Here is a 115,343-nt window from a genome sequence, read left to right on the forward strand (position 1 = left end):
TTTGTATTCATCAAGCCATTCCTGATAGGGTTGTCGCGAACAAATATCTGCTTTAACTTCTTCATCCGGTATGATTCTTCCCTGCTCCATGTCAACAATAAACATTTTGCCCGGTTGAAGACGGCCTTTCGAAATTACTTTCTCCTGGTCAATATCTAATACCCCTGCTTCTGAGGCCATTATAACGGTGTCGTCATCTAAAACCCAGTAGCGCGATGGGCGCAATCCGTTTCTGTCAAGCGTTGCACCAACCATTTTGCCGTCTGTAAACGAAATGGAAGCCGGGCCATCCCAGGGTTCCATAATGGCTGCGTGGTATTCATAGAAAGCCTTTCTAACGGGGTCCATCTGCTCGTTGCCGTCCCATGCTTCGGGTATCAGCATCATCATTACATGCGGAAGCGAGCGGCCCGATAGGTACAGCAATTCAATTACGTTATCTAGTTGTGCTGAATCTGAGTTGCCTGCATCACAAATAGGAAGAATCATATCCATTTCTTCCTTAGTGAAATACTCAGACAAGAACGATTTCTCTCCGGCTCTAATCCAGTTTACGTTACCTTTTACGGTGTTAATCTCACCGTTGTGGGCAATAAAACGGAAAGGCTGTGCCAGTTTCCAAGACGGGAATGTGTTGGTTGAGAACCGCGAGTGAATAACCGCAAAGGCAGAAGTAACTGATTTATTAGATAAATCAGGGAAGTAGTATTTCAACTGCTCGGTAGTTAACTGCCCCTTGTAAGAGATAGTACGGCACGAGAGTGATGAAAAATAAAAATGCTCTTTAGCGCCGGCAACCGACTCACGGATGATACGAGAGGCGTATTGACGCAAAATATATAGTTTTCTTTCAAAATCTATTTCTTCTGTAATATCTGACGGACGTTTGATAAACACCTGCTCCACATGCGGCTCAACTGAACCCGAGCCGTCGCCAAGGCAATCGCCCTTGGTAGGTACAACTCTGTAACCCAATAATTCAAGCCCGATTCTCTCAATCTTTCGGTTAAGTATTTCTCTGCATTCCTCTCTCTCTGTTTCATTCATAGGAAAGAAAATCATTCCTACACCATACTCACCACTTGAAGGCAACTGGAAATTAAGTTTGTTACACTCATCCAGTAAAAATTCATGCGGTATTTGTAATAAAATACCGGCACCGTCACCCGTGTTTGGGTCACAACCGCACGCACCACGGTGGTCCATGCGCTCAAGCATTTTTATGGCATCGGCAACAATTCCGTGAGACCTGCGGCCTTTCAGATGTGCTCTGAAGCCAATACCACAGGCATCATGCTCGAATTCCGAACGATATAGACCTTGTTCCATTGTTTGCTCTGATTCAGTCATCGTGCGATAAAATTTATAGGGTTTTAAATTGTACTCTGGTTATATATTTTGTAATTTAATCGTGAAGCATTAAGCCCAATAATCTTCTGAATTGTTATATATATATAGTATATACAGCAATTGAATTGCAATATAATACTAAAATTATTTGGCATAACAACTTTGAAACCAAATTTTATTTATCCAATATAAAATACTTGTTTTTGCAATAGTTGTTATGAGAATAATGCAAAAACAATTATTTTTAAAGCTCTGATTTTTGAATAAAATTGGCAATTTTTAGCGAATATTCGCTACTAAACTCGGCTTTTTGCGAAGATTTCAAACTATTGTTAGCTAATTTACAAAAAGTTAATTTTTCTGCCAAATTTTCTTCATTTTTCTTAATTCCACTATCCGGCTGGTTGTTTTCAGTACTTTTTGTATATACGTAAAAATTGGTCTGTGTTTTTCCTTATCTGCCATGGGTTAGGGCAGGCCAGGTGTATTTTTTTTAACAATTTGTGGCGTGTCTGGCTGGCACAAACAGTTAAAATTACTGTAATTGAATTATTCTATGTAAAACGTCTGTTTATGGGCCTATTCATTGACTTATTCTAATATTTGTAAAGGAGCTATTTTTTGCAAAATAGTTGCAAAAACGTTTGTTATATGGAACTAAAACCGGGCTTGAAAATCACTAAAATCAATAATTGCTTGATAGTCAGGATATTAATGTTTACCTTTGTGCCGTCAACAAATTTGATATCCCGAATGAAGCAAATTAAATTAATGCTGCTGACTGGTTTTATGGTCAGCATGACAATTATTACTTCAGAAGCTGCGTCCTTTGAAAAGTACTTCCAGAAACTTATCAGATTTGAAGGAAAAGGTTATGGAATTAACAAAAGAGTATGGGGAAAAAAGACGTTTACAAAGGCAGAAGCCTTTAAAATTCACAGAAAACATTACTGGAATAAGTACCACGGAAATTTATTTAAGAGCCAGGAAGTTGCCGAAATACTTATAGACCAGATTATTACCGCCGGAGAAGGTGTAAACAGAGTGAATATTAGAGCCTTTGAGGCAATTATCGGCGCTCCGCAAGACGGTAGATTGTCAATTGAAGATGTAGAACTGGCTAATTCGTTTTTTCAGTGCGAGTACATTGTGAATCCCTACATGAATTACCGCCTACATTATTATGGCTCAAGAAAAAATGCCAGCAGATACCCCGGCTGGACAAAAAGAGCAAAGGCTTTTGGAATTTTGGATGAGGAGAAGAACATGCTGGCAGATTTCCTGATTCTTCCGGATATTCTGATGGCTAAAGATCCAGAGGTAAGTCTGGATGATAAGACCGATAAACTGGCTTCTAAGTTGAATTGATAAAAAAAATCCTTTAATGTTAATATTAAAGGATTTTTTTTTGCGTTTAAAACAAAGGCCTCCGGCAGGTCAAACAAAGCCAGCAAGCGTTTATATTCTATATATTTAATTAGTGTCTTTGCTCAGTTAAAGAAAACGAAAGATTTTAAGCAGTATAATCGGTCACCAATTGTTCAATCTGTTTTTTTCCGATAGGTTTAACAAGAAAATCTGAAACAACGGTGTAATTAGCGGCTTTTTCGTGGTCTTGTGTATCGATAGACGAACTTACAATATATAGTGTTATTTTCTTATTAAGATCTAATCTTTCAAATTCATCTAAAAACTGCCAGCCGTCCATTACCGGCATGTTCAGGTCCAGAAGGATAATATCCGGTAATAATTCTCTCTCTGTTAAAGCTTTAGTTAGTTGATTAAAAGCCTCTTTACCATTCTGAAAAATCTCAATGTTTTCAAATACGTTGATGGATGCCAACATTCGCTTCAGAACATACGTAAGTATTTTGTCGTCATCTATTATCCAGACATTGTTTATTTTCATATCAGATTTTGCTTGCATCAAAACGGTTAATAATAATTTTGTCTATATAATTTACAGACATTAGCCAGACGCTGAAGCCAGGTTGTGTGGGTGCAGGATACAAACTTTAAAGGTGCTTCCTATATCAACGGTACTTTCAACTTCTATTTTGCCACCAAGTGCTTCAACCTGGTTTTTGGTAATAAACAGTCCTAAACCTCTGGCATCTTTATTCTGGTGGAAAGTCTTATACATGCCAAAGAGTTTTTGCCCATGTTTATTTAAATCAATTCCCATGCCATTATCTGCAATTTCGAGAATAATAAATTTTAAATTTTCTCTGACACTGATATGAATGACCGGAACGCGGTCTGGATGCTGATATTTAATGGCATTGGTTATGAGGTTAATGAGCACACTTTCAATGTATTCGGCACTGTAAGAAATTTCAAAATTAGGAGGTACAAGATTATAAACAATAGCCAGCGACTCTGATATCAGGCCTTTCAGATTTGTTAGCACTTTTTCTACTTCGTTGTACAGGTTTATTTTTTTTATCTGCAGGTTAAGGTTGGTCTGTATCTGTAATACTTCGTTCAGGTAATGAACGGTTTCTTGCAGGTTATTGGCAATGGTAATCAGAAAATCAATTAATTCTCGTTTTTTGTTTTCATCCGGCTCGTCAGGCAACAAGTTGAGCAGCATCTGAAAATTACCGATATGTGACCTGAGATTATGTGAGGTAATATGCGTAAAGTTAAGCAGTCTTTTGTTTTGCTCGCTCACCAGGTCAAGGGTGTTTCTGAGCTCCTGTTCTTTGCTTTTGGTCTGTGTTATATCAGCGTGCGTACCCAGCATGAGCAAAGGCTGGTCTTTGCCCGACCACTCTACAATTTTCCCTCTGTCATTTATCCATACCCAACTACCATTTTTATGCCGCATGCGGTATTCGCATTCATAAAATTCAATTTCTCTGCTAAAACACTTCTCGATATTTTTATCCGGAATGTGTTTGTCGTCAGGATGCACCAGGCTACTCCAGGTACTTTTGCTGATAGGTTGCAATTCGTCTAAGGTATAGCCAACAATTTCGGCCCATCTGTTATTATAAATTACCGTATTGTCTTTGATATTCCATTCCCATGTACCAATATTTGCTCCCTCTATGGTTTGGTAAAGCCGCTGCTGTTCGCGCTGGAGTTCTTCTGACGCTTTTTTTTGCTCGGTTATGTCTGTTATCTGCGATATAAAATAAAGAGGGGTAAACTGGCTGCTCCAGATAATAGAAACCGATAATTCAGCCCACACAATATGCCCCCGTTTATGGATATACCGTTTTTCCATTCTGTAGCTTTCTATTTCTTTGTTAAGCACTTGCTTAAAATAAGAAAGGTCTTTGCTGAGGTCGTCAGGGTGAGTTATATTCTGAAAGGTTAGTTTTATTAACTCTTCTTCCGTGTAGCCTAATATTCTTGGTAGTTCTTTATTTACTTTAATGAAATACCCCATCGGCGACACCAATGCCATACCAATGGCAGCGGATTCAAAAACCTTTGAAAACTTTTCTTCTGTTAACTGAAGCGTAGAGTCCAGGTCTCTTTCATAAGAAATATCTTTCAATGTGCCATATACTAACACACACTGGTCATTATTAAAGTCGGCGTAGCCGCTGGCTTCTACCCATTTTGTATTCCCCTTTGCGGTTAATATTTCAAATTGTTCAACATAAGGGTCTCCGGTTTGTATCAGGTTTCTGGTTAATTCACTTACTCGTTCTTTAATTGCGGTAGTTTTGAAAAAACCGATTGCCAGTTCAATCGTTGGTTCAAAATCATCATTTAACTCGTAGATATTTTTCACTACGTGATCCCAATCCAAAATGCCTGTCATTACATTATATTCCCACGTTCCGACCTTAGGTAGTATGTTTGCCCTATTGTACTTCATTAGTAATAATAACTGAAAATAATTTTCAATCAGATAATTAAGTTTGGAAGAATTTAATTGTTAAATAATTTGGGGCAATGCGCAAATAAATCTTTCAGAAGCATGGTTGTTCTAAAAATGTTCAATTCTGTTCGCGAACGCAATATAAATGTATTAACATTTATCTCAAAAAAATGGAATTACATTTATGAAATGTAGTTTAAATGATGCCGTTCTTAAAAACTTTACAATTTAGCAAATATGGCATCTTTATGCCTTATTAGTATTCATCTTTTTTTATTCTTACTCTGATTAACCAGCAGCAATGCCTGCTTGAACTTCAGGCATTTGCCTGGAAATGCGGTTGTTCTGATTTATTCAAAAGCGTCATTACAATTATACTTATTACTTACCGACAAGAGCCTGTAAATAATGCCGTTTTGGGCAAAACTAACCTAGGTTTTACCATGTTTCAAATATCAGACTGATTTTCTTCATTGTTACGGCAGGCATTTAACATTAATGACCTAAACGCTGCCGAAGCGAAAACAAGCTAATTTGAAGTTAAACTATGCCACAATTAAAGCAGAATTCTTATAAAAAAAAAGACAGCAAAAATTGCTGTCAGTTTTTACCGAACCCTAAACTATTTCAAAGTCGCAAGTTTGGTTGATGAATATTTTGTAACTGTATTATTCTACAAAGCCTACACCTACTGTACTGTTAGTGATTTCGTCAATAAGAATAAATGCGCCATTGGTAGGGTTGTCTACGTATCTGTCTGCATATACAGGGCTGGCAGTTTTGATAGATACCCAACCGATTTCGTTTAGCTTAATACCGCCTTCATGCGATGGTTCGGTATTTAAAGTCATATTTTTTATATCAATCATTGAGTTGATACCCGTAATTTTTGCTTTCACACGGTTGATACCATGCTGTAGCAAATAGGCTTTACCAACTTTCAGGGCTTGCCCGTCAAGCCAGCAAATTCTGGCATCAATTTCTTTTTTAGCCTCCGGTTGCCCGCCTACTTTTACCAGCATGTTGCCCCGGCTGATATCTATGTCGTCTTCAAGTGTAATTACAACCGACTCACGGGCGTGGGCAATTTCCAACTTGTTGCCAAATTTCTCAATCGTTTTAATTTTGCTGATTTGGCCACTTGGTAGGGCTTCCACTAAATCGCCAACCAGAAAACTTCCGCTGGCTACTTTACCTGCATAGCCCCGGTAATCATGAAAAGCTTCGGTTTTAGGTCTTACCACCAGCTGAACCGGGAAACGCGCAGGCAAATGCGAAATAGGGTTTATCTGATTGTCGAGATTTTCGAGTGTTTCAAGCAAGGCGCTACCCTCATACCATGGCGTTTCGGTTGATTTTTTTACCAGATTCTCGCCAAATAACGATGAAATAGGTATAAATGTAACAACCTGGCCTTCAAAACTTACCTGCTCGGCTAGTTTTGAGAAATCACTTTTTATTTCTTCGAAACGTTCCTGGCTATAATTAACCAGGTCCATTTTATTAACAGCAACTATTATGTTTTTGATACGCAACATCGACGAGATATAAAAATGGCGCTTGGTTTGTTCAACCACGCCATTGCGGGCATCAATAAGAATAATAGAAACGGAGGTGTTTGAAGCCCCCGTAACCATGTTTCGTGTGTACTCAAAGTGCCCGGGTGTGTCTGCGATGATGTATTTGCGCTTAGGTGTACTAAAATAGATGTGAGCCACATCTATGGTAATGCCTTGTTCACGTTCGGCAATTAAGCCATCCGTTAAAAGAGATAAATCAAGGAAATCAAGACCTTTTCGTTTAGAAGCCGCTTCAAGCGCTTCAATTTTATCGCCGGTTATAGAGTTGGTTTCATAAAGCAAACGGCCGATAAGGGTACTTTTACCGTCATCTACCGAGCCTGCCGTTGCTATTCTTAGTATATCCATTGTAATGCTATTCTGAAAATTAAATCTTAAAGAATTAGAAGTGAACCCAGCAAACCGGAATTAATCACTCATTTACTCAATCACTAAATCGCTAATTAGAAGTAGCCTGCCTGTTTGCGCTTTTCCATAGCAGCTTCAGAGCGTTTGTCGTCAATACGTGCGCCCCGCTCAGAAATTTTGGCCGACAGAATCTCAGAAATCACATCGTCCAGATTATCAGCTTCAGAGGCAACTGCGGCTGTACAGGTCATGTCGCCCACAGTACGGAAACGCACCTTGGTTGTATAAGGTACTTCGTCGTCAGATTTATTAATGAAATCAGAATCAGCCCAGATGAGGCCATCTCGGTCAAATACCTTACGATCATGGGTAAAATAGATACTCGGAATCCGAAGTTTTTCTTCTTTTATGTAATTCCATACATCCAGTTCTGTCCAGTTAGAAATCGGAAACACACGAACGTTTTCACCCAGTTCAATTTTTCCGTTCAGCATATCAAACAATTCAGGTCTTTGCTTTTTGGCATCCCACTGGCCGAAATCATCGCGTACCGAGAAAATTCTTTCTTTGGCTCTGGCTTTTTCTTCGTCGCGGCGGGCACCTCCAATACAGGCATCAAATTTAAATTCTTCAATGGCATCAAGCAGGGTAACGGTTTGCGCTGCATTACGGCTGGCATATTTACCGGTTTCTTCTTTTACCTTGCCTTGTTTGATTGAATCCTCCACATAACGAACGTGTAATTCAAGACCCAGTTTATTCACGAGCCAGTCGCGGTATTCAATCGTTTCAGGGAAATTGTGGCCGGTATCTACATGAAGCAATTTAAAAGGTATTTTGCCAGGATAGAAAGCTTTTTCGGCCAGCCTTACTACTGTAATAGAGTCTTTACCGCCAGAGAAAAGGATGGCTGGTTTCTCGAACTGAGAGGCCACTTCTCTGAGAATATAAATTGCTTCGTCTTCCAGTTCACGTGGGAAAACCCCGTTGATACCTGAATTTGAATTAATGATTTCTGAATTGTTTAAAAAATTACTCATAATTCGTTGTTTATGCTCACCAAATGCAAATTTAAGAAACTTGGTGTAATCCACACTCTTTTTTAGATTCTTCCCACCACCAGCGGCCTGCTCTTGGGTGTTCGCCGGGCTCTATGGCGCGTGTGCAAGGCAAACAGCCAATGCTTACAAAACCTTTTTTATGTAATGGGTTGTCGGGAACCCGATTGACTGCGATATACTCCAGCACTTTTTCGTACGACCAATGAATGAGCGGATTAAACTTCCAGACATTGTTTCCGCCATCCCATTCCCAAATCTTCATGTCGTTCCGGTTTTCTGATTGTTCGGCTCTCAAACCAGTTATCCATACCTCTGCTCCGGCCAATGCTCTTTTTAAAGGCTCAATTTTTCTGATGGCACAACATTCTTTGCGGTTTTCAACCGACTCATAAAAGCTGTTAAAGCCCTTTTGCGTTACCAGTTGCTGTACTTTTTCAGTAGTTGGGAAATAGGTTTCAATAGACTGTTGATAGCGTGCACGTGTTCTGTCCATCAACTCGTAAGTTTCCTGAAACAGCCTGCCGGTATCTAAAGTAAATACTTTTATATTTAATGCACCACCTGCTACACTGTTCTTGAAAATGGCATGTGTGATTACCTGATCTTCCTGCCCGAATGATGTTGAAAACACAACTTTACTCGGAAACTGACCAGCTATAAAGTTGAGGCTCTCTTCTAAAGAAAATTGTTCTAATTTTTCTATGTCAACCATAATAAAATGCAATTAAAACCAGACTTTAATAATGTTATAAACGCTTAGACCCACCACTAATGTGCCTACAATGAGCATGATGGTTTTGGGCGGAAACAACTTTACAAGAAATGCACCTAGCGGAGCAGCCAGCACACCCCCCAGAATAAGACCTGCAATGGGTTGCCATGCCTGAATATCTATAAAAAGCATAAATATGCCTGTGCTGAAAAATGCTACAAAAAACTCGGCTGTATTAACAGTTCCAATGGTTTCTTTGGGGGCATTACCTTTGTTGATTAGGTTTGAAGTTACCAGGGGACCCCATCCGCCACCGCCTATTGAATCAAAAAAACCGCCAATTAAACCCAATAAACCCAGGTTTTTGTTGGTGGGGGTGGCTGGTCTTTTTTTGAATGCTTTTACTATAATTACCACACCCAAACCAACCAGATAAAGCGAAATGTATGGGCGAATGACTTTACCGTCTATAATCTCAGAAATAAGATAAGCTCCTATCATTGCGCCAATCACACCTGTGATAACGATTCTGAAAAAGAGTTTTTTATCAATGTTGCCAAAATATAAGTGCGACAGCCCGGAGACCCCGGTTGTAAAAACCTCTGCCGTATGCACACTGGCCGTAGCATAAGCAGGGGGCACGCCTACACCCAGTAGCATGGAAGTACAGGTGGCACCGTAGGCCATTCCAAGTGCGCCGTCAACCAGCTGCGCCAGAAAACCCACACCTACATAATATAAAAACAGATTGTCTATACCCCACTGGAATGAGTGAATACTGGCAAAAATACGATAAGCCAATACACCAATCAGTAAAACTTTTAAGGCAAGTATTGCCACAGCAATATATTTTAGTCGAACGTGCGCGCTAAGGGTATTGGCTATTCTTTCCATATACTTTACTTACTTGACTTGTTTAGTTTTGTTTTACCGGAGTACTGATGCCCTATGTAACATAAATGCTGAATGCTGTTTTGCTTAACCACGTTTCCGATTAAGATTACAGCGGGGCTGCCCAACTGATTTTTCTCTGCAATTTCAGGCAGATTTTTTACATCTCCAATTCCGATTTTTTGTTCGGCTGTGGCAGCGTTCTGTATAATTGCTACCGGAGTGTTGCCAAATCCTTCTTCTTCAAAAATACGGGCTATAGAAGCCAGTTTTTTCATGCCCATCAGAATAACTACTGTCGACTTTGAGTGCGCTGCTAAACGTACATCTGCAGACAAACTATGGTCTGCTTTGGTACCTGTAATAACCCAGAACCCGTCTGCAACACCTCTGGCAGTAAGCGGAATTTCATAAAAACCGCCTGACATGATGCTTGACACACCAGGTATGTAGGCGGTTTCTATTCCTCTTTCTTTGGCATAAGCAATTTCTTCATTTCCACGACCAAATATAAACGGGTCGCCGCCTTTCAGACGTACCACATGCCCTTTTTCAAAGGCTTTTTCGGCTATCATAAAATTGATGCTGTCCTGGCTTACGCTTTTTTCAAAACCGCGTTTGCCAACATAAATTCGTTCGCATTCAGGGTGGCAGTATTCCAACAGCTCTTCATCTATCAGGGCATCATAAAGCACTACATCGGCTTGTCGCAGCGTATTGATGGCTTTAATAGTAATCAGCTCAGGGTCGCCCATTCCTGCACCCACTACTGTGAGCTTCGGAACAGGGTTCAAAAAACCGGATGTTATATTTTGGGTAGAACTCATGCTTCAACAGTGGCATTTTTGTTGGTTTCTCTCCATGTAATGGCTTCTTTCAAAAAGTTTTCTGCTTCAGATATATAATCAATAGCAAAAACCTGGCTTGGCTCGTTCTGATTAATCTGCAAAACCTGCGCTTTAAAGTTACCACCGAAGTCGTCGGCAAAGTTTTTATCAAATTCGTTCATTACACCGTGTTGGGTGCTGCTGTTAATGTTTTTATCAAGCAACAGCGCTTTAGCTGTATTAATCTGCGACTGATAGGCGTAATAAATGGCATCAGCCCAGCGGCCTTCATCAAATGCAGTTCTTGCCCAGTCAATTTTCTCCTCCGACTCGTAAAACAAAGTTGCCACCAGGTCAATAATTACGCTGGCACATTCGCCCACACCAATTTCGGTCTGGAACAACTCATCACGACCCCAGTCAACAAAGTCGGTATCAATCAGGGTAATAAGGTCTGCCAGCGGTTTTAGCAGAGTATAAAAATATTTTTCACCCTGGCGGTCGTAGTAATCATTGAAATACTCGCCTTCCAGACCGTTGGTTTCGTAGTCATTCAATACAATTTTTAATACCTGCGGACCTCTTTTGCTTGGTATTTTTATTACCTTATCGGCAATACGGCCTTCGCCGTTTCCTTTGATGCCACCACCCAGTAACACCTGAACCGCGGGCAGTACTTTTCCTGCTGATTTCAGAGAGCTGCCATGGAAACCAATGTGTGCCATGCTATGCTGGCCACAGGCATTCATACAGCCTGATATTTTTATCTGCATGTTGGTTTCTTCAATCAGTTCGGGGAAATCCTCACGCAATACTTTTTCAAATTCAAGGGTAATTTTTGTACTGTCAGATATGGCCAGGTTACAGGTGTCAGTACCAGGGCAGGCAGTAATGTTAGCAATACTGTTAGCACCAGGCGCCGCCAGCTTATGGTCGCTTAAAACGCTGAAAATATAGGGTAAATCTTTAGCCAGTACAAAGCGCAGCAACAAACCCTGATTAACCGTTACGCGTACATCGTCTGCAATATAAGGTCTTAATTTTTCAATCAGGCTTCTTGAAACCACGCTTGAAATATCTCCCAATGGCACGCGGACAAAAACACCATAATAGCCTTCTTGTTTTTGGGCAAATACATTGGTTTTATACCAGTTTTGATAGGCTTCCGAATCGTTTGCAGGTAAATCCTGTTGTTGCGGGGTAGCATAGTTATACTGAAACTCAGGCTTTTGGGTATCAATAGGATACGTTTTTACCTTCAATGCTGTTTTTTCGCCTTCAACCAGATTCATAAATTCTTCAAAGCCAATTTTGGCTATCAGGAATTTCATACGGGCTTTGTGTCTTGAGTTTCTTTCGCCGTGTCTGTCAAATACCCTGATAACCGCCTCTGTAAACGGAATCAACTGATCTGCTTCCAGAAACTCATACGCCACATGTGCCAATTGTGGTTGTGCGCCTAATCCGCCACCCAACATTACTTTAAAACCTCTTTTATCATCCTTGATTTTAGGGATAAATCCGAGGTCGTGCATGAAGGTAAGGGCAGTATCGTCGTCAGTATTTGAGAAAGCCATTTTGAATTTACGACCCATCTCCTGGCAAACAGGATTGCGCAGGAAGTACTCAAACGCAGCATGCGTATAAGGCGTTACATCGAAAGGTTCTTTCGGGTCAATACCGGCAGTAGGAGAGGCCGTAATATTTCTTACGGTATTTCCACAGGCTTCACGAAGGGTGATGTTGTCCTGCTCCAGTTTTGCCCATAATTCCGGGGTCTTGTCAAGGCTCACAAAGTGAATCTGAACATCCTGGCGAGTGGTAAGGTGCAAGTTACCGGTTGAGTACTCGTCTGAAATATCTGCAATGCGCTTCCATTGGTTAAGTGTCATTTTGCCATAAGGCAATTTGATTCTTACCATCTGCACGCCCTGCTGGCGTTGTCCGTAAACACCGCGAGCCAGACGTAGACTACGAAATTTTTCTTCATGGATTTTACCTTCGCGGAAAAGTCTGATTTTACGCTCTAAATCAATGATATCTTTTTCAACTAATGGATTCTCTAGTTCTGTACGAAAACTTTGCATGACTTCCTTTTTTTAACTTTGCAAATATACATAAATCCTATAATTATTATAGACTATATGGGTGTAATTCTTGTAATTTTTTTATAACTGACTGATAGTTAAGTGCTTGTTGTTTTGTTGATGAGATTTTACAGGAAGGAAAAGCTAAAATACAAACTTTTATCTTGAAGTTTTAGTTTCCTTTAAAGAGATTAAAATGCTTATCTGCTGTTTGCGTTTGCTATTTAGGGCTAAAATTCACGGTTTCTGTAAATAGATAAATGTACCTGATATAGCCAGCGTAAAAGTGTCTTAGCGACAGCTTTCAGCACTGGTTTGAGGATGTATTATTTGAATTTGCTAAGGCAATTTTTTGAAATTCATGAATAACTGCTCTTTATTGGCTTCGGTTTAAGTATTTAAAAAACTATTCTTATTTTTGATAAAAATTTATTGCATAAGTGTATGTATGAAAAAATAAATGACGGTGAGTACCCCACCATTACCGAGTCTAAAGCTATTATCAGATTTCAGGACTGCGATCCTCTTCAACATCTCAATAACTCAAAGTATTTCGATTATTACTTCAATGCCCGCGAAGACCAGGTGGCCAAGTTATACGGCTTTAAGTTTTCTGAAGTTTTTAAAAATTACCGCACAAGCTGGGTGGTTTATCAGCACCAGATAGCCTACATTCGTCCGGCTGTAGTGAGCGAATGGGTGAAGATTTTTTCAAGAGCAATTTATTTTGATACTGATACCCTGGTAACAGAGTATTTTATGACGGATGAAAACAAAACCGAGTTGAAAAACTTTATGTGGACCACCAGTAAGTATGTAAGTGTAGAAACAGGCAGGAGAGTACCCCACCAGAAAGACATTATGCACTACCTGGCAGCCACCTGCGAGAAAGACGTTAACTTTAACCAAATCAGTTTCAACGACCGCATAAAGGCCGTAAAACAAGAGTTGCTTTTAAAACAGTCTTTTTTATAAAAGTTTGAAAGTGGCGCCCTCTGTGGCCAGAAAAGTGTTTTCAAAAACCTCTTTGGCTTCGCTCAGGTGGTTATCAAGTGTTTTGTAGCGAGACGAATAATGGCCGATAATGAGTTGGCCTGCCTGGGCTTTTTGTGCAATAGTTGCGGCCTGCCTGGCGGTAGAATGATTAGTGGTAATGGCCCGTTTCAGTTCTGAATCAGTAAAGGTGGCTTCATGAAAAATGTTGCCTACACTTTGCAATTGTGGTATGATAGCTTCATGAAAGGCCGTATCTGAACAATAAGCAAATGATTTAGACTGACCGCCAGAAACTGTGTATTCTTCATTCCTGTACACCTGGCCCGTCAGTGGGTCTTGTACGTCAAGCCCGTCTTTCAGCATCTTCAAAAACGGAACCGGAAAATTTTCGGGTAGTTTATCAGCCAGTAATTTCCTTTTATTTTCTTTGGTACGAAACAAAAACCCGCAGCAGTCAATTCGGTGTACTAAAGGAATGGTCTCTACAGTAATAAGCGGGGTTTCAACAATCCTGCTGGCGATGGTTGTATCTGTTGCAACAAAATTAACCTTAAAATGAAGGTAGGTTTGCGAATGCTTGAACTGAATGGTGAGTATCTCTGCTAACTCTTTTGGCCCATAGATGGTTAAATCTTCTTTGCGTTGGTTCAGATTCCAGCTGGATATAAGCCCGATTAAACCAAAATAATGGTCGCCGTGCAGGTGACTGATAAAGATATGACGGATACGATGCGAGCGCACTTTGTGTTCCAGCAAGCGGAACTGCGTACCCTCGCCACAATCAATCAGAAAGTGCTCGTTATCCAGCGTCAATAAATAAGCCGATGGGTTGTGTTCAAGTGTGGGAGTAGCAGAGCCCGTGCCAAGTATTAAAAGTTCAAAATTCATAATAACCCCTTGCCCCGAAAGGGGTATGTAATAAGTCTGATGGTTGAATAGTAGTTATGCGCCAATGAAATCAGTATTTTTCTTCCTGAAATCCGTTTTCTTCACCGAGGTCGAACTCGTCATCGCTTTCTTCACGGAAATCGTTTTCAAGGTCATTCATAAACACGGCATCAATGGCTTCATCAACTGTTGGCAAAATAACAAGTTCAGGTATCTTTGCCTCATCAATGGCATCAATTAAATCATCATCTTTTGTGCATATCACAAAAAGCCCTTGTTCTGTTCGGCAAACTTTGTTGGCTTTTCTGATTAATGACAAACCATCTTCATCAATTTCAGTAATTTTCGTAAAATCGGTTACCATATTGGTGTAGCCTTCACGATAAAGCTGAACCACCAGTTTTTCAAAAGGCGCAGTTATTTCAGCTCCAAAAGTAGTTTCGTCAAGAGAAATAAGAGCGTACTGCTCTGTTTTTTCAATTTTGTAATTCATATAGAACTATGTCTGGTAATTTTGCAAAATTAAGTTAAAAAAAAGCTTCTAATCAAACTATTGAAGCAAATCGATTATTTTATCTGTCAAACTATTGATTTTTCTTAAATTTCTGGCAATTATCTTGCCGGTTTTGTTTTCTTTTGGTAAAGATAAGCCATATACAGGCTCTATGGGCGCTAAAGTGTACGTTTTTAACTTTCTGTTCAAAGCCGGCCAATAGGGCATTCCTTTAAAATTTACCGATATCAACGGTTGCCCGTTGACCTTATTTGTTGAAGCGTCAATTTTACGTTCGGGTAAATTCCAAGGCCCAATATTAATACCATTATTCTTAGATAGTAATACGTTATCATAAAAATTCGGAACATGCTCAAGCCAGAGTTGGTCTGAGTTGAGCCCGATGCATAAATTGGTACTACCTTTCTGAGTTGTATTTTTACCCCACCAGTCAAGAAAACGAATGGTTTCATCAGATTTTTTAAATCCGATAAATCCTGAATGATAGATGCCAGTGTTGAGAATCTGTTTTTCGTCCGGATGCACTCCCGCGTGCAGCAATTGAGGTACCAATATAATTGAGTAATGGTTGAGATCCTGGCTGATGAAATCGACAGGATTGAAAAGCACACTGGTGCAATCAAGATACAAGACCTTATCTGACTGCTGCAAGGCATATTTTGCAAAAAAAGGTTTGGTATTATTTAGCAGCTCTAAGGTGTTGTAGGTAGCAGCCATGGTTTCAAAATCCGGAATTACTAATTCATCAACACTCACAATCCTATACGGTGATTGAAAAGCGGACGGAATCCTTTCGGCTTTGTCAATAAGCCCTATAAAATAAATGGCACTGGGGTGGTTTTCCCTGATGGTGTCGCCCAGCAGAATAGCATTGGGCAACTGGTTTATATGACAAAGTGTAAAAAAAAGCATAACATAACTGCCACAAACCGTGGTTGGTTTCAGGCTAAAATTAACAATTTATTTTCATTAATGGCCTTTATCACTGTTTCAACTTCAATGTCTGCACTTGGGCCGCTGGTATTTCTAACAATTATAGCATTTTCACCCGTTTTATATCTGCCTGAATACGGTATATGATTCACAAAGTTCTCCAGTTTGCCAATCATAATCAGGCCAGGCGTACCTACGGCATTGGCCAGATGCGCCGGGCCGCTGTCTATGCCTATAAAAAAAACGGCTCTTCTGATAACCTCTGCTGTTTCAAGTATAGAAAGCCTGCCGCATAAATTAACAAAACGAGGGTTAGATATTTTTAAATCGCTGCTCAGACCAATTTCAATAACATGAAAATCAGTGCTTTCAAGTAAATGGGTTATCAGCGCTTCCCATTTGGTATTGTTCCAGTTACGGCTGTTTTGGGCTGATTGCGCATGAATAACCAGAAACTTATGGGGTAATTGAAGCTGGTCAACCCTGACTTTGTGCTTGTCGGTTAAAAACAAGCGCGGTTGCATATCTTCAACAACAAGACCAGCCATTTTTTGTTGAACCGATAATAAATTACCCTGAAAATAGTAATTATGTATGGTTATATCTCTCGCGTCGGCTTCCGGATTCTCAACATACACCTGGCAAACCGGGCAATAGCTGTTGTTTCTGAACTGTAAATTATAAATAGTATCAAAAATGCCTGAGTTAATTAACAAGCGACGTTGATTAGCGCAGAATTCTTCCAGTATTTCATCCAGATTCGGATTGTTTTCCAGCAACTCTCTGAAAACCGGTTTTACAATCCAGATAAGGTAGTCGTCGGGATGCTTCTGCCTTACCTGCCTGCTGATGGGTTCTCCGGCTACTATATCACCAAACTGCTGGGTTAGTATAATGGCTACAACTTTTCTTTTGCCAGAAAACCCTGCTTTTAAAAGTATCAGTCTGAACCAAACCCTGAAAAAATGCCAATAAACCAGAAACAGATGGGTATATTTTCTATAACGATGTTGCCAGAGCGCAATAAATTTCTGCATAAAGATTATGACTCAACCAGCTGAGCTAATTTTTCAAGCGGGAGTTTTAAATATTTTCTTACCCGCAAATATCGTTTTATTTTAGGAGGTTTAATATAATCGCACTTAAAATGTTTCCAGTAAAGCTCGTTGTTTTTAAGCAACTCATTTCTATAAAGCTCAAATAATGCTACTATATCAGGCCTGTCTTCAAAGTTTATTCTGTTCTGGTATTTAGACACCTCATTGGGTTTTGCTATCAGGTAACCACTGTAATGAAAAAACTGTAAAGCCGTTGAATTGTTAATAAACCATCTGCCGTTTTTCTCGGTGCATATTCTCTCATGCAGATTCCAGTAGGCTACATTGTAGCCCAAATGCTTGTTGATTAACACGTTGTCAAAATAAACCGGAAAAAAATCTGCCCAGTGCTGGTCTACAAATAAGCCGTTGCATAGATCAATAAGGCATTCTTTTTCCAGTTTTTGGCACCACCAGTCAACCATTTTTCTGGCTGAATCTGACCTTCTGATGGCCACAAAACCAAAGTTAAAAACGCCTGTATTTACAATATCTTCTTCATTTTGCCATTTGGTGTCGTTGTAAGGGGTTGTGGTATGCGGGGTAACAACAATATCGTATTTTTGTAGGCTTTCTTCCAGATGCGTGAGCTTATCAAAAACAATAATATCTGGGTCAAAGTAGATTATATTGGTCGCTTCCGGATTGTTTCTAAGAAAATAATCAAGATAATAGGGCTTAACTGCCGTATTTAGTTCTGTTATATCATAGCGTGCGCACATACCGGGCAAGTCTGCTATCTGTATCTTATCCAGCTCAAGCAGCGGGTAATCAGGCAGTTTAGATGTATCAATATCTTTGGTATCCAGTTTATCTACCAGCCCGATTACAAACCGGAAATCCGGATTATGTTTTTTAAGCGAGTCGCCTAATGTATGTGCCTGTGCCAGATAGTTAACAGAACAAAGGGTGAAAGCGAGTGTCATGTATGCGCCAGTCTTTTATGCCAGATTCTCAAATAATTTTTCAATTTTAACAATAGAGTTTTCAAAACTGTATTGCTGCAAAACTTTTTCTTTGGCTCTTTTACCCAAAATATGGTTAGGGGTATCCTTCAGAGCCAGAATTGCAAGGGCCATATTTTCAATATCGAGATAGTCAAAAAGTTTTCCGGCGTCTTGTTCAATAAATTCAGAGCAGCCACCGGTTTTTTCAAATCCGAAAATCGTTCGTTCTGCCAGCGCGGCCTCAAGCATTACCAGAGGGAATGGGTCTTCGCGTGAAACTACCGTGAAAACATCAAAACAATTTATCAGCTCAATGGCTTCGGGGGTGGGTTCAATAAAAGTAATATGCTCGCCGATACCCATCCTGTCTACATCAAAGGCTATTTGTTCATAATACTCACCAGATTTCCTGATACCCACCCACACAAAGTGTATTTCAGCTGCATTAGCGGTAATTAATCTCTTTGCCAGAGAAACAAACACATCAATACCTTTTCGCCATTCAGCATTGCCACATCCGCCAATCAGAAATGAGCCTTCCGGAATATTGTATTGCTTTCTGATGGCTTGTTTATTTACCTGAGCCGACCTTTGAAGCACCGCATCATTATCAACAAACGAATGAATTATTTTTACTTGATGGCTGTCAACACCGTGGTTTTTTATCAGATTATCTGCAACAGCCATTGAGCAGGCAATTATACAGGCACTTTTTTGAAACAAAGTAATTCTATCGCTTTGCTCTGAATAAAGTTGGATTGAAAACTCAAGCTCATGAATATGCGTAATGAGCGGGGCATTCAGAATTGACAGAAGTTCTGGTATAACCGGGGCAGAGGCTATAGTATTGGCATAAATAATGTCGAAATGCTCATTAGCCAATTTGTTTTTAAGGTCCACTTTATTTTTCTGGTAATAAGTGGCTTGCTTCATACCAATTTTACCCAGCCATCGCTTCCTTAAAGTTTCAGGAGCATGGTGGGTATCTTTAGGATAGTGATATAAATGGGAAATTTGCTCAAAGTCTTTTTCCAGAACACCCCCATCAAGCAATAGCAAATGAACTGAAACCTTCTTTTTTTGAAAATACCGCATAATATTTAACAAAAAAAGCTGAGCTCCGGCTCTGTTTGCGTCATGACTGACAAAGAGAATCTTCATGAATAGGGATGTCTTAAGCTAAAGGTATTCAGAAAATAATGATAAACAGTTTTTTAAAAACAATATGCTTTATTAAACGGGTAATAACCAAAACCGAAATGTAATACATTACTTTTCAGCGCTTAATACTTTTTTTTCAATCAGCAGCATCAGAATATGAATTACTTTGATATGAATCTCCTGAATGCGGTCTGCATACCCAAAGTGCGGTACAATTATATCGGCATCTGCTTTTCCTCTCAATTGGCCACCGTCTTTACCCGAGAAGATGACAACCTTCATGCCTTTTTCGCGGGCGGCATTTACCGCATTTATTATGTTTTTAGAGTTGCCACTGGTACTAATGCCCAACAGCACATCACCGGCATTACCCAGGCCTTCTATAAAGCGCGAAAAAACGAAGTCGAAACCGTAATCGTTGCCCGTGCAGGAAATATGGCTTGGGTCTGATATAGCTATTGCGGCCAGCGAGCGGCGGTTTTCTCTGTACCTGCCAGAAAGTTCTTCGGCAAAATGCATGGCGTCGCAATGAGAACCGCCGTTGCCACAAGAAATAATTTTTTTGCCATCTAGCAAAGCATCTGCCATCAGATTAGCAATTGCCTCTATATTTTTAAGGTTTTGTTCTGAAGAAATAAAATCATCCAGCACTTTTTGTGCTTCTTTTAATTCAACAAGTATATCATTTATTGCGCTCATATCTTTTATTCCTGGTTTTCATTAAAAAAACTAACCCACTTCTCAATCTGGTTTCTGATATCAAAGTTTATCGCCCTGTTTTTTAGTGTTTCTTTATTTATTTCAATTTGCTTATTCTGAATTTGTACCATTGCGCCGGCTAAATCTGCGGGGTTAAAGCTATCAACTACCAAACCCATACCTGGCTGCATAAATTCAGATATTCCGCCTGAATTAAAACCTGCAATGGGCTTTTGAAGATAAGCAGCCTCTATCATTACCAAAGGGAAGGGGTCTTCGCGGGCCAGCAAAACAAAACCATCTGCCAAATTAAAATAATCATAATAGGCATCAGATTGTTCACCAATCATTAAAAAATTCAGTTTTTCAGTTGCCGCCCTTTGTTGCAGATAGTGTAAAACCCCTGTTTTCTTGATGTTACCCAGCCAAATCAGGTAAGTATTTTCAGGAAGGTTTTCAACCACATCCGGTACCAGGTCATATCCTTTTCGGTGGTTCATAGAGCCAGACATCAACCATACAAATGCGTTGGCAGGTATGCCCAGTTGTTTTCTTAACGCTTCTGCCGGTTGTTTAACTACTATTTTTTCTGTATCTACAAATTCATGCAGAAGAATGGTGTTGTTATAGCCCATCTGCCGGATTCTTTTTTCGACAATGGCCGAGCAGCAGATTATTTTTTCTGCGTGGTCAAACTGAAACCGGAAATCGTCATACACAATTTCGTCATAAATCCCTACCAACTCATGTACATGAACAAAATAGGGGATATGAAGGCTATGCGCCAGCCTTGCAAAACGAGGCATGGTAAGGGTATTCAGGTACCATTTGTCTGCTTTTACCTGTGCCTGTATCTTCAGAATCCAGTTTTCTTCCGGCGTTTTTCTGAATAGCTGAAAGTATATGCCTTCATAAATTTTAGATAAAAAGCCATTTGTACTGGTATTGATAAAGGTCTGGTCGGCGGTTGAGTGTTTTGCAAATAACTCACCATTGCTGCAACTGTACACCACCGATCTGATTTTGCCTGATAAATGCTTCAGCAGATACCATATCATCATCTCAGAGCCTGTCCGGCCGCCGGTTGGTGTCAGAAAAAGAATGGTTTTATCTTTCATTTACTAATTTTATAGAAAGTTGGTTTTTTCAATAGAATGCTCCAGAAATAGCCTGAAAAAAGGCCTATCGTACGGGCAAATCTTTTCTGGTTTTGTAGCTCTCCGAAAGGGTTTTTCAGATGAAGTATATTGGATACCATTTTCATCATAAAAAATACAGGAACCCAAATCCAGTAATGTAGCATGAGTAAAAAATAATGCAATGCTCCATACTGTTTCCGAATCCAAACCAGATTAGAAAGCTGAATCTGTTCATCAAACCGGTTAAAATAAGTATAGTTACGGGCATCTTCGTAGCGTTCTGGTTTACTGCCCCATTCTTCATGAATAATACGACAGTTTTTAAAAACCAGTTGCCTGCCAATTTTTCCAAGTCTGTTTCCCCATTCGGTATCTTCACCATACAGAAAAAACTCTTCATCGAAGCCCCCGGTTTTTTCAAAGCCTTCGCGCCGCACCATAAGAAATGCAGCGGCAATGTAGTCTACCTGCTCAGGGTCGTCATATTTTGTGTAGGGTATAAGCGTATCGAGGTATTTTCTGAGTGGGGGTGGGGTAATCCAGAAATCTCGTCTGAACGTAAATGTATGATAAAACGCACGGGGTGTCAGATCCGGATATACCTGATATGCACCACCGGCAATGGCATCCGGGCGATTATCAAGGTTATTGACACAGCGGTCTATCACATCTTCAAACAACTTGGTATCTGAGTTCAGTAATAAAAAATATCTGCCTTTAGCCTGCTTCATACCCAGATTATTGGCCCTGCCAAAGCCTGCATTATAACCTGTGGGTATCCAGTTTACTTCCGGAAAAACCGCCTTTACATAGCCTTCATCATCGCCTTTCGACTGGTTGTCTACCACAATTACCTCATAACTAACCTTCTGTGTAAACTGCTGCACTGTTTTCAGACACTCAACAATTAACTCAGGTGTACGATAATTGACAATAATTATGGATACATCAACCACAGAAGCAATTCGTTTTCTTAAACAATAGATTAAAGTGTACTATTTACTATCTTGGCAATTCGTTCTGCATCTTCAAGCGCCAGATCATAATACAAAGGTAATGATAATGCCGCTACTGACAACCGCTCAGAAACCGGGCATGGTGTGTAGAAATCTAAATAAGGCAGCTGATTGAGAGAAGGATAAAAATACCGCCGGGGAACAATGTCTTCTTTCTTTAGGGCTGCGGTTACCTCAAGCAGTTTTTGTTCAGAGGGTAACATAATAGGGTAGTAGGCATAGTTATAAACAAAGCCTTCTATATTATGCCGGGGTTGTTTCAGTTTATCCCAGTTAAGCAGCTCATTATATTTTTCAGAAACAATTTTTCTTTTTTCTATGATATCGGCTACATGTGGCAGGTTAACCAGACCCATAGCTGCATGAAACTCTGAGTTTTTGGCATTGATACCCATCATGTAATAGTCATCGTTTTTATGCCCGAAACTTCTGTAATGCGCCAATACTTTTAATAGTTCGTCGTCTTTACATATCACACACCCTCCCTCTACTGTATGAAAAACCTTTGTAGCATGAAAACTACAGGTGGCCACATCGCCATAAGAAAGAACCGAATTGCCTTTATAAGTTGCGCCAAAACTATGGGCGCCATCATAAATTACTTTCAGGTTATATTTACGGGCAATCTGCTCAATTTTTTCAACATTGCATGGCCTGCCATACACATGCGTAGCCATTATGGCAGTGGTTTTGTCGGTAATGGCCTGCTCAATTAAATCAGCATCAATATTATAGGTATCTGCCTCAATATCTACAAAAACAGGCTTTACGTTTTCCCATAAAATTGATGTAGTAGTGGCACAGTAGGAAAAGGGAGTAGTTATAATTTCGCCTTGCAGATGCAGCGCCTTAATGGCTAATTGCAGGGCAATTGTACCATTGGTTACAAACAAAAGGTTTTTAACGCCCAGGTATTCTTTAAGGCGGGCTTCTAATTCCTGCACCAGTGGGCCATTATTAGTAAGCCATGTACTTTCCCAGATACCCTTTATTTTATCCTGGTATTCTTCAAAAGGGGGTAAAAATGATTTTGTTACGTTTATCACAATGTGCTATTACTAGGTTTGAAAACTGATGAAGATTCAGAATCTACTCAGATTTTATGGCTGTAACGTTATAGTCGCGTGATACACAGGTTTCTGAGCCTATTCAAAATGCAGTTTGCAAATGTAATTAATATTTGAATATAAGGAAGATGAATTTCAGAATCCTTTCAAAGGTATTACACTATGGGGTTTCGGCGGGTTATGAAATAAGCCCGTCAACTTTCCACGTTTTCACCGGAATATGTATCGGGCGTACGGCACCTGGCCATTTGCCATACCAGCTGGTGCCTTCGCGGTAGTCGGCCACATCAAAACTAATGGCATCTTCTATAAAAAATACCGGGTCTGAGGTGTCTTTTACTATCATAACCGATATATAGTAAGAACCATCGTTAAGGAAATTACCGGGTATCTCCAACACACCTTTTACCAACCCTTTGGTAAAATTCCTGGCCGTACTGCCTACGTTAAAAACGCATTCGCCTGTCATGCTATATAAAAAAACACTCAGGTTAAGTTCTGCGTTTTCAACCATATTCCAGAACTCAAATATCACCTTAAGCGGCGTGCGTACATCTATATTTTTGCTGCCGTTAACAAAGTCGGGCGATAACTCAACGTGCTTAATACGCACCATGTCATTACCCGGCGCGTCGTCTGGGGTATCCCAGCTTTGTGTCAGTTTAAATTTTGAAATGCTTGTCATGTAATCGTGTAGCACTTCACCCACTTCACCATATTTAACAAGGCCTCCCTTTTGCAAGAACGCAGCCTTATTACAAAGCCCCTGAATAGCGGTGGCATTGTGGCTTACAAACAATACCGTACGGCCATGGCTGGACACATCTTTCATTTTGCCCAGACACTTTTTCTGAAACTCAGAGTCGCCTACGGCAAGCACTTCGTCTACAATCAATATTTCAGGTTCAAGATGCGCGGCAATGGCAAATCCCAGACGCACATACATGCCTGATGAATAACGTTTTACAGGTGTATCAAGAAATTTTTCTATACCGGCAAAATCAACAATTTCATCAAATTGTTTTCTTATTTCGTCCTGCCGCATTCCCAGAATCGCACCATTCAGAAAAATATTCTCTCTTCCGGTTAATTCAGGATGAAACCCCGTACCCACCTCAAGCAGGCTGGCCATTCTGCCTTTTACACGTACTTCGCCATGTGTAGGCTCGGTTATACGGCTTAGTATTTTTAAAAGGGTTGACTTACCTGCACCATTAGAACCCACAATTCCTACTCTGTCTCCCTGTTCAATATCAAAGCTCACACCCCTTAAAGCCCAGAAAACCTCTTTGGTTTCCTGCTCTTCTTTATTGGCAAACATCTCTTGCACAAAGCCCGAAAGGGTTTCTTTCAGATTCAGATATTTCTTTTTCTTATGGCTAAGTATGTACTTCTTTGAAATATTTTTTATTGATATTGCTTTCATGCAAAGTGCCTTTCAGTAGTCCAAAAATTAAATGTAATCCACAAAAGAATTTTCGTTTTTACGGAAAAACCAAATGGAAAAAATCACCGATATTATAGCAAATATAATGCTTGGCAACAGGCTCTGCCAGTTTAGTGGAGAGTGGTCGGCCAATAAAGACCAGCGCATACCGTCTATGGTTCCAACAATCGGGTTTAGATTATAATAAGTATACCACCAAGCAGTTTTTTGTTGTTCGCTTGTGTAACCGACCGGAGAAATAAAGAAACCAAACTGAACAATGAATGGAATAATCTGGGCAATATCGCGGTATTTAACATTTAAAACGGCGGCAATAAGACCCAGCCCAAAAGCATTGAGATAAGCCAGCAACATAAAAAGCGGTGCCATGAGTATCTGCCAGTTGGGCATAAACTGGTAATAGAGGCAAAAGACAAAAAACATGGCAAAAGCTATGAGGGCATCCAGAAGCCCTACCAGCAACGAACTGAATGGGATGATTATCCGTGGAAAATACACCTTCGACACCAGATTGCCATTGCCTACAATACTATTACTGATTTGTGAAAGACACTGCGAAAAGAAAAGCCATATAATTACGCCCGGTATAACAATAATCATATAGGGCAAAGTTGAGTCAGTCTCCATTCTGGCAATTTTACCAAAGGCAAAGGTCATTACAACTGCCGTTAGTAATGGCCTGAAAACCGCCCAGGCAATACCTAACACTGTTTGTTTGTAGCGCACCATGATATCTCGCTTACCCAGTATCCAGAATAGTTCTCTCTGCAGCCAGATGTCTTTCCAATAATGAAGTGCCGATTTACCCGCTTTTATTACTATTTCGTTATCCGATTTTTTCATGCACAATTCAAATTCAATCAATAATAAAAACTTACATTTAGCTAACCAGCTCCTGATAGGTTCTTCTGAAAATGATAAACACTACGCAAATAAAAAAGCCTAAAAATGCCCCCAATTTTGAGCTGCCACCAATAATGTAATCTTTTCTGATTAATGGCAGGCGCACCGGCTGAAGCATAGTAAAGAGGGGAGTCTGATGAATCAAAAGCATTCTGAGGTTTTCTACAGACGCCATTTGCGTATAATACTGATTTGATATAAAACTGTTGTTACGGTTTTGCTGTTGCTGGCGCATAGGCGCTGTGGGGTCAACAGCGTTCAGGTTCTGGTAGGTGGTAATAGCCAGTTGTCTGTCTGCAGAGCTTAACTTGCCTTCCAATTCTCTCAGACGGCCTACCTGAATATCGTATATTTCTTTTGTTTTTTTGGTGCGCACTTCAATGTAAAACTCTTCCAGGGTTTTTAACAGGGTTTCAAGCCAAATTTTTGTAAGCATTTCGCTATTTGTATTGGCCGACAGCACCATTATTGAACCATTCTTGTCTAAAGGAGCCATGGTGGTCTGTTTTACCAGTTTTTCATAAATGGCTGTAACAATTTCGTTTTCAGGTTTACTGAACTGGTCAGGGCTTTTGGGTTTAAATCTGAATTTAATTGCTGCCGTATTGGCGGCCTTAAACCAGTCGCCAGCCCATTCTTTACGGCTTATATCGCTACTGTCTTTATAATAATTAATAAACAATACCTTCCGGTTATTAACTACTACCTCTTTCATGAGGGCTCTTTCGTACAATGCCTTTGATGAAATTACTGACGTAAAGTTGCCACCACTGAATAAATCATTCGACTGTGAGCCACCCATATTACCAACTCCAAAGGCACTGGCAATGCCGGCAAAACTACCCATGGCATTCTGGTTAGACGAACCAGACTCCAGATTGAAATGAAGCTCTCCGTAATACTGCGACTCCTTGAAGTTCTTGATGTCAAAGATAATACTGCCTAATGTGCCTATAGCAATACTTATCAAAAGCAATCTCCACTCACTACCTATCAGTTTAAAAAACTTAACAATCTTCTGAAATAACTCTTTTGTATTGATCTGCTCTTCTTGTATGATTTGTGTTTCAGCCATTGTTTTATTAAAAATAGTGTTTTTTTTACCACTGATTATTTTGAAAGCGAAATGATTCCGAGAATGGTAACTACTGTGGTCATGGTTGCGCCAATGGCAGTTAAGAATCCCTGAAGCTGCGATAGCTGCTGTTGGGCAGTAAGGTTTCTTTGAGGAATAATAATCTCTGAACCAGGTTCAACCTTTGGATAAATATTTACGAAGAAAAAGCGTCTGGTCCGGTCAACCGAGCCGTTAGCATATAAAATATATGATTTACTTTTAAGCGATTTTTTTGTAAAACCACCAGCCTTTGAAACGTAATTCATGAAGGTTTCTCGGTTAATGTACTTAATCGTAGTTGGATAGAGTACCTCGCCCTGAATACGGACAGTTTCCAGGCGTTTAGGAATACGGATGATGTCACCATCCTGAAGAATCATATCCGCATTTGAACCCGGGTTTTCTATGATTTTCTTGAGGTCAATACCTATTGATGATTTTTTGGTGCTACTATCTGCTTCAATTTCAATTCTCTGGTTATTGCCGGCGCTATTGGCAATTTCGCTGATCGTTTTTCTTCTTTGTTCCAGCTCTACATCGCTCAACTGAATGGTTCTGATAAGCGTTGCCCCTTCAATGTAAGATTGCGGCGTAAGCCCGCCTGCACGTGCAATGGCGTCAGATATTTTCTCGTCTTTGTTTTTAATTCCATATCTGGCCGGAAACAAAACTTCGCCCTCAACACTTACAAAAGACTGGCTTACGTAGTTGGGTGATTTTCTGATGAAAATTTCGTCGAACGGATAAAGAATAAAGCTAGTACCGGCCGTTTCCACACTCAGGTCAGGGCGGATATTGAACTGAAAAGTATCTGATATCTGCGCACTGGTTGATGTTGGGTCTACATTGCGCTTGCGTCTTACTACTTCTACTCTTGATAAAGAGGCAGATTCTGACAAACCGCCTACTTTTACCAGTACGTCTTCAATTGTAAGGTTTCTTACATACGGAATTTCAATGCCACCTTGCCCGTCCGGGTTATTAATAGCGCCCTGAATACGTATATAAGCTGGTTCTGTTAGGTCAAATACCGATGGAATAGTTACTACATCTTCTCTCTTAAGAACCACATCCGCCGATTTACCTTTTATTATATCATCCAGATTGAGCGATATGTTTTCAATAATCATATCTTCTCTGGTTCTGGATATGGCAATTCTTCCCGTCAGGGCTTCGCCGCGTAATCCTTCTGCCGACTTAACCAATTGCATAAGGGTAGGGTTGCTGTCTAGTGAATACTCACCCGGGCGGAAAACCGAACCCTGAATTTTGACCATGTTTTCGTATCTTTCAAGGAGTCTTTCAGTGATTACAGAGTCGCCAGACATTATACTGAAGGTATTAAAATCTGCTTCCAGTACATCCAGTATTTTACGTTCACGGCTGGTGTTTCTATGCACTTTTATGCGGTGACGGTAGGCATAAGGGTTAAAACCTCCGGCATAGCTAATTAAATCTGATAGTTTTTCATTTTCGGTTAGTTCAAATAATCCATTTCTTTTGGTATTACCGCTAACTGCTATCCTTGAAATAAATGGCGAAATCTGGATGATGTCCTGATCTTGTAGAATAATGTTATCTTTGGCAAAACCTTTAATGAGTACTTCGTACAAATCAAGCGAAGCAACAATTCGGTTATTCCGTATCAAATTAATCTTTCTGAACGTACCCAACTCGTTAGGGCCACCGCAGGCATACAAGGCATTAAGTATGGATGACAGCGAAGAAAGTGTGTACGTGCCAGGTGCTACCACTTCGCCTGTAACCGTTACTTTTATGCTTCTGATATTGCCCAGAGAAACAATCAGATGCGTGTTAGGCGGAAAACCTTCATAAGACTTTAAACCTGTATAAACTTTGGCCATTCGGGCCATAATTTTCTCTCTTGCCTGCTCCATAGACGAACCAGCCAGATAAATAAGCCCGACACGGTCTAATGTTATATAGCCGTCTGGCGATATAACCGTCTTATAGTTAGCCTGTGAGTATCCATAAATATCAATAACCAACTGGTCGTTTGGGCCTAGTACATAATTGCTGGGTGTAGCAATATTTAGTGCCGGCGTTGGGTCAAACCTGGTGGTATTGAATAAATTGTAGCCAAAAATTCTTTTTCGTAGGGCTGCTCTTGAAGCGTCTTTCTCCAATTCAGACTCACGAACTGACTTCAACGAGTCTTCTCGTGCCATTGAAGCAAGGTCTGCTGCACTTAATTGCAGATTTCTGGATGAATTGGGGTCATTACTTACATTTCTGTTATTACTACCTGTTTGTTGAGTGCCGTTTTGCTGGGTATTTGAAGTTTGCGGTGTATTTCCAGGATTACCCTTCGTACCAATGGGGGCTCCGGTTGTGTTTGCAGGTGATATTGGCCCGGTGGCTGGGCCGCCTCCGTTACCTGTGGGGGCATTTTGTGCAAAAGTATTGCTAATTATTAGCGTAAAAACCGTAATTTTGAGAAAACTTTGTAAGAAATTATTTTTGTTAAATTTCATATCTATAACGTTATTTGCCAAATTACAATTAGGAATTTATGTGTGCCACAACTTAATACAATGCAAAGTAAGTGAAGTTTTTTTATTTTTTTGCGCTTTGGTATTAAGTATGTGATAAAAAGAACTTTGAATTGCAAAGTAAGTTATAAAATCAAATAAAACAAAATATTTTTCAAAAATGGCTGAAAACAAGGAAGTAACTTATAACGAAGACAGTATTCGTTCGCTTGACTGGAAGGAACACATAAGATTACGGCCGGGTATGTATATCGGAAAATTAGGAGACGGATCGGCTGCTGATGATGGAATCTATGTTTTATTAAAAGAGGTACTGGATAATTGTATTGATGAATATGCCATGGGTTATGGCAGGTCTATTGAGATAAAACTGGACGAAGGTAGTTTGGAGGTAAGAGATTACGGACGCGGAATACCCCTGGGTAAAGTGGTTGATGTGGTATCTAAAATAAACACGGGCGCCAAATATGATAGCAAGGCTTTTCAGAAAGCGGTGGGGCTTAACGGAGTAGGTACAAAGGCTGTAAATGCGCTTTCGTCAAGGTTTAAAGTACAGGCTTACCGAGATGGTAAAACCAAATGGGCTGAGTTTTCTAAAGGCGAATTGGTGAGCGAATCGGAAATTATAGATACAGACCAGAAGAATGGTACCTGGGTTACTTTTACCCCTGACGACACAGTGTTTAAGCACTATCATTATATACCGCAATTTGTGGAGTCAATGATTTGGAATTACTGCTACCTGAACGCAGGGCTTGCTATATTCTTTAATAAACAGAAGTACATTTCTCAGAATGGATTACTTGACCTGCTGCGACGCAAAACAGATGAAGACCTGTTGAGGTACCCTATTATTCACCTGAAAGGCGAAGACATAGAGGTGGCGTTGTCGCACGGTAACCAGTACGGAGAAGAGTATTATTCATTTGTAAACGGACAAAATACTACGCAGGGTGGTACGCACCTTTCGGGTTTCAGAGAAGCAATTGTAAGAACTGTCAGAGAGCATTTTGGTAAAGACTATGCTCCGGAAGATATCCGTCAGTCAATCATTGGCGCTATATCTATTCGGGTACAGGAGCCGGTTTTTGAGTCGCAGACCAAAACCAAGCTGGGGTCTCAGAATATGTCGCCCGAGCCGCATTCACCAACGGTAAGAACATTCATAAGCGATTTTCTGAAAGAGCAGCTAGACAATTACCTGCACATGAATCAGGCGGTTAAAGATGCCCTTAAAAAGCGCATTGAACAGTCTGAAAGAGAAAGGAAAGAATTGGCTGGTATTAAAAAACTGGCCAACGAAAGAGCCAAAAAAGCAAACCTGCATAACCGTAAACTTAGAGACTGCCGTTTTCATCTGGATGATGAAAAGAACGAGAAACGTCATGAAACCGTAATGTTTATTACTGAAGGAGACTCTGCCAGCGGCTCAATAACCAAAGCGCGAAACCCCGAATTACAGGCCGTATTCAGTTTAAGAGGTAAGCCTTTAAACAGTTTTGGTCTCACTAAGAAAATTGTTTACGAAAACGAAGAATTTAACCTGCTTCAACATGCGCTGAACATTGAAGATGGTCTGGAAGGCCTCAGATACCAGAAGATTATTGTAGCTACCGATGCCGACGTAGACGGCATGCATATCCGGCTGCTATTGCTTACATTCTTTCTGCAGTTTTTCCCGGACCTGGTGCGTGAAGGACATTTGTATATTCTGGACACGCCGCTATTCAGGGTGCGCAATAAAAAAGAAACTATATATTGCTACTCAGATGAAGAAAAAGAGGCGGCAATTAAAAAGCTTTCGCCAAAACCTGAAATTACCCGTTTTAAAGGTCTTGGGGAGATTTCGCCAGATGAGTTTGAAGGTTTTATAGGTGAAGATATTAAACTGGACCCCGTAATTCTTGAGAAGGAATCATCAATTACCAAAATTCTGAGTTATTACATGGGCAAAAATACACCTGAACGCCAGCGGTTCATTATTGAAAACTTGAGAGTTGAGAAAGATGAAATTGATGAAAAACTTGAAGAAATTCTTGACCTGAAAGAAGGAACCCCCGATTTGAAAGAAGTTGCCTGATTATGAGCCTGAAATGGTTTTACCCTAATTTATTATAGACATTTAAACACCTATCTTAACAGTGACACTAGACGAAGTAAGAAAAGATATTGATTCAATTGACGACCAGCTATTAGTATTGCTCAATAAACGCATGCAATTGGTGCAGCGGGTAGGTGAAATAAAACGTTCTACCAAAGCTATTATTTACAGACCCGAGCGTGAAAAGCACATCCTTGACAGGATGAAGGCGCAAAGCCAGGGGCCTTTGACAGAAGACGCCATTGATGCCATTTTTCTGGAAATATTTGCCGCTGCCCGGAACATTGAATTGCCCGAAAGAATCGCTTTTCTGGGGCCGGAAGGGAGCTTTACGCATCAGGCGGCAGAAAGCCGGTTTGGCGCTATGAGCGAGTACATGACACTGCCCACCATTAAATCGGTTTTTGAGGCAGTTGATACCGGCAGAGCTAAATATGGAGTGATTCCTATCGAGAATAATCAGGAGGGTATAGTTTATGAAACTGTAGACCTGCTGAATGAGATGAGTGTAAATGTAGCGGCTGAATTAAAGATTCCGGTTCATTTTGCGCTGGCTACAGAAGCTGAGAATCCATCGAAAATCAAAAGGATATATTCTAAAGACATTGCCTTCAGGCAATGCCGCGGGTTTCTGAACAAGTACTTTGAACAGACACAACCGGAAGAAATTCAGGTGGAGTCGACCTCAAAGGCGGCAAAACTGGCCGCAGAAGACCCTGAAAGTGCAGCCATCTGCTCTGAAATTGCCGCAAAACTTTTTAGCCTTCCTGTGCTTTTCAACAACATTGAAGATAACGGACAAAACCGTACCCGCTTTTATATATTGGCCAAAGATTTTGTAAATGAGAAAAGCGGTAATGACAAAACCACGATTATTGCTCGTTTACCCGATACCGATAAGCCGGGTATTCTGGCCAATTTTCTTCAGGATTTCAAAAAGGCGGGTGTAAACCTTACAAAAATTGAAAGCCGGCCATACAAAGGCAGTGAAGATTTCAATTTCTGGTTTTTTATTGAGTTAGAGGGTTTCTTTAAAGATGAAAATCTGGAAAAAGTTTTTAAGAAACACAGAAACGCCATAAAATGGCTGGGTAGTTATGTAAAAAATACCTGATGCTATTTTTTTCTGAGAACAGCAGCGGCTGCAATAAGTACCCATACGATATTAACAAACATTGACGGATATGCCTGGTGGAAATATGTATTGATTACAAAACATATTCCACCAATGGCATTGGCCCAGATGTAACGCGCATCTTTGGCATCCATTTTGCCTTGAATATTCAGGAAATAAGAGCCTGTAACCAATACCGCCCCGATCCAGCCTATTATTTCTACCAGGTTTAGTTGCATAAAATCTGAATACCCGTTTCTTTATCTTTTGTTATCTGGCTTTTTAGTTCATCCAGTCCGTTGAATTTCCGTTCAGGCCGTATGTAATCAACCAACTCAACGGTAATGTTCTCACCGTAAATATCATCGCTGAAATCTAGTATGTACACTTCCTGTGTTCGGCCTATGCCGTCAACAGTAGGGCGGTTGCCTATATTCATAATGCCATTGAGCCACTGCCCACGTACAAGTGCCTTTACGGCATATACGCCATTGGCTGGTATTAATTTGTAAGACTCAGCTACCTGAACATTAGCGGTAGGGAAGCCAATGGTTCGGCCCAACTGACGGCCTTTAACAACTATGCCCGAAAAAGTATATGGCCTGCCAAGCAATTCGTTGGCCGCTTTAATCTGGCCATTCTGTAACGACTCCCGTATCTGCGTAGAGCTGATAACCAGGTTGTCTATTTCCTGCCGCGGAATTTCTTCCAGTTCTAATCCGAAACGGTTCGCATGGGCTTCCAGATACTCAAAACCACCTTCACGGTTTCTGCCAAAGCGGTGGTCGTAGCCTATTACCAGTTTTTTGGTGCCAATGGTATCAAGCAATATATTCTGTACATATTCTTCTGAAGACAGCTCTGAGAACTCTCTGGTAAAAGGCACAATCAATAGATGATTTACACCTTGCTGCTCAAGCAACTCAATTTTTTCATCAATGGTAGAAAGCAACTTTAATCCCTGGCTGTCTTGCGAAACCACCATACGCGGGTGAGGCCAGAAAGTAAGAACAACCGATTCGCCACCTGAGGCCGCTGTGCTTTCGCATAAAATCTGTAGAATTTTCTGATGTCCTAAATGAACCCCGTCGAAAGTGCCGCTGGTTACCACAGCATTAGCAAGAGGGGAAAAGTCAGATAGATTATAATATACTTTCAATGTTAAGACGTTTTAAAAGGCACCCGGGCGCAGTATTTGTGTATCACCACTCAATTATTGGGTGCGAAATTACGAATATTCTCTAAATACTGGTCGAGGCTGAGTGCATTTTCAATGCGGAATTCACCAATACGTGTGCGTCGCAAAGAACTCATGTAAGCGCCCGAATGCAGTAATTTGCCTAAATCTCTGACCAGGCTTCTGATATACGTACCTTTAGAGCAAACTATTCTGAACGATAGCTCAGGGAAGTTGCCTGCATCAACCTCAAAGGCTTTTATTTCAACCTGACGCGACTTAATGACCACTTCCTGTCCTTTTCTTGCTGACTCGTACGCCCTTTTGCCATCTACTTTTATAGCAGAGTGTGCCGGGGGTATCTGGTCAATTAACCCTGTTAGTTGTGTAACTGCCTGCTGAATGGCATCAGGTGTAATATGGCCGGTAGGATATTCGGCATCAAAATCAGTTTCCAGGTCAACCGATGGCGTAGTTTTGCCAAGCACCAGGGTTCCGGTATATTCTTTTTCCTGAGCCTGATAGGTCTCAATCTCTTTGGTTTTTTTATTGGTACACAATATCAGCAAGCCGGTGGCCAGAGGGTCTAACGTACCGGCGTGGCCTACCTTCTTATATTTAGCTGCGTACCTAACCTTGTTTACAACATCAAACGATGTCCATTTCAAAGGTTTATCTATCAGCAGTACATCATTGCGCTCGTCTGCTACTGTTTGCATCAATTAAACAATCTTTAGGTCAAATCCTGCAGCCACAAGGCCAATTATAATCAGGCCGACAATAATTCTATAATAACCAAAAACCTTGAAACCGTATTTCTGAAGAAAACCAATAAAGAACTTTATAGCCAGCATGGCCACAATAAAAGCCACTACATTACCCACTAATAATAATTGAAGCTCTTCGGTTGAGAACGTAAGCGAGCCTGCTTTGTAGCTCTTTAACAACTTATAAGCAGATGCCGCAAACATGGTAGGCACTGCCAGAAAGAAAGAAAACTCGGCAGAGTCTTTTCTTGATAAACCCTGAAACATACCACCAATGATACTGGCAGCAGAACGCGAAACGCCGGGAATCATGGCTATACACTGAAACAAGCCAATTTTAAGGGCATCAGGGTAACTGATGTTTTCTTTTGTGGCTTTGTTTTCAAAGTATTTATCAATGAATATCAATATCACCCCACCCAAAACCATTGAAATAGCCACAACCAGCACGCTCTCTAATAATGAATCAATAAAATCATTCAGTAAAAAGCCGATAATCATAGCCGGTATAAAAGCTGTAAGCAGTTTTGTATAAAACTGAACCGACTGGAAGAAGCGTTTCCAATAAAGTACCAGAACAGATAAAATGGCGCCAAACTGAATGTTTACTTCAAAAATCTTGGTGAACTCAAGCTCGCTGATTCCCATTAATGAAGAACCGATAATCATGTGACCTGTTGAGCTGATAGGCAGGTATTCTGTTATACCTTCAATAATGGCAAGTATAATGGCCTGAAAAATATCCATTGATAAAATTAATTGTAAAAGTTTAGGATATGTGAGTTAGTACGAGCCTTAATAGGCTTATTTTTTTTTGAAAATGGCGTAAAATTCAAATATGAAGCCAATAAAAACAATAGCCGGCCCTAAGGTTATGCCCAGAAAACCAAAGCCGAACTCTTCTTTATCCTGGGTCATAATAAAAAAGCCCACAAGAATAAGTGCTATGCCTGCCAGCATTAATATATAGTTTTTTCTGGTAAACGGAAGCGCACTTTTGGTTTCAGCGCCTGTTGTTTCGGTTACTTCCGATGCTTTTGCATTTGTATTTTTCATAAGTACAAAGGTTCTGTATCCCGTATAAATATTTTATTGGTTTGCCATGCAACAGGGATATGTTTCGCATGAAAAAATGATTTTAATATAAGTCGTCGAGGTTCATTCTAAGGTATCTGTACATTGACTGAAAGGTGCTGAGCACACTGATTAAAATGCCCAGAACAATAACCCCACCGCAAAGAATACCAATTTTAAGGTAGTCTTGTAAAATAATCAGGCTTGGTATTTTATTAATTGCAATCTGCTGAACGCCCATAAACAAACCGATAGCAATTAAACCAGAAAACAAACCATGAAGTAAACCACGGCCAATAAACGGCCTTTGAATAAACCAGTTGGTAGCGCCAACCAGCTGCATACTTCTGATAATGAGCCTTTGCGAATAAAGCGCCAGACGAATGGTATTGTTGATTAACAAGATAATGGCAATAAGCAAAATAACTATAATAGAGGCGATAATCAGAAAAGCGTTGTAGGCATTTTTATTTACGCTGTCTATAAAATCTTTTGCATAATTAACCTCAAAAACCCCGGCTATTTGCTCCAAATCTTTTTTGATAGTTACCAGATTGGCTTCACTCTGGTAATCTTCCTGAATTTTAATGTTGAAGGCATCGCGGTATGGGTTTTCACCTAAAACCGGTTTGTAATCTTCTTTCAGTTCTTTCAGGACTTTCTGTGCAGTGCTTTCTTTTGATATAAACTTTATCTGTGGCGTGTTGTCCAGGTAAGCCACATAGTTTTTCTTGATGATAAGGTTATGGATAGAGTCTTGCTGAGCCGGGGTTGTTGATTTGTCAAGATACACCTGCACTTCAACATTCTGGCGCACATAACCAACCAGTTGTTTTGATGTAATGGCTATCCAACCAACAAAGGCAATCAGAAATAAAGCAGTGGTTAAGCTGATAATAATTAAAAGACTCGGAAAACTGCCTATTTTTCTTTTCGACATCTTGAATATCTTTAATACAATACTTTGCCTGTTTGTAACTTTGGGCAAAGATAGGAAATGTAGCAGAAATTCGGACTAAATTAATGATTTTTAACAGAACCTTCGGTGTCTCCACGCCAGCGGGCAATGCGTTCGGGCATGTTTTGTTCTATGATATTCTTTACAACCTCGGTTATTTCATCAACGGTTGCGTCGGGAGAAAAGTGAATAGGGTCTTTGAATTTTACCCGTAGTTCGGTATTGCGTTTTTTGTAGGCAAGGCCTGTTTTATTAAATGCCCTGCGGAAGCCGTCTATTACCACTGGCACAACAATGGGGTTATTTTCTTTAATTATATGTGCAGTACCTTTTCTGATAGGGGCATAGGGGCTGGTTGTACCCTGCGGGAAACTCACGACCCATCCAAATTGTAATCCTTTCGAGACATTATTACCTGCCGACGAGTCCAGATCTCTTCTTACGTTTTCTCCTTTCGCTCTCCATGAACGTTCTACCAGAATGGCGCCTGCCAGGCTGAACATACGCGGTATAAGACCTTCTTTCATTGTTTCGCTGGCGGCTACATAAAATGTACGCGCTCTGGGTGCAAATAATGATACCGGTATTACCCTGTTACCAAAGCCCCATTTAACCGAACAGAACACATGATAAAAGGTGATTACATCTGCAAAATAGGTTTGATGATTGGATATAAAAAATACATTCTGGTTGGGCAGGCGGGCTATTTTTTCGGCGCCTTCTACTTTTAACTGATTAGCCACTGCTATACGCCAGTAAGTGGGGAAACCAGCCACAAGAATGATAATACGTTTTAAAATAAGCCAATTGCCGAAAGGATCACGCTCAAAAATACCCAGAATATCAATGTAAGAAACAAGCCTAAAAAACAGATTAGGGTCTTTGTTGGGGATTGGTAAAAAGTTACGCAGTATTCGAATCATTATCGGTTTATATTGTTTAGTCAGGGTTTTTGAATGCGTAAGTTAAAAATAAAAACTTACAATTCCACAACCCTGACTGCACCAGGGCTTATTTTACAGGAACAGCCCAAATGTCAAAATGTTTCCAATCGCTCATATTTTCGCGTTTTATCGCCTTTTTTTTAGCTTTGGCATCAAATGCTTCAACATAGGTTAAATGGTAGCCCATATCGGCCACCAGGTCATAAAGACTTTGCCTTTCTGCCTTTGATAACTTCGGGAAACACTCAAAAATAAGATTAGGTTTATGTTTTTTCAATAAAGAGGCAATAGACCTGATGATTTCTATATCATAGCCTTCGGTATCAATTTTAATGAGTGAAAAGTTCTTTAGTTCTTCCGGGTAGTTTTCGTTCAGGAAACGCTCCAGATTCACCCCTTTTACTTTTTCATTCAATCCGTATTTTCCGTGCCTGTTCTGCTGTGTTTCGGCTATGCCGCCATTATTATGGGTTGCCTCTGACGAACTGTAAAAAAATCGCCTTCATGGGTTGCAATAGCCAGTTGCAGCGGAATAATGTTGGTAAGTTCTTTATTGAGAGAGGCGTTTTTTTCAAGTATCTTGTAAATGTATGGGTTTGGGTCAAAACCCAGTACAGTGCCTTCTTTGCCAACCGCCAATGCCATTGGTAATGTAGAATCGCCGATGTGGGCACCGATATCAATCACAAAGTCTCCCTTTTTTAGAAAAGCATTGTAAAAATCTACCTGGCTTTGTGTAATATGCTTTTCGGCTTCAAGTGGGTTTTCCCATTTGGCAAAGTTTACTTTACCAAACTGAGGTAAATCATATTCGTCAACTTTATGGCCGTATTCCTTAAAAGTTGTTTTTATTTTGTGTTTTTCAAATTTTCTTTTCAGGTAGGAGAACATAATAAATAATAGGTTTAAATGAATAAAGAATCAGACTACAGCAAGACAAAACATCATTATATCCAAATCTAAAAAAACTATGTAATGTTTTAACGCCTTTTTTAATATAAATTAATTTTTTATTAAAATTGATGTGCGAATTGAACCCCTGGGCAAAAAAAATAAGCTATCTGACTGATATCAAATAGCTTATTGCATATAAATTCTGAAAACAGCTTAATTGCGCTTGCTGATTTCGTCTCTTATTTTAGCGGCTTTTTCGTATTCTTCATTTGCAAGCGCCTGATTAAGCAGGTTGTGCAGTTCTTCCAGATTAAGGTCTTTAAGAGAATCTTTCTTAACTCTCTGCGGGCGGGAAGAAGAAGATACCAGTTCCTGAGGTTCATCGGCGGTTGTGGCATCTTGTGCGGTTATACCTGCATCTGAAAGAATCTGGTCGGTTGTATAAATAGGTACCTGAAAACGCAAACCAATAGCGACCGCATCTGACGGCCGGGCGTCTATTGATTTCTGGCGTATGCCATCAGTACAAATAATTTTGGCATAGAATATACCCTCCTTTAAATCAGAAATAAGAATTTCTTCAACTGTAAAGTCAAATGCACGGGCAAATGACTTGAAGAGGTCGTGCGTCATTGGTCGATTAGGCGTTATACGCTCCATTTCAATCGCAATGGCTTGGGCTTCAAACATTCCGATAATAATCGGTAATCGGCGATTACCAAATTCCTCTGCCAACACCAGCGCAAATGAGCCGGTTTGTGATTGGCTTGGAGAAAGGCCAAGTATTTCTAGTTTTATTTTTTCCACGTTGCAAATATAAGGATTTCTTAAATTGCCCATTCACTTCAACCATAAAAATTAAGAAGCAGTGTATCCTTATATCTGGTAAACTTTCATTCTGTCGTTTTGGTTTCCTTATTTTGCTATAACCAGGCTATGCACAAAAACAAAAAGCCTCTGAAATCGGCTTTCAGAGGCTTTGCTAAGTATAATCAGTTTTTTAGTTCAAATCTTTAACCGCTTTGGTGAGTTTAGGCAATACATCAAACACATCGCCTACAATACCGTAGTCGGCTGCTTTGAAGAACGGAGCCTCGGGGTCTTTATTAATAACCACTATTACTTTAGATGAATTAACCCCGGCCAGGTGCTGAATAGCCCCTGAAATACCGCAGGCAATATACAAATTCGGCGAAACTTTCACACCTGTTTGTCCAACGTGTTCGTGGTGTGGTCTCCAGTCAAGGTCAGAAACAGGCTTTGAGCAGGCCGTTGCTGCACCCAGCGCTTCGGCCAGGTCTAGCAATGGTTGCCAGTGTTCAGGGCCTTTCATGCCTCTGCCACCTGATACCACTAGGTCTGCCTCCGGTAATGACACAGTGCCTGACGCCTTGATGGTTTCTGTTACTTTGGCAGTAAATAGATTATCAGCTAAAGCAGGAGAGAAGGTTTCAACCGTTGCGGCTGTTGTACCTTCTACCGGATTTACCACGTTTTTCTTGATTGCCAAAACCTTAATATCGCTGGTTAAGTTTACATCGGCAAATGCCTTACCCGTAAAAATGCTGCGTTTTACTTTAAAACCACCTGATAAATCTGGTAGTTCTACTACGTTTCCTACTACTGCGGCTTTTAACGTACCTGCAGCGCGTGCTGTTACGGCGTCGGCAAGAGAAGACTTCGCCGTAATTATTACCTTAGCGCCTATTGACTGCACGGCTTCTACCAATACTTTGGCATAGGCCATGCTGTTGGCGGTTTCCAGTTTTGGGTCGTTGGCATGCAAAACTTTGGCAGCGCCATAATGGCCTGCAATGGCCAGCGCGCTGGCATCTGCCTTGCCAATAACCAAAGCTGTAACGGCTGTGACTGATTTTTCGGCCACCTGAGCGCCATAATAAATAGCCTCAAGCGATGATTTTTTGATTGCGCCATCGGCAATCTCTGCAAAAACTAATATAGCCATATTATAAAGTCTTTTCTGAATTGAATAATGTATTAAAGCACTTTGGCTTCTTTATGAAGCAGCTCAATTAATTTTTCTGCTTCATCGGCAGGTATCATCTTGCATGCTCCTTTGGCCGGTGGCAAGCTGTATTTATCTGTAGAGGTAAGCGCCTCGCCCGAAGCCGGAATCACTTTCAACGGTTTGGTACGGGCTGTCATAATACCTCTCATGTTAGGTATTTTCCATTCGGCTATGGGTTCCTGACAGCCCAAAACAAGTGGTAGGGGGGCTTCCAGTTTTTCTTTTCCGCCTTCTATCTCACGGGTCATTTTTGCGGTGCCGGCTTCTATATCTAATTGCATAACCGGCGAGAACGACGGGATGCCCAGTATTTCGCCTACAATACCGTGTACCACACCCGAGTTATAGTCACTGGTTTCGCGGCCCATCAATATCAGGTCATAACTGCCTTCTTTAGCTACTGCCGCTATTTGCTCAGCTACAAAATAAGAGTCGGTAGGGTCGGCATCAACCCTGATGGCATCATCAGCACCAATAGCCAACGCTTTCCGTATTTGTGGCTCGGCATCTGCTTCACCAACATTCAGTACGGTTATACTTGCGCCCGATTTTTCTTTTAATTCTACGGCTCTTGCCAGTGCGTAATCATCGTAGGGTCCGATGATGTATTGTACTCCTGCCTTGTTCAACTTGGTGTCGCCGTCAGTAAAACTGATTTTTGAAGTTGTATCAGGCACATTCGAAATGCAGACTAGTATTTTCATAGTTTTTTGCCCCTTACCCCTAAAGGGAGATAATTATAGAATAGATGCTTTCAGGGGTTTTCTAAAAAGCATTGTATTTATAATATTGAACAATATTTATTGCCTATTTTTGCCTTTTGAGGAGGTGTACCGACAATAAATTGTTATGCGTGCATAACATTACAAAGCTAAATTAAAGAACAATAGTATGCAAGAGGAACGATTAAAAATTTTGTTGAAGTATCTGGAAGAAGAGCCCAATGAGCCCTTTAATATTTACAGCGTGGCTATGGAGTATATGAATACCAACCCGGGCAAAGCGCTGGGGTATCTTGAGAAATTACTGGCAGAGCATCCTGATTACGTGCCAACGTATTACCACGCAGCCGCTTTGTATTTTGAGCTGGAAGAATTTGAAAAAGCTGATGAAGTGTATAAAAAAGGTATAGAAATAGCTCACCAGAAGCAAAATAAAAAGGCTTATGATGAGCTAAACCGAGCTTACAGAATGTTTCTTGACGAAATCGAATAATCAATGATGATATTCGTCTTCTTCCTGAACACTTTTCTTGCCAAACAAGGCTCTGAAAGTATCGGTCATATAAAATATATCCAACACTTTATTGCGGGCCTGTTTCATTGTATAAACCCTGTGGTTTTGTTGTATCTGTTCTTCCAGGTATTTCAGTACATACGCCATGCACTCTTCGTTTACCGAGAAATCGTCAACGATATACATCACAAACCGGTTTTCGGCGGCGCTGTCTGCTAAATATAAAACTAAATGAAAATCTTCTCCTACCAGAAATGCCGCAGTTTTGTCTGTATCAAACTTCCTGAACATCTCGCCGTTATCTACAAGGCAATCAATAATTGCTACCTCGTCTGTTATGATTCTTAATGTTGGTTGCACACGCATAATACCGTCTTTTTTATTGTGTTCTAGTTTGTTGCTTTTCAAATATAACGTAATAATTCAAATTAAATTCACGAAAAGTGAAAAAAAATCTTGGAATAGTATAATTTATAAATTCTAAAATTGCCCAAATCAGGTTTAATTTTGAGTAGTAATACTCAAAAAATTAAGATTTTATCAAAATCTTGTATCGATTTAAGTAATTTCGCTTTCATAAATTAAAAAAAACAGCTTTTGGCCTGAAAAGGTAACTTTCATTTTTGCCCAAAATTTTTTTTTCAATGCGATATAAGACCTCAAAAATCAACACTTCATCAACTAAAAATAATCGTGCCACCTCTGTTTTAATGATTTACACAGGCGGAACACTGGGCATGGTATATGACTCTAAAAGTAAAAGTTTAGTACCTTTTGTTTTTAGTGAGATTTTAACCAACGTGCCAGAGCTACATAGGCTTGAGTGCGAACTAACCACTTTGACGCTTGATAAACCCATTGATTCGTCTAACATGCAGCCGGCAGATTGGGTAGAAATGGCCCGCATTGTGTATGATAATTTTCAGGATTATGATGCCTTTGTGATTCTGCACGGAACTGATACAATGGCCTACACGGCCTCTGCGCTGAGTTATCTGCTTGAAAACCTGAGCAAACCTGTGATACTGACAGGTGCGCAGTTGCCCATTGGCGTAGCAAGAACCGACGCCCGTGAGAATCTGATTACGGCCCTTGAAATTGCATCGGCACAAATTAACGGCCGCCCGGTAGTACCTGAAGTGGCCATATATTTTAATTCTTACCTGCTAAGGGGTAGCCGCGCCAAAAAGAAAGAAAGCAGCCAGTTTAACGCCTTCAGGTCTGATAACTACCCTTTTCTGGCCGAAGTGGGGGTTACAATTGACTACAATTTTCCGTTCATACGCCCGTATCGAACCGATTTACCATTGATACTCCACGAAAAGCTGGATGAAAATGTAATGATATTGAAGCTTTTTCCGGGTTTGCATCGTAATCTGATGCATAATCTTTTTAAAACCACCGGCCTAAAAGGCGTTGTAATGGAAACTTACGGCGCCGGCAATGCACCATCAGAAAGCTGGTTTCTGGAAGAATTGAAAGAGGCGATTGATGCCGGGATAGTGATTTTCAATGTGTCGCAATGTGATGGCGGGCGGGTGTTGCAGGGTACATACCAGACAAGCAGGCAATTGCAGGAAATTGGCGTGGTGAGCGGCTCTGATATAACTACCGAAGCAGCCATAACTAAAATGATGTATCTTTTTGGAAAGGAGGAGTCGCCCGAGCGGGTAAAATTCAATCTGGAACGTGATATTTGTGGCGAAATGTCAGTTTAGAATCGTTTTACTAAACATATAAGGCCCACTTTTATAAGCCTTTATATAGTTGTTTAAAGTAAGATATATCAGGTATATAAATATGCCCATCCTATAAGTAAGAATTGTAGAGGCAGGCGCAGCCATAGCAAAAGTTGTGGCATGCGGTGAAATTTACCCGATGTTGCCATATAAACGTTTGCAGGAAACACCGCAATTAAAAGTACAATTATACCCCAGGCAGCGTAAGTTCTTGTGGCCGGTAACAACAAGCCTGCACCTAAGACAATCTCAGCCATGCCGCTTAACTGCACCATTGCCTTATGATATGGTATGTAAGGTGGCATGGCTTTAATGTAAAACCTCTCGTTAGTAAAGTGCATAATGCCTGCAAAAATATAAATTGCAGCGGCTAAGTATAATCCAATTGACTCTACGGTGCTCATGGTAAGTTGCATTTTAGGCTACGCAAATTAATTTGTTTTTTATAACTATTAACGCTTACTTGGTAATAATATTCAACCAGGCCTCTTACTATGAAAGCGTTACTTACTTTTTGTATGGTATGCGTATATTGCTTTGCCATACGCTCCCAGTCGGGTACCAACAACAAACCCATTGTTAAAGCGGCTTCTGCTTTCCTGCAATTGCTAGACAAAACCCAGCTTGAAAAAATCAGTTATGCTTACGATTCAGAAGAACGTTTCAATTGGTATTTTGTACCAAAAGCCCGAAACGGACTTATGCTGAGAGAAATGACCGACCCACAGAAAGCAGCAGCCATGAATTTACTGAAAGCAACTTTAAGCCAGCAGGGACAGGAGAAAGCCATAGCAATTATGCAACTGGAGATTATACTGAAAGAGCTGGAGAAGGCGCCACCTGAAAGTGATTACCGAAGCCCGGTAAAGTATTATTTTACTATTTTCGGAACACCCAATGAAAACAAGCCCTGGGGATGGCGTTTGGAAGGGCATCATTTGTCGCTTAATTTCTCCTCAGCCTCCGGAAAACTGGCATCAGCTACCCCTTTGTTTTTCGGCAGTAACCCCGGCATTGTGCCAACCGGTGAAAAAAAAGGCTACCAGATTCTTAAAGATGAAGCTAATGATGCTTTTGAACTACTCAATTCATTTTCTGCCGAACAAATAAAAAAAGCAATTGTATCAGATATCGCCCCTAGCGACATCATAACCAGCAATAAACGCAAAATAGGTGCGCTGGCTGATGAAGGCATTACCTTTGCTGAAATGAACGATAGTCAGCAAAAGCTGTTATTGCGGCTGCTAAGTGTTTATATAAAGAACTACCCTCTGGGTTTTTCGAACGAACTAATGCATAAAATAGAAAAGGCCGGATTAAACAAGTTAAGGTTTGTTTGGGCCGGTGGTAGAAAGTATGGAGAATCTAACGGGCATTATTACCGGATTCAGAATGAGGTAATTCTGATTGAATATGATAACACCCAAAACGGTGGAAACCATATACATACCGTAACGCGTGACCTGACCAATGATTTTGGAGAAGATATACTCAGCAAGCACTATGAGCAGGAACATAAATAAAACAAAACAATAATGATGCTGTGGTTATACTTTATCTGGTGGTTTATGTTTGCAGGGCAGCAGTCTGGCTCAAAAACCTATTATGTAAGTGATACCGGGAATGATGCAAACGACGGGCTAAGTATAAAAACAGCCTGGAAAAGTATAGCAAGAGTAAACGAAACCATATTTAAGCCAGCAGACAGCTTATTATTTGAAGGCGGAAAGGTATTTAATGGAACCTTACAACTGGATAGCCTTGATGGTGGCAATGCCGGAAGTTTAATGATAATTGGCAGTTATGGTGGTAAAAAGGCGATTATTAATGCCGGAGTTAACGGTGGATTTTTTGCTCATAATACTCAGGGTATCAGGCTTGAAAATCTGGTTTTTGTCGGAAACGGTGTAGATAAAAACAAGCAGAATGGCATTGAATTTTACAACGGTTACGCATCAAAATGGTTAAGTTCTATTGAAATTGATGGTTGCGAGGTAAAAGGGTTTCATAAGTATGGCCTCCTGATTATAGGCGACAAAAGCGATTCCACCGGCTATAGAAATGTAAAAATAACACATACCATTGTTCATGAAAACGGTGAAGCAGGTATGGCATCATTAGGTAAATATCCGGCAATTCCGCACAAAAACTTCTATCTGGCACATAACAAGGCATATCATAACAAAGGCATTTTAAGCAAAACAAACAATCATTCAGGCAATGGCATTGTAATGGCCGGCATTGATGGCCTATTGATAGAGCAATGTGAAGCATACGAAAATGGGGCAGATAACAGATGCACCGACGGCGGGCCTGTGGGCATTTGGCTATGGGCTTGCAAAAATGGCATTATTCAGAATTGCGAGTCTCATCATAACCATGCCGGAATGACCAAAGATGGGGGAGGTTTTGATATTGACGGTGGGGCGTCAGATTGTGTTATCAGAAATTGCTACTCCCACGATAACGAAGGTGCAGGATATCTGCTGGCTCAATTTGATTGCCCGCTCAAATTCAGCCGTAATAAAATTATCAATAATGTAAGCCGTAATGATGGTCTGAAAAACAATTACGGCAGTATTACCTTATGGGGGCAAAATGCCCAAAACAGTGTAAACAATAGCATTATAAGTGGTAATAAATGCTTTGTGGAGGCAAAAGGCGTTAAGAACGGAAAACCCTGTGGCGTTCGTTTGTCGGGTTCTTATTTTAATGTTGTAAAGTTGTACAATAATTACTTTGAGATTGCAAAAAATGCCCGATACATTAATGCAGATACAGAAGTAAGTGCTGCAAGTGTACACTTTAAAAACAACAAACTTAAACAAAAGTAGTGTTATGAAATACCGTTTATTATGTCTGGTAGCTTTAGTCTGGGCTCAATCATACGCCCAGAAAAAAACCACAGATGCATATTTTCCTGCTTACAATAACTGGCTGCAAAAAAAGCCTGCAGAACTGGGCCTGAACGGAGCAAAACTGGCAGATGCCATCAACTTTGCCGTAGCGAATGAGTCAAAGAATCCGCGAAATATGGAGGTGTCGCATTACCAGAGCTTTGGTAAAGAACCATTCGGCTTTGCTATTGGTCCATTTGCCGAAAGGGGTGCACCCACCGGGCTTATTATCTACAAAGGGTATATAATTGCCCAGTGGGGCGAGCCTGACAGATGCGACATGACCCACAGCGTAACCAAGAGTTTTCTTTCAACAGTGGTTGGGCTGGCCGTTGACAAGGGATTGATAAAAAATGTAAATGACACGGTAGCCCCTTATGTGCCACCTATTGAAACTTATGGACAACCTGTAAGCCGCCCGGCAGATGATTTTGGTAAGCCTGAATTAATAAACCTGTTTGATACCCCTCATAACAAAACCATTACCTGGGATGCCCTTTTAAGACAAACCAGCGATTGGGAAGGAACGCTTTGGGGAAAACCCGACTGGGCAGACCGGCCAGATAAAGATGCAGCGCTATGGCAGGGCAGACCCAGACACAAGCCAGGCTCGGTTTATGAATATAATGATGTACGGGTAAATGTGCTTTCGCTGGCGGCGCTGAGTGTATGGCGCAAACCATTGCCGCAGGTGCTGAAAGAACAGATAATGGATAAAATTGGGGCATCAAATACCTGGCGATGGACCGGCTACCGAAATTCGTGGGTAGTTTTGGACGGACAAGCCGTGCAATCGGTAAGTGGTGGAGGGCATTGGGGAGGCGGAATGTTTATTAATGCCTATGATATGGCCCGCTTTGGCCTTTTGACATTGCATAGAGGCAAATGGAACGGCCAGCAGTTGTTATCTGAAAACTGGGTAAAACAGGCATTGACTCCAACCACGGCCGAACCAACTTATGGCTATATGAACTGGTTTCTGAACACCGATAAAAAGTTATTACCAAGTGCCGCTGCCAATGCGTTTTATCATCTGGGTAACGGTACCAACATGGTTTATGTAGACCCTGACCACGAGCTGGTAATGGTAACCCGCTGGATAAGCACCAATGCCATGGATGGATTGGTGAAAAGAGTTTTGGAAGCCTTTAATATGTAATTAACTTTTCAATTCTACTAACATCAATGGAGCAAAAAATAAATAAATTAAAAGGTAGAGATTCGCCATCCGATATAACAAATCTTGAAAGGGCAGTTAGTCTCTGCAATATTGCAATGTTTACTATTGATTTACAACTTAGACGTTTAAACTCTGAAGAGCCTGAGGATAGAGTTTTTTTATATCGTCAGTTTGCTGATTTACATTTTATGATAGTGGCACTTATACGACTTAGAAGGGCGGCAATTATTGCTACGAATATTACTGATGTGTCTACCAAAATTAAAGAAGCCATTTCGTCTTTTGATAAAGCATTATATATGCTAAAAGATATGCGTGATGTCCAAGAGCATATAGATGAATATGCAATCAATAAAGGGAATTTAAAAAAAATAGATAGGACACAATTACAGGTAGGTGTATTGACAAATAATACAATTTATGAGTGGCTAGGCAAAACATTTGACGCTAATATAGCTCGTAGTGAAGCAGTTAAATTATATGAAGCAGTAAAAAAAGCGTTTGATGACTTTAGAGTTTAATAATAAGAGAAATCGTAACTTTAAAGAATAGCTTAATTCAACTAATTTATAATCTATTTAAATCTTCTATGAAAATAACCTTTTTTAGTCTTCTATTGAACGTGTTTTGCCTTTCGAGCTTTGCCCAGAACGCAGGCAAGAAAGAAATTTACGAAATAAGAGAGTACGAAATGCGTTTCGGCTCTCCGGCGGCAAATTTTGAAAACTATTTAAAAAATGCCCTGATTCGAGCGCTAAACAGATTAGGTGTAAAAAACGTAGGCGTGTTTAAGGAAACCGGTAAATCTGAGCCGGCTAAAATTTATGTCATTATCCCTTATGCATCTATTGAACAATACGGCAGCATCAATGCACAGTTAAAATCAGATATTAAGTTTATGGAGGCAAGTGCCGAATATAATGCGCTTCTGCCTGAAAAAGCTCCTTATACCAGATTTACCTCTTCTCTGCTACTGGCTTTTGACGGCCTTCCGCAAATGATAAAACCCAAAGCCGAGCAAAGATTCTTTGAATTAAGAACCTACGAAAGTTTTTCGGAAGATGCTTCACGCCGGAAGATAAAGATGTTTAATGATGAAGAAATAAAGATTTTCTACAACACGAAATTGAATCCGGTTTTTTTCGGAGAAGTTATAGCCGGAGACCACCAGCCTTGTATCACCTATATGCTTACGTTTAAAAACATGGAAGACAGAGACGCCAGCTGGAAAGCTTTCAGCGCCGATGCAGACTGGAAACGGGTAGCGCCAATGCCCGAATACGCCAATACGGTGTCTCGTATTATAAGAGTTTTTTTAGAACCAACCGCTTATTCACAAATTTAACTGAATGAAAACCGTTTTCTCTATTATTGCAGGGCTTTCAATAGCTTTGCAGGTAAATGCTCAGAATCCTACCTATGCAGAAAGACTGGGTTACCCCAAAGGAGCCAAAGTAATTATTATGCATGTTGATGACGTAGGGATGTCGTACGACTCAAACATCGGCGCTATCAAAGCTATGGAAGAAGGAGTGGCTAATTCGCTGAGTGTAATGATGCCTTGCCCCTGGGTACCAGGCTTTGTACATTATATGAAGCAACATCCTAAAACAGATGCCGGGTTACACCTGACACTCACCTCAGAATGGAAAGACTACCGCTGGGCACCATTGGCCGGTAAAGCTGCCGTACCGAATCTGGTAGATGAAGAAGGCGCAATGTGGCGCAATGTACAAAGTACAGCTACGCATGCATCGGCCGATGATATTGAAAAGGAAATCAGAAGCCAGCTGGACAGAGCCCGGACAATGGGTTTTGAACCCACACACATGGACTCGCACATGGGTACACTCTTTGCCAGACCTGATTTTCTGGAGCGTTACCTGAAAATAGGTATGGAACAAAAAATACCGGTGATGTTTCCGGGAGGGCACGATTACATGATAAGAAAAGAAATCGGAAACCTGGGCCTTCAACTTGGGCAGGCACAGGCAATAGGTAAAAAATTATGGGATGCCGGGCTACCCGTGCTTGACGATTTACACAACGTTAGTTATGAGTGGAATCAGTACAAGAATCAGAAAGTAAGCGACGAAGTATTGCAGAAATACAAAACCCAGAAATACATTGAGTCGTTTAAAGACCTTCAACCGGGTGTAACGATGGTTATTATGCATTGTACGGCCACAACCGAGGTTTTTGAACACATTTCAGACTCCGGCAATAACCGCAGAGGAGATTTACTGGCCATGCTTGATCCTGCGCTTAAGAAGTACATACAGGATAACGGCATAATAATGACCACCTGGAGAGAATTGAAAGAAAGAAGAGATAAAGTGAAATAATGACAAAATAAAGTCCCGGCAGGAAAAACTCTACCGGGACTTTTGCATTCTTACTTAAAACTTCACTGTGCCATAAGCACTTTCATCAGTATATTCTTTTCCGGTTACGATACTGCTTAACATTTTAATGCCCACAATTATTTTGTTTGATGCGCTATCCCAATACTCGGCTTCATGAGCCATTACCCTTATCAGGGTTAGATTCGGGTCATCCTTTCCTTCCGGAAACCATGCTTTGGCAAAGGGTGTCCAGAACTCATCAATTTTCTTTTGGTCGTCTACCTGCTCAGCTTCACCCATAATACACACATAAGTATTATCAGAAGGCGATGAATAACAGACACACACATGGGCATTTGACTTTATTTCATCAATTTTACCCGAGTCTTTTGCGGTCAGAAACCAGATATTTCCCTCTTCATCCATACCTTGCGTTGCCATGGGTCTGCTTCTGATATGCCCATTATCATCATTCGTACATAGCATGGCAAACTTAATATCTTTCACCATCTCACGTATATCCTGGCGGGTTTTTGTCTCCATATTATTCATCGTATTAAAGTCGTTTGGTTCAGCGGTATTTGAATTAAAAAACGCGTTCCAGCGCTATTAAATGCGGATTTAAGTCACAGAAGCAATCGGTGAGGAGAGAAATCAACAGTATGTCGGGTAATTTAATTCTCCGGTTTTATGATTATGCTTAAAATCATACTGTGGTATGACTTTTTTCTTTCTTCGGATTAGAATTTATTCCCAATTTCACAGAAAGTTAAAGCCAAAGATAAAAAACATTTATTCCCATGAACAAGCTAAATGAAGAAGCATTGAGAAGCCTGAAACAACTCCGGGAAATTAATACTGTGAGAGCCAAGGGGTATCAGAAAGCTGTGGATATGACTAAGAACGGAAGTTCAAAAAAGTACTTCGAGGTCAAAATAAACGAGAGCAAATCTCTTAGTGAGTTTATTGACCGCTCGCTTGAAATTGTAAACGAGCCTGAAAGTAACCTACGTAAGCTGGAAGAAGACAAACTGCATCAATCGCAGTTTTATTACACAATGGCTGCATCGTCTACAAACCCGCGTACAGTGGCGGTTTCATGCCAGTTGGGTGATAAATTTGCAGAAAAAGCCTATGCTTCGGCTCTTAGCGTACTTCAACTGTTATCATGGCCTGAAGTAAAAAGCGTTCTTGATGTGCATGTTTCAAATCTGAGAAAATCGTTTGAATCAACACAAGAGGCATTTGATCTGGCTTTTATCTATTGATAAGCACAAATTACACAACCACACAATTACTGAATAACTGCATGGATCTTAGAACTGAATCGCCGTTCTGGCTGATGAAGAACGGCATCGTACGCTCATATCCTTCCTTAAAACAATCGTGTACTATTGACGTGGCCATTCTGGGCGGAGGTATTACCGGCGCTTTAATTGCCTATCATCTCACCAAAGCAGGCATTTCTTCAATCATGCTCGACAAACGAAAAATTGGTATGGGTAGTACCTGCGCCAGCACCTGTTTGTTACAATACGAAATTGATACGCCTTTGGGCGAGCTGAGCCGGCTTGTTGGAAAAAAGAAAGCAGAGCAAAGCTACCTGATGTGTATTGAAGCCATTGATAAAATTCATGCAATTACGAAGTCTTTTAAAGCAGACGTAGGTTTTAGTTATAAAAAAAGTTTTTACTATGCTTCAAAAGAAAAAGATGCAGAGGAAATCAGGTCTGAGTATGCGTTAAGAAAAGAGATAGGCATTGAACTGGATATACTTGAACGAGACGATATAAAGGCACTTTTCCCATTTGAGGCGCCAGCCGGCCTGATGTCGGCAGCCGGTGCGCAAATAGACGCGTACAGTTTTACACATGAGCTACTCAATCAATCAATTAAAAACGGGCTCGGGGTTTTTGATAACACAGAGGTTGTAGAAATAAACCAAAGCAAGGCAGGAGTAGAACTGAAAACCAACTACGGTGAAACCGTAAAGGCTAAAACACTGATAATTGCCTGTGGGTATGAGTCGCAGGCTTATGTACCCAAAAAAGTAGTGGATTTTAACTCTTCTTTTGCCATTGTGAGCGAGCCAATTGAAAACCCAACCCTATGGCATGAGAACTGTCTAATTTGGGAAACGGCCCGCCCGTATTTGTATATCAGAACTACAGATGACGGCCGGATATTGGTAGGCGGAAAAGATGAACCTTTTTATAATCCGGAAAAAAGAGACAGGATGACAACAAAAAAAGGCAAGCTTTTGAAAGAGGCCTTTATGAAAAAGTTTCCGGATATTGATTTCAGAACTGACTTTTGCTGGTCTGGCACCTTTGCCGAAACCAAAGACGGGCTTCCGTATATTGGTACTATTGCCGGGCAACCAAATACTTACTATGCGCTTGGTTTTGGTGGCAACGGTATTGTGTTCAGCCAGATAGCAGCAGAGATGATTAAAGACAAAATGTTAGGTAAAAAGCATGAAGGACACGAAATCTTCAAGTTTACGCGATAAGATAAAAATGGTATTTTATCAGTGCCCGTCATTGCAATAATAACTTAGTAATTATATACAAATGAGCCTTTTAATGACTGATGGTTGAACATAAAAAAAGCGGGGTTTTCAAAAGAAAACCCCGCTTTTTTGGGCTTAATTACCCATTTAAAGTATAATTGTGCAGATTTGGATTTATTTTTTTTGTGCGAATTCAGTAAGCGATTTTATATATTGTGTGAATTTAAGTAGCTATTATAAATCTATTATAAGATTTATAAATGACTTTTAATTGTGCAATTACGAATTTTTATAAAACATCGCTGAAAAATTAAAACAAGGGGTATAACAAAAACTATACCCCTGTTTGACTTTCACAACCACTATAGAATCCACGATTAATATGATTAACTAAGCCAGCTTTTAACTTTATCTTTCGCTTCTTTGGCTTTGTCAGACACTTTATCGCCTAAATCATCAGCTTTTTCTTTTGTTTTTTCCCAGGCCTCAGAGGCCTCCTGTTTGGTTTCCGACCACTTGTCTTTTACGTTTTCTTTGGTTTCAGACCACTTTTCCTTAGCGTTTTCGCTGGTGTCTTCCAATTTCTCCTTTGAATCCTCATAAGCGTTTGCAGCTTTATCTTTCAGATTTTCAGCGGTATCTTTTACTTTATCTTTTAACTCTTCTCTTTCAGTTTTCATAGTCTTTGTGTTTTAATGATAAAAAAAATTATTCAGCCTTAACGGTGTCGCTTTTTACTACTGCAGATGAATCCTGTGGACTAAGTGAACCGAATCTTCCACCTTTATCAGGACCCCCAACTGTAATAAACCCGCCAATCCAGGCTATTATTAAAAAAAACAGCACTAGCCCTACAACCCAAAGTAACATTTTCTTTAGATTGAGATTTTTCTCTTCGTGTACCTGTTCTTCAACGTCTTTGTCGATTGGTTCGTTTTGATTGTTTTTGTCTGGTATTTTCATGGTTGCAGATTTAATGCTTCTTCAATCAAAAAAGCTATACCTACAAAAAAACCGGTTTTTTGAAGCTGGTTTGGGGTTGTAATTCCACACGATGAGCAGCCGGACGAGGAAAATCGGCAACTTTTGCAATGGCCAGACGGCGAAGCTCACAGCTATTTTGTAAGTGAGATTGTTTAGAATTAAGCCTAAAGCCAGCACTGAAGAAGAGGCATGTGTATAAAATGCCTGAAAATGAAGCAAACCAGGCAATGATGAAGAAAAGAAGGCTGCCGGAAAACAGCAAGTACACGGCAGCCAGAAGTATAAGTTAGATGTCAGAAATCGATATGGCAGTTAATCCACTCACCATCAAATCTGGTCGGAAAATTCTTTCTGTAAAAGTTAATGGCCGGCTCGTTCCAGTCCAGCACCTGCCACATAATACCCGTACAATTGGTTTTGTGGGCCTCTTCAATTGTTTTGTCAAACAATTGTTTGCCCAGCCCGTTACCACGCATAGCCTCGGTAACCACTATGTCTTCCAGATACAGCCGTTTGCCTTTCCATGTAGAGTAACGGAAATAATATATAGATATTCCTTGTATTTTACCATCAACCTCGGCCACAAAACAACCAAATATTTTGTTTTTTCCGAAGCCATCTTTCAGCATCATTTCTACCGTGTTGGTAACCTGTTCCGGCGCTTTTTCATAAACGGCTAGTTCATATACCAGATCAAAAACCTGTGGTACATCCTCTTTTCTTATTTTTCTAATCTTTATTTTCATTAATAGGTTGTTTAATGGTTAGCAGTAGGCGCTTCTATTCAGTAACGTAATTCTCCCATTTGGCAAGCACATTCATAAAGTCTTGTGGTAGTTCGGTATCAAACTGCATCCATTGCTTGGTGCGAGGATGTATAAAACCCAGTGTTTTGGCATGGAGCGCCTGCCGTGGCATTAATTCAAAGCAGTTTTCTACAAATTGCTTATATTTATTAAATACCTGGCCCCTCAGAATTTTATCGCCACCATACTCGGCATCATTAAACAAAGGATGCCCCAGGTGTTTCATGTGTATGCGTATCTGGTGTGTACGGCCTGTTTCAAGGTTACATTGCACCAGCGACACATAACGCAAGTCTTTCAGGATTTTGTAATGCGTAATGGCTTCTTTGCCGTAATCGCCATCCGGATACACATCAGATACTTTGCGGTTTCTAAGGCTGCGGCCAATATAATTATGAATTGTACCGGTTTCTTCTTTCGGTACACCCCAAACCAAAGCATAGTATGTTCTTTCAATTGAATGCTCAAAAAACTGATTGGCCAGGTAGGTCATGGCATAATCGTTCTTGGCAATAACAAGTAAGCCGGATGTATCTTTATCAATGCGATGCACCAGACCGGGGCGGATTTCGCCGTTGCGATGGGTAGGCAGGTTTTGCAGGTAATAAATTAAACCGTTTACCAGCGTGCCTGTCCAGTTGCCAAAGGCAGGGTGTACCACCATACCTGCAGGTTTGTTGATAATCAGGATGTCGTCGTCTTCATAAACAATATTGAGTGGGATATCCTCAGGTATCAGCTCGGTATTGCGTGGAGGCTTAGGCAAAGAATAGGTGATAACATCAAACGGTTTAACCTTATAGCTTGCCTTGGCCGATTGACCGTTTACCTTAATGGTTTCGGCATCAATGGCGTTCTGGATGCGGTTGCGCGAAATATTCTTTGAAAAATGCGGCAGGTATTTATCAAGGCGCATCAAAGCCTGGCCTTTATCCACCACAATCCGCTGGTGTTCATAAAGTTCTTCCTCGTCGTCGTTATCTATATTATCTTGTATTTCAGACATTCTGATTAATTTTGGAGCTAATCCTGTTTTTTGTGCAAAGATATGTTTGATTTTGAAAAAATACTAAATCTGCCCTCTCCATTAGCGCCTTTGACCGACACCGCCTTTGATGAAAAAGCGCTGAAAGTTTATGTAAAAAGAGATGATTTAATACATGCGCAGATTTCGGGCAACAAATGGCGCAAGCTAAAGTATAATTTGCTGCAGGCAAAAAGTAAGGGTTATAGCAAGCTGATAACCTTTGGCGGGGCGCATTCTAATCATTTATATGCAATGGCTGCGGCTGGCAAGTATCTGGGTTTTGAAACCAGAGGAATAATAAGAGGCGACGAACTGAACGAAAACTCAAGCATTACCTTACAGTACGCACATCAATGCGGTATGCATTTACTGTTTGTCTCAAGAGAAGCCTACCGTGAAAAAGAAAATCTGCTGAGTATTTATAGAAAAGACGATGAATACATAGTGCCGGAAGGCGGCAGCAATGCACTGGCAATGGCAGGGGTAGCAGAAATGTATCAGGAAATAACAAGCCAGCTGGGCTATGCGCCCGATTATATTTTTTGCCCGATAGGGTCTGGCGGAACAATGGCCGGTTTAATTAATGTTACAGACCAAACCAGAATAATGGGAGTATGTGTACTTAAAAACGCCGAGTATCTTGAAACCGAGATACTGAATCTGATTGAAAACAAGGTTAATCTGAATAAAAAGAACTTCAGGTTTTTTCATGATTTTCATCAGGGCGGTTATGCTAAAAATAAACCCGAATTGAAAAGTTTTATAGAATGGTTTCAGCAGAAACATGGTTTTGATATTGAACACGTTTACTCGGGCAAAATGTTTTATGCGTTTTATGAATTGTTAAAAACCGAAATCAGGCCAGATAGTACCGTTGTATTAATTCATACAGGTGGCTTACGCTGATTCTGCCAAATTTAAATACATTTGTATCTTGTCTTAAGATTCATTCAACCAAAATATTAAACCTCTTCTCTATGCAAATTGAAGTATTCAACGATTCTCAGGAATTAGCCACGCATACAGCGAAATTTATCATTAATACAGTAAAAGAAAAACCCACAGCCACATTTATACTCACATCGGGTGACACCCCAGTGCAGAGCTATAAAAAAATTGTTGAGCTGGCTCAACCGGAAGACTTTGCACAAGCCACCTTTATAGGCCTCGACGAATGGGTTGGCATACCTGCCACAAGCGAGGGCAGTTGCAGGTATATTGTAGAAGAGAATCTACTGAAACCTTTAGGAATTAATACAGCGCAATATACTTTTTTTGATTCGATGACGGAAGACCTCCAAAGCGAATGCAAAAGGGTAGACCAGCTGATATTTGATAAAGGCGGAGTAGATGTTATACTGGTTGGAGTAGGGCTGAACGGGCATATTGGATTAAACGAGCCGGGGACCAGCTTTGATTTATACAGCCACGTATCAAAACTGGCGGATATTACTATCAGCACCGGGCAGAAATACTTTCAGCAAAGTACCGACTTGTCGCAGGGTATAACTATTGGCTTAAAGCACCTTTTGGAAGCAAAGACAGCCATTCTGATAGCTACCGGAGAGAGAAAGGCGGATATACTGAGAGAAATAGTCGCTCAGGAACCCAACATTAATCTGCCGGCCACGGTCTTTAAAAAACATACCAATGGCCAGGTTTGGATAGATAAAGCAGCTGCATCGTTTTTAGAATAGTATGGGTATCAGCAAAATAAAACCCGGATAAATGTAGCATACCTACATTTTCCCGGGTTTTATTGTTTGTTTTATTAATTGGCTATCCATTGCATAATCAGCCCGGTTATATAACCGCAATAGGTGCCGATGGCATTGCCCAGAATAGCCAATAAAACACCAATAGGAGCTAGCGACGGGTGAAAAGCCGCTGCCACCACAGAGGCCGACGCCACACCACCCACGTTAGCCTGCGACCCAACAGCCGTAAAAAAGAATGGCGCCCTTACCAGCCTGGCTGCCACTAAGGTGAACACTGCATGGGTGAGTATCCAGACCAGACCGACAATGAGCAGCGTTGGATTGCTGAAAGCATCAAAAATATGCAATTGCATTCCGATAGTTGTAATGAGTATATACAAAAATAAGGTGCCGAATTTGGTGGCTCCCAGTGCCTCCAGCTGGCGGGCTCTGGTGGTTGATAATACCAAACCGGTAGAAGAAGCAATGGTAACTATCCAGAATGATTTTGAGGCCAGACTGTACGCTTTTAAAGCAGGATAGTGAGTTTCAATAAACGGAGCGATGTTATCGGCAAGTAAATGTGAAAAAGCGGTTATGCCAAAGCCCACGGCCATAAGGATGGTCAAATCCTGAAAATCGGGGTTCTTTTGTTTTATTCCGTCAGTTTCAACTTTTATTCTTATTTCGTCAATTACTGTGGCATCTGCTTTCATTTTTTTGTCGAGTATGGTGGCTTTTCCAACAAAGTAAAGAAGCAGACCCAGCCATAACTCAGAAAACAGTACGTCTATTACACTGGTTTGAGCAAAAACATTGGGCGCAGGCTGAAATATCTCTTTTAGCGCCAGTTGATTAGCGTTGCCGCCTGTCCAGCTACCGGCAATAGTGGCCAGTCCGCGCCATACTTCTTCACCATTTCTGTTTAAAAAGCCGGGGTCTATTGCTTTGCCCACCATTAAGCCTAGCGGCCCGCCTGCCATTACGCCCAGCGCGCCAATCAGAAAAACAAAAAGAGCTTTACCGCCGAGCTTTTTAATGGACTGGAAATCGATACCCAATGTAAAAAACACCAGGCAGCACGGAAGCAGGAATCTTGAGGCGGTTTCATCAAGCTGAGACTCAGCCGCTGAAATCACGTTAAACGAACTCAACAGGCCGGGTATAAAAAAGCAAAGAAGAATAGGAGGTACAACTTTATAGAATTTACTGAAGGTTTTTACTTTAGTTGAATAGAATATGAGTGCAAGTGTACCCAGCAGAATGCCCAGCACAATGGCGTCGTTAGTAAATATCGGGGTGTCAGGTTTCATTGATGGTTTCAGTTCGGCATAAGGGGTTCGGTAAACATTTTTTAATAGGTTGATTAAGCCGGAAGACCCGAAAAAACGGTTCCTGGAGGCCTTAAAACGCGTTAAATAAAAAACACGCAATCCTCAATTCGGAACTGCGTGTCGCAATTACACTTCATCAACAAACTAAAAACCAAATAATGTTTTTGCTAAGCAAACATACTTAAAAAAAAAGTATGAAAGAAATTTATCCATAAATCTTTCATACTTCACGCTGTAAGAGGGGGACTCGAACCGCCCACGGTGTAGTTAGCCACAGTACAAATTTTGGTGGTCAATCCCAGTCGACTAAAATTGTCCGGCTTTATGCTGCGTTTGTCCTATTATCACCACCCCCGAGACAGGAGGGCATGGCTGCCAATTTCATCACCTTACATTATCATGTCAGAGTTCACTATTTGTTCCCTTTTGACACTACAAAGATACGGCAAAAAATCTGACTGTTGCAAATTTTATATAAATATTATTTAAAATTTAGATAATCGTTAAAATTGAATTAATTTTATTGACAAATTATCAAAAACCTACTAATCTAATGGACAAAAATTTCGAAATTGACAAAACAGACCTGAAGATATTGTCATTATTAATGCAGGATGCCAAAATGCCTTACACTGCCATTGGAGAAAAAATCTTTGTTTCGGGTGGAACCGTACACGTTAGGATGGCAAAAATGGAACAAATGGGCATTGTAAAAGGTTCACAGCTGATTGTTGACCCCATTAAACTCGGTTGGGACATCAGCGCATTTATTGGTATCTATCTTGATAAAAGCTCTTTGTATGACGAGGTGGCTGACCAACTGGAAAAAATACCAGAGGTAGTAAGCATTAATTATACAACAGGTATGTATAGTATTTTTGCCAAAATTGTTTGCAGAGATACACCGCATTTGAGAGAGGTGCTGCACGACAAAGTGCAGAAAGTACAAGGTATACAACGAACTGAAACTTTCATATCTCTGGAAGAACGCACTGTCAGACCCATTCCTTTGCTTTAATAGCTTACTATTTTTTCAATTATCAACAGCAAAGCCATATCTAAATTCTTACTTTTGTGGTGTGTAGTTACTTAACTATCTGCCATGAGTAATGAATTTTAAAAAAAATAAACAAAACCTGCTTTTTATTTTTGCAGCCCTGTTGCTGCCGGTAATATATGGCATTGTGTTTGTAAGAAATTTCAGCCTGCCTGTAACCGGAGGCGGTGATATTGACGAATGGGAGTTTGTAGGCTATTATCTTTCAGAAAACCTCAGATTTGATATATTTCCGCAGTTAAATTTAAGGCAAAACCAGACACTCTATCCTTTTGGTGTTACTCAGGTTTTTTCAGACTGGTCGCTTGAAAGCAATTATTGGTATGCATTGTTTTATAAATGGCTTGGGCATGGTGCCTGGCTTAATTACTATTATGTATTAAGTCTGATAATATCATTTCTGGGTTCTTATTTGCTGTTAAAGAAAGATTTTGGGCCAAGAAAAGCCTTTTTTGCTGGCTTTGTGGTAACATTCTTCAATTTTTATGCTTTGCATAAATACCCATACCATTTTAATCATAGTACCATACACTGGACCATCCTGAGCATATTTGCTGATTTTGTTTTAATCAAGAGAATTGTTTTGAAAGAGAAAATCTCATTGAAATGGGTTTTCCTGAAAGCATTTGTGCTGATTGCTACTTTGGGTATGAATCTGGGATATATCTGTGGCTACGCCCTTAGCAGTTTTATGCTTAGTCTTTTTGTGGCTGCCATTGTGCTCATTTACAGGTATCTGAATAACGATAACCAGGTTTTGGGCTATTTTTCTGATTGGGCCAGAGAATTGCAGCAGAATAAAGGGTTGTTTTTGGGTCTCGCGGTTCCGCCTCTGCTATTGTTGTATTTTTACCTGCCGCTTGTTTGGCAGATTTATCAGGAGTCTAATCTGGTATATTATCGGAATACTGAAAAGACGGTGGCCATGTGGAGCCATCCGCTTAGAATGCTGTTTCCGTATTTTCCTTTTTTTGATGTAACGTTTTATCCGCTAACGGATATTTTAAAAGATAAACCAGAGGGGCTTGGTTCTGGTAGCCCCGGCTGGTTTTGCCTGATTACAGGTATAACGGGCTTGTGGCTAAACCGCAAAAAATACTGGCTGGCTTTTTTGCCACTGCTAATTCTTCTGTTGCTTTATACGTTTTATCACCCAAACCGGGTGCCAACAGTAAAGATTTTCCCCTGGGGTACTTACAACCGGGTACCATCCAGATTTACCTCCATTTTACCGGTTATTTTCACGTGTTTCTTTTTAACTGTTAACTTTTACCAGGTAAAATATCGTAATTGGCTGATTGGTATTATGTGTATTACCGGACTTACAGAATTGGTGGTTGTTTACAGAAGCCTTTATAATAAATTGCCTTATGAGGTTGATAGCAATTTTTTCAATTACATGGGTATTATTGAAAAACAAAAAGGGGAGGCCGTGCTTGATTTTCCTTTTTGTATTGTAGGCGGCGATGGTTCTGGTATGAAAGAAAACCTTTGTCCGCTTTATGAAAAAACCTGCAACATTTATGCTTTGAGGCGCTTCCACCATAAAAAAGTAATGGGCGCTTATTACAGTTACATACAACCACAAACCATCAGAAGTTTTACAAAAATAAATGTATCTGCCATGCAAACGCTTCATCCGTTTAATCCTGAAGTTAAGCGCGAACGGCTGGAAGACCTGACAGAAGAACAACTCGCATATTTGGTGAAGTACCTTCAGTATAACGATTTTTGCGGAATAAACCTGTGCATTGATTTGATTTCTGAACAAACTTACAACAGAATTGTTAAGACAATAGGTATGCCTATTGCAGCAACAGTATTACCTGGAGCCGGCAGAGCGGTTTTTATACCTAAACCAGACGAATGGCGAAAATTGGTGAATCCGGAGAAGGTTTTATCTATGAGGTTTCCGTGTGGTTGTTATTAAAAATATATTATTTTAACATTAATTGAGCCAAACAGCTTTTTATTGTTAAAAAAAAATCTTTATTTTACGATAATGCTCACAATTTTTTGAATTACTATTAATTTAGAAGTATAGCCTCATGGCCAAATTATTTCATTTACAAACGTATTCTTCAGAAAAAGGAAGTCTGACGGTGTTTGAAAAAATACTTCCCGAAGGCATAAGAAGAATCTTTTACATTTACGACGCAAAGAATCAGGTTAGGGGAGGACACAGACATAAACTGACTAATAATGCATTAACCTGTGTAAGCGGTAGTTGTAAAGTGTTTGTTGATAACGGAGAAGAACAACAGATTTTTGATTTAGATACCCCTGATAAATGTTTGCTTCTGGACCCAAGAGATTGGCATGAAATGTACGATTTTTCTGACAACGCCGTATTACTTGTGCTTTCAGACCAGTTTTATGATAAAGAAGATTACATTTTTGAGCGATATCCAGAAAAAGAACTCCACACAGGCAGTAAAGTTACAGTTCGGTAATGAAACTATAGCTAAACTCCCATTCTGCTATTGAAGAAGAATGGGAGTGATAGAAAAAATTATTGTATTAAGCTTTTTAGGCAACTAACAGAGTCAGCCTTTAAAAGATTCTCCTCTTTCTTTCAGTAGATTTTCTTGTTCAGGTATTCTCGGATCCTCATAAACTGTTCCGTTATTGAGTTTAAACTTCTTTGGTTCAACTCCCGGCGCTTCTCTATGATACGGAAGGGCTTGTGCAGACGAATAATGGCAAACGAATGACTTTCGGGTTTGATTAGGGTCGTTGATAATAGAGCCGCCATGAACTAACGCAGAATGCCAGATTAACACGTCACCTTTTTTAATAAGTAAAGTCTGCTTTTCCAGGTTTAGTTCTTTACACTGGTCGTCAAGGTATCTGGCATAATCAAGTGGTGTTTTGGTAGAATATTGTCCGCTATAAAAAATGCCGTTTCCGAAGTTGAACTTCTTTACTTTTTTATGCGACCCTGCAAAATAATATAAAGGCCCCGAGTTGATATGGACATCTTCCACAGGGATCCAGGCAGCAGCTAAATTGCTGGGTATCTTTGCTGTAACCCAGGGATAATCGGCGTGGGTAGGTTGCTGACTTCCATACAGAAAGCTAAGGCTTTGCATGCCTACCACCGGACTGTTAAAAATGGCTTCAAGGAAACTAATAATATCTTTATATAAAAATAGTTTTTTAGCAGCTAAGCTCTGGTTATGGAAATCATTAATTTTAACCATTTTGCCTAAAATCTGCCCGGTTGTCCATTCATAGGCGTGTCGCATTAATTTGGGTTTAAATTCATCACGGTCAATCTGAACGTAGGTTTTAAACTTTGATGGGTTGTTAATGAGCTCCATTACATCAGACCAATACAAATCAATGAGTTCGTGAGGTATAACCTGCTCTAAAACTACGTACCCGTTTTCTTTCCAGAAATTTAGTTTTTCTTCCAGATTATAGGGTAAATCAGCTCTTTGCTGATGAGTTTTTAAGAATTCACTGATATCTGCATTTTCTCTGTCAATCCAGGGAAGTGTTTCAGTGTCGAAATCGCGTGGACCATTAATGCGATAGTAGATTTTTTTCGCAAGTTCTTTTAGTTGGGACATGGTGGATTGTTAAATTTTTTGCCGAATTTAGCATTATGAAGCTAAAACCACAACAAAAGTTTATTATTTTAATGTAACCTTCTCTGCTAAATTTTTACCTGATTTTATAAGCTTATAATGTTTCAATGATTATATTATGATTGGTATAAATGCATATATCAGCTGCAATATTTAATCCTTCCTGCACCATCTCAATAGCGCTCATATCAGTTGCATGTCGTTTTAAGGCAATAGCTGCCGACTGCGCAAACATACTACCAGAGCCAATAGCCGCAATCTGATTATCAGGCTCAAGTACATCGCCTGTACCCGATATAACCAGCATTTCGGTTTCATTGGCCACAATCAGCATGGCTTCCAGCTTACGAAGGTACCTGTCCATGCGCCAGTCTTTGGCCAGTTCAATGGCGGCTCTTTTCATGTTGCCACCATAGCTGTTAAGTTTGTCTTCAAATCTTTCTATCAGTGTAAAGGCATCGGCGGTTGAGCCGGCAAATCCTGCCAGTATTTTGCCTCCATGTAGTTTTCTTACTTTACGAACATTGCTTTTAGCAATGGTGTTTCCCATGGTTGCCTGGCCGTCTGCTCCTAAGGCAACTTTACCATTATGTATTACACCAAGTACGGTGGTTGAGTGTATTTTTTCCATTGTTAATTTTTATTATCGGCCACAGGCCCACTATCATAAGCTATTATTAATCCAGATACGGTTGTGGCTATATAACAACCTGTACAAAGAAATAAATCCCTCATGTATTCACTGAGGGATTTATCCATATAAGCATAATATGTAATTCAAAATACTATACCAACAATTTGTATGGCTCTTCCAGCAATTGTTTCAGCGTAACCAGAAACGCAGCACCCGTAGCTCCGTCAACCACACGGTGGTCGCAGGTAAGGGTTAGTTTCATAATGTTGGTTGCAAAGAACTGCCCGTCTTTTACGCCTACCGTTTCTTTAATAGCGCCCACAGCCAGAATACAAGACTCAGGCGGGTTGATAATAGAAGTAAACTGGTCGATACCAAACATACCCAGGTTACTTACAGTAAAGGTGTTTCCTTCCCAATCTTTAGGCTGTAACTGTTTGTTTTTGGCTTTTCCACCAAGGTCTTTGGTTTCAGCTGCAATCTGCGAAAGCGTTTTGGTATTGGCAAAACGAATAACCGGTACCAATAGACCTTCTTCAACAGCTACGGCCATACCAATATGTACGTGATGATTTTTACGGATTTTATCTCCCATCCACGATGCATTTACCATTGGGTGTTTGGTAAGTGCCGCAGATACCGCTTTGATAACGATGTCGTTAAATGAAATCTTAACCGGCGACACCTCATTCATGGCCTCTCTAGCCTTAATGGTTTTATCCATTGTTATCTCCATTGTCAGATAGAACTCTGGAGCAGAGAATTTAGATTCAGATAAACGACGGGCAATAGTCTTACGCATTTGCGAAAGCGGAACATCCTCATAACTTTCCTGACCGGCAGGTGCAGCAGCTACCGCAGGGGCAGCGCTTGGCGCGGCCGCAGCAGGCTTAGCCTGAGGTTTGAAACTGTCAACGTCGTTCTTAACTATTCTTCCCCCTTCACCAGAACCGTTCACATCAGAAAGGTTAATACCTTTTTCTTCTGCAAGGCGTTTGGCCAAAGGAGAGGCAAGAATACGTCCGTTATTGGCAGCATGAGATTCAGTTGCTGCAGAAGCCTGTGCCGGAGCAGCAGCCTCTTCGGTTTTTGTTTCTGCCGGGGCAGGGGCAGCAGCGCCGGCCTGGCTGTTCAACAAAGCCTGATAATCGGCACCTTCTTCGCCAATTACCGCAATTACCTCATTTATTTTGGCTGCTTTACCAGCCTCAACACCAATATACAATAATGTACCGTCTTCATACGCCTCTAGTTCCATAGTGGCTTTATCTGTTTCAATTTCTGCCAGAATATCGCCAGACTTCACTTTATCACCTACTTTTTTCAACCATGCATGAATAACACCCTCTGTCATGGTGTCGCTCAGAAGTGGCATCTCAACAGTTTTTGCTTTAATATTAGAAACATCAACAGCAGGGGCAGCCGGTGCAGCAGCTTGTGGCGCTGGCGCAGCTTCTTTCGGCGCTTCTGCAGGTGCAGCAGCACCACCGCCATTGAGGAGGCTTTGGAAGTCTTCACCGGGTTTACCTACCACTGCCATTATCGCATCAACCGGAACCGACTGTCCTTTCTCAACACCGATATAAAGAAGTGTTCCGTCATAATAAGACTCCATATCCATGGTGGCCTTATCGGTTTCTACTTCTGCAAGAATATCGCCTGATTTTACTGTATCTCCAACTTTTTTATGCCATGCTGCTATCACACCTTCTTCCATGGTGTCGCTCATCTTGGGCATTCGGATTACTTCTGCCATTGTATAAAATTTGCTGGTTTTTTTGATTTTATTTATTCAAGTCTTAAAATTATAACAAAGTAGCCTAATGTCCTTGAAAACTTGATAGAATTTAATTTTAAATTTTTGGGTACGGCTCTTTGCTGCCTTTATTTTTATTTGTAAAATACTTCATTTACAGGCTTTTGCAGCAATAGGAGCGTCATATTATCAAATTGCTTCTTTTCTGCTGTTACCGGTGCCAATTTATTGATGATCAGTGAATCGTTAGTTACCAGCGCGCTATACGTAAAAGATTTTTGCGCATTGGGTATAGCCTTGAGTTCTGGCGGATATTTTACGTACTCAAACCTGAAACTGTTACCGTATTTGCTTTTACCATACATAAAAAAAGGATGAACCCAGTTGGTTTCCAGCGCTAAGCCCAGATTATGGTCATTGTTTCTTAAGCTGGCAAATATTCCGTTAAAAGCTTTGTAGGTTTTATCGTCAAATGTAAAATATCCCTGTTTCCATTTTTTACGTTCAAAAATATTATGTCTGGCAAAATCATAATATGCTGTACGGTCAAGAATCCTGAATATTTCCTTGCGTTCAGCCAGACTCACATTCGGCTTTATCTGATAAGCCACATTGGCGAAGTCCTGGCTAGTGGTTTTGGTATAATATCCTTTTCCGGTTAATTCTTTATATTCTTTTTCACCAAGTTCAGACTCCCGGCCTCCAATGGTGTGTGGTACATACACAAGGGCTTTCTTAAAAAAATAGGCAGCCGGTATAATTGGTTTAAGCGTATTGCAAAAAACAAACGGAAGTGTGGAAATCAACAATAAGGTAATTAGGGTATTCAATAGCCTGTTTCTGTTTTTTATTACCTGCATGCCAATAAACGCTGCAACAGGCATTACACCTATAAAAAATGGTAATTGAGTACGCGAATGAAAGGTTTGCCATTTAAAAATACTGGCATAGCTTATTAAACCAATAACGGCCAGCGTAAAATAAACTAGCACGGTTTTCTTAACCTGTGACTGTCTGTTTTTAGGATAAACAAACCAACAGGCACAAAAGAGAATCAGAAAGAAATGAATAAAATTGCCTGAGAAATCTTCTCCGATAGAAAAAAGCGTATTATATGTGGCAAACGTTGACGCCTGATTGTTGAGGTCATAACCTATAAACTGATGAAAACCCTGAATGAAACCGTCGTAGGCGTAATTCCAGGAGTTAAAAGGCAGACCGATATGGTTACCAACAATTTTTGAAAGATTAGACAGCGTAACTTTTAAACCTGCTTGTTCATTTCTATAATTATAGTATAATAAACTGCCGGGAGAGGGCATCAGGATGTTACCAAAAACTATGAAATTGCGATAAAAGAAAGCGGAAAAGGTTAAGAGAAACAAGCCTACTGAAATAAACCCGATTTTGAGGGCTGCTTTCCAGTTGTTTTTGAAAACAAACACTGCATACAATAAAATAAACCCTATGCTATATATAAAAGTAGTATATTTTGTAAAGCCGCCGAGCATAAGGGCTACAATGGCCCAGTAGAATTGCCTGTCGGGTATTGTGGTTTTATTTTTAAAAATTAAACTGCCAAAAAATAAAAAGCAAATGAAATAAAAACTTGCCAGGTAGTCGTTCTGGCTGGTGGTTGATTGCAAAACCCCCATTGGAATACTGAAAACAAGGATGGCTGCAAGACCTTGCCCTTTTTTGCTTAGCCCCCATACATGCCCTATAAGAGAAGCAGCCACTAATGAGCCAGCCATTGACACAAACTGCACTGCATTGACAAAGTAATCTCCGCCGGCCAGCACCAGGGTGTGCAAAAGAAAATACTCCGACAAAACGTTGTAATATAGCTGAAAGGGGGAAGTGGTAGGGTAATGCTGCAGGTTCTGGTTTTGTATCCAGAAGTCAGCCCTGGCAAGATGATAATTTAAGGCATCTGTATTATTAGGGGTTACATAAAAAGTAAGAAACCCGAGAACAAGGAAAAGGAAAACGAAAAATAAAGCATTAAAGCCTGATAAGTACTGCGTAAGGCTAATATTGCTTAAATGAACAAAAGCCCATTTCTTCTTTAAAAAAACTACCCCGCATAGAAACAAGGCGAACGAAAGGTAAGATATAATTAAAAAAACGGAGTTGAGGCAGTTAAAAAACGCTGACACCTCTGTAACCAGAAATACAAACACCGAAAAGGTAAGCAGCGACTTAATGAATGAAACCCTGTTTCCATTATCTTTACTATCTCTGAAATAGAGAAACAAACCTATTATATTAATAAATCCTAATAGAATGGGCATACGTGTTTAAGAATTTTTATCTCACATACCAGAACTACAGGTGCATCAACGCCAAAGCGTTGCCCGGACACGCTTTTATCAGCTGATTTTTAATACTGCCATAAATGCTTCCTGCGGCACCTCTACGGTCCCAATCTGGCGCATGCGTTTTTTACCTTTTTTCTGTTTTTCCAATAGCTTACGCTTACGCGAAATATCGCCACCATAACACTTGGCAATTACGTCTTTACGCAGCGCTTTCACGGTTTCACGGGCAATAATTTTAGCGCCAATGGCTGCCTGAATGGCAATTTCAAATTGCTGGCGCGGCAATAACTCGCGTAGTTTTTCGCAAAGCTTTTTACCCCAGTCATACGCCTTGTCGCGGTGCACAATGGCCGAAAGAGCATCAACCGGTTCACCATTAAGCAAAATATCCAGTTTAACAAGGTTAGACTCACGATAGCCAATCAGATGATAATCAAGCGAGGCATAGCCTCTGGATATGGTTTTTAGTTTGTCGAAGAAATCAAATACAACTTCTGAAAGCGGCATTTCAAAAGTAAGCTCCACGCGTGTGGCTGTCAGGTAAACCTGGTTTTTCAGGATACCTCTTTTTTCCATACATAAACCCATAATCGGGCCCACGTAGTCGGCGGCTGTAATAATCTGGGCATTGATGAACGGTTCCTCAATCCAGTCAATATAGTTGGGGTCTGGCATTTCAGACGGCGCTGAAACCTCCAGCGTATCGCCTTTTTTATCAATTACATTGAAACGCACCGACGGCACGGTGGTCAATACAGTCATATCAAACTCACGTTCCAGGCGCTCCTGCACAATTTCCATGTGAAGCATACCCAGGAAACCGCACCTGAAACCAAAACCTAAGGCTGCTGATGTTTCAGGCTCCCAAATAAGGGCGGCATCATTCAGCTGAAGTTTTTCCATGGCTTCTCTCAGGTCTTCAAACTCTGAAGTCTCAACCGGATAAATACCTGCAAAAACCATAGGCTTTACCTCTTCAAAACCTTTAATGGCTTCTTTGGTAGGGTTTTCAGCATGAGTAATGGTATCACCCACTTTTACTTCTTTGGCCACCTTTATACCTGAAATAATGTAACCAACGTCTCCGCAGTCAACAAAGTCTCTGGCTTCTTTCTGAAGTTTAAGAATACCAACTTCATCGGCAATGTACTCTTTACCGGTAGCCACAAATTTTACTTTGTCGCCTTTACTGATACGGCCGTTCTTTACACGGAAAATAACCTCTATACCACGGTATGAATTAAACTGAGAGTCGAAAATAAGTGCCTGCAGCTCTGCCTTCGGATTCCCCGCCGGCGCTTTTATACGTTTAATAATGGCTTCAAGAATTTCATTGATCCCAATTCCTTCTTTCGCACTTGCCGGAATAATAGAATCTCTGTCGCAGCCAATCAGGTCAACAATTTGGTCTTTAACTTCCTCTGGCATTGCGCCGGGGAGGTCAATTTTATTTAAAACAGGTATTATCTCCAGGTCATGGTCCAGAGCCAGAAATAGGTTACTGATGGTTTGTGCCTCTATACCCTGCGACGCATCAACCACCAGAAGCGCGCCCTCACAGGCGGCAATAGAACGTGAAACCTCGTAACTGAAATCGACGTGACCGGGGGTATCTATAAGATTTAATATGTATTGTTCGCCTTCAAACGTGTAGTTCATCTGAATAGCGTGGCTCTTGATGGTTATACCGCGTTCTCTTTCAAGGTCCATATCATCAAGCACCTGGGCTTGCATATCACGGTCTGAAATAGTATTGGTAGATTGAAGAAGGCGGTCGGCAAGTGTACTTTTGCCGTGGTCAATGTGTGCAATAATGCAAAAATTGCGAATATTTTTCATTTACTGTTAAGTTCCGGATAAGATTGGCAGTGCCTCTGGTTTTAAAGCCCGCCTGTGTTTGATTCGATACAAAAATGCTGATAGATATATCAGAAATCTGTAACCGATACATTTGTTCGCAAAAATAGTAAGAAAAAGAGGATAAAATGAAGATTCTATAGATATTTATCTCCAACCAGATAGTTACTCACGTAGTCGTGCACTGCGTCTTCCAGTGAAGTAAAAGGTTTTTTGAAACCAATCATGCGCAGCTTGCTCATATTTGCCTGAGTAAAATACTGATATTTATCGCGTATGTCGGCGGGTGTATCTATAAATTCTATCTGTGGTTCAAGGTTCAACGCAGCGAAAGTTGCCTTGGCCAGATCCAGAAAGGTACGCGCTTTGCCTGTGCCCAGGTTATAAATACCCGAGTTACGGCGCGAGTGCATCAGATAAATAAGCACATCAATTAAATCTTTTACGTATATGAAATCGCGCATTTGTTCACCATCGTTATAATCGGCACGGTGAGATTTAAACAACTTTATACCCCCTGTGGCATTAATCTGATTATAAGAATGAAATATAACCGAGGCCATTCTGCCTTTGTGATATTCATTCGGCCCAAAAACATTGAAGAATTTAAGACCAGCCCAGAAGAAAGGCGATTCTTTTTGTGTAAGAGCCCATTTGTCGAAATCATTTTTTGATTCGCCGTAGGGGTTCAAAGGTTTTAATTGCGGAATCAGCAGCTCATTATCATCGTACCCAAATTCTCCGTTACCATAGGTGGCAGCAGATGAGGCGTATACCAGAGGAATCTGGTATTGATGGCACTTTTTCCATATTTGCTTTGAATAGTTCAGGTTCAGTTTATTGAAAATTTCCTGATCAAATTCTGTGGTGTCTGTACGTGCGCCAATATGAAAACAAAACTCAACTTCAGCCTGATTTTTATCAAGCCATTCAAAGAAAACGTCACGGTGAACAAATTCCTGAATTTTCTTGTTCGCTAAATTGTTCATTTTCAGCGGATTAGAAAAGTCGTCAACCGCAATGATAAAATTAAAGCCATCTTGATTCAACCGTTGTATCAAACAGCTTCCAATAAAACCAGCGGCACCCGTAACAATTATCATAGAACTTTAAGTAGTGTTATTAGATTGCAAATTTAATGCATTCCTAAACGTAAATCCATAGACTTAACTTTGATTAAATTGCACTTTTTAAAGAATATACCCCGGAACCACTTTAGCAGCAATGTGTTAATGTTTTTTTGGTGATATTTTTGTAAAATTTTTGAAGAATGCCCCGTCCTGAACAGGCGGTGTGAGTAATAATAACTAATATGATTTATATAACCAGGCGTGAGCGATTCAACGCTGCTCACAGATTATGGAATGCGGAGTGGTCGGACGAAAAAAACAGAGAGGTTTTTGGTTTGTGTTCAAACATACACGGGCACAACTGGGAGCTGGTTGTAACCGTGAAAGGCGAAATAGACCCCAATACAGGTTTTGTGATGGATCTGAAAGATTTAAGTAAGGTAATGAAAAGCGAGGTAACGGATAAGGTAGACCATACTTTTTTGAATGAAGATGTGCCTTTTTTGAAAGGGAAGTATCCGACAACAGAAATCTTTGCCGTTGAAATCTGGAAAATTCTGGCACCGGTACTGAAAGAAAAATACAATACTACTTTGCACTGTGTAAAACTGATAGAAACACCTAACCATTATGTTGAGTACTTCGGCGACTGATTTCCGGCTTCTGAAGGTCTTCAATACTGATAATTATGAAATACTTTATTATAGCAGGTGAACGCTCAGGAGATTTGCACGCATCAAATCTGATTAAAGCTATCAGACAGGCAGATGCACAGGCTGTGATAAAAGGTTGGGGTGGAGACTACATGCAGGAGGCCGGGGCAGAAGTATTGATGCATTATAAAGACCTGGCATTTATGGGGTTTGCAGAAGTGCTGGCCAATCTGCCCAAAATTCTTGGCTTTTTTAGTTTGTGTAAAAAGCAGATTGACGAATTTAAACCCGATGGCATTGTGTTGGTTGACTACGCCGGATTTAATATGCGGATAGCCAAATGGGCAAAACCAAAAGGGTATAAACTGTTCTATTATATATCGCCAAAGGTTTGGGCCTGGAACCAAAGCCGTGCTTTGCAGCTGAAAAAAAATATTGATAAGTTATTTGTCATTTTTCCGTTCGAAGTAGATTTCTTTCGCAAGTACAACTATGAAGTTGAGTTTGTTGGTAATCCGTTGTTTGATGCCATTGCAGCTTTTAAACCAAACCCTGATTTTCTGAAACAAAACCAACTGGAAGAAAAGAAAATAATTGCTTTACTGCCGGGTAGCAGACGGCAGGAAGTTGAAAAAATGCTTGAACTGATGGTTGCAACCAAAGAGCAATTTCAGGGATACCAGTTCGTTATAGCTGGGGTAGGTAATTTACCTGCCGAATTTTATGAAAAGTTTCTGGGGCATGAGGTAAGCCTGATAACAGACCAGACCTATGATTTGCTGACACATGCGCAGGCCGCAATGGTAACTTCTGGTACGGCTACCCTCGAAACCGCCTTGTTTGGCGTGCCACAAGTGGTGTGTTATAAAACAAGTTGGTTATCTTATAGTATAGCCAGCAGGTTAATCAGAGTGCCGTATATTTCATTAGTTAATCTGATTGCAGAAAAAGAAGCCGTAAGAGAGTTGATTCAGGATGAGCTGACACCAGATAATATTGCTACTGAAATAAAGAAAGTTGTTGTAAAGTCGCACGAAAGAGATACTCAACTGGCTGACTACAAAAGAATAAGGGCGATATTAGGTAGTGCAGGGGCATCAGCACAAACGGGTAAAAGAATAGTTGAAATTTTAAAAAACTGATTTATCATAAATTATTGAAAGACAATGAAACTCCACAAAATAGTATTTGTAATGGTATTGGGTATGCTGGCCATTTGGTCGTGTAAAGACAAAAAAGAAACTGTGCTTAAGTCAAGAACTGAATTGATGGCCGGCACCTCTTCAAAATCCTGGAAAATCACCAAAGCCGAGGCCAGTATTACCACAGATGCCAAAATTGATCTGGTGTCTACCCAACAAGCATGTATAACAGATAACCTGCTGGTGTTTGCAGTAAACGGTACTTATGAGCTCAGGGAAGGCGCATCAAAATGTAATGCCGCAGACCCAGATTTAATTCTGAGTTCAAACTGGAGCTTTACTGATAATGAAACCAAGTTTAAGATTGACAGAATTGTATTTTTGGGTGTTGAACTCAAGGATACCGTTTTTGAAATTGTTGACCTCTCAGACAATGTGTTTACCGGCAAAACAAATATTGATTATAAAGGTACCAAATACCAGCTTGTTGCCACTTTCCAGGCTGTTAAATAGGTTAAAACGGTATGTTATCATAATAATTTAATAAAAAAGCGCATCTTATTGCTATTAAGGCTAAATTTGCGAACAAATATTGCTTAACCGGTGTTAGCCTAACAGAGCATAAAGCAAAAATACATGAGTAAGGACTTAGAATTATTAGAAGAATTAACAACCTCTGAATATAAATACGGGTTTTATACAGATATTGAAGCTGATGAGGTTCCGGCAGGTTTAGATGAAGGTGTGGTTCGTGCTATTTCTGGAAAGAAGAACGAGCCTGAATGGATGCTGCAATGGCGCTTGAACGCGTTCAGGACCTGGCAAACCATGACCGAACCCCAATGGCCTAATGTAAAGTATCAACCTGTTGATTTTCAGTCTATTAAGTATTATTCAGCACCTAAGCAGACAAAGGTAATCAATAGCCTTGATGAGATAGACCCCGAGTTGCGCCGTACTTTTGAGCGTCTGGGTATTTCTTTAAAAGAGCAGGAGCGCCTGTCTGGTGTAGCAGTTGATGCCGTGATTGATTCTGTTTCAGTGGCTACCACCTTTAAGGTAAAGCTGAAAGAAATGGGAATTATTTTCTGCTCAATGTCAGAAGCTATTCAGGAGCACCCGGAGCTGGTTCAGAAATATCTGGGTTCTGTTGTTCCGGTTAAAGATAATTTTTATTCGGCTTTAAATGCCGCGGTTTTTTCTGACGGCTCGTTTTGTTACATTCCAAAGGGGGTACGCTGCCCAATGGAGCTTTCAACGTATTTCCGTATCAATGCTGCCGGTACAGGCCAGTTTGAACGTACGTTGATAGTAGCCGAAGAAGGCGCCTACGTAAGCTATCTTGAAGGTTGTACTGCCCCTCAGCGTGACGAAAACCAATTGCACGCTGCCGTGGTTGAAATTTTTGCCCATAAAGACAGCGAGGTGAAATACTCTACCGTTCAAAACTGGTACCCGGGCGATAAAGAGGGTAAAGGTGGTATTTATAACTTTGTTACCAAACGCGGCTTGTGTTTTGGCGAAGGTTCTAAAATATCATGGACACAGGTTGAAACCGGGTCAGCCATTACCTGGAAATACCCATCAGTTATTCTGCGTGGCGATAACTCAATCGGTGAGTTTTATTCGGTGGCTGTAACCAATAATATGCAACAGGCAGATACCGGAACCAAGATGATACACATCGGTAAAAACACCAAGAGCCGTATTGTATCGAAGGGTATATCGGCGGGTAGAAGCCAGAACTCATATAGAGGATTGGTAGACATTTCGAAAAGAGCGCAAAATGCACGTAACTTCTCACAATGTGATTCATTGCTGCTAGGTGACCGTTGCGGAGCGCATACTTTCCCTTATATTGAAGTAAACAATTCATCGGCTTCTGTGGAGCATGAGGCCACTACCTCAAAAATAGGCGAAGACCAGTTGTTTTACTGTAACCAGCGTGGTATACCTACCGAACAGGCCGTTGCCTTAATTGTAAACGGATATGTGAAAGAGGTATTGAACCAATTGCCAATGGAATTTGCAGTAGAAGCACAAAAACTATTGGAAATTTCGTTAGAAGGTAGTGTTGGGTAATCAGAATAGATTCTGCGTTTCAAATTATATGAGAACCTCTTTGCAAAATGCAGAGAGGTTTTTTGTTGGTATTCTGGTAGAGCCGCAATGCTTGCGGCTTATCGCAGAATTTGGACATTCAGGAATTGGTTTTGTCACACAAAATTGATTTAAAGGTGTAGATATACCATTGAAGCCACACGTAGTGTGGCTCTACGAAAAGATTAACATTTCATTAACCTTTTTTTACATGTGTTTCGACAAAGCTAAGTGCAAAAACCTCTAGATTTGTTAAACCCCTAATAAATAAGGAAAATGACAAAATTTCTACACCTCTATCTTTTGTTGATGCTAGTTTCCGGCACTTTATGCAAAGCACAAATCAGGTCAGACCTGTTTATAGTTAACAGCAATATTGAAACAAAAGAGATACTTACATCTAATGTACCCAGCACTATTAACCGGACAATCAAGCAAGACAAAAAGGGCAACATCTGGTTTGCTGCGTTTGATGGGGTTTATCGGTATGATGGAAAATCTTTTACTAATATTATAAAGGATGTAAGCTCTGCCCGTTTTTTTTCTGTTACAGAAGATAGAAAAGGGAATTTCTGGTTCACGTCCATTGGTTCTGGTGTTTATTATTATAACCCCTCGGCAGGTGAGAAATCTTTTCGGAATTTTACAACTAAGGATGGACTTGTCAATGACAGTGTTCCTTATAGTTATGAAGATAAGAGAGGTAATATGTGGTTTGGTACGTTAGGTGGTGCAAGCCGCTACGATGGGAGAGCGTTTCAGAATTATAAACCGAATGGCGGATTACCAAATGCTAATAAAGACGATAATGATGTGAATGCTATCATTGAGGACAAAACAGGGAAATTCTGGTTTGGTACAAGAGGCAATGCTTACGTTTATGATGGCAATAAATTTACTGTACTTACCAACAATGGTGAAACATTTACGAATGTCCGCTCGATAATTGAAGACAAAAAGGGGAATATCTGGCTTGGTGGGAAAGATGGTCTTTGGCGCTATGAACCATCAGGTGCACTCAAGGCCGGAGGCAAAGTATTTACCAATTTCACAAAAGATTTTGTAGGGTTTATTTATGAAGATAAAAATGGAAACATCTGGACGAGCGCACAAAATGGTTATACCAGAAGATGGGAGCTTGCCCGATATGAGGCTAAATCTTTATCCAATCAAAAGCCAACTGTATCCAAAATAAATCCAGAATTTGAGGCTAATACAGGCATGATTTTCGGCATTTTAGAAGCGCATGATGGAAGCATCTGGTTTGGCGCTTTAGATGGCGTACGCCGATTTGATGGAAAAATCATTACCCACTTTAAAAATAAGAAGTAATAGGTTGCAAAGGAAGTTTTAGGAAAACCTTGTCGGGTTAGCATGTAATGAGTAGCTTTGATAAACCTTGTATCTACTCCTATTATGCCTACCGACCTTGAAATACTCGCTCAAGCCCTAAAAGCACTGGCTGATATTGATGAAGACGAATTCAGCATCTCGGCTTCTTACTGGCAGAAGAAAAGCTACAAAAAAGGCGAGTATTATAACGAGTATCGCAACGTATGTAAGTATCTGGGGTTTATTCTGGACGGAGTATTCAGAACTTATTATGTTGATGATGATACCGGTGAAGAAAAGAATGTTTTCTTTTACTCAAAAAATCAAGTGGTGGTTTCTTTTAAGAGTTTTATTACACAAACTCCTTGTAATTACTACACACAGGCGATGACTGACTCGCGGATATTATACATTCATATTGATGATTTGAATAAATTATACCGGCAATCGCATCAATGGGAGCATCTGGGTAGAATCATTGCCGAGCTTGCCTTTGGGGTATCGATGAACCGTACTGAAAGTTTTCTGTTTCAGAAACCGGAGCAGCGGTATCTACAATTACTGGAAGACCACCCCGATATATTCAATTCAATACCTCTCTATCAGATATCTTCTTATCTGGGTATTCAGGGCCCATCTCTCAGCCGTATCAGAAAACGTCTGGTTGGGAAATAATTCATTCAGAAAAAAATTAAGGTTTCTGTCGATTTTAACTTAGGTTAAAATTATTGTCATGCCCATGTATGACCTTTGTGGTGTAGTCAACGATGACTACGCTAACAAGAAACTTTAAATTTTACTACAATGAAAAATATTACAACCAATAACATCGTATTCATTACCGGCGCTTTTGTACACAATTCCTCATGGGAAGAATGGCAACGTTACTTTGAGAGTAAAGGCTATAACACAGTTGCTCCCGCATGGCCGTATAAAGACGCCCCAACTGCTGCCGACCTGAGAAACAGACAACCCAACGACACTGATTTAGCAGCATTAACGCTGGATGAACTGATTGACCATTATGCTAAAATTGTAAGCAGTTACCCAGAGAAACCCATCATCATCGGGCATTCATTAGGTGGTTTAATTACCCAGATACTCGTAAACCGTGGTCTGGCCGCTGCCGGTATTGCTATTCATCCAGTGCCACCTTTGGGTGTTTTTCCTTATGAATTTTCGTTCCTGAAAGCTGGCTGGAAAGCGCTAGGGTTGTTTACATCATTGAAAAAAACATATCTGATGTCATTTAAAGACTGGCAATATGCGTTTGTAAACACTATGCCATTAGAGGCCCAAAAAGAAGCCTACGAAAAATACACCATACCTGAATCTAAAACGGTGGCCGGAGGTGGTTTAACCAGCGCAGCTAAAGTAGACTTTGCCAAACCTCATGCGCCTTTGCTGATAACCTCTGGTGAATTAGACACCATTATTCCTGCGCATTTAAATAACCGTAATTACAAAGCTTATAAACAGTCTGGCTCAATACTCGATTACAAAGAATTTAAAGGCCGTAACCACTATGTGTTAGGCCAACCCACCTGGAAAGAAGACGCAGATTATATATTGGAGTGGTTAAATAAACAATGATTTCAGATTGATAAAAGCAAAGAGGAGAGACCGGGTAGTTTCTCCTCTTTGCTTTTTATTGATTCAGTATAACAGTGATTGAAGTGGTACGCCACCCCGGTCACAACTATTTAAACAAAGGTATTTTATTAGTAATAGCGGCTGAAGTCGGGATAGAATGATTATTCCGTTAAACCTCTCAAATACGCAATGCTTTTGGGTACGTTGATAAGCTCATTGTTGCTTTCATCTTCAATAAAAAAGTGCTTGATGCCCGCCTTTTTAGCTTCTTTAAAAATATTTACCCAGTCGGCCTGGCCTGTGCCTAATACCACATCATTTTCTGACGGCGTATGACCTGAGAAATCACCTTTGATACCTTTTTTCAAATCTTTTACGTGCATCAGTTTCCAGCGGCTGCCATATTTCTTTAACAGTGCTACCGGGTTTCCGCCTCCATGAATGGTCCAGAGTACATCCATTTCAAACGAAACATAAGCCGGGTTGGTATTCTTTATCAGGTAGTCCATTAAAGTGCCATCTTCATAAGGTCTGAACTCATAACCGTGGTCATGATAACAAAATGTTATTCCGTTTTCTTTCAGCACTTTTCCGGCATAGTTAAAATCTTCTACTGCTTTTTTGGCATCTTCAATTGTAAAGTTGTCGCCTTTATGGGGTATCCAGGCACACATAACAAATTTAGACCCCAAAGCCTTCGCTTTTTTTACGATTTCCTCTGGTTTCCGTAGTTCTTCATATCCTGCGCCGGTCGACGGAATCTTTATTCCGCGTTCATCACACATTTTTTTAAATTCCTCTAATGAATATCCGTTGGCACCTCCACCTTCAATTTCGGTTATTCCCAGCGCTTTTATAAGGTCTAATGTACCCGGCACGTCCTTCGGCATTATGCTTCGGTAGGTGTAGGTCTGCAAACCGATAGGAGCAGTGTAAACCATTAACTTCTTCTGGGCTTGGGTTCCATGAAATAAGAATAAACCCAATAAACTGTATAGTACGATTTTTTTCATTGTAAAAAGGCTTACCAGCCCTGGTTGATTATAGATAATTGATAGACTTTGTTCTGTGGGCAATATACTAAAAAAGATGTTTAATAAAGCCAGATATGTGCCTCTGATGATTGGAATCAGAGCCAGATAATTTCAATTACTTCATCTTTTTTAACAATGGTAGTGTGCTTTATATGCGCATTTCGTTTCAATAAAATGGTGTTTTGCCGGGCCTTGCTGGCATCTTGCGATACAACCAGTGTTGGTGTTCTTTTATGAAAAACACTGACCACTTCGCCGGGTGTTACATTTATTTCAATATTACGTTCATTTTCCGGTACAGAGACTGTCCTGACCCGATTTCTATTATCAAGCGGCTCTTTGTCTGAGCTCATCATCAGGTCAAGGGCTTTGGCTGCATTGGGTATGCCGTAGCCAATATAATTGTTGCCGAATGGGTACAGGCTGGCTGATTTCTCAATGAAATTTTTAGCGGCCTTATTGGTCAACTTCGGATTCGCCTGCAGCAAACAGGCCACAAAGCCAGTAATAACAGGCGCGGCCAGCGATGTGCCATATAATGAGTAGCAAGATACATTGGGTTTCAGGTAATCCAGAAAATCGGGGCCAATACTGCTATAACCCATTTTTAGACCGTTTTCGTTGGTGGCGCCAACTGCAATTACTCCTTCCACATCAGCAGGGGTAGATATAATACGCCAGTCGCGGTCACCGCCTTCATTCCCTGCAGAAACCACCAGTATTATGCCTTTTTCTTCGGTTGCAATTCTGGCGGCTTTGGCAATGGTACTGGTGTTGCCGTTCATTTGTTCAGGTCGGTAATCTTCTCTCGGATTCGAGAAACCTTTGGCATAGCCCAAAGAGGTATTAATTAATCGTACACCCAGGCTGTCCATCCACTCCATCGCTGCTACCCAGTTGTCTTCCTCACCTCTGAACTCCCTGCCACCGGTATCAGTTCTGGCCAGATAAAACTTCGCCTGCGTGGCAAGGCCAAACTGAATTTTATTATCATGTGTTTTGCCTGTTATGGCAGTCAGCACCTCAGTGCCATGAAAATCAGAGCCGGTCTCGCGTTCATCAAAGTGATTTGTTTTCCTGGGGTTTATATAGTCTCTTACCCCCAGAATCCGGTTGCCGGTCAGTAAATGACCCAATGCCGGCGACTCACTGACACCATAATACCCGGCATCAATAACGCCAATGGTTACTCCGTTTCCGTTCAGGCCAGTTTGTAAGAACCCTTCAACACCTACCTGTTTCATGGCGAAATCTACCCGTATGTCATCCGTAACTTCAGAACGATTAATGGTTGCCGGATACAATTTACTGTCTATAAGTATCACATTGCTTACAAAAGGCAAATTTCTAACCACCTGCAATTGCTCAGGCAGCAGATAGGCTGAGATACCATTGAGCCAGCGAGACTCATTCACGGGGCTTATTTGGTAACTCTTCAATATAGAGATATACCTGCCGCAAACAGGTATGTCAGTATACTGGCTTGCAGGTATACCAAGCGTTTTTCTGTTTTCTTTACATTGCTCAGATACCGCTGCCGGCAGGCCGGTTTCTTTGTCTTTAAACAACACCCAATATTTATGCTGTGAAAACCCCTGAAAAGAAAACGAAGAAAAGAAAGATAAGAATATGAAAATTTGACGTACACTTGCCATACCAATGCAATAATTCATAATTTTATAACCCAATGCGCAATATAGGCTTACCGATATTCTGTCGTATAAATAACTGACAATCCGCAGACCGTTTCAGAACATAAATTTAATTGAAAATATTCGTCTTGTAGTTAAAACTACCCATAATTTATTCCCTTTATGCGTTACGAACCAATTGATTCCACTCTCTTTTCATCTAACCGGGCAAGGCTCAAGGGTTTATTAAAACCCAAATCAATGGCCATTGTTCTGTCGAACGATGTCATTCCGAGCAATGCTGACGGTACTCTGGGGTTCAAACAAAATAACGATTTGTTTTATTTAACAGGTATAGACCAGGAAGAAAGTATTCTGATTTTGTTTCCGGATTTTCCGGACGAAAATTTCAGAGAAATATTACTGATAAGAGAAACCAGCGAGCATATAAAAATATGGGAAGGCGAAAAACTGAGTAAAGAACAGGCTACCGAAATATCTGGAATAAAGAAAGTGGTGTGGGTAAACAGTTTTGAACCCTTACTGCGTAAGCTGGTTTTTGAGGCCGAGCAGGTATATCTGAACTTGAATGAGCATGATGGAGCCGACTGGAAGTTTCAGACACGTGAGCGGCGGTTTGTGAACGATTTTAAGTTACAGTTTCCGCTACACCAATTAGAAAGGCTTGCCCCTTTAATGCGCCGGCTCAGGGTTGTTAAACAAGCCGCTGAAATAGATTTGTTAAAAAAAGCCATTGGTATTTCTGGCGGAGGCTTACGCCGGATGGCTAAGTTTCTGAAACCTGATGTGTATGAATTTGAACTGGAAGCCGAGCTGACGCACGAGTTTTTAATGAATCGCTCTCGTGGCCATGCCTTTCAACCCATTATTGCATCAGGCGCCAATGCCTGTGTGTTGCACTATGTAACCAACAATGAACGATGCAAAGACGGTGACCTGGTTCTGCTTGATTTTGGGGCAGAATATGCTAATTATAATGCAGATATTACCCGTTGCCTGCCCGTAAATGGCAGGTTCAGCGAGCGGCAGAAAGCGGTGTATCAGGCCGTACTGAGAATTTTGTATGCCGCCCGTGAAATGATTGTGAGTGGTAATACGATGGAAAAATTAAGAAAAGAAACTGGTAAAATAGTTGAATACGAACTCATAGAACTGGGTTTATTAAAACGCCACGAAGTAGCAAAGCAAGACCCTGAGGCGCCACTATACCGCAAGTATTTTCCGCATGGTATTTCGCATCATCTGGGTCTGGATGTGCATGACGTGGGCAGCCGTTATGAAACATTTAAACCCGGTATGGTTTTTACCTGCGAGCCTGGCATCTATATACCCGAAGAAAAACTGGGTATCAGGCTGGAAAATGATATTTTAATTACCGCGCATGGAAATATTGACCTGATGGACGGCATACCTATAAGCGTTGATGAAATAGAGCATTTAATGAATAACTAATCTGGTTTTGTTATCTTTGTGTCTCAAACGATTATCCCTATTGTATGTTTCAAAAATTGAATTCATCAAAAATATTAGTTTTTATACTGCTGGTTTTTGTGCCGGTTTGTTTGCGTGCCCAGAGCGCAGATGAAAAAATTTTTAAACAAAAAATGGATTTGCCCAAAAGCGAAACCACTGCAAAAACAGCCATTACTATAGCGCAATCTTTTATCGGCCAGCCTTATAAGGCCGGAATGCTGGATGCCGCAGCAAATGAACAACTGGTGTGTACACTGAAAGATTTTGATTGCTGGACTTTCGTAGAAACGGTATCGGCTCTGGCTATTACCAGGCATTCTCCTATTTCAGATTTTCCGGTTTTTTTGTCATATCTTAAAAAACTTCGCTACCGCAGTGGCAACATTGAAGGCTATGCCTCAAGGCTGCATTATTTCAAAGAATGGGCAGTAAGAGCAGAGCAAAACAAGATTGCACAAGACATGACCGAATTGATGGGTGGTGTGCCTTCTGACAAGTTGATTGATTTCATGACCACGCACCGCAGCTTGTATCCGCATTTACAGAAACAAGAGACCTTTGCCGAGGTTACCAGATACGAATCTGAATTAAACGGTTATGGTTTTTATTATATACCCAAGGCTGACGTAAAAAAGATGGAGAGCCAGATTGAAGACGGAGACATCATTGCCATTACATCAAATATAGAAGGGTTAGATTTTAACCATGAGGGCTTTGCTATCCGTAAAAACGGCAGGATACATTTGCTGCATGCATCGCAGGAAATGAAAAAGGTAATGATTTCGGCAGAGCCTTTAACAGATTACCTGAACCGGATTAAAAAACACTCCGGAATAGCCGTTTTGCGGTTGTTATAGTGGCTATTCAATAATTTTTCCGTCTTTCATTACCAGTTTTATATTTCTGATGGCTTGTATATTTTGTGCAGGGTTGCCTTCTACTACCAAAATATCGGCCAGTAAACCGGGCTTTATTCTACCTACCTGTTTTTCAATATGAAAAGCATCGGCATTAATACTGGTTGCTGATTTCAGCACATCTAAAGGCTGCATACCATATTCAACCATCATTTCCATTTCCCGGGCGTTATCGCCATGCGCAAAAACGCCTACATCGCCTCCCATACAAATTTTTACGCCTGATTTTAAAATTTCTTTAAAAGTCTGTTTTTTCTGCTTAACACGTTCCGGGTCAGGTTCAATGCCCTTTTTCCAGCCTCTGTATTGCAAAATGGCGTCACCGGCTGCAAGGGTAGGGCATAAGTACACGTTTTTTTCTTCCATCAGTTTCCATATTTCAGGCGTGCCGTTGTCGCCATGCTCAATGGTTTCTACACCGGCTTCAATGGCTCTTCGCATTCCTTCCGGTGTTGAGGCATGCGCAACTGTTGGTCTGCCTGCACTTCGGGCTGTAGCTACAATCAGCTTAATTTCGTCAACCGTAAAAGTAGGTGCTGCTTCACCTCTCAGGCCCCATCTGTAGTCGGCATATATTTTAATTAAATCTGCGCCTTTGCCAATCTGGTTTCTTACTTTCTTTATCAAATCATCATGGCCGTCAGCTTCTTCGGCTCCTTGAGGTAAAGTAATTTCAGAAGCAAACCCTTTGGGCGCATAGCTTCCGGTGGCTACCAGCGCTTTGGTGGCAATCAATAATCGTGGCCCCGGTATAATGTTTTCATTGATTGCCCTTTTTAAACCAACATCGTCAAATTCGGCGCCTTCGGTACCCAAATCCCGGGCAGTAGTAAAGCCCGCTTTTAAAGTTTTTTCAGCATGTGTTACCGCTCTGGCAGTTCTGTATGAGCGCGATTCTTTTAAAACCTGGTCGTCCCAAGGAGTTTCGTTGTAAGGATGAAGAAATAAATGTGTGTGGCCTTCAATGAGCCCTGGCAAAAGTGTACAGTTTTTCAGGTCAATAAGTCGGGTGTCTTTATCAAGGTCTTTCTCGATGGTTGTCTGTAACCCAACATTTTCTATTTTATTGTTTTTTATTAACACACCATAGTTTTCAAATATTTTTTCACCATCAAAAACCCGGGCAGGTTTCAGATAAACGGTAGATTGTGCCAGAAGGCTGCACGAGCCTGTTACGAACAATGAGAACAATATGAGTCTGTTAATAAAATGTAGTCGCATAAGATGCATTTATTGAATAGTTTGGTAATAAAAGGCAGTTATTGCCTGAAACGTCTGAGGCCGATGAGCCCAACGGTAATAAAAACAAGACCCATCACCAAATTAGAAATAGTAACTGTAGGTGTAAAAAAACGGAGCGAAATAATGAGTACGCCGCATGTAATAGCTATGTAGCTGGCATAAAATGAAAGCTTGTTTTTATTCATTTGTATCAGGTCAGGTAATTGATTTGAATTTTATTCAAAAATAAACTTTTATTTAATTTTATTGCCTGAATTTTACATTTTTACGAAATAATCAAAGAATCACATGCTTATTGGTATAGGCGGGGTGAGCCGCTCCGGTAAAAGTACGCTGGCCAATCTTCTGGTAACCCATTTCAGGAAAAACGGCAAAAAAGTAATTGTTTTTCATCAGGACGATTTTGTGTTTCCGGAAACGCAGATTCCGAAGATAAAGAACCGGACAGACTGGGAGTCTCCTCATTCTATTGATTTCCCATTGTTTGAAGAAGTGCTGGTGCAGTTTAAAGAGAAATTTGATGTAGTAATAGCCGAAGGACTCTTCGCTTTTCATAGCGACTCTATCAATGCGCTATACGACAAGAAAATCTTTGTTAAAATCTCTAAACGCACTTTCCTGATCAGGAAAGCTATGGATACCCGATGGGGATATGAGCCTACCTGGTTTATTGAACATATTTGGGGGTCGTTTCAGAAATACGGTAAGCCATCGGCCCATGTGAAAGATATGCTGGGTGTGAGCGGAGAAGATGAATTTGATATGGACAAAGTGATTAAGTATATCCAAAAAGGCAATAAAAGCTAGCGTAGGCTCTTCATTAGATTTTCAACGATTAATTTTTGAATTTGTTCTATTTAACAGACCTTTGCATTCTCATTAAAAATCAGTTCAATGAATCTTATAGACGGAAAATTAATTTCGGCTCAGGTAAAACAGGAGTTAAAAGAAGAAGTTGAAAAACTAAAGGCAGAAGGTGGTAAAACCCCGCATCTGGCGGCCATATTAGTTGGCAGCAATGGTTCAAGTGAAACCTATGTAGCCAGTAAAATCAGGTCTTGCGAAGAAATAGGCTTTAAGTCGACTCTTATCAGAAGAGATGAAAGTGTTACTGAACAAGAACTGCTGGAGGTGATTCAACAGCTGAACGACGACGAAGATATTGACGGCTTTATAGTGCAGCTTCCGCTGCCTGCCCAGATAAATGTTGAAAAAGTAATTGAAGCCATAGAACCCAGAAAAGACGTAGACGGTTTTCATCCTATCAACATAGGCCGAATGGCCAAGGGGTTGCCTGCCTACATTTCTGCTACACCATTTGGGGTATTGGAGTTAATTAAAAGATATAAAATAGAAACCGCCGGTAAACACTGTGTGGTAGTAGGCCGCAGCCAGATAGTAGGTTTGCCTATGAGTATTCTTATGCAGCGCAATGCGTACCCTGGCAACTGTACGGTTTCTTTGGTACATAGCCGCACGCCGAATCTGGCTGAAATCACGCGCCAGGCTGATATTCTGATTGCAGCATTAGGAAAACCTGAATTTATTACTGCCGATATGGTGAAAGAAGGGGCTGTGGTAATAGACGTTGGCTTAACCAGAGTAGTAGACTCCACCAAAAAAAGTGGCTTTGCCCTAAAAGGAGATGTGAAATTTGACGAAGTGGCGCCTAAGAGCAGTTACATTACGCCTGTACCGGGTGGCGTGGGCCTTATGACAGTAGCCGCGCTGATGTACAACACGCTGTTATCGGCCAGAAGAGAAATTTATAAATAAACCAAAAAGGGGCTTAGGCCCCTTTTCTTTTTTATATTAATGATTGATAAAGAGTTGATGAACAATAGATTTACCGCTTTCGGTTTGTAGTTCAACAAAGTATATACCATCTTTAAGCTTTTCAACATCAAACTCTTGTTGGTTGCCTGCTTCCAGATTTTGTTTCTGTACGATTCTCCCCTTCGAGTCTTTTAATAATGCTGTTGTTTTCATGGTGTTGAACGATTGTTTACTAAAGTCTGCAGTCATGATGTTATTTTTTTTCTTTTAAGACGAAACTTTGACAACACTTAGTTGCATTGGTTTAATCTTTATTTGTATTTTATTGCTAAAAGTAACGGTTTTGATTTATTAAACAAGAGTAGTTGTTTTTTTTCAACGCTTTTTTGTAGTTAACTTACGCTTTAGTATAAAATACTTATTGAAGGGGCACAAGTTAGCAGTTACCTGCTGTGGTAAATCTAATGAAATGAAGGGGGATTTTTAGATTACAGACTGAGCTTGGGCGTTTCTGCAAGCTGAAGAACTTACCATTAAAAATAATGTAGAATATGCCATTTTGAAGCACTCGTATGTGTGCTGAAATGGAATTGGAAGGTCTCAAAAATCAAAATACTAATGAAAACAGTGCAAAAAACTAAGGCCTGAATATCAGTTTTGTAGTATAGAATTTCCCTTTCTGAAACTGAAAATAGATTTTTCCTACCCTGATAACTGTCATTTCCTTGATGTTGTCGGGGTTATTGAGGTCATCTTCAAGGGTATGAATACTGCCGTTGGTCTTTTTGGCAATCTGAACATAGTCTGACTGAAACGCCAGGTCTTTTTTATAGGTTTCGCCGCAAAGTATAATATGAGTTTTCTTTTTAACCTTCGATAAGTGCTTCATATCTTTAACGGGGCTACTGTTATCGGCAATCATGATAATCTCATCAGCTTCCGGAAAGTGCTTTTGTGCATATAATAAAGCTTCAATGTTGTTCTCGGGTTTGTCGTTATTGTTTTCTGTATTGCTTATGGCGGCAAACATGGCATCCCACAACTGCATTTCATTCTTTTCTTTTACCATAAACATTTTACCGGGCAGCTTGCCTTTGGTCTGGTTGCCCAGGCTGTCGCAATCGGTAAAGAAAACCACTCCTTTCACACTGGTGTTGTCGGCATTTTCGGTTATCCAGTCAAATACCTGAGTGGTGTACGGAAACATGCTCGACGTCATGTCACACACAATCACTACATTTTTCCATTTTTCAATATTTCTATCCAGTGCCTGGTAAGAGGTAAGTTCGTATGTTTTACCTAACTGGCGCACCCGAAGTATTTTGTCGCTCATTGAAATGGCAGAAGCGTTCAGATACCGGATTTCCTTGTCGAGCAAATCAGGATGAATTTTGGGTGTGGTAGTGGTTAATTTCCTGGAGGCCAGCTTATTTATGTGAAGGTTCGAAAAAGTTTCGGGTTTAAAGTTTTCAGCGTTTTTTTCTGATGCCTCGATTTCTTTGGCAATAGCAGGCGGATTAACCTTTTTCAGGTCGGTTTCTTCTGCAGCCTCAGTGTCTTTAGACATTGGCTGAACCACCTTTTCCGGTTTGTTTTCTGGCTTTACAAAAGGTGATTCTAACGATATTTGTTGTATAATTTCTACCTCATGGTTATTGTAAAGGTAAAAACCCAAACCGGCCATCATAAGAACAGCGCCGGGAATAGCAAAGCGAAGAAAAGAACTAATCTTTATTTTGCGTTGCATTTTCTTCCAGTCTTCCGGCGAATAATCCGGCTGGAAGCTATCCAGCTTCTCCCTGATTATCCGATGAAATTTTTCTTCTTCTGACATGACTACAATATTTTCGTTAATTTTTGACGAAGCAGCCCATTAGCCAACGATAAATTGGCTCTGGATGTACTTTCTGCAATCTTTAACATTTCTGCAATTTCTTTGTGAGAGTATCCTTCAATAGCATACAAATTAAAAACAATCCGGTAATTGGATGGTAAACTCTGAACGGCCGCCATGATATCTTCAGATGAAAGTCGGGCGTAAACTGATTCGTCGCCGAAGTTTTGTTCAGCTATGTTTTCAGACAACTCAGCCGATTGCTTATTTATATTTTTTCTGTAATGATCTATGGCGCCGTTAATCATTATACGCCGTAACCAGGGCTTAATACTCTCAATATTATCAATTTTGTGCAGATTTCTGAAAACTTTCAGAAATCCATCATTCATTATTTCCAAAGCATCTTCTCTGTTTTCACAATAACTCAGGCAGGCAGATAATGCAAATCCATGAAAATGCTCATAGAAGATTTTCATGGCCTTTTCATTGCCTTTCAGGCAGTTTTCGACAACCTCCATCAAACTATTCGAGGTCAATAGCTTTTTTCTGGTTAAGGTTTTAAAGTAAATTTCTGCTGTCTGTGTTGTCATGGGAAATTTACGTTTGAAAATTCAGGTGCTTTTTATCAAGACGTAAATTACCTTTCAAAACGCTGTTGAAAATAATTTTTTTTCCCGGTTTCAGGCAGATTTTTATTTGCTGGTCTGGAGAAGCAAACTATTCATGCGTACCTAGTCAAGCAAAATTCAGACACGCGCCTGCATGGCCCTGGCGGTTTGCTTCCGCTTCGGATACACGTAGTCAAAGCCGTTCTGAACTTTAAGGTTATAATCAAAAAACTCAATTGCCCTTTGCAGGTGGCTGCGGTTAATGGCCACAAAATAAGGTCTTTTACCAGCCCCTTTACGTACCAGCCGGGCATCAAGTTTAAAAATTGTACCTTCCGGATAAGTGCCAATCAGTTTTGAAGGGCAACTGATTTTTATGTCGCGCGGTACAGGCTGGCCTAAAATGGTGGTCAGCCGCATTCTTCTTTTATTGATGTCGAAAAAAGATTCGGCAAAGATATCTATAAAGAAAACCTTGTTTAGTTCCGGAACCTCATCCAATAAAGACAACTGCATTCGCTTTGGTGTTTAGCAACCTGAGTGCACACCCACTACAGGCATTTTGGGAATTATGCAAATCTATACAAAATTTGAAAATATTCTAAACAGGTATGTGATTTTTTAAGTAAAAAGCGTACCTTTGCGCATCTTTTTTTGAAGTGTAAACAAATGGCAGAAGTTAAGATTTTTTCAGGTACGTCATCAAGGTATTTGGCCAGTCGGGTAGCCGATTATTATGGCAAAGATTTAGGAAGCGTAAGCATCAACCGTTTTGCTGATAGCGAAATTTCGGTAAGCTTTGATGAATCTGTAAGAGGGTGTGATGTGTTTCTGGTTCAGTCGACATTTCCTCCGGGAGATAATATCATGGAGCTCTTAATGCTGATTGATGCTGCCAGACGTGCCTCGGCTCACTATGTTTGTGCAGTTATACCCTATTTTGGATATGCCAGACAAGACAGAAAAGATAAGCCAAGGGTTGGAATAACAGCCAAGCTGATTGCCAATATGCTTACAGCTGCCGGTGCAGACAGGGTAATGACCATGGACCTGCACGCCGGCCAGATTCAGGGCTTTTTTGATATTCCGGTTGACCACCTGGAGGGTACATCAGTTTTTGTGCCTTACCTGAAAACCCAGAATCTGGAAAATATCAAGTTTGCATCTCCTGACGTAGGCGGCGTGGCGCGTTGCCGCAAGTTTGCCTCTTTTTTTGATGCAGATATTGTGATTTGCGACAAGCACCGTAAAAAAGCAAACGAAATAGCCTCTATGCAACTGATTGGTGATGTGGAGGGCTCTGATGTGATTCTGGTTGATGACCTGATTGACACCGGAGGTACCATTTGCAAAGCAGCTGATCTTATTTTATCTAAAGGCGCCAGGTCGGTTCGTGCTTTCTGTACGCACCCGGTGCTTTCTGGTAAAGCTAACGAAAATATATCAAATTCGGCTCTAACAGAATTGGTAGTAACTGATACCATTCCATTGCGCCACGACAACCAGAAAATCAAGGTGTTGTCTGTTGCTGAACTATTCGGCAAGGCTATTGGGCGTATCAGAGATAACGGGTCTATTAGCACATTATTTATAAATTATCAACAGAATCTGGGCTTCTGACAAGAACCCGATTCATTATTTAAACTTTACAAAAATGAAAAAAACTGAGATTGTAGGGTATAACAGAGCGAATCTCGGACGCCAGGCTTCACAGGAATTGCGCGCGCAAGGTATGGTTCCATGTGTTCTATACGGTGGTGCCGATCAGGTTTCGTTCTATGCGCCTGCTTATTTGTTCCGTGACCTATTGTTCACTCCAGATGCTTACGAAGTAACCATCAATATTGAAGGCAAAGTATATACAGGTATCTTGCAGGATTCACAATACCATCCTGTAAATGACCAGATTATCCATGCTGACTTCCTGGAAATTACACCTGATAAAATTATCAAGGTAGCGGTTCCTATCAAATTGCACGGTCCGTCAGAAGGACAAAAGAAAGGGGGTAAACTGGTTCAGAAAATGCAAAAACTACGTTTGCAAGGGCCAGCCAAACATATTCCTGATTACGTAAACGTTGATATCAAAGACCTTGACTTAGGTAAATCTATCAAAGTAGGTGCTATTGGTGAAATTGAAGGTGTTAAAATCCTTGATGCCGCCAGCAATCCTTTGGCAGTTATTACCATTCCTCGTTCTTTGCGTCAGCAATAAGATTGAGCTAATCGCTAATAGATATTTAACGGGCCGGCAACGGTCCGTTATTTTTTTGAAGTTTAGCTACGGCGGCTTGGAGGCTGATGATTTATATTTTAGATTTCAGGCGGCTCAGTGTTTCCTGAGATACATTCAGGTATGAGGCAACCAGCTTGTTAGGCAGCCTTCTTACTACCGAAGGGTTTTCAGCCATCAGCCTGCGGTATCTTTCAGTAGCATCCTGTGTTAAAAAAGACATCAACCTGCGGGTATTATTAACATACGCTTTTTCAAGATAATTTCTATAGAATTTTTCCCATTGAGGTACAACTGTAATTAGCTGATGGAAATCCTGATGTGTTATATACAGAAGTTCGGTGGGTTCGGCAGCTTCAATAAACTCGTCTGATGGCTCTTCGGTTATAAAACTTACCAGCGCGGTGGCAAACTGGTTTTCAAAAGCAAAATAGCGGGTGGCTTCCTGCCCGTCTTCATTAATAAAAAATATACGTAAACAACCTTTGCCAACGAAGAAGGTCCGCTGGCTGGTTTGTCCCTGGGTAACCAAGGGTTCATTTTTCCTTAGTTGTAAGGGTTTGAAGCAATAAAGAATGCTTTTTAATTCATCTTCACTTACATCAATCTGACTTTTGATATATTGGCTTAGCTGTTCGTACATATATAAAAATCAATCTTTAACGGTCAGTTTTTCTGCCAGTTTGCGTGCATTAGGAATAATAAGAAATGCAGCAGCATAAGCAACAGGTAGCATAACGCTCCAGGCTTTCAGAAATTTAAAGAACCAGTCTTCACCAAAGCCGTAGTTACGCATCAGGCCTACAAAAGCCATAATTAATGTCATGGGTATCACCACAAATAATGTGTTGATGTACTTAAAATGTTTCTTTTTCATTTGTTTTAATTGTTTAAGAATAATTTGATGACGCAAAATTGCATGGTTTATTTTTCTTAAACTTTGACATAGGTCAAAAAAAATCTTGCCACTCAAAATGGTGGCAAGATTGCATACTACGACAGTTATTTACGACTTAAATATAAAATTCTTGATGGGTTTATTCATTCAGTATTGTAATACTTTGTTTACCTCTATCATCACAAAGGCATCGTCAAGCATATTTCTAAATTGTTCAAACTCGCGCGGTGTAAACATCAGGTAAAAATTACTAACAGGTGTTTTTAAACCTATGTTACGGCCATTGCAGCACAAATCTCCGGCATTAAAAACGGTATCACCATCGTCTAGTATTCGTCTGAACTGCCGCAGGTCTTCTTCCGGAAAAACAAACAACTGATTATTAAAAACCATGTTGTATTTTTGGCAGCAGGGGCATTTACCTACATATCCGTAGCTGCAAGAGGCCAGTATTAAGAGTTTATGATTATCCATTTTTCATCGGGTCAACTTCTTTTTCAATACTTCAGCGTAGTTAATTTTATCATAGCCGTTTATTAAATCTTTAAACCTGCTAAGCAATGGTTGGCCAATCAGAAAAATCCGCTGATTATGCACATATTCAATTACCTCTGAAACCTGCTGAAACAGGGGTGCGGGGTTTTTGGTTATTTCTGAGTTTTCTTTCATGGCTTATCATAGTAAAGGCGCTTTTGCTGGCTTCAGTTATTAAGCGCCTTTTTGTTTTCACAGTTTTGTTTTTCACAATGGCCATACAAAAGCAAATCGTGTTGGGTAATTTCAAATTGCATCATTTCGCCAATCATTTTCTGAATCTGCTGTAAACGGGGGTCGCAGAATTCTTTCACCTGTTGGCAATCCAGGCAAATCAGGTGATCGTGCTGCCTGAAATTGGCCGCTTTTTCATATTTGGTTACATTGTTGCCAAACTGGTTTTTGCGTATCAGCCCGCATTCCAGTAAAACTTCAAGGTTATTATATATAGTAGCCCGGCTTACATATTGCTTTTTGTCGACCATTGTTTTGTAGAGGTCTTCTGCGTCAAAATGGTCATTCCTTGAATAAATCTCCTCTAGCATCATCATCCTTTCGGCAGTCTTTCGCAATCCTTTTTCCTCCAAAAAGATTAAAAACCTTGCAAGAGCTTTCTCGTAGTTTACATCTTTCATTTTTCCTCTGTTGCTGGCCATTTATAAGTGGTCTGATTTAATCCTGAATCTTATCCTGAGACAAAGTTGAGGCTTATTTAGAATTAATCCAAATAATTTTATCTATTTATTTTTAATTAGTCTAAATAAGATATACATTTGCGTCATCAAATCAAACAAAGCATTTTTAAATAAATGAGTAAACTAACACCCCACAAAATGAAGTCAGTTTTTACAGTGTTTATGCTAATGTGCGGTTCATGGGCATGGGCTCAGAACGGAACAGTGAAAGGAAGAGTGATTACCAGCGACGGTAAAGCAGCAGAATTTGTAAATGTAATTTTAAAAGGAACAAACAAAGGCACGCTTACCGATACCCTGGGTAATTACCAGATTAGCCAGGTGAAGGCCGGCGATTACACGGCGCAGGTAAGTTTTATTGGCTTAAAAGCCGAAACCAGAAAGTTTAGTATGAAAGCGGGCGAAATCGTTACGCTTGATTTTACGATGGACATAAACGCCAACCAGCTGCAGGAAGTAGTAGTGGCAGCCAACCCTAGTAAATATGTATCAGATTATCCTTCTATTTCGCTTCGGTTAAAAACTCCTCTTCTTGAAATCCCACAAAACATACAGGTAATTACCAAACAGGTGATTCAGGACCAGCAGATTTTTGATATGCTGGAAGGCGTAACCCGCAATGTGAGTGGCGCAACCCGTGTAGAGCACTGGGATACCTACGCCCAGATAAACATGAGAGGCTCGCAGATTGCGGCGTTCAGAAATGGTATGAACGTGCAGTCTACCTGGGGCCCGCTGGTGGAAGACATGAGCATGGTAGAGCGCATTGAGTTTGTAAAAGGCCCGGCAGGTTTTATGCTGGCCAATGGAGAACCAAGTGGTTTTTATAATGTAGTTACCAAAAAGCCAACAGGTATTAACAAAGGAGAAGCCTCAATGACAGTAGGCAGCTTTAATACCTATCGGTCAACATTGGATTTTGACGGAAAATTGACCGATAACGGCAAAATCCTTTACCGATTGAACCTGATGGGGCAGACGAAGGGCTCGCACCGCGATTTTGAATACAATAACCGTATATCAATAGCACCGGTTCTGAAGTTTCAGTTTACGCCCAACACCTCATTAACCGCCGAATACACCTACCAGTTTAACCAGATGTCGGTTATTGGTTCAAATTACGCATTTTCTAAGAAAGGCATGGCCGATTTACCCGTTAATGCCACTACGGCAGAGCCGAACATGGACCCATCGAACATTAACGATAATACGTTTTTCCTGACGCTGGCACATAGCCTGAACAGCAACTGGAAACTGACCGGCCAATTGGCATATATGACCTACAAACAGATTGGGCAGTCGTTATGGCCAACAGGTTTTTCGGCCAATGGTGATACTTTAATCAGAGCTGCCTCTGTCTGGGACGTACTGGGCATAACAAAAGTAGGTCAGTTCTTCGTAAACGGCGACGCCAAAACAGGTGTAGTAGGCCACCGGATTCTGGCAGGTCTTGACATGGGCCAGAAAGATTTCTATCATGACTGGTCGCAAGGAGGCACCTTTAAAGGGCCGCAAGGTTTTAATATTTACAATCCTGTTCACGGAAACGTACCGGCATCGGCCTTTCCTAAATATGACAGAAGCCTGAGCCTACGCCAGAGAGGAGTTTATTACGCTCAACAGTATGCGGCCATTTATGCACAGGACGAAATCAGGTTCTTTGAAGATAAATTAAGACTAACCCTGGCCGGAAGATACACCAGCGCACAAAATAGTGACCCATATTCTGGCTTTGTGAAATCAGAGAAATTTACTCCACGTGTTGGTTTGAGTTATTCTATCGACAAAAATACGAGCGCTTATGCAGTATTTGATCAGGCTTTTCTTCCACAGGCAGGCGCTGACGCACAAGGCAAAGGCTTTAAACCTGTTACAGGAAACAACAAGGAAATTGGCTTGAAACGCGAATGGCTGGGTGGTTTGTGGTCTACGTCAGTAGCTGCCTATAACATTACCAAAAACAATGTACTGACAGCCGACCCTAACAACCAATTCTTCTCGGTGCAGTTAGGTCAGACACAAGTAAAAGGATTTGAATTTGACCTACGCGGGCAGTTGATTCATGGTCTTGACCTTACTTTGAACTATGCATACACCGATGCCAAAGTAACCAAAGACACGCAGGAGAAAAACGTAGGCGTACAAACGCCGGGGTCGTCTAAAAATATTGCAAATGCCTGGTTGAGCTATAAATCTACAGCGGGTAGCTTGCAAGGATTTGGCGTATCGCTTGGCGGTCAGCTTATTACAGGTCGTTCGTCATGGTATGTGTTTGACGGATCCAAACAAGGCTTGCCCAACTATTTCAAAATGGATGGCGCCGTTTCTTATCAGGCCAACAAATTCGCTGTGGCCCTTAATGTAAACAATATACTCAATGCCTACTTATATATGGGTGCGTATTATACCTACAGCGACTTCTATTACTGGCAGGCAGAAGCAAAAAGAAACCTTCGTCTTTCAATCAATTACAAATTCTAATCAGGTATGACCTTTAAGAAATTAATAGGTAAACTACACCTCTGGCTCGGGCTTGGCTCCGGGCTGGTGGTGTTTGTGGTAAGTATAACCGGTTGCATTTATGCCTTTCAGGTTGAAATTCAGGACCTTACGCAACCTTACAGGTATGTTGAGGTTCAGAACAAACCTTTATTGAAACCATCTGTGCTAAAGGCCGTAACAGAGAAGGCGGTGCCCAACAAAGTAATTCATAGTATCACTTATGAAAGACCCGGGCGTGCGGCCATTGCCACTATTTATCATTACGAGCCATCCTATTATTATCTGGCTTACCTGAACCCATACACTGGCGAAGTGCTGAAAGTGAAAAATATGGATGAAGATTTCTTCCGTATCATTCTCGACGGCCATTTTTATTTGTGGTTACCAGACCGAATCGGGCAGCCGGTTGTGGCTACTGCCACGCTGATTTTTGTTGTGTTGATGATCAGCGGGCTGATTCTTTGGTGGCCTAAAAACAAGTCGGCGGCTAAACAAAGGTTCTCTGTAAAATGGAATGCCCGCTGGAGAAGGGTCAACTACGACCTGCACAATGTGCTGGGCTTCTACATGACCTGGGTGGTTATTTTTATTGCCATTACCGGGCTTGTTTGGGGTTTCCAGTGGTTCTCTAAAGCCTATTATTATACGCTTTCAGGAGGCAAAACACAGGTTGAATACTATGAGCCGGAGTCGCCCTCTCAACCCCTTGCCTCTTCTATACCAGCGATAGACCGCATTTACGAAAAAGTAAGGGCCGAAACCCCCGAAGCGCTTACAATAGAGGTACACCCGCCTGAAACCGGGAAATCAACCATTGCCACTGCCACCACTACCGATACCGATGTGTACTGGAAGCATGATTACAGGTATTTTGACCAATATACCTTGAAGGAGGTACCGGTGGAACATGCCTTTGGCCGCCTGAAAGACTTATCGACAGCAGATAAAATCTTCCGGATGAACTACGATATACACGTGGGAGCATTGTTTGGTTTTTCAGGTAAACTTCTGGCATTTTTTGCCAGCCTTATAGCTGCCAGCCTGCCCATTACAGGTGTGTATATCTGGTGGGGTAGAAGAAAAAAGAATGCAAAACCGGCAGGCCAGGTTAAAACCAAAGCAACCGTACTGAATGCCTGATTTCTGAAAGCAGTAATAATGGCCGATGTTCAATTGAATCCAATACATAAAATCATAACTCTATGAAAATTAAACTTGCAGTATTAGCCTTTATTCTGATGCCCTATGTGTTGCAGGCACATGGCTATTGGTTAGAGGTGAAAGGTTCTGGCAAACCAGGTGAGCCGGCCAGAATACAGATTTATTATGGCGAATATGTAAACCAGGGTAGGATGAAGGGTAAATCGCTCGACAAAATGAATGAGATTAAACTCTTTGTGATTGACGAAGCCGGAAACCGCCAGGACATACCTACCAAACAAACCGAAACACATTGGGAGGGTACCTTTACACCAGCAACTGAAGGTAATTACCAGATACTGGGCATTAACGAAACCCGCGAAGTGCAAGACTGGCACAAGCATAACCTGGGCATTGTAAGACCCATGCAGTACCTGCGCACCAACTATAAAGTGGGCAAAGGTGCCGTACAGGCTAAATCGGTCAATTACTTTGATATTGTTGCCACCGAATCAGATAATGGTATTAGCCTGACCGCTTTTAAAAACAATGTACCTGCCGACAAAGCAAAGTTGACCATCATAAGCCCGGACGGTTGGGAGAAAGTAAAAATAACTACCGAAAAAGGCAGGGCTTCATTTGTGCCAAACACCAAAGGGGTGTATCTGATAGAAGCCGAATGGATTGACAAAACACCCGGAACTTATCAGGATAAACCTTATGAGTCGGTCAGGTATCATACAGAAACCACCATTGAAGTAAAATAGGCTCCGACTACTGAATCCACACCACACTTTTGCCATGAAATTTATAACCAATATCAGGAATCCGGATGAATTGCAGAGCCTGAGCGATGAGCTGAAAAAAGTGGGGGTATCTTCATTCAGAATTGATTTCGGCGCTCATCATATTCTTACCATCAATAATGAAGCGGTAAAAGAAGACGAAATAGAATGCGCCCTAAGAAAAGCCGGATGCAAATGCGTTTGCTTTAAGAAATGTAATTATAAAGCTTAAATAACAAAGTGACTGGTTGATTTTAATCATGAATTATCAATGATGTAATGGCGAGTCATTTCATAGACAAACCAATTAATCAAACTGTAATTAATTCAATCGCTTTTGCATAGGTCTGGCAAAACGCAAATAGGAAGTAAAAATCCATTTTTTAACTATAAATCAACTATTTTAATTTAAACAGATATGAAAAAAACATTCATGTTGTTATTGGCAGGATTTGGCGCATTTGCCCAGAAATCGGCCGACATAGCGGCTATCAAAGCACAATGCGGATGCCATGAAGTGAAATTTGATTACGCAGAGACTTTCAGCCCCAATAAAGAGTACAAGCTAAGCAGCCAGTACCATGCGAAAGGAACCGAATATGTATTTGTGGTGGAGGAGTCAAAAGATAAGATTGTTATCCAACATTTACTGGCAATAGGCGACACCATGGTGGTGAAACACTGGCGAGAAGACTGGACCTACGAAGACCCAACCTTATTCAGTTTTTATAAAGAAAGTACCTGGAAATACACACCGCTTGAAAAAAACACAGTAAAGAAAGGCTGGTCGCAGAAAGTATATGAAGTTGAAGATGGCCCACGTTATGAGGGTTTCGCACAATGGTCGCACGTAAATGGCAAACACCTTTGGGAAAGCAAAGTAGATGCGCCGCTCCCACGTCGTGAGTACACCAAAAGAAAAGATTACAACGTTCTGAAAAGAGGTAACCGTATTTATGTTACAGATTACGGCTATCTGCACGAACAGGATAACGATAAAGTACTAAGAAAAGATGGCAAAGACCTGGTTTTAGTACAGGAAAAAGGTTTGAACGACTACCGTCGACTGGCTGATGATAAAGCCTGCGAAGTAACTAAAAAATGGTGGGCTGAACATGGCGCTTTCTGGGCTGATGTTCGTGCAGAATGGCAGGGAGTTTTCGACCAACACAAAACTTTTACATTGAAACAATTTGTAAGAAGTAAAATGTTAAGCGAGCATCTGGAAGCCATTGAAAAAGAAAAGAATGATTCAGCAACAAACCGCAAAAAGATTAAAGATGTCTTAACCCAATTTGTAACTTATAATACTGACGAAGTAATTGGCAAAAACTAAGCCCTTGGTACAGATTTCAGAATTCTGTGATTTTTGAATTGATAAAGTCCCGTAAGGCGAGAGCTTTGCGGGATTTTTGTTTTATACAATGTGCCAATTAACGAATCTGGTATAGACGCAATGCTTGCGTCTTATCTTAGAATTTGATTTGCAAAGCATAGTTTTACATATCTGGTTCACCTAATATATATGCCATCAGAGACGCATGCAATGCGTCTCTACTAATTATAAAAAAGAAGCCCCATTGAGCAATCAACGGGGCTTCAAAATAGCTTATTTTAAGCCTGAAAAGGCTCTAAATTATTTCAATGAAGCAACGGCTTCTGCTTTAGCTACATCCGCCTTTGAAGGGGCTGAAACAGCTTTTACAACCGGAGCTTTCTCAGGAACACCCGCATGTTTGGCCGGCACTGCAATGTATGGGGCAATAACCAATGATACGATTGACATCAATTTAATAAGGATGTTCATAGATGGGCCTGAGGTATCTTTGAAAGGGTCACCCACGGTGTCACCGGTTACAGAAGCCTTGTGTGGCTCCGATTTTTTGTAGTAGGTTTCACCGTCAATAACCACTCCTTTTTCGAACGATTTCTTGGCGTTGTCCCATGCACCACCGGCGTTAGACTGGAACATACCCATTAAAACACCCGATACTGTTACACCAGCCAGCAAACCACCCAGAATTTCGGGCGATGAAGTGTCTGGAAAAACATCTTTGAATCCGAAGCCCACTAAAACCGGCACTATGAGAGCGATGGCGCCCGGAAGAATCATTTGTTTGATTGATGCTTGTGTAGAAATTGCGACACATTTTTCGTACTCAGGTTCTGCTTTGTATTCCATAATTCCGGGGATTTCACGGAACTGACGGCGAACCTCGTTAACCATTTCCATGGCGGCCTTACCCACCGCAGAAATACAAAGGGCACTAAAAATAAATGGAATCATACCGCCTATAAACAAGCCGGCTAATACCGGGGCTTTGTAAATATCGATGGCGTCAATTCCGGCAATACCTACAAAGGCAGCAAACAATGCCAGTGATGTAAGCGCTGCTGAGGCAATGGCAAAGCCTTTTCCGGTAGCTGCTGTGGTGTTACCAACGGCATCGAGATTGTCGGTGCGTTCGCGTACTTCCGGAGGCAACTGAGACATCTCAGCAATACCACCGGCGTTATCGGCAATAGGGCCGAAAGCATCAATCGCCAATTGCATGGCAGTAGTGGCCATCATACCTGCTGCGGCAATAGATACGCCATAAAGGCCGGCAAAATGATAAGAGAAAATGATACCGGCTGCCAGAACGATGATGGGTAATACGGTTGATTCCATACCCACAGCCAAACCGCCAATAATATTAGTAGCATGGCCTGTACCTGATTTCTGAACGATAGACATTACCGGGCGTTTACCCATAGCCGTGTAATACTCGGTGATAACAGACATTAAAGCACCTACTACCAAACCAACCACAATAGCCCAGAAGACACCCATGGCCGTAAACTCATGACCGCGAAGGTTCAGGCTGGCAGGTAAAATATTGGTTACCAGAAAATAAGAAGCTATCAGCGTAATGATAATAGACGCCCAGTTGCCCAGGTTCAGTGCGTTCTGTACTGAAGATTGATCGTTTTTGATACGCACAAAGAAAGTTGAAACCAATGATGCCAACAAACCAACACCGGCAATCAGCATGGGTAGCAAAACAGGAGAGAACCCACCATAATTATCGGTAACGTTAATTTCCTGCCCTAAAACCATTGTAGCCAGAATAGTAGCCACATAAGAACCAAAAAGGTCGGCGCCCATACCGGCAACGTCACCCACGTTATCACCCACGTTGTCTGCAATTGTGGCCGGGTTACGCACATCATCTTCAGGGATACCCGCTTCAACTTTACCTACAAGGTCAGCGCCAACGTCGGCAGCTTTGGTGTATATACCGCCACCCACACGGGCAAACAAAGCAATAGATTCGGCACCAAGAGAGAAACCTGCCAGTACTTCAATGGCGGTTTTCATACCGATAGAAGTCAGGTCTTCTCCTTGAGCAAAAATGTTGTAAAACACAATGAATAGTCCTCCCAGACCTAAAACGGCAAGCCCTGCAACACCCATACCCATTACTGAACCTCCGGTGAACGATACCTGCAGTGCTTTAGCCAGCGAAGTACGGGCAGCCTGAGCAGTGCGAACATTAGCTTTGGTGGCAATTTTCATACCTATATAACCGGCGGTGGCAGAAAAAATAGCTCCGATTAAGAATGCAACAGCAATGATAGGTGAGGAATGAATAGGGGATTCGGCAGTGCCTTTGTTTGTGCCCAACCAAGCCAGAATAATGGCCGTAGGAATGGCAAAATATGCCAAGATTTTCCATTCTGCTTTTAAGAATGCAATGGCTCCGTCGGCAATGTAGCCTGAAAGCTTCTGCATGTTGGCATCTCCGGCAGGTTGGTTAGAAACCCAACTGAATCGCCAAGCAGTGTAAAGTAATCCGATTATTCCGAAAGCCGGAACAAGGTAGACAATCTGTGAATCCATAAATGAATTATTTTGAGTTTAGTAAGTATTATTTTAAGAATGTCTACAAATTTACAATAAGAACTTGAATTAGAAAACGCACGATTTTGAAAAAATGACCGATTTTTTGCAAGTTATTGATGGTCAGTATTTTGAATGTGGATAAATTCCGCATTGTGTGGTCTGTTTGTTACTAAAGGAAGTTTTTTTTGCATTTTACTATGCTTTTTGAAAGTAAAATACCTTATAAATAACCCGTTTTTTCAGAGGCTGACAATTCGTCATATTTTTTGGTTGGAGATGTAAGAAAAATTGCTTGTAATGCGGCCGAATGGAGCGCAAAGATGATTTGAATTTTGCCTATATAAAACAAAATGACTATTTATAACAGGTTTGTTTTTAGTGATTTGATTTTTGATGAAGTTCAATTCCTAAATTAATTTCGGTAAACAAAAATCTTTATTAACTTTCTGACCAGATTCATACGGCTTATATTCCAACCTTTTTATTAGTTCTGTTTTTCCATCTTAACCTGATTTTTATAATATCTAACTACAATGAAGAAAACCCTAATTTACTTTTTTACACTTTTTACAATGATTAGTTTCGGTCAAACGAAACAATTGAGTACCGGTGAAGTCATCCAAGCCATGAAAAGGCTCAATGTAGTGGGCAATGTATTGTACGTGGCTGCACATCCGGACGATGAAAACACACTTTTTATTACCTGGCTTTCAAAAGAAAAAATGGTGCGCGCAGGCTATATTGCCATGACCCGTGGCGATGGCGGACAAAACCTGATAGGCTCGGAGCAGGGAGAATATGTAGGTTATCTGCGTACTCATGAGCTGCTGGGCGCCAGAAGTGTTGACGGCGGCGAGCAGTATTTTACCCGTGCCAATGATTTTGGCTTTACTAAAACTACCGATGAAGCCCTAAAAACATGGGGCAAAGAACAGATTCTGGCAGATTTGGTTTGGAGAATCAGAAATTTTCAGCCTGATGTAATGGTAAATCGTTTTCCGCCAGACCCCCGTGCCGGGCATGGGCATCACTCGGCATCAGCCGTGTTATCTGAAGAAGCCTATAAAGCGGCTGCTGACCCGACGCGTTTCCCTGAACAACTGGCTTATGTGAAACCCTGGCAGGTAAAGCGGGTGGTTTGGAACTCGTTCTCGCCCAATTTCCAGAACAACACACCCGAAGAAGGCAATTATATAAAAATAGAGCTGGGTAATTATAATGCACTATTGGGTAAATCATATACTGAAATTGCTGCCGAAGCACGCAGTATGCACAAAAGCCAGGGATTTGGTTCTGCAAGAACCCGTGGTGAGCGTGCAGACTATGCTTTGCATAAAGTAGGAGAACCTGCACAGAAAGATTTGTTTGATGGCATAGACATGACCTGGAAACGTGTAAAAGGCGGCGAAAAAGTGGAAGGTATGGTTAATCAGATGCTTGCTGATTTTAAAGCTGAAAACCCGTCGGCTTCTGTTCCTGCTCTGATAAACATTTACAATACCATAGACGAGCTTGAAGTTAATGTCTGGACCACCTACAAAAAAAATGAAGTAAAGGATTTGATTCTGGCTTGCAGCGGACTTTGGTTTGAGGCGAATCCGGTTGATTATTCAGTGGCGGGTGGTGATAAAATCAAGGTGAATCTGAGTGTTGTATCACGCTCTGATGTAAACATTACCTTAGATAAAGTGAGCTTTAAAGGTACCGGAAAAGATTCAACCATGAATCTGAAACTGGTTTATAATAAGCCGGTTAATCAATACTTTGATTTGACGATTCCGGCAAGCACACCAATAACACAACCATATTGGTTAATGGAAGAAAAAGAAAAAGGTTTTTATAAGGTAAAAGACCAGCTATTGAGGGGCCTGCCTATTAAACCTGCTGATTTGGTTTGTGATTATACCTTTACCATTAATGGTAAGGCATTTAATTTTCAGACACCTCTTACCTATAAGTTTGTTGAACCGTCTATCGGTGAAATTTATCGATACTTTGAGGTTCGTCCGGAAGTAATGGCCACAATAGACGAAAAGGTGTATGCCTTTGCTGATAACCAGCCTAAAGATGTAAAAGTAACCGTAAAAGCCGGTAAAAAGGGTGTGTCAGGCAGTGTGTCGCTGGTAGCACCTGCGGGCTGGAGAATTGAACCTGCGGCCATTAATTTTGAACTGAAAGAAAAGTATGAAGAAAAGATAGTGAGCTTTAAGGTTTACCCGTCTGCCACGGCATCAGATGTGAGCCTGAAAGCTGTGGTAAAAACGGCCAGCGGTACTTATAACCGCGGAATTGCTACCATAGATTACAAGCATATACCTACGCTTACTTTGTATCCGGTTTCTGAGGCAAAGGCCATCAGAATTGATTTAAAGAAAAAAGGAACAAAAATTGGATACATTGCCGGTGCCGGTGATGAAGTGCCTGCGGCTTTGGCACAAATTGGTTATCAGGTAACCATGCTTACCCCGGTTGAATTAGGAAAGGATTTGTCGGGCTATGATGCCATCATTGTTGGGGTACGTGCCTATAATACAGAAGAGCATCTGAAGTATTTTCAGGATAAACTAATGGATTATGTAAAAAATGGCGGTAATGTGGTTACGCAATACCAAACCAATGCCTTCTACGGGGTATCTAAAGTAAAAGAAATGGGGCCATACAATTTCGGTATTGGTCGCGGACGAGTAACAGATGAAACAGCAGAGGTAACCTTCCTGAAACCTGCACACCCTTTGTTGAATACCCCTAATAAAATAACAGCAAAAGATTTTGATGGCTGGATTCAGGAAAGAGGATTATACTTTGCCGATAAATGGGCAAAGGAATATGAAACTATCTTTACAATGCATGATGCAGGCGAAAGAGAAGAGGAAGGAAGCGTGCTATATGCCAGATATGGAAAGGGTAATTTTGTATTTACAGGTTTGTCGTTTTTCAGAGAGTTACCAGCAGGCGTACCCGGGGCATATAGGTTGTTTGCCAATATGATTTCGGTGGGGAAATGAAATTCTTCCAATAAGTCTAAATAAAAATAGGAGCGGGTTGCCTGCTCCTATTTTTTTATAATTGTAGAGCCGAATTGCAATGCGGCTCCTGTTGCAGAATTTGTGTTTTCTATTGTTAATAGTATTTATCCAAATAATCATTTAATGAACTAAACGTGCCCGTGAAGCCGCATTGCAATGCGGCTCTACCAAAATCCAGTTTAATTTTGAAAAATTAAAAACCTTATATAAGTTATTATATCTAAAGCCCTGTAGGGGCGATATATCAGTAGAAGTAGAATTCGTTCCAAACTGAGAGTCCCCTCAGGGACGATATATTCTTATATCATCTCCGATGGGATTCTTGTAAAATCAAGGCGTTGTTTTCTAATTTTGGTATTAATATATTATGTTCTGAAACGTCAATATAAATAGAGTGCCGTTAAATAACTTCTTCTGAATTCTCTTGATTTACATGTTAAATACTCTCAATTTAATAATGCCAAAGAAATTTTGTAAAAAATTCAAACACAACTGAATTATGAAAACTATCTCATTAATACTTGTCTTCTTTGTACTTTGTTTACAAGGGTGTAAAAAGGAGAATCCTGAATCATCTACTTTAGAGAAATGCGAGATTTCAAAAAAGGAAGGTTGGTTCGTTGAATATGAAATAAAAGAAGTAACCGGAACGATTTTGAAGAATCCATCTTCTACTAATCCGCAATCATTTCTTATTGAATTGGATTATAAGTATCCCACAATAGTCATTCCTTGCAACTTGCCTTCAGGTTTTGAGACGCCTAATACCAAAGTAATTGTGTCAGGAAAAATTTATAATCATCCTTTGATTGATTTTCAATATTTTCCTATGGAGCTAACGTTCATTAAGCTTATTAAATAAAGAGAGTCCCGTCAGGGACGATATATTAATATACCGTCCCTGACGGGACTCAACACTAAATTTACTTCTGATTTTCTACTGATATATCATCCCTATTGGGATTATTAGTTTAAAATCAATATTCTTACACTACCACGTTCACAATCCTCTTCGGCACTACAATCAGTTTTTTTGGTGCGTTGCCTTCCAACCATTTAATTACGTTTTCGTTTTCTAAAACAGCCTTTTCAATATCTTCTTTGCTCATATCCGCAGGGAAAGAAATGGAGGTTCTTACTTTACCGTTTATCTGAATCGGGTATTCGAAAGAGTCTTCAATCAGGTGTTGCGCCTCAAATGCAGGGAAACGCTGTTGGGTTACAGTACCTTTTTCATTGCCCAGAATCTCCCACAATTCTTCTGAAAGGTGTGGTGTATATGGCGACAGCACTATTACCAGTTGCTCAAGTATGGCTTTCTTTGAAGATTTCAAATCAGATAGCTCATTTACGCAAATCATGAATGTACTTACTGAGGTGTTGAAAGAGAAACTTTCTACGTCTTCAGATACCTTCTTGATGGTCTTGTGTAAAGCCTTTAATTCTGCCTTGGTAGGTTCGGCATCTGTTACAATGTATTTGCCGTTCTGGTCGAAGAACAAACGCCATAGTTTACGAATGAAGCGGTAAGTACCTTCAATACCGCGCGTATCCCAGGGTTTACTTTCGGTCAATGGCCCCAGGAACATTTCATATAAACGGAATGTATCTGCGCCGTATTTATCTACGATATCATCCGGATTCACAACGTTGAATTTCGACTTCGACATCTTTTCAACTTCAGAACCACAACGGTAAACGCCGTCTTCCAGTATAAACTGAGGGTCGTCGCCTATATCATTTCTGGTTGCCTTGAATTTTTCAACATCAAGCACATCGTTATCAACGATGTTTACATCTACATGCAGCTTGGTAGTATCATACTGATCTTTCAATCCATAAGAAACAAAAGTAACCTTATCAGTGCCTTTTACACGATACACAAAGCTTGATTTACCCATAATCATACCCTGATTGATGAGTTTTGCCGCGTATTCTTCCTGCGGCACGTAGCCTCTGTCTTTCAGGAATTTGTTCCAGAAACGGCTGTATAACAAGTGGCCTGTAGCGTGTTCAGTTCCACCCAGATACAAGTCTACATTCTGCCAGTAATCAATGGCTTCTTTTGATGCAAATTCTTTGTCGTTCTTTGCATCCATGTAACGGTACCAATACCAGCTGCTACCTGCCCAACCCGGCATAGTGCTTAGCTCGTATGGGTTCCCTTTGTAATTCCAACCTTCTGCACGGCCTAAAGGTGGCTCTCCGCTTTCGGTAGGCTGATACTTGTCAATTTCAGGCAGTACTAATGGCAGGTCTTGTTCATCAACCAGATATGGCAAGTTGTCTTTGAAGTAAACCGGAACCGGCTCTCCCCAATAACGCTGGCGCGCAAAAACGGCATCACGTAAGCGGTAATTTATCTTGCCTTTTCCAATGCCACGTTCTTCAAGGCTGTCAATCAGTTTTTGAGTGGCCTCTTTATACCCTAAACCGTTAATAATGCCCGAATTAATATATTTTCCTTCTTTGGTTGCATCGGCCTGTGTATCAATATCCACTTGTGCATCCAGTATCGGCACAATTGGTAAATTGAAATGCGTTGCAAAATTCCAGTCGCGCTGGTCGCCAGACGGCACACCCATTACCGCACCGGTACCATAACCTGCCAATACGTAGTCGGCAATCCAGATAGGTACTTTTTCACCATTGAAAGGGTTGATACAGTAGCTGCCTGTAAATGCACCTGAAACCTTTTTTACGTCAGACATCCGGTCTAGCTCCGAGCGTTTTTGTGTTTCGGTGATATAGTTATCAATACTTTCTTTTTGTTCAGGTGTAGTTAATGAGGCCACCAACTCATGCTCTGGGGCAAGTACCATAAAAGATACGCCATATATGGTATCTACCCGGGTAGTGAACACTTCAATCAGTGTTTCGGGCTGGTTTTCTACGGCAAATTTTACCATGGCGCCTACCGAACGGCCAATCCAGTTGCGCTGCTGCTCTTTCAGAGATTCAGACCAATCTACCGTATCCAGACCTGAAATAAGCCGGTCGGCGTAGGCAGTTATGCGCATCATCCACTGTTGCATTTTTTTCTGAATCACCGGGTATCCGCCGCGTTCAGAAACACCATCTTTTACCTCGTCGTTAGACAATACCATACCTAAAGCCGGACAGAAATTTACAACGGCCTCTGAAAGGTAAGTTAAACGATATTTAAGCGATAGGCTATATTTTTCTGTATCTGTAAAGCCATTCCATTCATCGGCCGTAAATATGGCTGCATCATCATCACAAACGGCGTTTACACCTTTGGTGCCATTCTGAGCAAATTTCTCGTACAGCGTCTCAATTGGTTCGGCCTTGTTACTGTCTTTGTTATACCAGCTTTTAAAAAGCTCCATGAAAATCCACTGCGTCCATTTGTAGTATGACGGGTCAGAAGTACGTACTTCGCGGCTCCAATCGTAACAAAAACCGATTTTCTTTAACTGGCTTATGTAGGTTTTAATGTTGGCCTCGGTAGTAATAGCCGGATGCTGACCTGTCTGAATTGCATATTGCTCTGCCGGTAGGCCGAAGGAGTCAAAGCCCATTGGATGCAATACATTGAAGCCTTTAAGTCTTTTGTATCTTGAATAGATATCGCTGGCGATGTATCCTAGCGGATGGCCAACGTGAAGACCCGCCCCAGATGGGTAAGGGAACATATCTAATACATAAAACTTGGGTTTGGAATGGTCAATTTTAACTTCATAGGTTTTGTTTTCTTCCCAGAATTGCTGCCATTTCTTGTCGATCTCACGGTGGTTATACTCCGACATAAATAATTTTATATAATGTAAATGAGCCTGAATAGCTCTTTGTTTAAGTAATTTTTTTGCAAAAATAGCATTTTAAGGCTTTAAATTGTTAATTTGTTCAATAATATCCCTAAAACTTATCAGGCATTTCTAAAGATACCATTTAACTGATAGCCCATGTTGCGCAAAATCTTCCTTACTATTCTGTTTTTTTTTCTGATAGCCCTGGCAGGTGTTATTTATGTGTTCAGATACAAATCTGAATCGGCTTTGGTGTTGATGACTGATTTTGGCACAAAAGACGGAGCCGTGGCAGCCATGAAAGGTGTGGCCCTGCAACAGTCGGGCAAACTTGTAATACATGATTTAACCCATGATATACCCGCCTTTAATATCTGGGAAGGTGCCTATCGGTTGCAACAAACAGCGCCTTACTGGGAAGAAGGAACCGTATTTGTATGCGTAGTAGACCCGGGGGTAGGCACTGATAGAAAATCAATAGTGCTGAAAACCAAAGCCAATCATTACTATGTTGGGCCTGATAATGGATTGTTTACACTTGTTGCGGAGCGTGAGGGCGTTGATGAAGTACGGGAGATTTCAAGTGCCAACCGCCTGCCCGACTCGCAGGGTTCTTATACTTTTCATGGGCGCGATGTTTTTGCTTTTACCGGAGCAAAACTGGCAGCAGATATAATAGATTTAGATGGAGTGGGGGCGTCGGTGCCTGGAAACCAATTAGTAAGGTTGGCGTATCCCAGGCCTACGTTTAAAAATAAAGTGCTATCTGGTGGTATAGCCATTCTGGACATACAGTATGGAAACTTATGGACTAACATTGATGAAAAGACATTCAAACTGCTACGCGCGAAAGAAGGTGACAGACTGCAGGTGAAAATTTATGGGAATGACCGGCTGGCCTATCAGGGGCAGGTATTATATGGCCATACTTTTGGTGATGTGAAAGAAGGGGAGAGCATTCTGTATCTGAACAGCCTGATGAATCTTTCGTTGGGTATTAATATGGGTAATTTTGCCAATACTTACAAAATTGGAAGCGGTACCGACTGGCGCATTGAAGTGAGCAGGTAATGAAAAGTGCATCATTTAAATAGTAACCTAATGGTAATTGTTAGGGGCTATACCATTAAGAAAACGAGTTTACTATACTTAGTGTCAAATCTTAAAGTGCTTTAATCTTCCATATTATAATGCTAGGCTTTCAGTTAATTTTATTTACAAAGATTTCTGTGTCGATATCAAAAAAGATAGTAATTCTGTTTAAGTGAAGCTTGGAAAACCACACAAAGTGGAAAGTTTAAGCCAAAAAGCTTACGAATAGCTAAGCCTGATTATTTCTACAAATAATGTTGAAAATGTTAATAAAGTAATGATGAGTAAAGCCGTTAAGATAATTCAACACTTAGGTGATATGCCTTATGTGAAAGAGTTTTAAATTGCTGATGAGGAAGGGTATATTATTGGGTTTTGGGGTGGGGCGGACGACAGTTTCTATATGCTTAGTTATGTTAGCAGTTTTATCTTTCTATAAATAATCAACCACAAAGTGGTAAATGAAAGAAAAATAAATGGCAAAAGAAAGAGGATATCTACCACACCCATAAATTTAAAATTTAGCATAAGAAAAATTAAAATTTGCATTGCAATTATGCCTATAGCGCATATTATATCATCAAATTTGCTTTTTTTTCTTACACTTCCTGAGATAAACAAATACAAAGTAAAAGCAGCAATAAGATAGGCATATAAAGATTCATTTACCTCATTTGGGTTAAAAATGCCTATTAGTAAATAAATACCTACGAAGAAAGATAACTTTTCTCCAGTAACCAATACGAGCAGAAATGATACTGCTGTTAAGATTTTAAACAAGTTAATTTTAGTTGTCATGTTAATTAAATTTGGAGATTAGTATAATCGCTTCTAATACATTGGTTTGATTTTTCCTCAATATCACACAGTTTAAAAAATGAATATTGTATGATTATCAATTTTAAAACTAAGGGGTTTTATTTTAAGGAATTTTACTGTCAGCCATATTAATTTATAACTTGGTTGACAGTAAAATTAGTTGTTTATTAGACTCTAATTACAAGTACCATTTGTACCTGTAGTTCCGCCATTTGGATTTATTGTCAACGTGCCAGAATTTGACATTCCCCTAATTACCTCTCCTAATCTACCAGGTGAATGTATAAAAAGAAACGTTAACGTTCCAATACTTGTAGGAAATGGTCCAAATTTGCTAAATGGAACTATTATATTTATTCCGGCGCTACTTAAAACAGAGAGGGCTGCATCGGTACAATTATACGCTTCCAGGGAATAATTTTTATTTGACCAATTCCACCAGAAAAGTTTATACTCGCATATGTCACCACTGGCCTATCAACTACATATGACCCACCATTAGTATAATTGTAGTTATTAGGTGAGAATGTAGTACTGCCGCCAAGGCCACTACAATAAGCATTAATAGAATGAGAATAATGCACGTCGCCAAAATTTTACGCTGGTACACATACTTTCACAAAAACCGGAATTTGCCCACAAGGTTAACCTCTTACTCTTTTAATTCTACCATTTTTAGTTAGATATTCTTCCCCTGTTATCAAGTTGCCTTCTAATTTCCCCTTTTTAAAATCTAAAGCTCTTAAAAAAGAACCTTAAAGGTCACGAACCCAAATATTTCCCGAAAAAGAATAAGGCTCATTTTTCTATTTTGTAAAGAAAGTGTCATCAGGAATTGTAGTTGATAATTCAGTAATGATTTTTCCGTTTTTTGGCTTAAACATCAATAAGCTAGTAAGCTCACTTACTCCAAGTTTTCTTTCATTGAATAACTTGTTGTGGCTTGAAGCAAAAATATTAGCGTAATATTTTAAAAAAATTGATTCAAATCATTTTTTTACCCTCAACCGGCTTAATGTTTCTGGTTCAATTTCCAGATGCGAAGCAATATGTTTGACAGGTACCCTATGTAGAATGTCGGGAATTTGCTGCTGCAGAAAAACATATCTTTCGTTCACAGATTTCATCCTGATATTGTAGTTTCTTATTTCACTTAAACAATAATACTTTTCAGTCAGTACTCTTCCAACGTAATTAAATTCAGGGAAATTATCATATAGAAACTGTAAATCTGTATAAGAAAGTGACCACATGACGCAATCTTCCAGTGTTTCTATATATTCGTTCGATGGTTTTTGTAAGAAAAAACTAATGACAGAAATAATAATATCGGCCTCCTTAAAAAACCAGGTTGTATGTTCCTTACCGTTTTCGATGAAATAGGCTCTTACAATTCCTTTTTCAATAAAATAGATTTTTCTGTTTACTGTTTCCGGCTGAACAATCATTGACTTTTTAGCGAAAACCTCATTTTTTAGCTTCTTTTCTAAGAAATCTTGTATTTTTGGAGATAAAGGCTTTATGGCTGCAAGAGTGGAGATAATCTGTTGCATAAATTGTGTAGTTAAAGTTTTCACAGCTTTGTTAATTATTCCATAAAAATAAAAAAAAGACGTACCAATAAAAATTGATACGTCTTACTTCTTAATTATCTATATATAATTACTTCTTAGTTGCCTTGGGCGCTATGAAAACAATCATACGCTTACAGTTTAATATTTTCTTTTATATAACAGATGGCATATTTTCTTCTTAATTTATTATCAACTTTTACTTTACTTCTTCTGCATAATTAGGAATAGCACAGTCGCCAAAAGGTGCTGTCTTTTTCTTCATAGGTTTTATGTCATCAGGAGATAAATAGGGGAGCTTATATCTTTCATGCGTAAAGAAGTGTCCCCAGTTCCAGAACTCCCATATATTTCTTCTGAAATTCCTGTAAACGATTGTATCTGGAGAAGTGGGATAACATTCCCGGAAACTCTTAAAAATAATGTCAATGTCTCTGATGTGTGGACCTTTCATTTCATCTTCCCACATTCTGAATTCACCATGTGCAGTTGAATAATTGAAATCTTTTATATGAAACTCAGGGAGGAATAGAACACTGCCAAGAAGCATGCGGAAAAGGCCGATGTAATTAGAAGCATAGGCGATGAACCCAAATGCTAAAATCAATATTGTCCAAATTTTAAGTTTTTTTTTCATATCAAGAGTTTTAAAAATGTATTGACTTTCTAAAAGTTGGAAAGTTAACTGGTAGATATTTTTTGAACTTAATTTTAGAAAGCTTTAAGGCAAGTAAATCTCATAAAAAGCAATTCACTTGCCTTAAAACTTTGAAATCTTCAGAGTTATTTACAAGAGCCGCTTGATCCTTTTATCCCACCGCCTTCATTTATGGTTACTGAACTACTATTAGACATTCCTCTTATAATCTGACCTAATCTTGCTGGTGTGTGAAGGAAAAGGTATGTAAACCCACCACCACCAGTTGGAATTGGGCCTACTTTACTTAAAGGCAAGGGAATATTAATCCCAGCATTACTTAGAACACTCAATGCGGCATCCGTACAATTATAGTCCTCTAACGAGTAACTACTATTTTGCCAATTAATTGATGAATTAACAGCATTTGTAAATTTTGTACTATTAACAAAGTAAGTTGCACTTACATCATAAGGTAATTGACTATTATCTCTAATAACAGATGAAATATTAAAGAATAAGGAAATTGGCGCCCAAACATTAGGATAAAATCCTACACTGCGAGATGTAGTTTGACCTGTATTATTATCTATTTTTGAAAATTGAATAAAAGTATGACCAACATCATTATTATCGTCAATTGGTCTGGACGAGTTAGATATTGGTTGATCTACACAAATGGCAATTTTATAAGTGTAATTGGCCGAATTGTTTTTCATACAATTTAATTCTGAGTCAATGTTTATATTAGGAGAAGCATTACCCCCAGAAAAAGATAAACTTTGATATGTCAATATAGGATTCCACCCTGCATATCCTCCTCCCCCAGTCGAATAATAATCATTTGGTGAAAATGTAATATCACTGCCGCCAAGGCCACTACAATAAGCATTAATAGAATGAGAATAATGCACGTCGCCAAAATTTTACGCTGGTACACATACTTTCACAAAAACCGGAATTTGCCCACAAGGTTAACCTCTTACTCTTTTAATTCTACCATTTTTAGTTAGATATTCTTCCCCTGTTATCAAGTTGCCTTCTAATTTCCCCTTTTTAAAATCTAAAGCTCTTAAAAAAGAACCTTAAAGGTCACGAACCCAAATATATCCTGAAAAAGAATAAGGCTCATTTTTCTATTTTGTAAAGAAAGTGTCATCAGGAATTGTAGTTGATAATTCAGCAATGATTTTTCCGTTTTTTGGCTTAAACATCAATAAGCTAGTAAGCTCACTTACTCCAAGTTTTCTTTCATTGAATAACTTGTTGTGGCTTGAAGCAAAAATATTAGCGTAATATTTTAAAAAAATTGATTCAAATCATTTTTTTGCCCTCAACCGGCTTAATGTTTCTGGTTCAATTTCCAGATGCGAAGCAATATGTTTGACAGGTACCCTATGTAGAATGTCGGGAATTTGCTGCTGCAGAAAAACATATCTTTCGTTCACAGATTTCATCCTGATATTGTAGTTTCTTATTTCACTTAAACAATAATACTTTTCAGTCAGTACTCTTCCAACGTAATTAAATTCAGGGAAATTATCATATAGAAACTGTAAATCTGTATAAGAAAGTGACCACATGACGCAATCTTCCAGTGTTTCTATATATTCGTTCGATGGTTTTTGTAAGAAAAAACTAATGACAGAAATAATAATATCGGCCTCCTTAAAAAACCAGGTTGTATGTTCCTTACCGTTTTCGATGAAATAGGCTCTTACAATTCCTTTTTCAATAAAATAGATTTTTCTGTTTACTGTTTCCGGCTGAACAATTATTGACTTTTTAGCGAAAACCTCATTTTTTAGCTTCTTTTCTAAGAAATCTTGTATTTTTGGAGTTAAAGGCTTTATGGCAGCAAGAGTGGAGATAATCTGTTTCATAAATTGTGTAGTTAAAGTTTTCACAGCTTTGTTAATTATTCCATAAAAATAAAAAAAAGACGCACCAATAAAAATTGATACGTCTTAATTCTTAATTATCTATAAATAATTACTTCTTAGTTGCCTTTGGTGCAATGAAAACAATCATACGTTTACCTTCCTGCTTGAATTCACCTTCTGGTTTACCGTACTCATCAAGCCCTGCAATGAAGCGTCTCAAGAGTTCGGCTCCCTGATCTTTGAACACAATCTGGCGGCCTACAAAGTGTACATAGGCTTTCACTTTGGCATTTTCTTTCAGGAAACTGATGGCATGCTTCAATTTAAAATTAAAGTCATGGTCGTCAGTCTGCGGACCGAAACGTATTTCTTTGATGACCGTCTTGGCAGCTTTGGCTTTTATTTCCTTCTGCTTTTTCTTCTGGTCATATTTAAATTTAGAATAATCTACAATTCTGCAAACTGGGGGATTGGCCGTAGGAACTATCTCAACCAGGTCGAGGCTTTGTGCCTGTGCCATTGCAAGGGCCTGATTGGTATCAAAAATGCCTTGCTCTACATTGTCGCCGACTAAGCGGACTTGAGGTACCCGTATTCTTTGATTGATACGGTGTTCATCTTCTTTCTGTACTGGTCTTCTGAAATTACGATTGAATGGTTGTTGTGCCATTTAACGATTTTAAGGTTACTAATAATTGATTTTTACGAAATTATGAACAATAATCTTAAAAACAAACAATAAGTTAATTTTTAAACAAATTACAAGAGCCGTCAGGCTGTTTTATTATCTAACGGCTCCTGTTATTTAATTTGAACCGAATTTCGGGATATTTTTGTTGATTTCTGCTCTGGCATAAGCAACAAATTCTTCGATGGTCATTGAGCCTAAATCTCCTTCACCTTTACGGCGTACCGACACCCTTCCTTCTTCCGATTCTTTTTCACCTACAATGAGCATCAACGGTAATTTGTTTACTTCTGCATCACGTATTTTACGACCAATTTTCTCGTCTCTATGGTCAACATAACCTCTGATGTCGTTCTCCTGTAAGGTTAAGAACACATCGTTGGCATAGTCTTCATATTTTTCCGAAATCGGTAGAATGGCTATCTGATCAGGCGACAACCACAAAGGGAAATTACCGGCTGTGTTTTCAATCAGAATGGCTATGAAACGTTCTAAAGAGCCGAATGGCGCGCGATGAATCATAACCGGGCGGTGCTTCTGGTTGTCAGAACCAACGTATTCCAGTTCAAACCTTTGTGGTAACTGGTAGTCTACCTGTATGGTTCCCAACTGCCATTTACGGCCTAAGGCATCTTTTACCATGAAGTCGAGTTTTGGCCCGTAAAATGCAGCCTCGCCCAGTTCTTCTACAGTATTTAGTCCTTTTTCGGCGGCGGCTTTTCTGATGGCATTTTCTGCGCTATCCCATGCCTCGTCGGTTCCGAAATACTTGGTTTTGTTTTCAGAGTCTCTTAATGAAACCTGCGCCGAAAAGTTATCAAAACCAAGCGCCTTGAAAACATATAACACAAGGTCTATTACTTTTTTAAACTCGTCTTCCACCTGGTCTTCACGGCAGAAAATATGGGCGTCGTCCTGAGTAAAGCCGCGTACACGTGTTAAACCATGTAACTCACCACTTTGTTCGTAACGATACACGGTTCCGAATTCAGCCAGGCGCAATGGTAATTCACGATAACTTCTCGGCCGTGAACGGTAAATTTCACAATGGTGAGGGCAGTTCATGGGTTTCAGCATAAACTCTTCGCCCTCTTCAGGCGTAGCAATTGGCTGAAAAGAGTCTTTTCCGTATTTTTCCCAGTGCCCTGATGTAATATAAAGCTGCTTGCCACCAATATGAGGGGTAACAACCTGCTGGTATCCTGCTTTTACCTGCGCCCGGCGCAGAAAATTCTCCAGCCTTTCTCTCAGCATGGCTCCTTTAGGCAACCATAATGGTAAGCCTTTGCCTACTTTTTCAGAGAAGGTGAAAAGTTCCAGTTCCTGGCCCAATTTGCGGTGGTCGCGTCTTTTGGCTTCTTCCAGAAACTGAAGGTATTCGTCCAGCTCTTTTTGTTTCGGGAAAGTGATACCATAAATGCGGGTAAGCATTTTGTTGTTCTGGTCGCCTTTAAAGTAAGCACCGGCCACATTCATAATTTTGGCGGCTTTGATAAAACCGGTATTAGGAATATGAGGCCCGCGACACAAGTCGGTGAAATTACCCTGGCGGTAGAAAGTAATAGAACCGTCTTCCAAACCCGAGAGTAAA

The 115,343-nt window shown here is 40.4% G+C and carries 111 protein-coding genes (2 of these 111 cut by a window edge); 40 read left to right on the forward strand and 71 right to left on the reverse strand.

Annotated features, from left to right (window positions below; translation table 11 throughout):
* A protein-coding gene (gene gltB, locus MB380_RS09970; RefSeq protein WP_409014701.1) for a glutamate synthase large subunit crosses the window boundary here: on the reverse strand, positions 1 to 1,329 show its start. The gene continues 3,216 nt to the left of window position 1, outside the view; 1,329 of the gene's 4,545 nt are visible here — the first part of the coding sequence; the start codon lies at positions 1,327 to 1,329; its stop codon lies off the left edge, out of view.
* A gap of 774 nt (positions 1,330 to 2,103) precedes the next feature.
* Between gltB and MB380_RS09975 the strand changes: the two genes are divergently transcribed.
* On the forward strand, positions 2,104 to 2,718 hold the full coding sequence (locus MB380_RS09975; RefSeq protein ID WP_253535127.1) for a glycosyl hydrolase 108 family protein: 615 nt from the start codon (positions 2,104 to 2,106) through the stop codon (positions 2,716 to 2,718).
* A gap of 145 nt (positions 2,719 to 2,863) precedes the next feature.
* On the opposite strand, the gene MB380_RS09980 is transcribed toward MB380_RS09975, so the two are convergent.
* The 8 genes from MB380_RS09980 to MB380_RS10015 form a co-directional block, all read right to left on the reverse strand.
* Positions 2,864 to 3,259: a response regulator gene (locus tag MB380_RS09980; RefSeq protein WP_253535129.1), complete on the reverse strand. Its 396-nt coding sequence runs from the start codon at positions 3,257 to 3,259 to the stop codon at positions 2,864 to 2,866.
* A gap of 60 nt (positions 3,260 to 3,319) precedes the next feature.
* A complete protein-coding gene (locus MB380_RS09985; RefSeq protein WP_253535131.1) occupies positions 3,320 to 5,185 on the reverse strand; it encodes a sensor histidine kinase in 1,866 nt (621 codons plus the stop codon).
* A gap of 671 nt (positions 5,186 to 5,856) precedes the next feature.
* Positions 5,857 to 7,116 (reverse strand): sulfate adenylyltransferase subunit 1, encoded by a 1,260-nt coding sequence (locus tag MB380_RS09990; protein WP_101727141.1) that lies wholly within the window; start codon positions 7,114 to 7,116, stop codon positions 5,857 to 5,859.
* A 95-nt stretch (positions 7,117 to 7,211) separates the two neighbouring features.
* Complete coding sequence (gene cysD, locus MB380_RS09995; protein ID WP_253535133.1) at positions 7,212 to 8,156, reverse strand: sulfate adenylyltransferase subunit CysD; 945 nt, start codon at positions 8,154 to 8,156, stop codon at positions 7,212 to 7,214.
* Between the two features lie 31 nt (positions 8,157 to 8,187).
* Positions 8,188 to 8,889, reverse strand: a complete 702-nt coding sequence (locus tag MB380_RS10000) for a phosphoadenylyl-sulfate reductase (protein WP_253535135.1) — start codon at positions 8,887 to 8,889, stop codon at positions 8,188 to 8,190.
* Positions 8,890 to 8,901: 12 nt separating this feature from the next.
* Positions 8,902 to 9,783, reverse strand: a complete 882-nt coding sequence (locus MB380_RS10005) for a sulfite exporter TauE/SafE family protein (protein WP_253535137.1) — start codon at positions 9,781 to 9,783, stop codon at positions 8,902 to 8,904.
* Between the two features lie 5 nt (positions 9,784 to 9,788).
* Positions 9,789 to 10,607 (reverse strand): uroporphyrinogen-III C-methyltransferase, encoded by an 819-nt coding sequence (cobA, locus tag MB380_RS10010; protein WP_253535139.1) that lies wholly within the window; start codon positions 10,605 to 10,607, stop codon positions 9,789 to 9,791.
* Positions 10,604 to 12,694 carry a HEPN domain-containing protein gene (locus tag MB380_RS10015; protein ID WP_253535141.1) on the reverse strand — a complete coding sequence of 697 codons (2,091 nt, stop codon included), beginning with the start codon at positions 12,692 to 12,694 and terminating at the stop codon, positions 10,604 to 10,606. Before MB380_RS10015 ends, cobA begins: the two co-directional genes overlap by 4 nt.
* A 444-nt stretch (positions 12,695 to 13,138) precedes the next feature.
* Here MB380_RS10015 and MB380_RS10020 point away from each other — a divergent pair, with 444 nt between their 5' ends.
* Positions 13,139 to 13,669, forward strand: a complete 531-nt coding sequence (locus MB380_RS10020) for a thioesterase family protein (protein ID WP_253535143.1) — start codon at positions 13,139 to 13,141, stop codon at positions 13,667 to 13,669.
* Here MB380_RS10020 and MB380_RS10025 read toward each other — a convergent pair.
* From MB380_RS10025 to MB380_RS10090, 14 genes are all read right to left on the reverse strand, one after another.
* Positions 13,664 to 14,578, reverse strand: coding sequence for a ribonuclease Z (locus MB380_RS10025; RefSeq protein ID WP_253535145.1), 915 nt, complete (start codon positions 14,576 to 14,578; stop codon positions 13,664 to 13,666). The genes MB380_RS10020 and MB380_RS10025 overlap by 6 nt on opposite strands.
* 70 nt (positions 14,579 to 14,648) lie before the next feature.
* Entirely contained in the window at positions 14,649 to 15,071 is a 423-nt protein-coding gene (locus MB380_RS10030) for an STAS domain-containing protein (protein ID WP_253535147.1), read from the reverse strand.
* 57 nt (positions 15,072 to 15,128) lie between these two features.
* The gene (locus MB380_RS10035; protein ID WP_253535149.1) at positions 15,129 to 16,004 is read right to left on the reverse strand and encodes a hypothetical protein; all 876 of its coding nucleotides are present in this window, start codon (positions 16,002 to 16,004) and stop codon (positions 15,129 to 15,131) included.
* A gap of 29 nt (positions 16,005 to 16,033) precedes the next feature.
* On the reverse strand, positions 16,034 to 17,062 hold the full coding sequence (locus MB380_RS10040) for a glycosyltransferase family 9 protein (RefSeq protein ID WP_253535151.1): 1,029 nt from the start codon (positions 17,060 to 17,062) through the stop codon (positions 16,034 to 16,036).
* A 5-nt stretch (positions 17,063 to 17,067) separates the two neighbouring features.
* On the reverse strand, positions 17,068 to 18,048 hold the full coding sequence (locus MB380_RS10045; protein WP_253535152.1) for a glycosyltransferase: 981 nt from the start codon (positions 18,046 to 18,048) through the stop codon (positions 17,068 to 17,070).
* 15 nt (positions 18,049 to 18,063) lie between these two features.
* Positions 18,064 to 19,230 carry a glycosyltransferase family 4 protein gene (locus MB380_RS10050; RefSeq protein ID WP_253535154.1) on the reverse strand — a complete coding sequence of 389 codons (1,167 nt, stop codon included), beginning with the start codon at positions 19,228 to 19,230 and terminating at the stop codon, positions 18,064 to 18,066.
* A gap of 108 nt (positions 19,231 to 19,338) precedes the next feature.
* Positions 19,339 to 19,929, reverse strand: coding sequence for a D-sedoheptulose 7-phosphate isomerase (gene lpcA, locus MB380_RS10055; RefSeq protein WP_253535156.1), 591 nt, complete (start codon positions 19,927 to 19,929; stop codon positions 19,339 to 19,341).
* Positions 19,930 to 19,934: 5 nt separating this feature from the next.
* Entirely contained in the window at positions 19,935 to 21,047 is a 1,113-nt protein-coding gene (locus MB380_RS10060; RefSeq protein ID WP_253535158.1) for a glycosyltransferase, read from the reverse strand.
* The gene (locus MB380_RS10065) at positions 21,044 to 22,024 is read right to left on the reverse strand and encodes a glycosyltransferase family 2 protein (RefSeq protein WP_253535160.1); all 981 of its coding nucleotides are present in this window, start codon (positions 22,022 to 22,024) and stop codon (positions 21,044 to 21,046) included. The genes MB380_RS10060 and MB380_RS10065 overlap by 4 nt, the downstream gene beginning before the upstream one ends.
* A 29-nt stretch (positions 22,025 to 22,053) precedes the next feature.
* Positions 22,054 to 23,130 carry a DegT/DnrJ/EryC1/StrS aminotransferase family protein gene (locus MB380_RS10070; protein WP_253535161.1) on the reverse strand — a complete coding sequence of 359 codons (1,077 nt, stop codon included), beginning with the start codon at positions 23,128 to 23,130 and terminating at the stop codon, positions 22,054 to 22,056.
* A 199-nt stretch (positions 23,131 to 23,329) separates the two neighbouring features.
* Entirely contained in the window at positions 23,330 to 24,577 is a 1,248-nt protein-coding gene (locus MB380_RS10075; RefSeq protein WP_253535162.1) for an ABC transporter ATP-binding protein, read from the reverse strand.
* Positions 24,578 to 24,604: 27 nt separating this feature from the next.
* The gene (locus MB380_RS10080; RefSeq protein WP_253535163.1) at positions 24,605 to 25,441 is read right to left on the reverse strand and encodes an ABC transporter permease; all 837 of its coding nucleotides are present in this window, start codon (positions 25,439 to 25,441) and stop codon (positions 24,605 to 24,607) included.
* 37 nt (positions 25,442 to 25,478) lie between these two features.
* Positions 25,479 to 26,576 carry a hypothetical protein gene (locus tag MB380_RS10085; RefSeq protein WP_253535164.1) on the reverse strand — a complete coding sequence of 366 codons (1,098 nt, stop codon included), beginning with the start codon at positions 26,574 to 26,576 and terminating at the stop codon, positions 25,479 to 25,481.
* Positions 26,577 to 26,611: 35 nt separating this feature from the next.
* The gene (locus MB380_RS10090; RefSeq protein WP_253535165.1) at positions 26,612 to 29,113 is read right to left on the reverse strand and encodes an SLBB domain-containing protein; all 2,502 of its coding nucleotides are present in this window, start codon (positions 29,111 to 29,113) and stop codon (positions 26,612 to 26,614) included.
* A gap of 178 nt (positions 29,114 to 29,291) precedes the next feature.
* On the opposite strand from MB380_RS10090, the gene MB380_RS10095 reads away from it, so the two are divergent.
* Positions 29,292 to 31,211 (forward strand): DNA topoisomerase IV subunit B, encoded by a 1,920-nt coding sequence (locus MB380_RS10095; protein WP_253535166.1) that lies wholly within the window; start codon positions 29,292 to 29,294, stop codon positions 31,209 to 31,211.
* 61 nt (positions 31,212 to 31,272) lie between these two features.
* On the forward strand, positions 31,273 to 32,346 hold the full coding sequence (gene pheA, locus MB380_RS10100; RefSeq protein ID WP_253535167.1) for a prephenate dehydratase: 1,074 nt from the start codon (positions 31,273 to 31,275) through the stop codon (positions 32,344 to 32,346).
* A gap of 2 nt (positions 32,347 to 32,348) precedes the next feature.
* Here the strand turns inward: pheA and MB380_RS10105 are convergent, their stop codons facing one another.
* The 12 genes from MB380_RS10105 to MB380_RS10160 all read right to left on the reverse strand — a co-directional run bounded on the left by MB380_RS10105 (position 32,349) and on the right by MB380_RS10160 (position 40,893).
* Entirely contained in the window at positions 32,349 to 32,585 is a 237-nt protein-coding gene (locus MB380_RS10105; RefSeq protein ID WP_253535168.1) for a CBU_0592 family membrane protein, read from the reverse strand.
* A complete protein-coding gene (locus MB380_RS10110; protein WP_253535169.1) occupies positions 32,576 to 33,505 on the reverse strand; it encodes a bifunctional riboflavin kinase/FAD synthetase in 930 nt (309 codons plus the stop codon). Before MB380_RS10110 ends, MB380_RS10105 begins: the two co-directional genes overlap by 10 nt.
* A gap of 50 nt (positions 33,506 to 33,555) precedes the next feature.
* The gene (gene truB, locus MB380_RS10115; RefSeq protein ID WP_253535170.1) at positions 33,556 to 34,242 is read right to left on the reverse strand and encodes a tRNA pseudouridine(55) synthase TruB; all 687 of its coding nucleotides are present in this window, start codon (positions 34,240 to 34,242) and stop codon (positions 33,556 to 33,558) included.
* Positions 34,243 to 34,245: 3 nt separating this feature from the next.
* Complete coding sequence (locus MB380_RS10120; RefSeq protein WP_253535171.1) at positions 34,246 to 35,037, reverse strand: undecaprenyl-diphosphate phosphatase; 792 nt, start codon at positions 35,035 to 35,037, stop codon at positions 34,246 to 34,248.
* A gap of 57 nt (positions 35,038 to 35,094) precedes the next feature.
* Positions 35,095 to 35,346, reverse strand: coding sequence for a DUF3098 domain-containing protein (locus MB380_RS10125; protein WP_253535172.1), 252 nt, complete (start codon positions 35,344 to 35,346; stop codon positions 35,095 to 35,097).
* 82 nt (positions 35,347 to 35,428) lie between these two features.
* The gene (locus tag MB380_RS10130; protein ID WP_253535173.1) at positions 35,429 to 36,304 is read right to left on the reverse strand and encodes an ABC transporter permease; all 876 of its coding nucleotides are present in this window, start codon (positions 36,302 to 36,304) and stop codon (positions 35,429 to 35,431) included.
* 80 nt (positions 36,305 to 36,384) lie between these two features.
* Positions 36,385 to 37,245 (reverse strand): 1-acyl-sn-glycerol-3-phosphate acyltransferase, encoded by an 861-nt coding sequence (locus MB380_RS10135; RefSeq protein ID WP_253535174.1) that lies wholly within the window; start codon positions 37,243 to 37,245, stop codon positions 36,385 to 36,387.
* Between the two features lie 88 nt (positions 37,246 to 37,333).
* Positions 37,334 to 37,720 (reverse strand): FkbM family methyltransferase, encoded by a 387-nt coding sequence (locus MB380_RS10140; protein WP_409014710.1) that lies wholly within the window; start codon positions 37,718 to 37,720, stop codon positions 37,334 to 37,336.
* Positions 37,717 to 38,157, reverse strand: coding sequence for an FkbM family methyltransferase (locus MB380_RS10145; protein ID WP_253535180.1), 441 nt, complete (start codon positions 38,155 to 38,157; stop codon positions 37,717 to 37,719). Before MB380_RS10145 ends, MB380_RS10140 begins: the two co-directional genes overlap by 4 nt.
* A 216-nt stretch (positions 38,158 to 38,373) precedes the next feature.
* Complete coding sequence (locus MB380_RS10150; protein ID WP_253535182.1) at positions 38,374 to 38,967, reverse strand: bifunctional nuclease family protein; 594 nt, start codon at positions 38,965 to 38,967, stop codon at positions 38,374 to 38,376.
* Between the two features lie 193 nt (positions 38,968 to 39,160).
* Positions 39,161 to 40,126, reverse strand: coding sequence for an electron transfer flavoprotein subunit alpha/FixB family protein (locus tag MB380_RS10155; RefSeq protein ID WP_253535184.1), 966 nt, complete (start codon positions 40,124 to 40,126; stop codon positions 39,161 to 39,163).
* Between the two features lie 32 nt (positions 40,127 to 40,158).
* Positions 40,159 to 40,893 carry an electron transfer flavoprotein subunit beta/FixA family protein gene (locus tag MB380_RS10160; RefSeq protein WP_101727109.1) on the reverse strand — a complete coding sequence of 245 codons (735 nt, stop codon included), beginning with the start codon at positions 40,891 to 40,893 and terminating at the stop codon, positions 40,159 to 40,161.
* Between the two features lie 187 nt (positions 40,894 to 41,080).
* On the opposite strand from MB380_RS10160, the gene MB380_RS10165 reads away from it, so the two are divergent.
* The gene (locus MB380_RS10165) at positions 41,081 to 41,404 is read left to right on the forward strand and encodes a tetratricopeptide repeat protein (RefSeq protein ID WP_253535186.1); all 324 of its coding nucleotides are present in this window, start codon (positions 41,081 to 41,083) and stop codon (positions 41,402 to 41,404) included.
* Here the strand turns inward: MB380_RS10165 and MB380_RS10170 are convergent, their stop codons facing one another.
* On the reverse strand, positions 41,405 to 41,791 hold the full coding sequence (locus MB380_RS10170) for a hypothetical protein (protein WP_253535187.1): 387 nt from the start codon (positions 41,789 to 41,791) through the stop codon (positions 41,405 to 41,407).
* A 278-nt stretch (positions 41,792 to 42,069) separates the two neighbouring features.
* Here MB380_RS10170 and MB380_RS10175 point away from each other — a divergent pair, with 278 nt between their 5' ends.
* Positions 42,070 to 43,143 carry an asparaginase gene (locus tag MB380_RS10175; protein WP_253535189.1) on the forward strand — a complete coding sequence of 358 codons (1,074 nt, stop codon included), beginning with the start codon at positions 42,070 to 42,072 and terminating at the stop codon, positions 43,141 to 43,143.
* Between the two features lie 68 nt (positions 43,144 to 43,211).
* On the opposite strand, the gene MB380_RS10180 is transcribed toward MB380_RS10175, so the two are convergent.
* Positions 43,212 to 43,568, reverse strand: a complete 357-nt coding sequence (locus tag MB380_RS10180) for a DoxX family protein (RefSeq protein ID WP_253535191.1) — start codon at positions 43,566 to 43,568, stop codon at positions 43,212 to 43,214.
* Between the two features lie 90 nt (positions 43,569 to 43,658).
* Here MB380_RS10180 and MB380_RS10185 point away from each other — a divergent pair, with 90 nt between their 5' ends.
* The 6 genes from MB380_RS10185 to MB380_RS10210 all read left to right on the forward strand — a co-directional run bounded on the left by MB380_RS10185 (position 43,659) and on the right by MB380_RS10210 (position 49,586).
* Positions 43,659 to 44,687, forward strand: coding sequence for a DUF3500 domain-containing protein (locus MB380_RS10185; protein WP_253535193.1), 1,029 nt, complete (start codon positions 43,659 to 43,661; stop codon positions 44,685 to 44,687).
* A 12-nt stretch (positions 44,688 to 44,699) separates the two neighbouring features.
* On the forward strand, positions 44,700 to 45,998 hold the full coding sequence (locus tag MB380_RS10190; protein ID WP_253535195.1) for a right-handed parallel beta-helix repeat-containing protein: 1,299 nt from the start codon (positions 44,700 to 44,702) through the stop codon (positions 45,996 to 45,998).
* Between the two features lie 4 nt (positions 45,999 to 46,002).
* Positions 46,003 to 47,220 (forward strand): serine hydrolase, encoded by a 1,218-nt coding sequence (locus MB380_RS10195; RefSeq protein WP_253535197.1) that lies wholly within the window; start codon positions 46,003 to 46,005, stop codon positions 47,218 to 47,220.
* Positions 47,221 to 47,246: 26 nt separating this feature from the next.
* Positions 47,247 to 47,762, forward strand: a complete 516-nt coding sequence (locus MB380_RS10200; protein WP_253535199.1) for a hypothetical protein — start codon at positions 47,247 to 47,249, stop codon at positions 47,760 to 47,762.
* 68 nt (positions 47,763 to 47,830) lie between these two features.
* Positions 47,831 to 48,586 (forward strand): NIPSNAP family protein, encoded by a 756-nt coding sequence (locus MB380_RS10205; RefSeq protein WP_253535201.1) that lies wholly within the window; start codon positions 47,831 to 47,833, stop codon positions 48,584 to 48,586.
* A gap of 4 nt (positions 48,587 to 48,590) precedes the next feature.
* Positions 48,591 to 49,586 (forward strand): polysaccharide deacetylase family protein, encoded by a 996-nt coding sequence (locus tag MB380_RS10210; protein ID WP_253535203.1) that lies wholly within the window; start codon positions 48,591 to 48,593, stop codon positions 49,584 to 49,586.
* Between the two features lie 54 nt (positions 49,587 to 49,640).
* Here the strand turns inward: MB380_RS10210 and MB380_RS10215 are convergent, their stop codons facing one another.
* Positions 49,641 to 50,129 carry a pyridoxamine 5'-phosphate oxidase family protein gene (locus MB380_RS10215; RefSeq protein WP_253535205.1) on the reverse strand — a complete coding sequence of 163 codons (489 nt, stop codon included), beginning with the start codon at positions 50,127 to 50,129 and terminating at the stop codon, positions 49,641 to 49,643.
* Between the two features lie 257 nt (positions 50,130 to 50,386).
* On the opposite strand from MB380_RS10215, the gene MB380_RS10220 reads away from it, so the two are divergent.
* Together MB380_RS10220 and MB380_RS10225 are read left to right on the forward strand one after the other, a co-directional pair.
* Entirely contained in the window at positions 50,387 to 50,854 is a 468-nt protein-coding gene (locus MB380_RS10220) for a hypothetical protein (protein WP_253535207.1), read from the forward strand.
* Between the two features lie 41 nt (positions 50,855 to 50,895).
* Positions 50,896 to 52,098 (forward strand): FAD-binding oxidoreductase, encoded by a 1,203-nt coding sequence (locus tag MB380_RS10225; protein ID WP_253535209.1) that lies wholly within the window; start codon positions 50,896 to 50,898, stop codon positions 52,096 to 52,098.
* 386 nt (positions 52,099 to 52,484) lie between these two features.
* On the opposite strand, the gene MB380_RS10230 is transcribed toward MB380_RS10225, so the two are convergent.
* The 4 genes from MB380_RS10230 to MB380_RS10245 form a co-directional block, all read right to left on the reverse strand.
* Positions 52,485 to 52,778 (reverse strand): YtxH domain-containing protein, encoded by a 294-nt coding sequence (locus MB380_RS10230; RefSeq protein ID WP_253535211.1) that lies wholly within the window; start codon positions 52,776 to 52,778, stop codon positions 52,485 to 52,487.
* 28 nt (positions 52,779 to 52,806) lie between these two features.
* The gene (locus MB380_RS10235; RefSeq protein WP_253535213.1) at positions 52,807 to 53,061 is read right to left on the reverse strand and encodes a hypothetical protein; all 255 of its coding nucleotides are present in this window, start codon (positions 53,059 to 53,061) and stop codon (positions 52,807 to 52,809) included.
* A gap of 314 nt (positions 53,062 to 53,375) precedes the next feature.
* Entirely contained in the window at positions 53,376 to 53,828 is a 453-nt protein-coding gene (locus MB380_RS10240) for a GNAT family N-acetyltransferase (RefSeq protein WP_253535215.1), read from the reverse strand.
* Between the two features lie 34 nt (positions 53,829 to 53,862).
* Positions 53,863 to 54,894, reverse strand: coding sequence for an RluA family pseudouridine synthase (locus tag MB380_RS10245; protein ID WP_253535229.1), 1,032 nt, complete (start codon positions 54,892 to 54,894; stop codon positions 53,863 to 53,865).
* Positions 54,895 to 54,936: 42 nt separating this feature from the next.
* Between MB380_RS10245 and MB380_RS10250 the strand changes: the two genes are divergently transcribed.
* Together MB380_RS10250 and MB380_RS10255 are read left to right on the forward strand one after the other, a co-directional pair.
* On the forward strand, positions 54,937 to 55,821 hold the full coding sequence (locus tag MB380_RS10250; RefSeq protein WP_253535231.1) for a 1-aminocyclopropane-1-carboxylate deaminase/D-cysteine desulfhydrase: 885 nt from the start codon (positions 54,937 to 54,939) through the stop codon (positions 55,819 to 55,821).
* Positions 55,822 to 55,892: 71 nt separating this feature from the next.
* Complete coding sequence (locus tag MB380_RS10255; protein ID WP_253535232.1) at positions 55,893 to 56,612, forward strand: 6-phosphogluconolactonase; 720 nt, start codon at positions 55,893 to 55,895, stop codon at positions 56,610 to 56,612.
* A 74-nt stretch (positions 56,613 to 56,686) separates the two neighbouring features.
* Here MB380_RS10255 and MB380_RS10260 read toward each other — a convergent pair whose 3' ends face one another.
* Positions 56,687 to 57,925: a DUF819 domain-containing protein gene (locus MB380_RS10260; RefSeq protein ID WP_253535233.1), complete on the reverse strand. Its 1,239-nt coding sequence runs from the start codon at positions 57,923 to 57,925 to the stop codon at positions 56,687 to 56,689.
* A 574-nt stretch (positions 57,926 to 58,499) separates the two neighbouring features.
* On the opposite strand from MB380_RS10260, the gene MB380_RS10265 reads away from it, so the two are divergent.
* The 3 genes from MB380_RS10265 (at position 58,500) to MB380_RS10275 (ending at position 61,456) form a co-directional block, all read left to right on the forward strand.
* Positions 58,500 to 58,964, forward strand: coding sequence for an Lrp/AsnC ligand binding domain-containing protein (locus tag MB380_RS10265; RefSeq protein WP_253535234.1), 465 nt, complete (start codon positions 58,500 to 58,502; stop codon positions 58,962 to 58,964).
* 91 nt (positions 58,965 to 59,055) lie between these two features.
* Positions 59,056 to 60,933 carry a hypothetical protein gene (locus tag MB380_RS10270; protein ID WP_253535235.1) on the forward strand — a complete coding sequence of 626 codons (1,878 nt, stop codon included), beginning with the start codon at positions 59,056 to 59,058 and terminating at the stop codon, positions 60,931 to 60,933.
* A gap of 118 nt (positions 60,934 to 61,051) precedes the next feature.
* On the forward strand, positions 61,052 to 61,456 hold the full coding sequence (locus MB380_RS10275) for an FdtA/QdtA family cupin domain-containing protein (RefSeq protein ID WP_253535236.1): 405 nt from the start codon (positions 61,052 to 61,054) through the stop codon (positions 61,454 to 61,456).
* 93 nt (positions 61,457 to 61,549) lie between these two features.
* Here the strand turns inward: MB380_RS10275 and MB380_RS10280 are convergent, their stop codons facing one another.
* The 7 genes from MB380_RS10280 to rfaD all read right to left on the reverse strand — a co-directional run bounded on the left by MB380_RS10280 (position 61,550) and on the right by rfaD (position 70,267).
* Entirely contained in the window at positions 61,550 to 62,578 is a 1,029-nt protein-coding gene (locus MB380_RS10280) for a phytanoyl-CoA dioxygenase family protein (RefSeq protein ID WP_253535237.1), read from the reverse strand.
* A gap of 63 nt (positions 62,579 to 62,641) precedes the next feature.
* Entirely contained in the window at positions 62,642 to 62,704 is a 63-nt protein-coding gene (locus MB380_RS21955) for a KxYKxGKxW signal peptide domain-containing protein (RefSeq protein WP_390890896.1), read from the reverse strand.
* Positions 62,691 to 63,227, reverse strand: a complete 537-nt coding sequence (hslV, locus tag MB380_RS10285) for an ATP-dependent protease subunit HslV (RefSeq protein ID WP_253535238.1) — start codon at positions 63,225 to 63,227, stop codon at positions 62,691 to 62,693. Before hslV ends, MB380_RS21955 begins: the two co-directional genes overlap by 14 nt.
* A 154-nt stretch (positions 63,228 to 63,381) precedes the next feature.
* Complete coding sequence (locus tag MB380_RS10290) at positions 63,382 to 64,986, reverse strand: pyruvate dehydrogenase complex dihydrolipoamide acetyltransferase (protein WP_253535239.1); 1,605 nt, start codon at positions 64,984 to 64,986, stop codon at positions 63,382 to 63,384.
* 134 nt (positions 64,987 to 65,120) lie between these two features.
* Entirely contained in the window at positions 65,121 to 67,280 is a 2,160-nt protein-coding gene (locus MB380_RS10295; protein ID WP_253535241.1) for a hypothetical protein, read from the reverse strand.
* Between the two features lie 78 nt (positions 67,281 to 67,358).
* Positions 67,359 to 69,146 (reverse strand): translation elongation factor 4, encoded by a 1,788-nt coding sequence (gene lepA, locus MB380_RS10300; protein ID WP_253535243.1) that lies wholly within the window; start codon positions 69,144 to 69,146, stop codon positions 67,359 to 67,361.
* Positions 69,147 to 69,301: 155 nt separating this feature from the next.
* Entirely contained in the window at positions 69,302 to 70,267 is a 966-nt protein-coding gene (gene rfaD, locus MB380_RS10305; RefSeq protein WP_253535245.1) for an ADP-glyceromanno-heptose 6-epimerase, read from the reverse strand.
* A gap of 209 nt (positions 70,268 to 70,476) precedes the next feature.
* Between rfaD and MB380_RS10310 the strand changes: the two genes are divergently transcribed.
* The 7 genes from MB380_RS10310 to MB380_RS10340 all read left to right on the forward strand — a co-directional run bounded on the left by MB380_RS10310 (position 70,477) and on the right by MB380_RS10340 (position 77,054).
* Positions 70,477 to 70,887, forward strand: a complete 411-nt coding sequence (locus MB380_RS10310; protein WP_253535247.1) for a 6-carboxytetrahydropterin synthase — start codon at positions 70,477 to 70,479, stop codon at positions 70,885 to 70,887.
* A gap of 35 nt (positions 70,888 to 70,922) precedes the next feature.
* Complete coding sequence (gene lpxB, locus MB380_RS10315) at positions 70,923 to 72,029, forward strand: lipid-A-disaccharide synthase (RefSeq protein ID WP_253535256.1); 1,107 nt, start codon at positions 70,923 to 70,925, stop codon at positions 72,027 to 72,029.
* 24 nt (positions 72,030 to 72,053) lie between these two features.
* The gene (locus MB380_RS10320; protein WP_253535258.1) at positions 72,054 to 72,542 is read left to right on the forward strand and encodes a hypothetical protein; all 489 of its coding nucleotides are present in this window, start codon (positions 72,054 to 72,056) and stop codon (positions 72,540 to 72,542) included.
* A gap of 123 nt (positions 72,543 to 72,665) precedes the next feature.
* A complete protein-coding gene (sufB, locus tag MB380_RS10325) occupies positions 72,666 to 74,111 on the forward strand; it encodes a Fe-S cluster assembly protein SufB (protein ID WP_253535260.1) in 1,446 nt (481 codons plus the stop codon).
* A 294-nt stretch (positions 74,112 to 74,405) separates the two neighbouring features.
* A complete protein-coding gene (locus MB380_RS10330) occupies positions 74,406 to 75,461 on the forward strand; it encodes a two-component regulator propeller domain-containing protein (protein WP_253535262.1) in 1,056 nt (351 codons plus the stop codon).
* A 57-nt stretch (positions 75,462 to 75,518) separates the two neighbouring features.
* Complete coding sequence (locus MB380_RS10335; protein WP_253535263.1) at positions 75,519 to 76,136, forward strand: Crp/Fnr family transcriptional regulator; 618 nt, start codon at positions 75,519 to 75,521, stop codon at positions 76,134 to 76,136.
* A gap of 129 nt (positions 76,137 to 76,265) precedes the next feature.
* Positions 76,266 to 77,054 carry an alpha/beta hydrolase gene (locus tag MB380_RS10340; RefSeq protein ID WP_253535264.1) on the forward strand — a complete coding sequence of 263 codons (789 nt, stop codon included), beginning with the start codon at positions 76,266 to 76,268 and terminating at the stop codon, positions 77,052 to 77,054.
* A 161-nt stretch (positions 77,055 to 77,215) separates the two neighbouring features.
* On the opposite strand, the gene MB380_RS10345 is transcribed toward MB380_RS10340, so the two are convergent.
* The gene (locus MB380_RS10345) at positions 77,216 to 78,067 is read right to left on the reverse strand and encodes a sugar phosphate isomerase/epimerase (RefSeq protein WP_253535265.1); all 852 of its coding nucleotides are present in this window, start codon (positions 78,065 to 78,067) and stop codon (positions 77,216 to 77,218) included.
* 116 nt (positions 78,068 to 78,183) lie between these two features.
* Complete coding sequence (locus MB380_RS10350) at positions 78,184 to 79,761, reverse strand: S8 family serine peptidase (RefSeq protein WP_253535266.1); 1,578 nt, start codon at positions 79,759 to 79,761, stop codon at positions 78,184 to 78,186.
* A gap of 141 nt (positions 79,762 to 79,902) precedes the next feature.
* Here MB380_RS10350 and MB380_RS10355 point away from each other — a divergent pair, with 141 nt between their 5' ends.
* A complete protein-coding gene (locus MB380_RS10355) occupies positions 79,903 to 81,192 on the forward strand; it encodes an aminopeptidase P N-terminal domain-containing protein (protein ID WP_253535268.1) in 1,290 nt (429 codons plus the stop codon).
* A 152-nt stretch (positions 81,193 to 81,344) separates the two neighbouring features.
* Positions 81,345 to 82,070, forward strand: a complete 726-nt coding sequence (locus MB380_RS10360; RefSeq protein WP_253535270.1) for an N-acetylmuramoyl-L-alanine amidase-like domain-containing protein — start codon at positions 81,345 to 81,347, stop codon at positions 82,068 to 82,070.
* A gap of 3 nt (positions 82,071 to 82,073) precedes the next feature.
* Here the strand turns inward: MB380_RS10360 and MB380_RS10365 are convergent, their stop codons facing one another.
* Entirely contained in the window at positions 82,074 to 83,351 is a 1,278-nt protein-coding gene (locus MB380_RS10365) for an amidohydrolase family protein (protein WP_253535272.1), read from the reverse strand.
* Positions 83,352 to 83,660: 309 nt separating this feature from the next.
* Here MB380_RS10365 and MB380_RS10370 point away from each other — a divergent pair, with 309 nt between their 5' ends.
* Together MB380_RS10370 and MB380_RS10375 are read left to right on the forward strand one after the other, a co-directional pair.
* Positions 83,661 to 84,179, forward strand: a complete 519-nt coding sequence (locus MB380_RS10370) for a uridine kinase (RefSeq protein WP_253535274.1) — start codon at positions 83,661 to 83,663, stop codon at positions 84,177 to 84,179.
* An 87-nt stretch (positions 84,180 to 84,266) separates the two neighbouring features.
* Positions 84,267 to 85,148, forward strand: coding sequence for a bifunctional 5,10-methylenetetrahydrofolate dehydrogenase/5,10-methenyltetrahydrofolate cyclohydrolase (locus MB380_RS10375; protein ID WP_253535276.1), 882 nt, complete (start codon positions 84,267 to 84,269; stop codon positions 85,146 to 85,148).
* A 36-nt stretch (positions 85,149 to 85,184) separates the two neighbouring features.
* Here MB380_RS10375 and MB380_RS10380 read toward each other — a convergent pair whose 3' ends face one another.
* The 4 genes from MB380_RS10380 to MB380_RS10395 all read right to left on the reverse strand — a co-directional run bounded on the left by MB380_RS10380 (position 85,185) and on the right by MB380_RS10395 (position 88,109).
* Complete coding sequence (locus MB380_RS10380) at positions 85,185 to 85,397, reverse strand: T9SS type A sorting domain-containing protein (protein WP_253535279.1); 213 nt, start codon at positions 85,395 to 85,397, stop codon at positions 85,185 to 85,187.
* A 388-nt stretch (positions 85,398 to 85,785) separates the two neighbouring features.
* Positions 85,786 to 86,982 (reverse strand): hypothetical protein, encoded by a 1,197-nt coding sequence (locus MB380_RS10385; RefSeq protein WP_253535281.1) that lies wholly within the window; start codon positions 86,980 to 86,982, stop codon positions 85,786 to 85,788.
* A gap of 2 nt (positions 86,983 to 86,984) precedes the next feature.
* Positions 86,985 to 87,575 carry an RNA polymerase sigma factor gene (locus MB380_RS10390; protein ID WP_101727062.1) on the reverse strand — a complete coding sequence of 197 codons (591 nt, stop codon included), beginning with the start codon at positions 87,573 to 87,575 and terminating at the stop codon, positions 86,985 to 86,987.
* Between the two features lie 156 nt (positions 87,576 to 87,731).
* Entirely contained in the window at positions 87,732 to 88,109 is a 378-nt protein-coding gene (locus tag MB380_RS10395) for a hypothetical protein (protein ID WP_253535283.1), read from the reverse strand.
* Between the two features lie 153 nt (positions 88,110 to 88,262).
* On the opposite strand from MB380_RS10395, the gene MB380_RS10400 reads away from it, so the two are divergent.
* Positions 88,263 to 89,213, forward strand: a complete 951-nt coding sequence (locus MB380_RS10400; protein ID WP_253535285.1) for a ribose-phosphate pyrophosphokinase — start codon at positions 88,263 to 88,265, stop codon at positions 89,211 to 89,213.
* 34 nt (positions 89,214 to 89,247) lie between these two features.
* Positions 89,248 to 89,808: a 50S ribosomal protein L25 gene (locus tag MB380_RS10405; protein ID WP_253535287.1), complete on the forward strand. Its 561-nt coding sequence runs from the start codon at positions 89,248 to 89,250 to the stop codon at positions 89,806 to 89,808.
* A gap of 91 nt (positions 89,809 to 89,899) precedes the next feature.
* On the opposite strand, the gene MB380_RS10410 is transcribed toward MB380_RS10405, so the two are convergent.
* The 5 genes from MB380_RS10410 to MB380_RS10430 form a co-directional block, all read right to left on the reverse strand.
* On the reverse strand, positions 89,900 to 90,469 hold the full coding sequence (locus tag MB380_RS10410; protein ID WP_253535289.1) for a Crp/Fnr family transcriptional regulator: 570 nt from the start codon (positions 90,467 to 90,469) through the stop codon (positions 89,900 to 89,902).
* A gap of 9 nt (positions 90,470 to 90,478) precedes the next feature.
* The gene (locus MB380_RS10415) at positions 90,479 to 90,703 is read right to left on the reverse strand and encodes a DUF2798 domain-containing protein (protein WP_253535291.1); all 225 of its coding nucleotides are present in this window, start codon (positions 90,701 to 90,703) and stop codon (positions 90,479 to 90,481) included.
* A gap of 168 nt (positions 90,704 to 90,871) precedes the next feature.
* Positions 90,872 to 91,198, reverse strand: a complete 327-nt coding sequence (locus MB380_RS10420; protein ID WP_253535293.1) for a DUF6686 family protein — start codon at positions 91,196 to 91,198, stop codon at positions 90,872 to 90,874.
* A 3-nt stretch (positions 91,199 to 91,201) separates the two neighbouring features.
* Positions 91,202 to 91,393 (reverse strand): hypothetical protein, encoded by a 192-nt coding sequence (locus tag MB380_RS10425; RefSeq protein WP_253535294.1) that lies wholly within the window; start codon positions 91,391 to 91,393, stop codon positions 91,202 to 91,204.
* A 32-nt stretch (positions 91,394 to 91,425) separates the two neighbouring features.
* Entirely contained in the window at positions 91,426 to 91,914 is a 489-nt protein-coding gene (locus MB380_RS10430; RefSeq protein ID WP_253535296.1) for a Fur family transcriptional regulator, read from the reverse strand.
* Positions 91,915 to 92,067: 153 nt separating this feature from the next.
* Here MB380_RS10430 and MB380_RS10435 point away from each other — a divergent pair, with 153 nt between their 5' ends.
* From MB380_RS10435 to MB380_RS10455, 5 genes are all read left to right on the forward strand, one after another.
* The gene (locus tag MB380_RS10435) at positions 92,068 to 94,434 is read left to right on the forward strand and encodes a TonB-dependent receptor (protein ID WP_253535298.1); all 2,367 of its coding nucleotides are present in this window, start codon (positions 92,068 to 92,070) and stop codon (positions 94,432 to 94,434) included.
* Between the two features lie 6 nt (positions 94,435 to 94,440).
* Positions 94,441 to 95,595: a PepSY domain-containing protein gene (locus MB380_RS10440; protein WP_253535300.1), complete on the forward strand. Its 1,155-nt coding sequence runs from the start codon at positions 94,441 to 94,443 to the stop codon at positions 95,593 to 95,595.
* Between the two features lie 62 nt (positions 95,596 to 95,657).
* Entirely contained in the window at positions 95,658 to 96,362 is a 705-nt protein-coding gene (locus MB380_RS10445; protein ID WP_253535302.1) for a DUF4198 domain-containing protein, read from the forward strand.
* A 34-nt stretch (positions 96,363 to 96,396) separates the two neighbouring features.
* Positions 96,397 to 96,612, forward strand: a complete 216-nt coding sequence (locus MB380_RS10450) for a hypothetical protein (protein WP_253535304.1) — start codon at positions 96,397 to 96,399, stop codon at positions 96,610 to 96,612.
* A 186-nt stretch (positions 96,613 to 96,798) separates the two neighbouring features.
* A complete protein-coding gene (locus MB380_RS10455) occupies positions 96,799 to 97,716 on the forward strand; it encodes a DUF6607 family protein (protein ID WP_101727050.1) in 918 nt (305 codons plus the stop codon).
* Between the two features lie 300 nt (positions 97,717 to 98,016).
* Here MB380_RS10455 and MB380_RS10460 read toward each other — a convergent pair whose 3' ends face one another.
* On the reverse strand, positions 98,017 to 100,263 hold the full coding sequence (locus MB380_RS10460) for a sodium-translocating pyrophosphatase (protein ID WP_253535306.1): 2,247 nt from the start codon (positions 100,261 to 100,263) through the stop codon (positions 98,017 to 98,019).
* Positions 100,264 to 100,892: 629 nt separating this feature from the next.
* On the opposite strand from MB380_RS10460, the gene MB380_RS10465 reads away from it, so the two are divergent.
* Both MB380_RS10465 and MB380_RS10470 read left to right on the forward strand, forming a co-directional pair.
* Positions 100,893 to 103,271 carry a PIG-L family deacetylase gene (locus tag MB380_RS10465; RefSeq protein WP_253535315.1) on the forward strand — a complete coding sequence of 793 codons (2,379 nt, stop codon included), beginning with the start codon at positions 100,893 to 100,895 and terminating at the stop codon, positions 103,269 to 103,271.
* A gap of 520 nt (positions 103,272 to 103,791) precedes the next feature.
* On the forward strand, positions 103,792 to 104,154 hold the full coding sequence (locus MB380_RS10470) for a hypothetical protein (RefSeq protein WP_253535317.1): 363 nt from the start codon (positions 103,792 to 103,794) through the stop codon (positions 104,152 to 104,154).
* Between the two features lie 124 nt (positions 104,155 to 104,278).
* Here MB380_RS10470 and leuS read toward each other — a convergent pair whose 3' ends face one another.
* Positions 104,279 to 107,062, reverse strand: a complete 2,784-nt coding sequence (gene leuS, locus MB380_RS10475) for a leucine--tRNA ligase (protein ID WP_253535318.1) — start codon at positions 107,060 to 107,062, stop codon at positions 104,279 to 104,281.
* Between the two features lie 156 nt (positions 107,063 to 107,218).
* Here leuS and MB380_RS10480 point away from each other — a divergent pair, with 156 nt between their 5' ends.
* Entirely contained in the window at positions 107,219 to 108,133 is a 915-nt protein-coding gene (locus tag MB380_RS10480; protein ID WP_253535320.1) for an S-adenosyl-l-methionine hydroxide adenosyltransferase family protein, read from the forward strand.
* A gap of 432 nt (positions 108,134 to 108,565) precedes the next feature.
* Here MB380_RS10480 and MB380_RS10485 read toward each other — a convergent pair whose 3' ends face one another.
* From MB380_RS10485 to thrS, 7 genes are all read right to left on the reverse strand, one after another.
* The gene (locus MB380_RS10485; RefSeq protein WP_253535322.1) at positions 108,566 to 108,952 is read right to left on the reverse strand and encodes a hypothetical protein; all 387 of its coding nucleotides are present in this window, start codon (positions 108,950 to 108,952) and stop codon (positions 108,566 to 108,568) included.
* A 1,010-nt stretch (positions 108,953 to 109,962) separates the two neighbouring features.
* Positions 109,963 to 110,526, reverse strand: coding sequence for a Crp/Fnr family transcriptional regulator (locus MB380_RS10490; protein ID WP_253535324.1), 564 nt, complete (start codon positions 110,524 to 110,526; stop codon positions 109,963 to 109,965).
* A 217-nt stretch (positions 110,527 to 110,743) separates the two neighbouring features.
* Positions 110,744 to 111,151: a hypothetical protein gene (locus tag MB380_RS10495; protein ID WP_253535326.1), complete on the reverse strand. Its 408-nt coding sequence runs from the start codon at positions 111,149 to 111,151 to the stop codon at positions 110,744 to 110,746.
* 176 nt (positions 111,152 to 111,327) lie between these two features.
* Entirely contained in the window at positions 111,328 to 112,095 is a 768-nt protein-coding gene (locus tag MB380_RS10500; RefSeq protein WP_253535328.1) for a hypothetical protein, read from the reverse strand.
* Positions 112,096 to 112,500: 405 nt separating this feature from the next.
* Positions 112,501 to 113,064, reverse strand: a complete 564-nt coding sequence (locus MB380_RS10505; RefSeq protein WP_253535329.1) for a Crp/Fnr family transcriptional regulator — start codon at positions 113,062 to 113,064, stop codon at positions 112,501 to 112,503.
* A gap of 109 nt (positions 113,065 to 113,173) precedes the next feature.
* The gene (gene infC / locus MB380_RS10510) at positions 113,174 to 113,734 is read right to left on the reverse strand and encodes a translation initiation factor IF-3 (protein ID WP_101727042.1); all 561 of its coding nucleotides are present in this window, start codon (positions 113,732 to 113,734) and stop codon (positions 113,174 to 113,176) included.
* A 135-nt stretch (positions 113,735 to 113,869) separates the two neighbouring features.
* Positions 113,870 to 115,343, reverse strand: the 3' portion of a protein-coding gene (gene thrS / locus MB380_RS10515; RefSeq protein ID WP_253535331.1) for a threonine--tRNA ligase. Its footprint extends 479 nt past the window's final position; the window shows 1,474 of its 1,953 coding nt (coding positions 480–1,953); the start codon falls outside the window, past its right edge; its stop codon occupies positions 113,870 to 113,872.

It is taken from the genome of Emticicia sp. 21SJ11W-3, assembly GCF_024138715.1.
In the GTDB taxonomy this organism is placed as follows: domain Bacteria; phylum Bacteroidota; class Bacteroidia; order Cytophagales; family Spirosomataceae; genus Emticicia; species Emticicia fluvialis.

Bases quoted from the DNA above. Each gene is read 5' to 3' on its own strand.
- cobA (WP_253535139.1), bottom strand. From the start codon at position 10,607: ATGAGTTCTACCCAAAATATAACATCCGGTTTTTTGAACCCTGTTCCG.
- MB380_RS10225 (WP_253535209.1), top strand. From the start codon at position 50,896: ATGGATCTTAGAACTGAATCGCCGTTCTGGCTGATGAAGAACGGCATC.
- MB380_RS10395 (WP_253535283.1), bottom strand. From the start codon at position 88,109: ATGCAGTTGTCTTTATTGGATGAGGTTCCGGAACTAAACAAGGTTTTC.
- MB380_RS10420 (WP_253535293.1), bottom strand. From the start codon at position 91,198: ATGGATAATCATAAACTCTTAATACTGGCCTCTTGCAGCTACGGATAT.
- MB380_RS10000 (WP_253535135.1), bottom strand. From the start codon at position 8,889: ATGGTTGACATAGAAAAATTAGAACAATTTTCTTTAGAAGAGAGCCTC.
- MB380_RS10365 (WP_253535272.1), bottom strand. From the start codon at position 83,351: ATGCGACTACATTTTATTAACAGACTCATATTGTTCTCATTGTTCGTA.
- MB380_RS10205 (WP_253535201.1), top strand. From the start codon at position 47,831: ATGAAAATAACCTTTTTTAGTCTTCTATTGAACGTGTTTTGCCTTTCG.
- MB380_RS10330 (WP_253535262.1), top strand. From the start codon at position 74,406: ATGACAAAATTTCTACACCTCTATCTTTTGTTGATGCTAGTTTCCGGC.
- MB380_RS10440 (WP_253535300.1), top strand. From the start codon at position 94,441: ATGACCTTTAAGAAATTAATAGGTAAACTACACCTCTGGCTCGGGCTT.
- MB380_RS10200 (WP_253535199.1), top strand. From the start codon at position 47,247: ATGGAGCAAAAAATAAATAAATTAAAAGGTAGAGATTCGCCATCCGAT.
- MB380_RS10280 (WP_253535237.1), bottom strand. From the start codon at position 62,578: ATGTCCCAACTAAAAGAACTTGCGAAAAAAATCTACTATCGCATTAAT.
- MB380_RS10210 (WP_253535203.1), top strand. From the start codon at position 48,591: ATGAAAACCGTTTTCTCTATTATTGCAGGGCTTTCAATAGCTTTGCAG.
- MB380_RS10345 (WP_253535265.1), bottom strand. From the start codon at position 78,067: ATGAAAAAAATCGTACTATACAGTTTATTGGGTTTATTCTTATTTCAT.
- MB380_RS10410 (WP_253535289.1), bottom strand. From the start codon at position 90,469: ATGTACGAACAGCTAAGCCAATATATCAAAAGTCAGATTGATGTAAGT.
- MB380_RS10390 (WP_101727062.1), bottom strand. From the start codon at position 87,575: ATGACAACACAGACAGCAGAAATTTACTTTAAAACCTTAACCAGAAAA.
- MB380_RS10240 (WP_253535215.1), bottom strand. From the start codon at position 53,828: ATGAAAATAAAGATTAGAAAAATAAGAAAAGAGGATGTACCACAGGTT.
- MB380_RS10160 (WP_101727109.1), bottom strand. From the start codon at position 40,893: ATGAAAATACTAGTCTGCATTTCGAATGTGCCTGATACAACTTCAAAA.
- MB380_RS10020 (WP_253535143.1), top strand. From the start codon at position 13,139: ATGTATGAAAAAATAAATGACGGTGAGTACCCCACCATTACCGAGTCT.
- MB380_RS09985 (WP_253535131.1), bottom strand. From the start codon at position 5,185: ATGAAGTACAATAGGGCAAACATACTACCTAAGGTCGGAACGTGGGAA.
- truB (WP_253535170.1), bottom strand. From the start codon at position 34,242: ATGCAAACAGTAGCAGACGAGCGCAATGATGTACTGCTGATAGATAAA.
- MB380_RS10485 (WP_253535322.1), bottom strand. From the start codon at position 108,952: ATGACAACTAAAATTAACTTGTTTAAAATCTTAACAGCAGTATCATTT.
- lpxB (WP_253535256.1), top strand. From the start codon at position 70,923: ATGAAATACTTTATTATAGCAGGTGAACGCTCAGGAGATTTGCACGCA.
- lepA (WP_253535243.1), bottom strand. From the start codon at position 69,146: ATGAAAAATATTCGCAATTTTTGCATTATTGCACACATTGACCACGGC.
- MB380_RS10005 (WP_253535137.1), bottom strand. From the start codon at position 9,783: ATGGAAAGAATAGCCAATACCCTTAGCGCGCACGTTCGACTAAAATAT.
- MB380_RS10425 (WP_253535294.1), bottom strand. From the start codon at position 91,393: ATGAAAGAAAACTCAGAAATAACCAAAAACCCCGCACCCCTGTTTCAG.
- leuS (WP_253535318.1), bottom strand. From the start codon at position 107,062: ATGTCGGAGTATAACCACCGTGAGATCGACAAGAAATGGCAGCAATTC.
- MB380_RS10050 (WP_253535154.1), bottom strand. From the start codon at position 19,230: ATGAAGATTCTCTTTGTCAGTCATGACGCAAACAGAGCCGGAGCTCAG.
- MB380_RS10445 (WP_253535302.1), top strand. From the start codon at position 95,658: ATGAAAATTAAACTTGCAGTATTAGCCTTTATTCTGATGCCCTATGTG.
- MB380_RS10145 (WP_253535180.1), bottom strand. From the start codon at position 38,157: ATGTTCTCCTACCTGAAAAGAAAATTTGAAAAACACAAAATAAAAACA.
- MB380_RS10435 (WP_253535298.1), top strand. From the start codon at position 92,068: ATGAGTAAACTAACACCCCACAAAATGAAGTCAGTTTTTACAGTGTTT.
- MB380_RS10125 (WP_253535172.1), bottom strand. From the start codon at position 35,346: ATGAAAAATACAAATGCAAAAGCATCGGAAGTAACCGAAACAACAGGC.
- MB380_RS10430 (WP_253535296.1), bottom strand. From the start codon at position 91,914: ATGGCCAGCAACAGAGGAAAAATGAAAGATGTAAACTACGAGAAAGCT.
- MB380_RS10035 (WP_253535149.1), bottom strand. From the start codon at position 16,004: ATGCTTTTTTTTACACTTTGTCATATAAACCAGTTGCCCAATGCTATT.
- MB380_RS10295 (WP_253535241.1), bottom strand. From the start codon at position 67,280: ATGCCCATTCTATTAGGATTTATTAATATAATAGGTTTGTTTCTCTAT.
- MB380_RS10380 (WP_253535279.1), bottom strand. From the start codon at position 85,397: ATGACTGCAGACTTTAGTAAACAATCGTTCAACACCATGAAAACAACA.
- MB380_RS10385 (WP_253535281.1), bottom strand. From the start codon at position 86,982: ATGTCAGAAGAAGAAAAATTTCATCGGATAATCAGGGAGAAGCTGGAT.
- MB380_RS10085 (WP_253535164.1), bottom strand. From the start codon at position 26,576: ATGGCTGAAACACAAATCATACAAGAAGAGCAGATCAATACAAAAGAG.
- MB380_RS10255 (WP_253535232.1), top strand. From the start codon at position 55,893: ATGCAAATTGAAGTATTCAACGATTCTCAGGAATTAGCCACGCATACA.
- MB380_RS10175 (WP_253535189.1), top strand. From the start codon at position 42,070: ATGCGATATAAGACCTCAAAAATCAACACTTCATCAACTAAAAATAAT.
- rfaD (WP_253535245.1), bottom strand. From the start codon at position 70,267: ATGATAATTGTTACGGGTGCCGCTGGTTTTATTGGAAGCTGTTTGATA.
- MB380_RS10290 (WP_253535239.1), bottom strand. From the start codon at position 64,986: ATGGCAGAAGTAATCCGAATGCCCAAGATGAGCGACACCATGGAAGAA.
- MB380_RS10360 (WP_253535270.1), top strand. From the start codon at position 81,345: ATGGATTTGCCCAAAAGCGAAACCACTGCAAAAACAGCCATTACTATA.
- MB380_RS10230 (WP_253535211.1), bottom strand. From the start codon at position 52,778: ATGAAAACTGAAAGAGAAGAGTTAAAAGATAAAGTAAAAGATACCGCT.
- MB380_RS10105 (WP_253535168.1), bottom strand. From the start codon at position 32,585: ATGCAACTAAACCTGGTAGAAATAATAGGCTGGATCGGGGCGGTATTG.
- hslV (WP_253535238.1), bottom strand. From the start codon at position 63,227: ATGGAAAAAATACACTCAACCACCGTACTTGGTGTAATACATAATGGT.
- MB380_RS10245 (WP_253535229.1), bottom strand. From the start codon at position 54,894: ATGTCTGAAATACAAGATAATATAGATAACGACGACGAGGAAGAACTT.
- MB380_RS10400 (WP_253535285.1), top strand. From the start codon at position 88,263: ATGGCAGAAGTTAAGATTTTTTCAGGTACGTCATCAAGGTATTTGGCC.
- MB380_RS10465 (WP_253535315.1), top strand. From the start codon at position 100,893: ATGAAAAGGCTCAATGTAGTGGGCAATGTATTGTACGTGGCTGCACAT.
- MB380_RS10455 (WP_101727050.1), top strand. From the start codon at position 96,799: ATGAAAAAAACATTCATGTTGTTATTGGCAGGATTTGGCGCATTTGCC.
- MB380_RS10040 (WP_253535151.1), bottom strand. From the start codon at position 17,062: ATGCAGAAATTTATTGCGCTCTGGCAACATCGTTATAGAAAATATACC.
- MB380_RS10250 (WP_253535231.1), top strand. From the start codon at position 54,937: ATGTTTGATTTTGAAAAAATACTAAATCTGCCCTCTCCATTAGCGCCT.
- MB380_RS10170 (WP_253535187.1), bottom strand. From the start codon at position 41,791: ATGCGTGTGCAACCAACATTAAGAATCATAACAGACGAGGTAGCAATT.
- MB380_RS10090 (WP_253535165.1), bottom strand. From the start codon at position 29,113: ATGAAATTTAACAAAAATAATTTCTTACAAAGTTTTCTCAAAATTACG.
- MB380_RS10310 (WP_253535247.1), top strand. From the start codon at position 70,477: ATGATTTATATAACCAGGCGTGAGCGATTCAACGCTGCTCACAGATTA.
- MB380_RS10235 (WP_253535213.1), bottom strand. From the start codon at position 53,061: ATGAAAATACCAGACAAAAACAATCAAAACGAACCAATCGACAAAGAC.
- MB380_RS10155 (WP_253535184.1), bottom strand. From the start codon at position 40,126: ATGGCTATATTAGTTTTTGCAGAGATTGCCGATGGCGCAATCAAAAAA.
- cysD (WP_253535133.1), bottom strand. From the start codon at position 8,156: ATGAGTAATTTTTTAAACAATTCAGAAATCATTAATTCAAATTCAGGT.
- MB380_RS10190 (WP_253535195.1), top strand. From the start codon at position 44,700: ATGATGCTGTGGTTATACTTTATCTGGTGGTTTATGTTTGCAGGGCAG.
- MB380_RS10460 (WP_253535306.1), bottom strand. From the start codon at position 100,263: ATGGATTCACAGATTGTCTACCTTGTTCCGGCTTTCGGAATAATCGGA.
- MB380_RS10080 (WP_253535163.1), bottom strand. From the start codon at position 25,441: ATGAAAAAATCGGATAACGAAATAGTAATAAAAGCGGGTAAATCGGCA.
- MB380_RS10260 (WP_253535233.1), bottom strand. From the start codon at position 57,925: ATGAAACCTGACACCCCGATATTTACTAACGACGCCATTGTGCTGGGC.
- MB380_RS10015 (WP_253535141.1), bottom strand. From the start codon at position 12,694: ATGCAAAGTTTTCGTACAGAACTAGAGAATCCATTAGTTGAAAAAGAT.
- MB380_RS10275 (WP_253535236.1), top strand. From the start codon at position 61,052: ATGGCCAAATTATTTCATTTACAAACGTATTCTTCAGAAAAAGGAAGT.
- MB380_RS10220 (WP_253535207.1), top strand. From the start codon at position 50,387: ATGAACAAGCTAAATGAAGAAGCATTGAGAAGCCTGAAACAACTCCGG.
- MB380_RS10030 (WP_253535147.1), bottom strand. From the start codon at position 15,071: ATGAATTACAAAATTGAAAAAACAGAGCAGTACGCTCTTATTTCTCTT.
- MB380_RS10505 (WP_253535329.1), bottom strand. From the start codon at position 113,064: ATGAAACAGATTATCTCCACTCTTGCTGCCATAAAGCCTTTAACTCCA.
- MB380_RS10060 (WP_253535158.1), bottom strand. From the start codon at position 21,047: ATGAAAGATAAAACCATTCTTTTTCTGACACCAACCGGCGGCCGGACA.
- MB380_RS10480 (WP_253535320.1), top strand. From the start codon at position 107,219: ATGTTGCGCAAAATCTTCCTTACTATTCTGTTTTTTTTTCTGATAGCC.
- MB380_RS10135 (WP_253535174.1), bottom strand. From the start codon at position 37,245: ATGATTCGAATACTGCGTAACTTTTTACCAATCCCCAACAAAGACCCT.
- MB380_RS10185 (WP_253535193.1), top strand. From the start codon at position 43,659: ATGAAAGCGTTACTTACTTTTTGTATGGTATGCGTATATTGCTTTGCC.
- lpcA (WP_253535156.1), bottom strand. From the start codon at position 19,929: ATGAGCGCAATAAATGATATACTTGTTGAATTAAAAGAAGCACAAAAA.
- MB380_RS10095 (WP_253535166.1), top strand. From the start codon at position 29,292: ATGGCTGAAAACAAGGAAGTAACTTATAACGAAGACAGTATTCGTTCG.
- MB380_RS10450 (WP_253535304.1), top strand. From the start codon at position 96,397: ATGAAATTTATAACCAATATCAGGAATCCGGATGAATTGCAGAGCCTG.
- MB380_RS10045 (WP_253535152.1), bottom strand. From the start codon at position 18,048: ATGACACTCGCTTTCACCCTTTGTTCTGTTAACTATCTGGCACAGGCA.
- MB380_RS10215 (WP_253535205.1), bottom strand. From the start codon at position 50,129: ATGGAGACAAAAACCCGCCAGGATATACGTGAGATGGTGAAAGATATT.
- MB380_RS10130 (WP_253535173.1), bottom strand. From the start codon at position 36,304: ATGTCGAAAAGAAAAATAGGCAGTTTTCCGAGTCTTTTAATTATTATC.
- MB380_RS10415 (WP_253535291.1), bottom strand. From the start codon at position 90,703: ATGAAAAAGAAACATTTTAAGTACATCAACACATTATTTGTGGTGATA.
- infC (WP_101727042.1), bottom strand. From the start codon at position 113,734: ATGGCACAACAACCATTCAATCGTAATTTCAGAAGACCAGTACAGAAA.
- MB380_RS09990 (WP_101727141.1), bottom strand. From the start codon at position 7,116: ATGGATATACTAAGAATAGCAACGGCAGGCTCGGTAGATGACGGTAAA.
- MB380_RS10350 (WP_253535266.1), bottom strand. From the start codon at position 79,761: ATGAATTATTGCATTGGTATGGCAAGTGTACGTCAAATTTTCATATTC.
- MB380_RS10265 (WP_253535234.1), top strand. From the start codon at position 58,500: ATGGACAAAAATTTCGAAATTGACAAAACAGACCTGAAGATATTGTCA.
- MB380_RS10320 (WP_253535258.1), top strand. From the start codon at position 72,054: ATGAAACTCCACAAAATAGTATTTGTAATGGTATTGGGTATGCTGGCC.
- MB380_RS10340 (WP_253535264.1), top strand. From the start codon at position 76,266: ATGAAAAATATTACAACCAATAACATCGTATTCATTACCGGCGCTTTT.
- MB380_RS09980 (WP_253535129.1), bottom strand. From the start codon at position 3,259: ATGAAAATAAACAATGTCTGGATAATAGATGACGACAAAATACTTACG.
- MB380_RS10355 (WP_253535268.1), top strand. From the start codon at position 79,903: ATGCGTTACGAACCAATTGATTCCACTCTCTTTTCATCTAACCGGGCA.
- MB380_RS10470 (WP_253535317.1), top strand. From the start codon at position 103,792: ATGAAAACTATCTCATTAATACTTGTCTTCTTTGTACTTTGTTTACAA.
- MB380_RS09975 (WP_253535127.1), top strand. From the start codon at position 2,104: ATGAAGCAAATTAAATTAATGCTGCTGACTGGTTTTATGGTCAGCATG.
- MB380_RS10375 (WP_253535276.1), top strand. From the start codon at position 84,267: ATGAATCTTATAGACGGAAAATTAATTTCGGCTCAGGTAAAACAGGAG.
- MB380_RS10405 (WP_253535287.1), top strand. From the start codon at position 89,248: ATGAAAAAAACTGAGATTGTAGGGTATAACAGAGCGAATCTCGGACGC.
- MB380_RS10120 (WP_253535171.1), bottom strand. From the start codon at position 35,037: ATGGATATTTTTCAGGCCATTATACTTGCCATTATTGAAGGTATAACA.
- MB380_RS10165 (WP_253535186.1), top strand. From the start codon at position 41,081: ATGCAAGAGGAACGATTAAAAATTTTGTTGAAGTATCTGGAAGAAGAG.
- MB380_RS10025 (WP_253535145.1), bottom strand. From the start codon at position 14,578: ATGAATTTTGAACTTTTAATACTTGGCACGGGCTCTGCTACTCCCACA.
- sufB (WP_253535260.1), top strand. From the start codon at position 72,666: ATGAGTAAGGACTTAGAATTATTAGAAGAATTAACAACCTCTGAATAT.
- MB380_RS10075 (WP_253535162.1), bottom strand. From the start codon at position 24,577: ATGAAAGCAATATCAATAAAAAATATTTCAAAGAAGTACATACTTAGC.
- MB380_RS10195 (WP_253535197.1), top strand. From the start codon at position 46,003: ATGAAATACCGTTTATTATGTCTGGTAGCTTTAGTCTGGGCTCAATCA.
- MB380_RS10370 (WP_253535274.1), top strand. From the start codon at position 83,661: ATGCTTATTGGTATAGGCGGGGTGAGCCGCTCCGGTAAAAGTACGCTG.
- MB380_RS10490 (WP_253535324.1), bottom strand. From the start codon at position 110,526: ATGCAACAGATTATCTCCACTCTTGCAGCCATAAAGCCTTTATCTCCA.
- MB380_RS10180 (WP_253535191.1), bottom strand. From the start codon at position 43,568: ATGAGCACCGTAGAGTCAATTGGATTATACTTAGCCGCTGCAATTTAT.
- MB380_RS10270 (WP_253535235.1), top strand. From the start codon at position 59,056: ATGAATTTTAAAAAAAATAAACAAAACCTGCTTTTTATTTTTGCAGCC.